We start from the raw sequence: 81,388 nt of genomic DNA, 5'->3' as shown, positions 1-81,388 counted from the left end.
ACCCCCACCCCTACGTCGACCGAACCAGTACCGACGGCGCCCCCCGCCTAGGGAATTTCCACCCCGGACCCGTACGGCGCCCCGCCGGCACCGAATCCCTTCCATGAACATCTCTCCTCTGACACGCAGCCAGCGACCCCTCTATCCGATCCCGCTGATCCTGAACGATGGCACCAGGACATATTTCGGCCAGTTCAAGGGAAAAGTGGTGTTGGTGGTCAACGTGGCCTCCAACTGCGGCTTCACGCGGCAGTACGCAGGCCTGGAGGCCCTCTACGGCAAGTTCCGCGACAGGGGGTTCGAGGTCCTGGGCGTTCCGTGCAACCAGTTCGCAGGGCAGGAGCCGGGGACGGACAGCGACATTGCTGACTTCTGCGAACGGAATTTCGGTGTCACGTTCACGTTGACGGCCAAGGCAGAGGTCCGCGGCAGGAACCAGCACCTGCTCTATTCGGAGCTCACCAAGTTCAAGACCGGGCTATTGCCGGGGCTGGTGAAGTGGAATTTCGAGAAGTTCCTGGTCAACCGGGAGGGGGACGCGGTGGCGAGGTTCGCCCCCACGGTCGAGCCCGACTCAGCAGAGATCATCGAGGCCATCGAGCATGCGCTCGAATAAAGGGCGGCCCGCCGAATTTGCCCTGCAAAAGCGCAGTTCTTGTAACTTTTTCCACATCAGCGGCGGAGATTTACCCCATGTTTGCCAAATGTCTGATTGGATAAATATTACTGAAGGGTACAAGGGAAGAACGGCTTCCCACCGACCATAGAGGTAGCAATGGAGCACATCGAGGCCGAACACCCCCGGCCACGCCACTTCCTACTCCACCTGAGCGATCCCCACCTGTTGGGAGGTCCAGAACCCCTCTACGGAACCGTCGACAGCGAAGCCAGGCTTATCCAGCTCTTCGATGAAGTCAAAGCGTCCGGGGCCAGGCCGGAGGCCGTGATCTTCACGGGCGACCTTGCCGACAAGGGCGATGCCGAGGCGTACGTGAAGCTTCGGGCCATCGTCGAGCCGGCCTGCAAGGAGATGGGCGCCCAGGTCATCTGGGCCATGGGAAACCATGACGACCGGGCCAACTTCCGCAGGGGACTTCTTGACCAGCCCGGCAGTGACGCGCCGGTTGACCACAGCTACTTCATCAACGGGCTGCGGGTCATCACCCTGGACACCACCGTCCCGGGATTCCACCACGGCGAACTGAGTCCATCGCAGCTGGAGTGGCTGGCCCGCCAGCTGGAAACCCCTGCCCCGGACGGCACCATCCTGGCCCTCCACCACCCGCCGGTCCCGTCAGTGCTGGACCTCTCGGTGCTGGTGGAACTGCGCGATCAGGCGTCCCTGGCCGCAGTAGTGCGTAATTCGGATGTCCGCACCATCCTGGCCGGACACCTGCACTACTCCACCACCGCGAGCTTCGCCGGCGTTCCCGTCTCGGTGGCGTCGGCTTCCTGCTACACCCAGGACCTTAATGTACCTGTGGGCGGAACCCGCGGGCAGGACGGCGGCCAGGCGTTCAACCTGGTGCACGTGTATGAACACACCATCGTGCACTCCGTGGTGCCGATGGGCAGTGCCCCCACCGTTGGCGAGTATGTGTCTCCCGAGGAGACGGCCCGGCGGCTGGAGGCCGCCGGAATTAGGATCCCGGAAACCACCAAGCAGCGCGGCAGCACTAAACTCGGGGTGCCTACCAGCCGGTAATACCGGCTCCACAGAGCACTGGGGCAGGCTCCCTGACGGAGCCTGCCCCAGTGCTTTGGAAGTGAAGGGTCAATGGGCGGCCAGCCTACTTCTCCCAGGGTGCCTTGATGGGGAAGTACCTTTCCAGGAAGTCCGTCACCACTTCGGCGCGCTCGTCCGCGCTGACCTCAGGGAAGCTGCCGTCGTTCAGGCAGAAGAAATCCATGTTCCGCTTGGCCAGCAGCTTGGGCAGGTACTTCAGACCCGAGCGCATGGTGGTGTCCACGTAGCGCACCTTCGCCGCAGTCTGCGTCACGGCGCGGCCGGTCAGCAGGGCGTAGTAGTGGTAGAAGGAATTGGTCACGGAGATGTTGTCCGCTGCACGGAACCGGCTGGCCGCCGTCTTGCGGAACTCCTCCGGGAACTCCTCCTCCATCTGGCCCACCACGCTCCGCCGCAGGGGCGCGGCAGTGTGCTCCAGGTGGCGGGTGGTGATCCGGCCGAACCGGTTCCACAGGAGCTTGCGGTTCACCCGGGCGGCGTTTTCGAACCCGCTGCGCTCGGCATCGTTCTCGCCCAGGCCAATCCTGGTTTCCGCCTCGATGAACTTGGTGATGCCGCCGGGCGTGAAGAACATGTCCGGGCCCACCGGCCGGCCAAAGAACATGTCGTCGTTGGAGTAAAGGAAGTGCTCGGACAGCCCATCGATGTGCTGCAGCTGGCACTCCACAGCCTGTGAATTGTGCGTGGGCAGCACCGAGGGATCGGAGAAGAACTCCTCGCTCCGGACGATGGTGACGGAAGGGTGCTCCGCCAGCCAGGAAGGAGCGGGGGAGTCCGTGGCGATGAAGATCCGGCGGATCCAGGGCGCAAACATGTACACGGACCGCAGTGCGTACTTGAGTTCGTTGATCTGCCGGAACCGGGCCTCATGGTCGTCGCCTTCGCCCAGGACATGTCCCTTTTGCTGGGCGCGGCGGGCCGCGATGTATTCGGGGGAGCTGCCGTCCACCCAGGAGAACACGATGTCGATGTCGAAGCTGATGTCGCTGGCGTGGTCCGCAAACATGTTCTCGATGGTGGGCCACGTGTGTCCGTAACGCTCCACGGTGCCCCGGACCGCATCCTGGCGCAGCAGCGTCCTGCGGGTCAGGGAGTTCTCGATCGGAAGGATGAGCTGTTCTCCCTCGAAGGACCACAGCTCAATCTGGACGCCGGCAGAGGCACCGAACTCGAAACCGCCCACCGGCTCCACCCGCGGCCGGTACAGCCGGAAGATGCGTCCCTGCCGGTTGGGGGACAGCTCGCCGTCCGCCACCAGGACGGACGTCTTCTTCTTCGCGTCCACGGTCATGGAGTAGAAGGGCTCGTCCCGGCATGCCTCCACCAGGGCAGCCCGGAGTTTCTTCCGATCCTTCCAGTCCAGGGCCAGCACGGGGCGGTCATTGTTGCCGCGGACCAGGAGGTACGACAGGCCGGCGTTCGCCAGGACGTTCCGCAGGAACAGCAGGTCTTCCACCATGGCCTGGTAGGGGGTCCTGGTGTCGTTAATCAGGGCATAGCGGCCCTTGTGCCGGACGACGTCGGCCCGGTGGCCCAGCCGCCGTTCTGCTGCTGCCGACGTGATTTCGGCGTGAAATTGTTCTTCCACTGACGCCTGGGCGCCGTAGTAGACCTCGTCCTGGACCGGTGCTTCTGTAATGGTTGTCTCCGTGCTGGTGGAAGTGGGCATTCTTACCTGCATGATAGTCCTGCCTTGGTAACGGAAGGTTTCGCGGCGCTTTTGCGGCCGGGCGGGGCATCCCCCGCCCGGCAGGGACTCAGGCGTCCAGCGCCTCCCGCCAGGCCCGCAGGAAGGCGCCGCCGGCGTCGTCGTGGATCACCGTGGACTCCAGCCCCAGGTCCGCTGCCGTCAGCACGGGGTAGGGCTTGCTGGGCACACCGTCCGCCGGCCGCACGTCCACGTGCTTCACGGGATGGTCGTTGTGGTGCAGCCAGTCCGCCATGGCGTAATCGGTGCGGGAATCGCCCACGGTCCGCCACGCCTGCGGGGTGATGCCCTGCGCCGCGAGGAGCTCCACCGCACGGCTGGCGCCCAGGTCCTTCCCCAGCCGCACGGACTCAATGTCCGTGGAAATAATGGTGGGATCCACGCGGTAGTCCACCTCGTCGTCGGAATTCGGCACGTGGTGGTCAAGCCGGACAACGCCCAGCCCGTGGCGTGCCATGAGTTCCATCGCCTCGGCGTCGAACAGCTTCTGCTCCGCCAGGTAGTCAGCGCTGGGCACGTCGATGTGCTGCTCTACTGAGACCATGGCGCGCTTGGTTTCGTCAAAGAACATGTGGGCGGCATAGTCCTCCGCCACCAGCCGGCGGATGTCATCCCCGTACGCTGCGGGGACGGCGAGTTCCCGGTCCACGTGGATGGGGCCGGGGCCGGCCGACGTATAGCTGAACCAGATCGCGCCCTTTTCGCAGATGGCGTGGATGACGGTTCCCGCCGGAATGCCGGCCGAGATCATCGGTTCCATGACCTGCTCGCGGATAAAGGCGTCGGAACGGCCGGTGTTGAAGATGACAGGAATCCCGGCTGCTGCGAGGGCCACCAGGTCCAGGATGATGGCGGGCTTGACGTCCCGTGTCACCGGGCTGGCTACCGGGCCGTCCACGTCCAGCAGGAGCGCCAGCGGCGGTGCGGACGGCAGGCGGATTCCGGGTGCGGACACGGCAGGGGACTCGGATACTGTCATGGGTCCATTCTGTCAGCAGGACCGCCGCCGTCCCGTGCGGGCGCCCGCGGAGCAGGCCGTGTGGCGGTATGGTCACTGTTTGGCTACAACCTGGCGCGGGCCAGCCCTGCTACTTTCGCTGGGGCACCGCGGTGCCTACTGTGGCATGGTGATATTCAAAGCTGTGGGCGAGGGCCGCCCTTACCCCGACCATGGTTACAGCACTCCCAAGCAGTGGGCATCGCTGCCGCCGCGGCCGGTGCGGCTGGACGAACTGGTGACCACCAAGCGCACCCTGGACCTGGAAGCGCTGCTGGCGGAAGACTCCACATTTTTCGGTGACCTGTTCCCGCACGTGGTGCAGTACCAAGGGACCCTCTACCTGGAGGACGGACTCCACCGCGCAGTGCGGACCGCCCTGCACCAGCGCACCGCGATCCACGCCCGGGTCCTGGTGCTCGATGGCTAGCAAGCGGCCAAAGGATCCCGGCATCCTGCATGGCCACCACGTCGTTTCCGGACCTGAGCTGCGCGCCGCCATGGAAGCGGCACGGGACGCCGACGAAACCGTCCGGGTCCGCCGCCGCGTGCTGCACGGCGTGGTGCTGGTCCTGCTCATCGGAGTGATCGCCGCAGGCATCATCGTTGCCCTGGCCATCATCAACGGCCGGCTGAAGCTGCCGTCGGCCGAGCCGGCCCCGACCCCCGTGTCATCCTGCCCGGCCCCAACGTTCGACTACACGCCCACCGACAAGATCAACCTCAACGTCTACAACTCCACCAGCCGGCCCGGCCTTGCCCGCTCCGTGGCGGATGAACTGCTGGCACGCAAGTTCGTGGTGGGCAACGTGTCGAACATCAACGCCGGCTACCGGGGCGTGGCTGCCGTGGTGTCAGGCGCCGCCGGCCAAGCGGCGGCGTTCACGGTGCAGCGCCATGTGCCCGGATCGGATTACTTCCAGGACGGCAGGACAGACGCCAGCGTGGACGTCATCCTGGCCCAGGATTACAAAGCGCTGGTCCCGCCGGAACTGGTGGACCAGACACCAGGAAAGCTCAGCTGCCCGAGGGAGAACCGGCGCACTGCGGACACGGACAAGCTGCCCGTCATGCCCGCCGCCGCTCCGACGCCCTGACCGCCGGACTCAGCCGGCCACTGCCGGGAGCTGGCCGACGCGCACGGGCCGGCCGCCGTCGTCGAACCTTGCACCGGCGCCCAACTGGATGAAGCGCACGGTCCGCGCCACGCGCGCCTCCAGTTCGGCCGGCTCGTCGCTGCCCCTCGCGGCACTTGAGGACAAGGTGCCCAGGATCAGCTGGGACTGCTGGCCCACGTCCGCCACCGGCAGGTAGCCCTGCTCCATGCCGTCACGCAGGATGCCCTGCAGCAGGACGCTGAGCTCGCCCACATGGTCGGAGAGCTTGGCAAAGGACGACGGCGACAGCACCGCCCCCATGGCAGGCCCCGGCGGGAGGTGGCGGCGGCTGAGGTCAACCACCTGGGCACGGACGTACAGTGCCAGCCGCTCCACCGGGTTCTCCAAACGGTTCAGCGATTCGCGCAGGTCGGAGAGGAACTTCTCGGTCTCGTCCAGAGCGTAGGAGATCAGCAGTTCTTCGATGTCCGCGTAGTAGTTGTACACGGCGGTGCGGCCCACACCTGCGTGCCGGGCCACATCCGTCATGGTCAGCCCCGGGAGGCCATGGGTGAAAAGGAGCTCGCCGAAAGCGGTGAGGATGCGGCGCTGGGTGTCCGCGCGTTGTTCGGCGTTGCTGGCCGCTGAAATCCTGGGCATGCAGACACTTTACCGCGATGTGTCAGTAAAAGATGCTAAACCGCGCAGCCGTCCGGGCCGCAGGCCTCAGCTTCGGAGGAATTGACCAGGACCAGCGGGTTGGCGTCCTGCCACGCCTGGTTAAGGGCAGCGGTGAACGTCTCCGTGGGCTGGGCGCCGGACAATCCGAACTTCCGGTCGATCACGAAGAACGGGACGCCGCTGATCCCGAGGCCCTGGGCCTCCTGGAAGTCGAACCGGACCTCGTCCGAGTACTTGTCGGTGGTGAAGAGTTCCTCCACCTCGCTGGCCGGCAGGCCCAGGTCCGCGCCCAAGGACGTGAGGTATTCCCGGCTGCCAATGTCCTTGCCGTGCTCAAAGTGGTCGCTGAGCAGGCGCTCCTTGGCCGCATCCTGCCTGGCGTGGGCCGCCGCGAGGTGGATCAGGCGGTGGGCGGTGAAACTGTTGGCCACCACAACCTTGTCGAACCGGTAGTCCAGGCCTTCACCCTTGGCCTGCTGCGCCACGTGCTCGAACATCTGCGAGACCTGCGGCGCCGGCATGCCCTTGCGGCTGCTCAGGTACTCCAGTTCGGTGCCGTCGTAGTGCTCCGGCAGTGTTGGGTCCAGCTGGTAGCTGCGCCACACCACGTCGACGGCTTCACGGTGGGGAAACGCTGCCAGGGCAGCCTCGAACCGGCGCTTGCCGATGAAACACCACGGGCATGCAACATCCGACCAGATCTCAATCTTCATGCCCTGCATAACCGGGCCGCCCTGGCGGCCATTCCGGCGCGTGCCGTGAGATGGGGCACATTCAGCCCTTGTGGCCGGGGCGATCCTGGGCAATAGTTCTGAGGTAGGTGAAGCAGACGCCATGGAAATGTCGAACACCGCGGGACAAGCATGTCCTGCGGATTTATGTGCCTGGCGGCTGGGGAGCTCGGGCCTCGTTTTCTGGAGGCCGGATATGCGTATCGGACTTATTGCAGGACCGTGGATTCCGATTCCACCGGTCACCTACGGCGGCATTGAAAGAGTCGTGGACACCCTGGCGCGCGGGTTCGCCGCGGCCGGACATGAAGTGCTGCTGGCAGCCCCTTCGGAAAGTACCTGCCCCGTGCCGCAGGTACCCGGGATGCGGCCGGCATCCCGCGATGAACTGGGCCTCACGATGTCTGAGCTCAGCCATGTCATCCGCGCCTACAAGGGCCTCCAGGACGTGGATATCATCCATGACCACACCCTGGCAGGCCCCCTCTACGCGCATAGGCCTCCAAAGGTGCCGGTGGTGACCACCATCCACGGGCCGCTCCACCAGGACGCAGAGGACCTGTACCGGGCCATGGGCCAGGACGTCGCCATCGTGGCGATATCGCGCGACCAGGCGTCCCATGCCCCGGAAGTCCCCGTCACGCAGGTGATCCATCACGGGATGGATGTTTCCGCTGTCCCTGTCGGAAGCGGACGCGGTGGTTACTTGTGCTTCGTGGGCCGGGCGTGCGAGGACAAGGGCCTGCTGGAGGCAATCACTATTGCGCGGCAGGCGGGCGTGCACCTGAAGATCGCCGTGAAAATGCGGGAGCCCGAGGAGATCCGCTATTTCCGCGAGGTCATCGAGCCGATACTTGGCCCCAACGAGGATTTTGTGGGGGAGGTGGATGACGCCACCAAGTACCGGCTGATGGGTGAGGCGCTGGCATTCCTGAACCCCATCCAGTGGTCCGAACCTTTCGGCCTGGTCATGATAGAGGCACTGGCCACCGGCACCCCCGTCATCGGCACGCGCATCGGCTCCGCCCCTGAGATCGTGGAACATGGCCGGACGGGTTTCCTCGGGAAGACCGAGGAACTGCGGGGCTTCGTTGAGGCGGCCGCCGGGCTCAGCAGGGAACGCTGCCGGGCATCAGTAGAGGAGCGGTTCAGCGCCCAGCGGATGGTGGCGCAGCACCTCAGGCTCTTTGATGACCTGCTGGCCGGGAGATTGCCGGGAGGGGTTCCGGTTGCCCCGCCGGTGCACCAGAATCGTTAAGGGGGGACCGGCGGGCGTTGGGCTCCCCGGCAGCATCCAGCCTGAGAAGGGAGTCCTTCCATGACCGCCTGGAACGAAGACAATGAGGCCTCCGGCTCCGATGTTGGTGCCGTCACCGTACTGGAAGGCTCTTCGTTTTGCATCTCGGCCGGAACCGGCGACATCAGCGCCGACGGCAGCACGAATGGTGCGTTCTACCAGGACACCCGGATCGTCTCGGGCTGGGTTCTGCGGATCAACGGTTCGCGGCGCGAACCGCTGTCCGCCCAGAAGGCCCAGCCTTTCGAAGCAACCTTCGTTGGCCGCGCAACATGGCCGGGAGGCCGGTTCGACAGTCCGCTGGTGGTCCGGCAGGTCCGGCACATCGGACCGGGCCTGCAGGACGACATCATCCTGGAGAATTACGCAGCGGAACCCGTTGAATGCGCCATAGAGCTGCTTGTGGACGCGGACCAGGCCGACCTCTTCGAAGTGAAGGGCGGCCGGACTACTGGCCCCGATGACACCACCCGCACAGTGGTGGATGGAAAGCTCATCATCGAAGCATCACGGCACGGCCAGCAGCGGGGCTCCGCCATCGGGGCCAAGGATGCGGAGGTGGGCACGGATGGGCTCCGGTTCCGCGTCACCGTCCCCGCCCGCGGCAAGTGGAGCACCAGCGTGATTGTGGTGCCCCTGGTCAACGGGGAGGCCCCGGAAAAGCCCTTCATGGAGGGCCAGCTGCCGCACCACCGTGAGGGCGTGCGGCGCCACCTGGCCTGGGAAGAGAACGTGCCGCGGATCAGCATCGAGGACAGCAGCTTCCAGAACGTGCTCAACCGCAGCCAGAGCGACCTCGGTGCCTTGCGAATCTTCGATGCCCACCATCCCAACCGCGCGGCGGTCGCGGCCGGGGCGCCCTGGTTCATGGCGCTGTTTGGGCGGGACTCGCTGCTGACGTCCTACATGAGCATGATGGTCAACCCCAATCTCGCCTTGGGCACGCTGCAGACCCTGGCCGGGATCCAGGGGAAGAAAGTGGATGTGGATTCCGAAGAGGAACCCGGACGCATCCCGCACGAGGTCCGGCTGGGCGTGACCGCTGGCCTGTCGCTTGGCGGCACCGCGTATTACGGCACGGCGGATGCCACTCCGCTTTTCGTGGCAACCTTGGGCGAGCTGAGCCGCTGGGGACTGTCCCGGGATGCGATCCAGCCGCTGCTGTCCCACGCCGACCGGGCCCTGGAATGGATCGAAAAATACGGCGACCGCGACGGCGACGGCTTCGTGGAGTACCTCCGGCCCAACGAGCATGGACTGGTGAACCAGGGCTGGAAGGACTCCTGGGATGGCATCAACTTCGCGGACGGGACCATCGCGGAAGCCCCCATCGCACTCTGCGAGGTCCAGGCCTACGTATATGCGGCCTACCTGGGCAGGTCGCTGCTGGCCCACTGGACGGGGGATCCTGACCTCGAAAAGCACTGGGCCGACAAGGCGGCAGCCTTCAAGGAGGAGTTCAACAGGAAGTTCTGGCTGCCGGACAAGGGGTACTTTGCGGTGGCGCTGGACAAGGACAAACGGCATGTCGATGCGCTGACGTCTAATATCGGCCACTGCCTGTGGACGGGCATCGTGGACGAGGACAAAGCCGTGTCCGTCATGGAAAACCTGATGTCCCCGCAGATGTTCACCGGCTGGGGCATCCGTACGCTGGCCTCCGACATGGGCGCCTACAACCCCGTCAGCTACCACAACGGCTCGGTCTGGCCCCACGATACCGCGCTGGTGGCCACCGGGCTGATGCGCTACGGGTTCGTGGACGAGGCCAGACGGGTGGCACTGGGCATCCTCGACGCAGCCCGGCACTTTGATGGCCGGCTGCCGGAACTGTTCTGCGGGTTCGACCGCGGCGAGTTCCCGGGCCCTGTTCCGTATCCCACTGCATGCTCCCCGCAGGCGTGGGCGGCGGCGGCGCCCGTGCAGCTCGCCCGGATCCTGCTCCGGTTCGATCCCGTCTTCACCCGGGGGGTGGTGCACCTGGCCCCGATCCTGCCTGAAGTCGTGGGGACATTCCGCGCAGAGAACGTTTTGTTGGATACCAGCCGGGTCACCATCACCGCCACGGGAACCCAGGGCGGCATCGACGGACTCCCGCCGGGGCTGAAGCTCCTGACGGAGCCCCGCCCACCGCTGGCCTATCCGCCGAACGGAGCCCCGGCCAACTCGCGCGTCCCGGGCCTACAGCAGTCCAGCAGCTGAACAGTTCAGGGTAGGGCGCGCTCCAGGACGAAGTCGTGCTCCACGGTGCTGCCCAGCCGGAATGATTTGGTGCCCACCTTGTGGAAACCGGACTTTTCGTAGAAACGGATGGCCCGGGCGTTCTGGCTGTTCACACCCAGCCAGGCCCCGGCGCTGCCGGATGCTGCTGCCGCCTGGAGGCTCGCGTGCATGAGTTCTGCTGCCGCGCCCAGCCCGTGATAGTCCGGGTGGACATAGCATTTGCTGATTTCCACGGACGGCAGCAGCGTCAGCACGGAATCCACGTCCGGGTCCGCTGCGGGCCTGTCCACCAGGAGGCTGTAGCCGCAGAGCTGCCCGTCGGCGTCGATGACCAGGATGGTGATGTCCGGGTCGGCGAGGTAGCCCTTGAAGTGCTCCTCGCTGAGCGTGTTGGCCAGGTGGGCGGCAATGTCGGCAGGTGACGACGACGGCGGGCAGGCCAGCGGGAAGGTGACGGCCGCCAGCCCGGCGAGGGGGCCGGCGTCGTCCGATGTTGCGGTGCGGATGGTGTGCGTCATTCGGTTGCTCCGGTAGGGAAGGTCAGGCCGTGAGGGTTCGGATGGGGGAGCCGGCAAGCCAGGCGGTGATGTTCTCCAGGGCACCGCCGTAGAACTGCCGGTAGCTTTCCTGCGTGACGTAGCCCAGGTGGGGGGAGAGCAGGGTGTTCGGCGCTGCCAGGAGCGGGTGGCCGGCCTGCAGGGGCTCCTGGTCGAAGACGTCCAGGGCGGCGCCGCGGATCCACCCTTCGTTCAATGCCCTGACCAGGGCCTCCTGGTCAACGAGCGGCCCCCGGGCGGTGTTGACCAGGATGCCCTCGGGCCCCAGCAGCCGCAGCTCGGCCTCGCCCACAGTGTTCTCGGACCGCGGGGAGAGCCTCAGATGGAGGGTGGCGACGTCGGCGACCGTGAAGAGCTCCTCCTTGGACACCAGCCGCGCGCCGGCCTCCTTGGCTGCCTCCGCGGTTAGGTTCTGGCTCCACGCCACGACGTCCATCCCGAAAGCCTGCCCGTAGGCGGCCACCCGCCGGCCGATCTTGCCCAGCCCCACGATGCCCAGCGTCTTGCCGGCCAGCTCAAAGCCCACCGTTGACTGCCAGGTACCGGCCCGGAGCGAGCTTTCCTCGGCGGGAAGGTGCCGGGCGATGGCCAGCAGGAGGGCCCAGGTCAGTTCGGGCGCGGCCGTGGGTGAGCCGGGCGTACCGCACACCGTCACCCCGTGCTCGGCCGCCGCCGCCACATCGATGGCGGCGTTCGCCATTCCGGTGGTGACCAGCAGCTCAAGCGACGGCAGCTTCTCGAACACCTCACGGGGGAACGCCGTCCGTTCCCGCATGGCGATCACCATGGTGGTGTCCGCCAAGGCCGAAACCAGCGCGTCGCGGGATGTGAAAGGTTCACGGTAGGACGTCACCGTGACCCCTTCGGCCTCCAAAGCCGTGAAGTCAGCGAAGCCGTGGGCCACGTCCTGGTAGTCATCGAGGATGGCAAGGCGGTGGGTCATCGGTGTCCTTCGCAGTGTCCTACGTCCTGGGTCACGTTCATCGTATGGCAGGGCCGTCCGGGAGGGTGCCTGAAACTCCAGCAACGCGGAGCATGATAGCAATGGGAGTGATGAATCCACGCCCATTCCCGATTTTGACCCTGTGAGCAGCCGCGTCCTGTCCCGCGTCCCGAAAAGCTGGGTCCTGCTGGCCTGCATCGGCCTGCTGGCGCTGAACCTCCGTGGCCCCTTTGTTGCCGTCGCGCCCCTGGTGGACCTCATGCAGGCGGAACTGCACTTTTCGCCGGTCATGCTGGGGCTGCTGACCAGCATCCCCGTGCTCTGCTTCTCGCTCGCGGCTCCGCTGGCGTCCCTGGCTGCGCGGAGGTTTGGTGCCGAGTTCGCCGTGACGCTGACCATCCTGGGGGTCCTGGCCGGCGTGCTGCTCCGGTCTGCGGGAGGACCGGTCCTGGTGGTGGCCGGCACGGTGGTCATCGGGGTGGCCATCACCATAGGCAACATCGCGGTGCCACTGATCATCCGCCGCGATTTCGCTCCCCGACGGCAGGGGACTGCGATGGGGATCTACACCGCAGCCCTGAACATCGGGTCCTTCCTGACCTCGGTCATCATGGCCCCGCTCGCCGCAGTGACGGGGTGGCGGCTGGCCCTGGCCGCTGTCGCCGTCCTGGCCGTCGCCGCGGTGGTGGTGTGGGTGCTGGCAGTGGGGCCCCGGACGGCTTTCCTGGCCGAGGCCGAAGACGGCGGGGATACGCCCCGTGCCCCGGCAACCCGTTCCGGCTGGATTACTGCCGGACTCACGGCCGGCTTCGGCGGCCAGGCGTTCTCCTATTACGGCGTCACGGCGTGGCTGCCGAGCTACCTGCACGACGAACTGGGAATGAACGCAGCCCAGGCCGGCGCCGCGTCCTCGATCTTCCAGATCCTGGCCATCGTGGGCGGACTCGGCGTGCCTTTCGCGGCCAAATACCTGAGCACGACGGCGGTGGCGGTCACCCTGGGTACGTTGTGGCTTGCCGTTCCGGTGGGGCTGCTCTTCCTGCCGCAGCTGTGGTGGCTGTGGTCCACCTCCGGCGGGATCGCGCAGGGCGGTGGCATCACCCTGATCTTCATCGCCATCATCAAGCTGGCCCGCGACCAGGCTTCGGCCGGCCGGATGTCCGCCACGGTCCAGGGCCTGGGATATTGCCTCGCCGCCGTCGCACCGCCGCTGGTGGGCTTCGTCCACGACAGCTCCGCATCCTGGACGCCGGCCCTGCTGGTCATCCTGGTGTCGGTGCTGACCTTCTTCGTCAGCACCACCCTGTCCGTGCGGCAGGTGCCGAAGGGCCGCTGAGGCGAGGCCCGCCGTCGTACGTTCCCCTGGACGCCCGCTCACTTAGCGCAACAAACACGACGACGCCCGATCACTTATAGCAACGAATACGACAACGCCCGATCACTTTCCTGGGGAAAGTGATCGGGCGTTGTGGGTGGTGCTCCGTTGCCGGACCGGCGCCCCGGATTTCGGGGGGGGCCTGTTGCGAAGGGCGTGCCGGCCCGGCAGACGGAAGTACTGGCGGGTCAGGCCGCGGTGAGCTCCTCGACGGTGGCCTTTTCACGGGCCTCAGTCAGGTAGCGGGCGTAGGCCGGCAGGGTGAGGAAGGACGGGAACTCGCGGCTGAGCGTGACTTCCTCGAAGATGTCGCGGGCGTCCTCGAACCGGTCGCCGTCGAAGCGTTCCAGCCGGGCGAATTCCTCGTCCAGCAGTTCTTCCACCCACTCGTGGCTGATGATCTCGCCGTGGTCCGTGATGGCCCGGGCGTAGATCCACTGCCAGAGCTGGGACCGGGAGATCTCGGCAGTGGCGGCGTCCTCCATGAGGTTGTGGATGGCCACTGCGCCGTTGCCGCGGAGCCAGGATTCGATGTAGCGGATGCCTACCTCGATGTTGTTCCGGATGCCCTGTTCGGTGATGGTGCCGGTGGTGGCGGCAACGTCGATCAGGGCGCGGTCGTCCGGGGTGACGTCCTCGCGGAGCCGGTCCAGCTGGTTCGGCTTGCTGCCCAGGACGCCGTCGAACACTTCGCGGCACACGGGCACCAGGTCGGGGTGGGCCACCCAGGAGCCGTCGAAGCCGTCGTTGGCCTCGCGGGTCTTGTCTGCGCGGACCTTCTCCAAAGCGTTGGCGTTGGCTTCGGGGTCCTTGCGGTTGGGGACGGCTGCTGCCATGCCGCCGATGGCCATGGCGCCGCGCTTGTGGCAGGCGCGGACCAACTGTTCGGTGTAGGCGCGCATGAAGGGCTGGGTCATGGTGACCTGGCCGCGGTCCGGCAGGACGAAGCGGGGGCCGCGGGTGCGGAAGTTCTTGATCAGGGAGAAGATGTAGTCCCAGCGGCCGGCGTTCAGGCCCGCGGCGTGGTCGCGCAGTTCGTAGAGGATCTCCTCCATTTCGAACGCTGCGGTGATGGTCTCGATCAGCACTGTGGCGCGGATGGTGCCCTGCGGGATCCCGAGCAGGTCCTGGGCCAGGATGAAGATGTCGTTCCACAGCCGGGCTTCGAGGTGGTTCTCGATCTTGGGCAGGTAGAAGTACGGGCCCTTGCCCTGGGCGAGCAGGCGGCGTGCGTTGTGGAAGAAGAACAGTCCGAAGTCCACGATGCCGCCGGCGATGGGCTGGCCGTCGATGAGCATGTGCTTTTCCGGCAGGTGCCAGCCGCGGGGCCGGACCACGATGGTGGGCAGCTCGCCGGCCGGGCGGAGTTTGTATTCCTTGCCTTCTTCGGACGTGAAGTCGATCCGGCGCTCCAGGGCGTCGGTGAGGTTCAGCTGGCCCTTGATGACGTTCCGCCACGTGGGGGTGGAGGAGTCCTCCATGTCAGCCAGCCACACCTTGGCACCCGAATTCAGGGCGTTGATGGTCATCTTCTTGTCCACCGGGCCCGTGATTTCGACCCGGCGGTCCTCCAGCCCGGGTGCCGGGGGAGCGACCCGCCAGGACGCATCATTGCGGATGTGCTCGGTTTCCCGCAGGAACCGCGGGTCCGCCCCGGCGGCGATGTCAGCCCGCCGTGTGCGCCGGGCCTGGAGCAGCTCCTGCCGCCGCTCGGCAGTTGCCCGGTGCAGCTTCGCGATGAACGTCAGTGCGTCCGGGGTGAGTACTTCGTCCTGCCGGCAAATAGGCTGTGCGGTCAGGGTGATGCCATTGATCGTGAAGCTGTCGGTGAAGCTGTTCATTTCAGTCTCCTTAAAGACGAAAGGGAAGTTCGACGGCGGGACTTGCCTGGGTGGGGCCGGGAAGGGAAATCCTCCGCGTGCTGTCCCCACCCCCGGCGTAAGACCTCGCAAAGCTCGGTCGACGCCGGGGACAGGGCCCCTTTACGCACGCTTCCGGATTCCCCCTCCCGGCCCGCGACGGTCACGCTTGGGCGAGTGCCGCCGTCGTGCCTCTTCGGTGAGCGAAGCGAACGGCTCACCTTGGGCGGCTGGGGATTAGTGGAACTGTCCCTCTTCGGTCGATCCGACCAGGGCGAGGGTCGACGCGTTCGGGTTGAGCGCCGTGGAGATGGTGTCGAAGTAGCCGGTGCCGACTTCGCGCTGGTGCTTGGTTGCGGTGTAGCCGCGGGACTCGGAGGCGAATTCCTTTTCCTGGAGCTCGACGTAGGCGCTCATGCCTTCACGGGCGTAGCCGTGGGCGAGGTCGAACATCGAGTAGTTCAGGGCGTGGAAGCCGGCCAGGGTGATGAACTGGAAGGTGAAGCCCATGGCGCCGAGTTCACGCTGGAACTTGGCGATGGTGGCGTCGTCCAGGTGCTTGCGCCAGTTGAAGGACGGGGAGCAGTTGTAGGAGAGCATCTGGTCCGGGAACTCGGCCTTGACGGACTCGGCGAACTTGCGGGCAAGCTCCAGGTCCGGGGTGCCGGTTTCCATCCAGATGAGGTCGGAGTAGGGCGCGTAGGCCTTGGCGCGGGCGATGCAGGGTTCGATGCCGTTGCGGACCTTGTAGAAGCCCTCGGCCGTGCGCTCGCCGGTGATGAATTCCTGGTCGCGCTCGTCGACGTCGGAGGTGATCAGGGTGGCGGCCTCGGCGTCGGTGCGGGCGATGACGACGGTGGGGGTCCCGGCGACGTCAGCTGCGAGGCGGGCGGCGTTCAGCGTGCGGACGTGCTGCTGGGTGGGGATCAGCACCTTGCCGCCGAGGTGGCCGCACTTCTTCTCCGAGGCGAGCTGGTCCTCCCAGTGAACACCGGACGCACCGGCCTGGATCATGGACTTCATCAGTTCGTAGGCGTTCAGCGGGCCGCCGAAGCCGGCCTCTGCGTCGGCGACGATCGGAACCATCCAGTCCTCAACGGTCTGGATGCCTTCGGAGAACTCGATCTGGTCTGCCCGGAGCAGGGCGTTGTTGATGCGGCGGACCACGGTGGGGACCGAGTTGGCCGGGTAGAGGGACTGGTCCGGGTAGGTGTGGCCGGAGTTGTTGGCGTCGGCCGCAACCTGCCAGCCGGAAAGGTAAATGGCGCGCAGGCCGGCCTTGACCTGCTGCACGGCCTGGTTGCCGGTAAGGGCGCCCAGGGCGTTGGTGTAGCCGCCGGTCTTGTGCTCTTCGGTGAGCTGCTTCCACAGCTTCTCCGACCCGCGGCGGGCCAGGGTGTGCTCTTCGGAGACGCGGCCGCGGAGGCGGACGACGTCGGAGGCTGAGTAGTCCCGGGTCACACCTTCCCAGCGGGGGTTGGCGGCCCACTCGAGCTCCAGGGCGGCGGCCTGCTCTTCGGGCGTCTGCTGGGTGGGCTCAAATGCTGCAGTCATCGTTGATCTCCTTGATTGAGCTCCGGATGGAGTAGGTGGGAACCGCGTCGTTGAGGTTCCCACCGGCTTATCCGGTGCGGTGTTTCTTTCCGTGACAACTACTTTTCAGCACTTTCAACCACCTTTCTAGAGAAAAACTATGGAAAGAAATCCACTTCTTCACGTATTCTTCAGAAATGTCGCCTTCAAGCTGGAACCGGGACGTTTCCCAGCCACCGTCAGCCGCCGCAGCGGAACTGGACGTCATCGCGCTGGGCCGCCGCGTCCGCCATCTCCGTAAACAAGCCGGGCTTACGCTCGATGACCTGAGCGCCGCCGTCGGTACCGCTCCCAGCCAGCTCAGCCTGATTGAAAACGGCAAACGCGAGCCCAAACTGACGCTGCTGCAGCACCTCGCCGGCGCCCTGAACGTCAGCATCGACCAGTTGCTCGGGGCCGAGCCACCCAGCCGCCGCGCCGCCCTCGAAATCGAGCTGGAACGCTACCAGCGCGGGCCGCTGTACGAATCGCTGAACCTGCCCAAAATCCGCATCAGCTCGCGGCTTCCACTGGATGTGCTGGAGGCCCAGGTGGGGCTGCTGCACGAGCTGGAACGGAAGATGAACGAGCAGGTGGCCACCCCGGAGGAAGCCCGGCGCGCCAACGGCGAACTGCGGGCCATGATGCGGGAGCGCGGCAACTATTTCCCGGAGTACGAGGCCGAGGCGCAGAAGGTCCTCAAGGAGGTGGGTTACACCACCGGCCCGCTGAGCCAGCACGTCATCGCGGACATCGCCGAGCACCTCGGATTCACCCTGCACCACGTGGGGGATCTGCCGCATTCCACCCGTTCCGTGACGGATTTGAAGAACCGCAAAATTTACCTGACGCAGAGCCAGCGGCAGGACCACGACCCCCGCTCGGTGCTGCTGCAGGCCCTGGGCCACTACGTCCTGGGCCATGAAACGCCCAAGAACTACGGTGACTTCCTGGCCCAGCGCGTAGCCACCAACTATTTCGCCGCCGCCCTGCTCCTGCCCGAGCAGGCAACCGTCGAATTTCTGCAAAAAGCCAAAGCGGCCAAGGAAATCGCGGTCGAGGACATCCGGGACGCCTTCGCAGTGTCCTACGAGACGGCAGCCCACCGGTTCACCAACCTGGCCACGAAGCATCTGGGCATCACCACACATTTCCAGAAGACCCACCAGAGCGGCATCATCTACAAGGCGTACGAGAATGACGGCGTGAACTTCCCGCAGGACCACACCGGAGCCATTGAGGGCCAGCCGTCGTGCAAGGCCTGGACCTCCCGTGCCGTGTTCGATGTGCCGGACAAGTTCAGTGCCTACAGCCAGTACACCGATACGCCGTCGGGCACGTACTGGTGCACCGCCCGCACCGAGCGGTCCGCCAGCGGCGAATTCTCGCTCAGCATTGGCGTGCCGTACCAGCACGTGAAGTGGTTCCGCGGGCGGGAAACCAGCGCACGGGCCAGGTCCAATTGCCCGGATCCCAACTGCTGCAAGCGGCCGCCTGCCGAACTGACCAACCAGTGGGCCGGGAACGCCTGGCCGTCCGCCCGGGCCCACTCGCACCTCCTGGCCGCGATGCCTCCCGGAGCTTTCCCCGGCGTGGATGAGACCGAGGTGTACAGCTTCCTGCAGGCCCACTCCGGCTCTTAGGAACGCCCCATCACATCCTGCCGGTTTCCTCCCGACGCCCCATCACCTCCCGCCGGTTTCCTCCCGACGCCCCATCACCTCCCGCCGGTTTCCTCCCGACGCCCCATCACTTTCCTGACGAAAGTGATCGGGCGTTTGGGAATAAGCCGCCAAAGGTGATGGGGCGTTTGGGTGTACGCCGCCAAAAGTGATGGCGCGTTGCTGGATTAAGTGCCGAAAGTGATGGGGCGTTGGGTCAGCCGTGCAGGGTCCGGTAAGCTGCCGCGGCGGCGGGGTGCAGCGGAATCCCGGCGGTGTTGATGAGGCTCTCCGCGCTGAGGAACTGCACGCCCAAGGTGGACTGGGGGATGAGTTCGCCGGCGTTGTGCACCAGCAGCTGGACGGTGCGCTCCACGGTGGCGGCGTCCAGGTCCCTGCGGCAGAGCAGCAGATTGGGAGCACCCACCGTCCACACCGCCGGTATGCCGGGATAGCTGCCTTCCGGTATCAGGACCCGGTCGTACATTCCGCCGTACCTCCGCCGCAGTTCCGGCAGCAGCGCGGACAAATCCAGCAGTCCGAGCGCCACGTCCTGCTGCGCGCTGGCGATGGCCGCAGTGGGCACGCCGCCGGACCAGAACAGGGCATCCACGGTCCCCGCCTTCAGCGCCGCGATGCCGTCATTCAGGCCAAGATGTTCGACGGCGGCAGTTCCGGCGGAGGGCGGCGCGGCATCCGCGGAGGTGCCCAGGCCCGCTGCTTCCAGCAGCCGGGGAGTGGTAAGAGAGGTGCCCGACCCCGGCTGGCCCACGGCGACCCGCCGCCCCGCCAGCCCGGAAATGTCCCGGATCCCGCTGTCCTTCCGCACCACGCAGTGGACGTAGTTTTCGTAAACCTTCCCGATGGCGGCGATCTCCGCTCCGTCTCCGCCCGCCTGGCTGGCGGCATCGGCCAGTGCCACAGCAAAGTCCGCCCGGCCCGCCCGCAGTTCCGCGATGTTGTCCAGGCTTCCGCCGGTGGCCACGGCCCGGGCATGGCCCGCTACGCCGTGGCGTTCAAGCGCCGCGGCCAGCAACGTCGAGAACTCGAGGTAGAAGCCGCCGGGTTCGCCGCCGGCCACCACCAGGTTCTCCGGCCGGTCGCCTCCGGTGCACGCACTGAGGGCAGGCGGCAGGCAGGCTGCGAGTCCGACGGCGAAGGCCCACCTGAGCGCGGACCGTCGCGTCGGCAGGGAGACATGGCGGCCCGGGGCAAGCGCTTCACGCATTGGCATCACCACTCCTGCTGCCCGGAAGCAGCTGATCAGACGCCGGAGCGGGAAACTCGATCCGGGCCGCGAGCCCATGCGGGGCCGCTTCGGCCAGCACCAGGCGGCCACCGTTGGCCGCGGCAAGCTGGCCCACGATCGTCATGCCCAGCCCGGTCCCGGGAACCGACGAATGCTGCGGGGACCGCCAGAATCTGGTGGCAGCCGCGGCGCGCTCCGGGGCAGGAAGCCCTGGACCGTCGTCGGAAATCTCCACCACCACCGCGCCGCCCTCCATCCGGACCGTGGCCGTCACGGTGGCACCGGGGGCGTACTTGAGGGCGTTGTTGAGGAGCTCGGCCGCCATCTGGGCCAGCTCCGCCGGGTGGCAGGAAACCAGTGCCGGGGGCTGCGGCGCCGGAGCAAGGACCAGCCTGCAGCCTGCCTGTTCTGCCAGCGGTGCCGCCCGCTCAATCTCCCCCTGGAGGACCGGGAAAGGGTCCACGGGATCCGGTGCAGGGAAGCCTTCCAGGCGGCCGGCAGCCCGGAGGTACCCCTCGGAGGCCCGGTGCTCCGCGGCGGCGAGTTTGAGGACGCCGTCCAGGATCTCCTCCACCCGGTCCAGCTCCGCCATGGCGCGCTCGGCGGCGTCGTGTTCACGGGCCGTCTTCAGTTCCAGCTGCAGCAGGTCCAGCCGAAGCCGGAGGGCCCCCACGGGGTTGCGCAGCTGGTGTGACGTGTCCGCGATCAGCTGCCGCTGCGCTGCCATGCTGGCGCTCACGGTCCGGGCCATCACGGTGAAGGACCGGCTCAGTTCCCGCAGCTCCGGCGGCCCGTCCTCCGGAAGGCGTCCCGCCCGGCCGGTATTTTCCAGTTCGTGCACCGCCGAGTTGAGCCGCTGGACGGGCCGGAGGACCCATACGGTGACCCGGGCCGCACCCAGCAGGAGCACGGCGGCAAGGGCAAGCGCCGCCACCCCCACCGCGAGCCACCGTTCCCGGAGCTTCTGCTGCGCGGTGCCGGCGTCCACGTCCAGCACCACGGCGCCCAGGACCTGGCTGGCGCTGCCGAAGGGCCGGAAGATCACCCGGGAGCCGGAACCGAAAGGTTCCAGTGGTTCCAGGGCGGTGTTGCTGACGTTCAGCCGGGCCAGGGACAGCGCGTCCTGCACGTCGGACCGGCCGGTATCAAGGTCCCCGGAATGAAGGGTGGCCTGCTGCACACGCACCACGATCCCTTCCCCGTACAGCCCGGAGTACGTGTCCATCTCCCGCTGCAGCCGCGCCGTGTCCCCGTCGGCGGAGGCATCGAACGCCACCTGCGCCAGACGGTTCAGGGACGCCGCCCGGTTGATTTGCAGCTCCTGGGTCAGCTCGCGGGACGCGGACGTGAGGATGGTGCCCGAGATCAGGAAGACCACCACCAGGCAGAGCACGCTGAGGACGCCCAGCACCCGCAGCCTCATCCGGAAGCCGCCTCCACCCGGTACCCCACCCCACGGACGTTGATGATGAAGCCGGGTTTTTGCAGTTTTGCCCGCAGCCCGGTGAGGTGGACGTCCAGGGACCGGGAGGAAGCCAGGAAGGCGTCGCCCCACAGCGCGTCAAGGATTTGTTCCCGGGTGACCACCGAGCCGGCGTGGCGTGCCAGCAGCGCGAGGAGCTCGAACTCCGTGGCGGTCAGGGCGAGCGGCGAACCGGCTTTGGAAGCGGTGCGGCGGTTCAGGTCGATCGCCACGTCATCCAGCACGATGACGTGCTCCTGCGGGGTGCCGCCGCCACGGCCCGCCCGCCGCGTCACCGCTTCGATCCTGGCGAGCAGTTCCACCAGCTTGACCGGCTTGACCAGGTAGTCGTCCGCGCCGGAGCGCAGCCCGAGCACCACGCTGCGTTCGTCGTCCCGTGCGGTCAGGATCAGGATGGGGACATCGGTGACCTGGCGCAGTTTGCGCAGCACCTCCAGCCCGTCCATGTCCGGCAGGCCGAGGTCCAGGAGGATCACCTGGAAGTTCCGGTGGGACAGCAGCGCATCAGCGCCCCGCGCCAGCCGCTGCGGGTGGTGTCCGGCGCTTTCGACGGCGGCGGTGAGGGCGCCGGCCATGGCGTCGTCGTCCTCGACGATCAGCACGTCCATGGCCATCTTCCTTGCTGCGTTTCCTGTGGTGTCCGGTTCATCCCCGCCACGTGAGATTACCGCGTGGCGCCAGGATATGCCCGACGGAGGCCGGGCCGGCCGAGACGGGACACGCAGGCAAAACCTAAGGAAGTGTTAGGAAATGCCCCGCCACGTTGGCTGTGCGGTGGATCACCCATACCGTGGATGAGGCCCTCCGGCGTTGGAGGACGCACGTCACCACAAGGAGGAACTCACCGATGAGCACCCAACAAACCGCGCCCCTGACGGAGGCCGCCCAGACCCGGCGGGCCGTGGGCAACATCCTGAAGGGTTCCGCCGGCAACCTTGTGGAATGGTACGACCTCTACGTCTACACCGTCTTTGCCGCCTACTTCCAGGCCCACTTCTTCAACTCTAAAGATGAGCTGCAGGCGGGCCTCGAAGCGATGGCCGTCTTCTCGACGTCGTTCCTCATGCGGCCCATCGGTGCCTGGTTCTTCGGCCGGTACGCGGACCGCAAGGGCCGCAAGGCCGCCCTGACGCTCAGCGTCACCCTGATGTCGGCCGGCTCTTTCGCCATCGCCGTGCTGCCCACCCAGGACGTCATCGGGCTGTGGGCCATGATCCTGCTGGTGCTCATCCGCGTGATCCAGGGCTTCTCCGTGGGCGGCGAGTACGGCACCAGCGCCACCTACATGTCCGAGGCAGCCACCAGCAAGCGCCGCGGCTTCTTCTCCAGCTTCCAGTACGTCACCCTGATCGGCGGCCAGATGCTGGCCCTGCTGGTCCTGGTGATCCTGCAGAACGTCATGCCCAAGGGCGACCTGGGGGAGTGGGGCTGGCGCATCCCGTTCGCCATCGGCGGCGTGGCTGCCCTGGTGGTGCTGTGGCTCCGCCGCTCCATGGAGGAGACCGTTTCCGCCGAGCAGCTCGAGGCCGCCAAGACTCCCGCGGTTGCCGGACAGGCCCAGCCGGGCACCATGAAGCTGCTGTTCACGAGCTACTGGAAGCCGCTGCTGGTCTGCATCGGCATCACCCTTGGCGGCACCGTGGCGTTCTACACCTACACCAACTTCATCCTGAAGTTCATGAACGATACCTCGGGCATCGCCAAGACCGACACCTCCGTGATCAACTTCTGGGCCCTGTTCATCTTCATGCTGCTCCAGCCCGTCTACGGCATCATCTCGGACAAGGTGGGCCGCAAGCCGCTGCTGCTCTGGTTCGGCATCACCGGCGTGCTTTTCACCTGGCCGCTGCTCTCCACCCTTGCCGGCACCAAGGACCCGTTCACCGCGTTCCTGCTCATGATGGGTGGCCTGGTGATTGTCGGCGGCTACACCTCGATCAACGCCCTGGTAAAGGCTGAACTGTTCCCCGCCTCCATCCGCGCGCTCGGCGTTGGCCTGGGCTACGCAATCGCCAACTCGCTCTTCGGCGGAACCGTGCCGCTGATCGGCGCGGCCTTCCAGAAGGCGGAGCGGGAGGACCTGTTCTTCACCTACGTGACCATCGCCATCGCCATCTCGCTGGTGGTCTACATCATCGCCCTGAAGAACAAGAAGGCCACACACCTGGACGACGAACAGGGCCACGCCTGGGAGCAGGCGCCGCAGGGTGGCGGCAAGGACAAGGACTCGCTCGGCGTCTAGCATTCGGGCGTCCCAACGGACGCATCGCCCAAGGAGGCGTACGACGGCGGCTGCCGGGCCGCCGTCGTACGCCTCCTTTTGCATGTGCAGAGGGGAGGTATGGGACGCGGAGCCCCTTTTAGCGGCGGGTCGTCCGCCGGCGCACCAGGAATCCGTGCGCGGCGAACAGGCGGGGCAGCACCACGTACACCGCGGTGGGAACCACCACCATGGTCAGCCCCATGGCCCGGAAGACGGGGTGCCAGGTTTCCATGAGGGGTGCGGCCGCCATCATGCCGATGGCAACCAGCGGAAAAATTGCCAGCCAGGTGATGGCCGCGCGGACATGGATGGACGGCGGAGCCGCCGGAGCTCCCGGCGCCGATGGGGCTGCGGGCAGCACGGGCTGGGGAGCGGCAAGGTTTGCCGGCTGGGCAACGGAGGGGGCTGTGGGCTGTGGAACCGTGTCCATGGAAAACTCCAACTGATTAGTTGCTTATTGCTTGCAAAGACACTAAACGCGGACAGGTGCAATTGCAACTACCTGGTTGGAATTGCGTAGACTTATGTCATGGCATGGAACACAGCGCGGACCAGGGAACTGCTGCTGGCCGCTGCCACGGAGGAGTTCAGCGCCAAGGGGCTCGCGGGGGCGCGGGTGGACCGCATCGCAGCTGCCGCCGGCGTGAACAAGGAGCGCATCTACCAGTACTTCGGTAAGAAGGATGAGCTGTTCGACGCCGTCCTGGCCGCCGAAATGGTCCGGGTAATGACCGAGGTGCCCATCACCGGCAGCGGACCGGAGGCGTTCGGCGAATACGCCGGCCGCCTCTTCGACCGGCACACTACCGACGGCGTCCTGCCCAGGCTGCTGTTCTGGGAAGGCCTGGAGCGGGGCGGGGAAACCGTCAGCCGCGCCACCCGGTCCGACCACTGCGCCATCAAGGTAGGCCAGGTCCTGGACGTGCTGCCCGGAATCGACCGGACTGACGCCGCGGACCTGCTGATCACCGTCATCACCCTGTGCGACGGCTGGCCGGTCCTGCCCCAGATCGACACGCTCCTGGCGGGCAGCAGTGCTGACCGGACCACCCGTCGTCGGGCGTTCATCGTGCGGACCGCAACCCTGCTCGCTGAAGCCCTCGCCGCCGAGGTGCGGGCCGCCCCCGGAGCTGCCCTGGACCAGGCCGGCTAGAAGGCCTGCCGGGGAACCGGCCGGGTGGGCGGACTATATTGGGCCATGTCAGCACACCACCACCATCGCGGGAGTCTGCACCCATGGCCAAGGAACTTGCCACCCAGCTCATCGAACAACTCCAGGCTGCCGGCGTGCAGCGGATCTACGGGATTGTGGGCGACAGCCTCAACCCGATCGTGGACGCGGTCCGCCAGACCGGCGGCTCCGCGAAGGGCGGCATTGACTGGATCCACGTCCGCCATGAGGAAGCCGCCGCCTTTGCCGCCGCAGCAGAAGCGCAGCTCACCGGAAAGCTTGCCGTGTGCGCCGGATCCTGCGGCCCCGGAAACCTGCACCTGATCAACGGCCTGTATGACGCCAACCGCTCCGGCGCTCCGGTGCTGGCCATCGCCTCCCACATTCCCAGCAAGCAGATCGGCAGCAGCTTCTTCCAGGAGACCCACCCGGACCGCCTGTTCAACGAATGCTCGGTGTACTCGGAGCTGGTCAGCACCGCAGAGCAGGCTCCCCGGGTAATGCACAGTGCCATCCAGCACGCGCTGGGGCTTGGGGGAGTGGCCGTCGTGACCCTTCCGGGTGACATCGCCGGGCTGGAGGCCGCCGGCCCCACCCCGCTGCCTGCCACCTTCCGGCCTGCCAGCCTGGTCCCGGACCCGGCCAGCGTCCAGGCCCTCGCGGACGCCATCGACGACGCCGGCAAGGTGGCCATCTTCGCCGGCGCCGGCGTGGAAGGGGCACACAGCGAGCTGATGGCGCTCGCCGACCTGGCCAAGGCGCCGGTGGGGCACTCGCTGCGCGGCAAGGACTTCGTCCAGTACGATAACCCGTTCGATATCGGCATGACCGGGCTGCTGGGCTACGGGGCCGCGGCGGAGGGCATCGAGGACGCCGACCTGCTGATCCTCCTAGGCACCGACTTCCCGTACGACCAGTTCCTGCCGGACACCCGCACCGCGCAGGTGGACCGGGTGGCCCACCGGCTGGGCCGCCGGACTGACGTCGACATTGCCGTCCACGGCGACGTGCTGCCCACCCTGCGCGCACTGCTCCCGCTGGTGAAGGCGAAGAAGAGCCGCAGGTTCCTGGACCAGATGCTGAAGAAGCACGACCGGCTGATGAACAAGGCCGTGGGCGCCTACACCCGGAAGGTGGAGAAGAAGCAGCCCATCCACCCGGAGTACGCGGCGTCCCTGCTGGACCAGGTGGCCGCCGAGGACGCCATCTTCACCGCGGACACGGGCATGTGCAACGTCTGGACCGCGCGGTACATCAACCCGCTGGGCACCCGCCGGCTCATCGGGTCCTTCCTGCACGGCTCCATGGCCAACGCCCTGCCGCACGCCATCGGCGCACAGTTGGCCTACCCCGGCCGGCAAGTCATCTCCGTCTCCGGCGACGGTGGGCTGTCCATGCTGCTGGGTGAGCTCATCAGCGCCGCCGCCTACAAGCTGCCGGTGAACGTAGTGGTGTTCAACAACTCAACCCTCGGCATGGTCAAGCTCGAGATGCTGGTGGACGGACTGCCCGATTTCGGTGTGGACGTCCCCGATGCCAACTACGCGGCCGTGGCACAGGCGCTGGGCTTCCATGCGGTGAGGGTCACGGATCCGGCGCAGATCGAATCGGCGTACCGGGAAGCGTTCGCCCACCCCGGCCCGTCGCTGGTGGAACTCATCACCGACCCCAAGGCGCTGTCCATCCCGCCGAAGATCTCCGGTTCCCAGGTGATCGGGTTCGCCACGGCCATGTCCAAGGTGGTGCTGAACCGCGGGGCGGGTGAGGCCGTGAGTATGGCGCGCAGCAACCTGCGCAACATCCCGCGGCGCTGACCGGGGTCCAAACCCGCCATCACATCCTGCCCATAAATCGGGAACGCGTCTGCACTCTATGCAAACGCGTTCCGGAATTAAGGGCCAAAAGTGATGGGGCGTTTGGGTTTTAAGGCCCAAAAGTGATGGGGCGTTTGGTCAGCGGGCGCCGCCCTGCCACAGGGCGTCGAACGGGGCGCCGGAGGCAACGCGGTTGCGGATGCCGGCGGTAACGAAGTCCTTGGCGGTCCGGGCGGCCTCCAGCGGGCTGGCGCCCTTGGCCAGTTCCGCCGTTACGGCGGCGGCGAGCGAGCAGCCGGCGCCGGAGACGGCCACCTCGCCCACCTTCGGGGCGCTGAGGACTTCGAGGGTCTGGCCGTCGTAGAAAACGTCGACGGCGTCCGGGCCTTCCAGCCGGACCCCGCCCTTGGCCAGGACTGCTGCGCCGCTGAGTTCGTGGATGCGCACGGCAGCGGCCTTCAGGGATTCGACGTCCGTGATCTCCAGGCCGGACAGTGATTCCGCCTCGAAATGGTTGGGCGTGACGAAGGTGGCCAGCGGCAGGATCTGCGACTTCAGGGCCTGGTCCGTGTCCAGTGCGTGCCCCGGCTCCTGGCCCTTACAGATCAGCACCGGGTCCAGGACAACGTTGGCGAAGCTGTTCTCCTGCAGGGCGCCGGCCACCGTGCTGATGGTGGCCGGGCTGCCCAGCATGCCGATCTTCACCGTGTCCAGGGCGGAAGGCGCGCCCGACGCCGGACCGTACGCCGCCGTCGTTGCCTCCAGCTGGTCGGCAATCACCTGCTGGTCCACCGGCACGAAGCGGTGGTTCCAGCTGTCCTTGGGGTCGAAGGACACGATGCAGGTCAGGTTGGCGATGCCGAAGACGCCCAGTTCCTGGAAGGTTTTCAGGTCGGCCTGCGCGCCGGCGCCACCGGTGGCTTCGGACCCGGCGATGGTGAGGACGACGGCGGGACGTGCGGCGGGCAGCGTTGCGTCAGGGGTAGCGGAAGTCATGCACCCATCCTGCCACCCGCCGTCGGACGCCCGCCAAACCGGTGCCCCGAGTCCCGGGATCGCCGGAAAGGTGCCGGATCGACGGAAAGAACCGGCGATCCGGCACCTTTCCGGCGATTTGGGCGCTCCACCGGCGTCGCTAGGGTCGGAGCGCGGCAAGCACGCGGGCTTTGAACTCGTGTTCGCGGAAGAGGTCGGCCCACTTCACGCGCACAAACGTCCAGCCGTTCTCGGTGAGGGCATTCTCCCGCTGTCGTTCCTGGAACAGCACCTCATCCGTCGGTTTGTAGTCGAAGTACTTCGTCTTCCCGTCGAATTCGAGGGCAACCTTCTTTTCCTTCCAGGCGAAATCCAGCCGGTACCGGCCGGCACGCGTATCCACCGAGACTTGGGGCTCCGGCAGGGGAAGTTTCAGCCGCATAAGGAGTTCGCGCGTGAGTGTCTCTCCGGCGGACTCCGAGCGCGGATCTGCGTGGGCGAGCGCCAGCCGGAGGGTCCGGATCCCGCGCCGTCCCTGCAGGCCGTCAGCCATGCTTTCCATCAGGGCCCTGTCCGCGCCGAGCCGGAGGGCGTGGTCCATCAGCACCAGCGACTGCCGATAGCCCAGCATCATGGCACAATCCACTGCCGTCCGCTCCAGCGAGGTCACCTTGAGGCCTCCGAGGGTCACCACCTCCAACGCAGTCCAGGGCCGGGTATGGCCGCGGACATCCTTGCCGAGCCGCTCACTGGAAGGGTTTCCCGGCATCAAAAGGTGGACCAGGTCATCCACGTCCCAGAGATACAACCCGTGCAGCCGGGCCGCGGAGGTGTGGCTGTACACGTAGCCACCGGCCGAAGTGCTCAGCGTGCCGAGTGCATGGGCGTGAATCAGCTGCATGCTGCGGACGGGACGTGATTGTTTTTCCCACAGCTCGGCGCGGATGTAGCAACCGTGGCGGAGGCGGACCAGCTTCCCGCGGAGGACCAAGGCCTTGATGGCCCGGGAATTGAGGCCGTTCCCGTGCAGTTGCCCGGTCCGCCACAGGTTGCCGGTGTTTGGCAGAGCCGGGAGAGGGGTTGGTTGCTGCGGTGTCATCCCGACAGGATCCCGCCGCTGCGGCACTCACTGAAAGCGCCGTCGTCGTCATGTGGACAACGTCCTGCGTCCCCAACTCGCCGGAACCCGTCCGGCTCGCCGCAACGTTCCGGCGATCCGGCAGCTTTCCGGCGGGTTCGACGGCGGCCGGCCGGGTCAGCCCTTCAGCGTCCCGTCCAGCAGGGCGCGCAGTTCCCGGAAGTGCCGCTCCGTGGCTTCCGGGTGGAACGCCGAGGTGTCCGCCATGCTGTAGCCGTGAGGTGCCCCTTCGTAGATCTCGTTGGATGCCTCGAGTCCGGCGTCCTTGAGCGCTTCGCCCAGGCGCGCGACGGCGTCGGGGGCCATGCTCCGGTCGTGGTCCGCGTGGCCAAAGACGAAGCGCGCCCGGGCCGTACCAAGCCCCAGGTGCGGGCTGTCCGGATCCTCCGTTGCCAGCCCGCCGCCGTGGAAGCCGCCACACGCTGCCACCAGGTCCGGGTGCGAGGTGGCGGTGCGGACCGCGAGCCGGGCACCCATGCAGTAGCCGGTGGTGCCAATGGGACCCGGCGCCACGCCGTCGAGCGCCGCCAGCGCGGAAACCCAGGCATCGATGTCCGGCAGGGCCTTGTCCGGAGTCAGCCGGCCCACCCGGGGGAAGGCAGCCTTGCCGGCAGCTTCCCGGCCCTCCTGGGTGGACATGTCACCGGCCGGGGCCAACTCGGCGACTGTTCCTTCCCGGTAGAACACGTTTGGCGCCAGCACCACGTAGCCCCAGTCGGCAATGCGCTGCGCCATCTCCTGGATGCGCGGGCGCAGGCCGAACGCGTCCATGTAGAAGATGACCCCCGGGAACGGGCCGGTACCGGTGGACGGGCGGGCGACAATGGCTTCGGCAGGGCCTGCTGCGGCCTGGATCTCGATGAGCATTTGGTCAGGATAGCGGAGCCACCCGGGAGCCACGCTCAGGAGTAGTACCGGCCCAGGGTTTCGGCCTTGAAATCGAAGAAGGTGCCGGACTCGATGGCCAGCCGGGCGTCGTCCACCATCTTCACCACGAACCGCTCGTTGTGGATGGAGATGAGGGTGGCGGACACCATTTCCTTGGCCTTGAACAGGTGGTGGATGTAGGCCCGCGAATAGTTGGCACAGGCGTAGCAGTCGCAGCCCTCCTGCAGCGGCCCGAAATCGCGCTTGTACTTGGCGCCGGAAAGATTGAACCGGCCGTACGGGGTATAGAACGCGGAGTTGCGGGCCACCCGGGTGGGGGAGACGCAGTCGAAGGTGTCGGCGCCGTTCTCGATGGCGGTGAAGATGTCATCCGGTTCGGAAATACCCAGCAGGTGGCGCGGCTTGTCCTCCGGCAGCTCCTCGTTGCACCAGCGCACGATGGTGCCCAGGTTCTCCTTCTCCAGCGCCCCGCCGATGCCGAAACCGTCGAACGGCATCGCGCCCAGATCGCGGCAGGCCTTCCGGCGCAGGTCTTCATACTGGGCGCCCTGGATCACGCCGAACAGCGCCTGGTAGGGCTTGGCCGCCCGTTCCTCCGTCAGGCGGAAGTGTTCCTCGATGCACCGCTCCGCCCACAGCCGGGTGCGTTCCAGTGATTCCTCCTGGTACCGCCGGGAGTTCTGCAGGGTGGTCAGCTCGTCGAACGCGAACATGATGTCCGCGCCGATCTGGTGCTGGACCTGCATGGAGATCTCGGGGGAGAACCGGTGCCGGTCCCCGTTTAGGTGGGACTTGAACCAGACGCCGTCGTCGTCAATATGCGCCAGGCGTTCCTTGCCGGGGGCCACGGCATCATCCGGTCCGGAGGCGTCCACGGACTTCATGTCGATGACCTTCTTGAACCCCGAGCCGAGGCTCATCACCTGGAATCCGCCGGAGTCGGTGAAGGTGGGGCCGGACCAGTTCATGAAGGCACCAAGGCCGCCGGCCGCGTCCAGGATGTCCGGGCCCGGCTGCAGGTACAGGTGGTAGGCGTTGGCCAGCAGCGCCTGGGCGCCAAGGTCCGCCATGGACTCCGGGAGCACGGCCTTGACGGTGGCCTTGGTGCCGACGGCGATGAAGGCCGGCGTCTGGATCTCACCGTGCGGGGTGGTGATGGTGCCGGTGCGGCCCAGGAATTCCCCGTCGTTTTCCGCTACCTGAGCCGCCGTCGGCGGGCAGGACTCCGCAAGGCGGGTGCCGACCGTGAAGGAGAACTGGGATCGGGTTTCAGGCAGGGCGAAGGCGGGGTTGGCTGGCACCGTACCAGTGTGCCAGCAAACCGCCCGGCCCCCGTAAACTCAGCTGGCCCGTTCCGAGGCGGGGTAGTTCTCGGACCGCCAGGAATCCCAGGATTGCCGGATGGCGTCGAAGGCGCCGGCGCCGAGGTCGTACGTGGAAGCGATGACCAGCGAGCCGTCACCCTCCGCGCGGACGTCCTTGATGGCCGGATGGTCCGCCACCACCAGCAGCCCCTCGCCGTGTTCGGCGTAGCTGTGCACCGTGAGCCCCACCTGGTGGCTGGTCCGGTACCAGACCTTGCCGCTGATGTCCTCGCCGGTGCCGAGTGTGAATTGGTATGGCTCGCCCGGCGCGGGGAGGTCGGAGAGCCCCAGCTTCGCAATGGCGGAGGCTTTGCCCTCGGTCAGGTGCAGGAACAGGGTGTGCCGCTTGCCGTGCGGGTGGCGTTCCAGGGCGAAGCGGAGCTGCTGCAGGAAGGTGAGCCAGCCCTGCGTGATGTCCTCGTCCCAGGCAGCCCACTCGGAGTCATGGTCCACGGCGGCGCGGGTGACACTGACCCGGGTTCCACCGGCCTCCGGGTGGAGCTCAAACGTGTCCCCGCCGTGCACGGTGAGGCTGGTGTGGTCCGGTGCTTCCTGCACGTCACTGGAGAAGTAGATCTCCTTGATCTCGGACTCCAGGTCCTCGGCCTGCCAGCCATGCCACTGGGCCACCTTGGACGGTTCACGCAGCATGGTCCAGACCTGCGGCGCGTCGGCGTTGATCACTACGCTGAGATTGTTGGTCATAGCCCCGAATGTACGCCCCGGACATAGCCTCGGGTAGGGGCAATTTCCCATTGCGGGAAGGCACCGGGAAGACGCCCGGAAGGCCCGCGGGAGGCGCCTGCCGGACGCCCCGCGGGTCAGGAGCGGACGGCCTCCAGCTCGTTGCTGATGCGCCGTTCCAGTTCGGACGTCCCGATGGTTTCCGAGCCGCCGTGCGCCCGCAGGAACAGCAGGGATTCCAGCCGCAGCAGCCGCCATTCGCGCTCGGCGTCATGGTTGGAGTTGTCGATGGAGCGGAAGATTTCCTTGTCGTACAGGTTGGGCTCGTTGAGCGAGCGCTGCCGCACCTTGGCTGCCATGCGCGCCTTGAACGGGTCCGTTTCCTGGTTTTCCGGGGTGCGGATCAGTTTCTCGTACACTTCGGCGCGTTCGTCCTGGCCGTCCTGCCGGCAAATGTAGCTGGCCAGCGCCAGGGAGGCCTCCACCGAGGTCCACCGGCCCGGGTTTCCGTCATAGGGCAGCACGGTGATCAGGTCTGCCACGGACAGTGCGCCGTCCGCGTCCTTGAGCGTGATGAACAGTTCGTGCGCCAGGTCGCTGAGGTCCTTCAGGCAGCTTCCGGATTTGAAGTTGACGCCCTTGGACAGCCTGTCGGCCAGGAGCAGCACGCCCTCCGCATCCGGGTGCGCCTCCGCGGCGGCCTCCACTACTGATTCGGGGGTGCCGGCCGGCGCCGGGATGAGTGCCAGTTCCTCCTCGCTGGGCCCGGTCGCTGCGGGCGGCGCCGGCGGGAGGGGAGGGACGACGACGGCGGGCGCCACATTGAGGGGACCGGTCCCGGCGCCGGGCTGCTCCTGCGCACCGTTCCGCGGGGTCAGGGTTTCCGCCGGTGGTGCGGCCTCCGGAAGGTCCGCGGGCAGCGGAAGCTGGGTGACGTCGTCGTGCGCTCCGTCCACCACTGTGACCATGGTGCCGATGGCAACCCGCAGGGTTCCGCCGCCGGAGAGGCTGGCCAGTACCAGTGCGGGGGAGCCAAAATCGTCGTGCTCGAGCTCCACCTGGTCGATTTCGGCAGTGCGCCGGCCGTCGGGGAGGAGGATGTGGCTGCCGGTGGTCAGAGATCCAGCCTGCTGTTCACGGTGGTGCCTGGCGGCTGGTGATTCGGTCATGGGAGTCCTTAAGTTCTCTTGCGGTCCGCCCTACAGTCTACAAAGGCGGGCACTCAAAACCGGGGACCCCCACGTCCCGGCGGGGTGGTCAGAAGCCCACGCCTGCAAACGCCAGGGCCTGCCGGATCAGGCCGCCGCGGCCGCCGGAAAACTCCATCTGGACGCCCGGGCTGAGGACTTCCTCCGGCGTCATCCAGGTCAGCTCCAGGGCGTCCTGGCGCGGCTCGCACTCGCCCGTCACCGGGATCACGTAGGCCAGGGACACGGCGTGTTGCCGCTCGTCCGTGAAGCCGGTCTGGGACGGTGCCGGGAAGTATTCGGCCACCGTGAACGGCACGGGGCTCAACGGCAGCTGCGGGAACGCCAGGGGGCCGAGGTCCTTTTCCATGTGCCGCAGGAGGGCGGCGCGGATGGTTTCGCGGTAGATGACGCGCCCGGACACCAGGGAACGCACCATGGTCCCGTCTGCGTCCGCCTGCAGCAGCGTGCCCACTTCGTTGACGTAGCCCAGCGGGTCCAGCCGGACCGGTACTGCCTCGACGTACACCATGGGCAGCCGCCCCCGTGCCTCAAAGAGGTCTTCTTCAGAGAGCCAGCCGGGATTCGGGTCAGGTGTGCGCACGTTCATGCTTAAGTTCTACCCCATGGGGCGCCGCTGGGAGATCCACACCGTGGCGGGCGCGTTGGGGCCGCCGGCATCCGGGTTGGCTACGTGGAGGGTGCTTCCAAACGCCTCCTCGGTCAGGCTGGCGGTGAGGCCCGCGGCGGTGAGGCGCTCCTGCAACGGTTCCAGCCCGCCGTCGTATTCGAAACCCAAGCCTGACCTGGGCTGTCCGGTGGCCGGCCGAACCAGCAGGACGCCGCCGTTTTTGGCAGTGAAGTCTGCCGTCTCGTCATTGTCCGGCACGGGCCGGGGGCGGGCGCCGATGTGCAGCAGCGTGCGGACGGCCCCCTCCGGGTCCGCGGTGTACCAGACCGCCGCAACGGCCAGGGCGGGATCGGCGTCGGCGCACTGGGCGAAATGGGCGGCCTTGTCCGCCAGGAAGCTGAACCCGTCAGGCGCGCTGATCCGGCAGGCGTCACCGTGGTCAGCAGTGACGAGTTCGGCCGGTCCGGCGCCTTCCGCCGTCCCTTCCTGTGGGGACTCCTCCTGTGCCGACAGGTTGGTGCGGCGGGCGAATTCGGCCACGTCTCCCACTTCCACCGCCAGCACCGTCCGGCCGTCCTGACCCGAATCCGCCTCCGCGGAGTGGAGCGCCACGCGGCCTGACGCCGAATCAAAGACCTGCCACCCGCCGTCGTCCTCTGTCTGCACCATCCCCAGGGTGGTGAGGAGCTGCTTCCAGGACTCGGTGCGCGAGGTGAAATGGACGGGGCGGACTCGGAGCATGGCGTTGTCCTCAGGTGGCGGATGGATCTGTAGGGCCATGATGCCACGCGAAACCGCTCTGCACACGGCTTGTGGCACGGGATTCCACGGGCAGAATTAGCCCATGGCCAATGAGCTTGAGGAACTGCTGCTGCCCGATGCCGCTGCCTGGCGCGCCTGGCTGGAAGCGAACCACGGCACCAGCCCGGGGGTGTGGCTGGTGCTGCACAAGAAGGGCGGGACGGTGACGGGCCTTGACTACGCGGCGGCCCTGGACGAGGCCCTGTGTTTTGGCTGGATCGACGGCCAGGGCCGGCGCCGGGACAGCGAAAGCGTGTTCCAGCGGATGACGCCGCGGCGCCCCCGGAGCGTCTGGTCGGCGCGGAACGTGGGGCACATCGCGCGGCTGGAGGAGACGGGCAGGATGACCGACGCCGGCAGGGCGGCGGTGGAGGCCGCCAAGGCCGACGGCCGCTGGGACGCGGCCTACGGCGGTCAGGCCGACGTCGAAGTTCCCGCAGACCTGGCAGCCGCCATCGCCGCCAACCCCGCCGCGCAGGCAATGTTCGATGTCCTGACGAAAACCAACCTGTTCTCCCTGGTGTACCGGACGAATTCGGCCAAGCAGGCAGCCACCCGCGAGCGCAGGATCGCGGGCTTTGTGGACATGCTGGCGCGCGGTGAGACGCCGTATCCGCAGAAGAAGCGCCCCGCCGGGCAGGGCTAGTGCCGGCTGTGTGACGCCCGGGATTCTGCTCCCGCGGGGCTGGTCGGTAAAATTGACGGTTCACTTGCGCTGGTGCCGTTCCCCGAACCCGGGGGACGGCACTTGTGCGTTCAGCGAGGGATTGACACCGCCATGCCCCCCAAAATTCCGGAAACCGTTCCCGCCGCCGTTCGGCGCCGCCCCGTCCTGTGGGCCCTGGCGGCCGTGACGGTGCTAGTGCTGGCAGCATTGCTGGTGCTGGGCGGCAATATCCAGAGGGACGGCGGGCAAGCCGGAACCCCGCAGGCCGGTACCGGGCAGAGCGAAACGGGGCAGCCCGCTGCTCCGCCGGAAGCTGCCCCCGCGGACGATGCCGGCTACCGGCCCGCGTACCACCTCACCCCTGACCAGCACTGGATGAACGATCCGCAGCGGCCTTTTTTCCTTGATGGCCTGTGGCATTACTACTACCTCTACAACGCCGACTACCCGGAAGGGAACGGCACCGAGTGGTTCCACGCCACCAGCACGGACCTGGTGCACTGGAAGAACGAGGGCGTGGCCATTCCCAAGTTCCGCAACGGGCTGGGCGACATCGAAACCGGGTCCGCGGTGGTGGACACCGAGGGGACAGCCGGATTCGGCAAGGGGGCGGTGATCGCCGTCCTTACCCAGCAGCACGACGGTGTCCAGCGCCAGTCCCTGTTCTACTCCACGGACATGGGCTACAGCTTCCAGGCCTACGGGCAGAACCCGGTGATGGAGAATCCCGGCGCGGAGCATTGGCGGGACCCTCGCATTGTCCGCGACGACGCCAACAACCAGTGGCTGATGCTCCTCGCCGAGGGCCACAAGATCGGGTTCTACACCTCCCCGGACCTCAAGCAGTGGACCTACGTGTCCGGATTCGGGCGGGACGGGCTGGGAATCCTGGAGTGCCCGGACTTATTCCAAATGGACATCGACGGGGACCCCGCCAAACGCACCTGGGTCCTGGCCGCGAGCGCCAACGGTTCCGGGGAGGGCCGCACCACCGGCCTGGCCTACTGGACCGGCGGGTTCGACGGCAAGGCCTTCAAAGCTGACGGCGGCCACCAGTGGCTCGACGGCGGCCCGGACTTCTACGCGGCCGTCACCTGGGATGACCCGCGGCTGGACGATGCGCAGCGGAAGGCGTCCCGGCACGCCATCGGCTGGATGAACAACTGGGCCTATGCCCGGAACCTTCCCACCGACGGCTGGTACGGGGCCGCCTCGGTGGTGCGGGACATCCGGCTGGCGTCCGACGGCGGACGGCCGGCCTTGGTGTCCGCGCCCACCGCCGCGCTCCAGTCGCTGGAAGGGGATCCGGTCCAGTTGCCCGGCGGCAGCATCGGTGGCGGGACGGCACTGCCGGTTCCGGACAGCGGCGCCTTCAAGGCCGACGTCGAGCTGGCCAAGCCCGCGGACGGGACCGGTGAGGCGCGGCTGCTGCTGCAAAGCGGAGGCGCAACCTATGCCACTGTGGGCTACGACTTTGCCGCCGGCCGGGCGTTCGTGGGGCGCGACGGCGACGCGGTGGCCGGGGGCCGTGGCCTCGCCGAGGGGTCGGACGCCCGCGGCGAATACCGGCAGGCGCGGTCGGTGGACGCGCGGCCCACCGGGGACGCCGTCCGACTCACCGTCTACGTGGACAGGTCATCCGTGGAGGTCTTCGTGGACGGACAGGCCCTGACGTCCCTGGTGTTTCCGCCGGCGGGCCCCAGGGAAGTGCGGCTGGCGGCCGACGGTGCCGTGTCACTCCGGGACGGCACCGTCACGCCGCTGGCCGGCATCCGCTAGGCGCCAGCCGCGCTGACGGCCGCCGCGGCCTCCAGCGTCATCCATGCCTGGAGCTGGGTGGAAAGTTCGACGGCGGCGCCCGGCGGATACGCAGCGGCCGCCGGTTGGGCGGCGTGCAGCGAAAAGATGCTCTTGCCTTCCCGCCCGGCCCCGGCTTCACCCGGCCCCACGGGGCGCCGGCCGGACCAGAACGCGTCAGCGGTGTCCGTCACCAGCCGCGCAGCCGTGGCGCGGGTGGCGTCCGGAAGCCGGCGGTCTGCTGCGGCGAGCGCCAGGTAACGGCAGAGGATCCCGGTGAAGAGGCCGCCGTCGCCCGTTCCCTCACAGCGCAGCACGGAGCCACCGGCGCCGGTGCCGGGGCCGGAACTGTCCGCCGGGACGGTCAGCAGCCGCTGCACCGCGTCCACCAGGACAGCGGCCCGCGCCAGGTTCGCCTCGCCCCCGAGCTCGAGGAGCGCACCCAGCACCGGGCCCTGGTTGTAGGTGTACACCGTACGTTCCAGCACCACCTCTCCGGCGGGATTCAAGCGTGCACCGTCAAGGTAGAGGGCCTGGTCCGCGTCAAAGAGCGTGGCGTCCAGCCAGTCCAGCAGCGCCTGGGCCTTGGCGTGCTGGCCGGTGCGGGCATAGAACAGGGCCACCGGCGCCGTGGCGGGGGTGTTCTTGAAGTCCCGTTTCTTGCTCCAGAACGTCCCGCCGCCCAGGTCGTCGGTGCACGCGGCGTCGAACTGCAGCGCCAGCGACGCACGGACCACCGCGTTACGGCGGCGGCCCGGACGCCGGGTCTCCTCAGCCAGGTTGTCCAGCCGAAGGGTTGCCAGGGCAAGCCACGCCATGTCGTCGTAGTAGCTGTTCACGAAGGTCAGGGCGTTGCGGAGCCTGATCCCGGTGACCAGCCGCGAGGCCAGGTGCCCTGCGCTGGGCCGGCCCGGGCCGTTGAACCGGGCCGCGGGGGTGGCTCCGCCGCCAAGTTCCCGCCGCCCGGTGTCCACCAGGCAGTCAACGTAATGCGCCTGCCACCAGTAATGCCAGGGGAGGGCCAGGGACGCGGCCGGCCGCATCCGGCGGAGCGCGGCACGCCACCGCGGCCCCGGCTGGGTGCCGGGCTCCTGCTCCGGCGTTGAGGGGGTGGGCTGACCGGCCGGATGCCGGCCCTGCCACAGCACGGCGCCCAGGTGGGTTCCGGGCAGGAACAGCAGTTTCCGGCCGAACAGGGCGGTCACGGAACGGGCCGCGTGGTTCGCCCGGTCCTGCCAGATGGTGGGGGAGGTGCTGCTGGACGTCATGCCGTCCACCCTAACCGGGCCGCCGGAGCCGGGAGGGCAGGGAACCGGGGGTGCGTGCGGCGGCGCCTGATTTCAGTTAACATGCATTAACTGTTGCCCAAGGCCGTGCCGCGGCGTGGGGACACGCATCAAGGAGGATGTATGGACATCAAAGGCAGCGTCGCACTGGTGACAGGCGGGGCGTCCGGGCTGGGCGCAGCCACCGCGCAGAGATTGTTCGACGCCGGCGCATCCGTCGTGCTCGTTGACCTGCCGTCCTCAGGCGGCCAGGCAGTGGCCGACGAACTCAACGGCCGCGCCGCAGCCGGCCAGTCCGCCGTCTTTGCCCCCGCAGACGTGACCAGCGAAACAGACGTCCGGGCCGCCGTCGGGACCGCGGCAGGGCTGGGACCGCTGCGGATCGTGGTGAGCTGCGCGGGGATCGCCACCCCGGGCAAGGTCCTGGGACGGGACGGAGTGCTGCCGCTGGAAACGTTCAGCAAGGTCATCCAGGTCAACCTGATCGGGACTTTCAACGTCCTGCGCCTGGCGGCCGAGGCCATGGTGGCCACCGAGCCCGCCGCCACCCCGCTGGGCGGCCCGGAACGCGGCGTCATCATCAACACCGCCTCAGTGGCTGCCTTCGACGGGCAGATTGGCCAGCCTGCATATTCCGCTTCCAAGGGCGCCGTGGCCGCCATGACGCTGCCGATTGCCCGCGAACTGGCGCGCTCGCTGGTCCGCGTGGTCACCATCGCCCCGGGCATTTTCGAGACTCCCATGATGGCCGGCCTGCCCCAGGAAGCGCAGGACTCGCTGGGGGCGCAGGTACCGCACCCGTCCCGGCTGGGCAAGCCCGCGGAATACGCCAACCTGGTGGCGCACATCGTGGACAACGCCATGTTGAACGGTGAAACCATCCGCCTGGACGGCGCCATCCGGATGGGACCGAAATGAGCGCGCCGGACGTATCGCAGCTGCCGGCGGCGGACTTCTTCGCCGTCGAAGCAACACTGGACCCGGCTGAACGGACCAAGCTCGCCGAACTGCGGGACTTCCTGGCAGCCGAGGTGGCACCCTACGCCGGGGACTGGTGGAACAAGGCCGAGTTTCCCGCGCACATCCTGCCCAAGCTGGCGGCCCTGGAACTCAGCACGCCCGTCCACCGCGGCTACAGCCACCTCTTCGCCGGGCTTGTCATTGCGGAGATAACCCGGGTGGACACCTCCCTGGCCACGTTCTTCCTGGTCCACCACGACCTCTTCGTCGAGTCCCTGCACACCTTCGGCACCGACGACCAGAAACAGCGGCTGCTGGCCGACGCCTCGGAACTGCGCACCACCGGCGCGTTCGCCCTCACCGAACCGCTGCACGGCTCGGACGTGGCGGGCGGCCTGGAGACCCGTGCCCGGCGGATCTCCTCCACCACGGGAGAAGCGGACGACGCCGGCGACACTTGGGTGCTGAACGGGGCCAAACGCTGGATCGGCAACGGGACGTTCTGCGACTACATGCTGGTGTGGGCGCGGGACGAGGCGGACGGCTCGGTGCGGGGCTTCATCGTGGACGCCACCCTGCCGGGGGTCAGCCGGAGCAGGATCGAGAACAAGATCGCCCTGCGCACCGTCCAGAACGCCGACATCGAGTTCCGCGACGTCAGGATTGCCGAGGCGGACCGGTTCGGCGGGATCAGCAGCTTCGAGGACACCAAGGAACTGCTCCGCAGCTCACGGATCATGGTGGCCTGGCAGGCGGTGGGCCAGCAGCTGGCGGCCTTCGACGTCGCCCGGCAGTACGCCGTGGAACGGCAGCAGTTCGGCCGCCCGCTGGCCCATTTCCAGCTGATCCAGCAGCAGCTGGTGACCATGCTGGGCAACACCGTGGCCAGCATGTCCATGATGGCCGGGATCGCCAGGCTGCAGGAGGAGGGCGCCGCCGGCATGCCGCAGGTGGCGCTCGCCAAGTCCTACCTCAGCGCCCGCATGCGTGAGACGGTGGCGCTGGGCCGGTCCATCCTGGGCGGCAACGGGATTGTCACCGATTACCGGATGGCCAAGATCTTCGCCGACGCCGAGGCCATTTACACCTATGAGGGCTCGTTCGAGGTGAACACCCTGATCGTGGGCCGGGCAATCACCGGGATTTCGGCCATTTCCTGAGCTTCCCGGGCGCTACGCGGGGTAGGGCTCTTTCTCGCCGGCCTCCACCCGGATGTCGAGGCTGTTGTTCTTCACCGGCATGGGGCAGGTGCCGTAGGGGGTGAAGGCGCTGGGGTAGTTGATGGCCCGGTTGAAGTCCAGCACCACGGAGCCGTCCGGCCGGGGCCTGGGGAGGGAGAGTTTCCGCCACTCGTCCGTGGTGTCGCCGTTGGTTTCGTCGTGGAACGTGACGGTCAGGGCGCCGAGTTTCTCTTCCTCCGCCTGGAGCCAGAACTCGTGGCTGCTGCCGGGGAGGCGGAACACCACCTCGCCAACGCTGCGGTGCACGCCGTCAACCAGCGGGTTCGCGGTCCCGATCGGCACATCCACCGGCGCAGGGTAGGGCTCAAACCTGCCGGTGACCTCCCAGTCGGGGTTGTACGGAAAGGTGGGCACGCCGTCGAACTCCGTGAAGACCGGTGATGCCGCGTCCCGGGTCCGGATCGCATACCGGCCGCCGCGCATGGCCAGCTCCACCACCACCTGGTCCCCGTCCGGGCCGCCGAACTGCACCCACATCAGCGACTCCTCGTCCGCCAGGACGGCGGACACGGTGCCGTCCACCCTTTCCCCTGTCTCCACCAGCGTGAGCCCGTCCGACGGAACCGCGGTGAGGAACGCCGTCGTACCTTTTGTTGCACCGGCGCCGTCCGTGGACCACAGGCCCGGGGCAAGGTCGACGGCGGCCGGTGCCTCTTCCAGCCACTGGAAGGACGTGAGGGTCAGCCAGCCGTGCGGCGTTGCCAGGGCCTTGTTGCGGTTGGCGCGGAAGCGCTGCCAGCGCTCCTCCCTGGCGGCTGGAGCGGTGGCTGCTGGCGTGGTGGTCATGGTTCCTTCCGGTTTCGTCTGCCCACGCTACAACCGCCGGCCAGGCATGTTCATTCCACCGCTGATTCCTTTATCCGGGGTTGAATGGAGACGTGGACATCCTTGCGGGAGTGAATCGGGAGTGGCTTACCGCGCTCACCTGGCTGGCGGCCGCCCTTGCCGCCGCGGGCGTCCTGGCGTGGCGCCGGCGGCGGCCGGACCTCGCAGCGGCCGCCGCGGTCGCCGTCTTCATGGCAGCCAACGTGGGCGCCGGCATCTACGTCCTGAACCACCTCGCGGACGGGCGCTGGGGCGGGGACGCGCAGGCGAAACTCGCCCCGCCCGAACTCTCCGGGACCCCCGTGGTGGGCCAGTTCCTGCAGCCGCTCGACGGAGCCATGGCAGGCATGGCCGGCGGCGTCAACGATTTCATCGACTTCCGGGCCGCGTTGCCGGTGGCACTGGACTTCTTCGCGGCCGCCGGCTGGGCGTTGGCCCTCCTGGTGCCGCTGCTGCTCACGGCTGTCGTGGTCCAGGCCGGGAGGGCCCGGCGCCGCACGGCGGAGGCGGCCGCCTGGCAGGACGAGGTGCAGAACCTACGGGCTGAGCTCGACGCCGTCAAACGGCATGTGGGGTACCGCGACATCTTGTGAGACGGATTCCACTGACCCACGGGTCCGGGGGTAGCATCTTTAGCTAGTAACGTGGCTCACAGTATCCAGCGCAGTGTACGAGCCAAGTCCAAATCCCTCGAAAGATTGTTTCAATGGCTCACACTGCAACACCTCCCGAAACCGATCTTGCCTCCGAACTGCGCGCGGACGTCCGGCGTGTCTCCACCCTGCTGGGTGAATCGCTGGTCCGCCAGCACGGACCGGAACTCCTGGACCTCGTGGAGCAGGTCCGGCTCCTGACCAAGGAATCCAAAGAAGCAGCGCGCGGCGGTGCCCACGCCACCGGGCCCTGGAGCGCGCACGACGTCGTTGCCCAGGTCCGCGAACTGCTCGGCTCCCTGCCCATTGAGCAGGCAACCGACCTGGTGCGCGCCTTCGCCTTCTACTTCCACCTGGCCAACGCCGCGGAACAGGTGCACCGGGTCCGGGGCCTGCGGACCCGGGCCGAAAAGGACGGCTGGCTGGCCAAGACCGTGGCGGACATCGCCGCGCAGGCCGGCCCGGACGTGCTGCAGGAAGTGGTCAACGGCCTGGACGTGCGTCCCATCTTCACCGCCCACCCCACCGAGGCGTCCCGCCGCTCCGTCCTGGACAAGATCCGCAAGCTCTCCGACGTCCTGTCCCAGTCGACGGCCGAAGGGTCCACGGCACGCCGCCGGCAGGACCGGCAGCTGGCAGAGATCATCGACCAGATGTGGCAGACCGACGAGCTGCGCCAGGTCCGGCCCACTCCCGTGGATGAGGCCCGGAACGCCATCTACTACCTGGGCGGCATCCTCACGGACGCGATGCCGGAAATGCTGTCCGAGCTCTCCGAACTGCTGGGCGAGCACGGCGTCACCCTTGCGTCCAAGGACGCCCCTATCCGGTTTGGCTCCTGGATCGGCGGTGACCGTGACGGCAACCCGAACGTCACCGCGGCCGTGACCCGCGAAATCCTGCAGATCCAGAACCAAAGCGCCATCCGGATCAGCATCGGTATGATCGACGAGCTGATTTCCATCCTGTCCAACTCCACGGCCCTGGCAGGCGCGGACCAGCCGCTCCTGGAGTCCATCGACGAGGACCTGAAGAAGCTGCCCGGCCTGGACAAGCGGGTCCTGGAGCTGAACGCCCAGGAGCCGTACCGGCTGAAGCTCACCTGCATTAAGGCCAAGCTCATCAACACGGGCAAGCGGGTGGCCGCCAACTCCAACCATGAGCATGGCCGCGACTACAGCGGAACCGAGGAGCTCCTGGCGGACCTGAACCTGCTGGAGCTCTCGCTCCGCAACCACTCCGCGGCCCTGGCGGCGGACGGCTCCCTGGCCCGCGTCCGCCGTGCCATCGCCTCCTTCGGCCTGCACCTGGCCACCCTGGACATCCGCGAACACGCAGACCACCACCACGACGCCGTCGGCCAGCTGATGGACCGTATCGGCGGCCCCGGCCTGCGCTACGCCGAGCTGAGCCGTGAGGAACGCTTCGAGGTGCTCGGCTCCGAGCTGGCGTCCCGCCGTCCGCTGTCCGGCCACCCGATTAAGCTCGACGGCGCCGCCGACGGCACCTACGACGTCTTCCGCGAGATCCGCCGCGCCCTGCGCATGTACGGCCCCGACGTCATCGAGACCTACATCATCTCCATGACCCGCGGCGCCGACGACGTCCTGGCCGCAGCCGTCCTGGCCCGCGAAGCCGGCCTGGTGAACCTCTTCGGCGACAAGCCGTACGCCAAGCTCGGTTTTGCGCCGCTGCTGGAAACGGTGGAGGAACTGCGGGCCTCGGCCGAGATCGTCGACCAGCTGCTCTCCGACCCGTCCTACCGTGAGCTGGTGCGCCTGCGCGGGGACGTCCAGGAAGTGATGCTGGGCTACTCGGACTCCAACAAGGAATCCGGCGTGATGACCAGCCAGTGGGAAATCCACAAGACCCAGCGCAAGCTGCGCGATGTTGCCGCCAAGCACGGCGTGCGCGTCCGCCTGTTCCACGGCCGCGGCGGTTCCGTGGGCCGCGGCGGCGGGCCTACTTACGACGCCATCCTGGCCCAGCCCAACGGTGTCCTGGAAGGCGAAATCAAGTTCACCGAGCAGGGTGAAGTCATCTCGGACAAGTACTCCCTGCCGGAGCTGGCCCGCGAAAACCTGGAGCTGTCGCTGGCCGCCGTGCTGCAGGGGTCTGCCCTGCACCGGAACCCGCGGACCTCCGAGGACCAGCGAGAGCGGTACGGCCACGTCATGGAAGCCATCTCCGACGCCGCCTTTGACCGGTACCGGAAGCTGATCGACCACCCGGACCTGCCCGCCTACTTCATGGCCTCCACCCCGGTCGAGCAGCTGGGCTCCCTCAATATCGGTTCCCGCCCGTCCAAGCGTCCGGACTCCGGCGCCGGCCTGGGCGGCCTGCGCGCCATCCCCTGGGTATTCGGCTGGACCCAGTCCCGGCAGATCGTGCCCGGCTGGTTCGGTGTGGGCTCCGGGCTCAAGGCCGCCCGCGAAGCCGGGCACTCGGCCCAGCTGGTGGAGATGATCGACCACTGGAACTTCTTCAAATCCGTGCTGTCCAACGTCGAGATGACGCTTGCAAAGACGGACATGGATATCGCCGGCTACTACGTGTCCACCCTGGTCCCGGAGGAACTTCACCACCTGTTCCGCACCATCCGGGAAGAGTACGAACTCACGGTAGCCGAGGTGCGCAAGCTCACCGGCGAGAACATCATCCTGGATGCCCAACCCACCCTGAAACGCTCCCTCGAAATCCGCGACCAGTACCTGGACCCCATCAGCTACCTCCAGGTGGAACTCCTGCGCCGCATCCGCACCGAGGGCGGGATCACCGGGGCCGAGATCGATGAACGCCTCCAGCGGGCCATGCTCATCACCGTCAACGGGGTGGCGGCCGGCCTCCGCAACACCGGCTGATTCTCCAGTTGCTCCATCACGTGTGGTCCCTAACAGGCGCTGTTGGGGGCCATACGTGATGGCGCATCCGGGGGTTGGATAGGGTTGGAGGCATGCCTTCCTTCCAGACCCGCCTTAAGATCACCGGGCTCCGGCCGGGGAATCCGCCCGAGTCCGTTATGGACGCGGCCGTGGAGGCGCTGGGCACCCGCCACCACGTGGAGGCGCACCAGCTGCAGATCGCCGGCGGCGTGCCGCAGCTGAACCTGCGCTTCCTCGTGGAGGCGAGCGAGTACAGCGGTGAGAACCGCCAGGCGGTGGAATCGGCAGCCATGATGCGCGACGCCGTCGAACGCGTTGCGCTGACGGGCCCGCTCAGCGTGCTGCGGCGCAGCCGCGGCAAGTGGCTGCCCGTCTAGCCTGCGTCCGGGAGGGGCTCCTCCTCCACCGGGGACCGGTCGCCGCGGCGGCGGGTGACGAGGATGCCCACGACGGCGCCGATCACCAGGCCGACGGCCACGCCAATCAGGGAGCTCGCCCAGAACGGCAGCTTGGTGGTTGACCCGGTGAAGTAGCCCAGGCCCACCAGCCAGCATGCCCACAGCACGGCGCCCAGGGCCGCGCACAGGCTGAAGCCGCGGACGGACACGTTGGCCACGCCGGATGCCGCCGAGGTGGCGAGCCGTCCGCCGGGAATGAACCTGGCGCCGATGATAGTGCCGTAGGTGGAGGAACGGCCGGCCTTGGCCAGCGCCGCGTGGATGCCGCTGTGGACCCGCCGGCCCCACTTCCATCGGTCCAGCACATGGCTCAGCCGCCGCCGGAAGAGATGGAAGACCACCATGTCGCCCAGCCAGGACGCCACGGCAGCGAGCACCAGCACCAGGAACACGTTGGCCCGGCCGTCCGCGGACAGGGCGCCCCCGGTGATCACCAGCATTTCGGAGGGGATGGGCGGAAAAATGGCATCGCCGATCACCACGGGGATAACCCAGAAGTAGAGGGCCGTCCCCCAGCTGTCAACGCTGCCGAAGTCCATTGCCACAAGGTACCGCACTTGGGAAACTGGCGGCATGCGGATCTCGGTTCTGCGGGGCGACATTACGCAACGGCGCGTGGATGTGGTGGTGAATGCTGCGAACTCCTCGTTGCTGGGCGGCGGGGGAGTGGACGGGGCGCTGCACCGGGCGGCCGGGCCGGAACTGCTCGCGGCATGCAGGGAGCTGCGTGCCACCGGACTTCCGCACGGCCTCCAGGCCGGAGCCGCCGTGGCAACACCTGCCTTCCGGCTGCCGGCCCGCTGGGTGATCCACACAGTGGGGCCCAACCGGCACGCAGGACAGACCAACCGCGTCCTCCTGGTCTCCTGCTTCAGCGAAAGCCTGCGGCTGGCCGAGACCCTGGGGGCGCAGGACGTGGCCTTTCCCGCGGTGGGCGGCGGAGCCTACGGGTGGAGTGCCGCGCACGTGGCGCAGGCAGCGCTTGAGGCGCTGACGGGGTTCCGGACCGCCCATCCGGCCAGCGGGCTGGAGCTGGTGGAGTTCGTGCTGCACACCGCGGAGATGGAGGCGGCGTTCAGGGACGTGCTCGGACCGCTTCGCTGAGCTCCAGGCTGCTGCGGTATTCCACGGGCTTTCCCGAGATCGGGTCAACAAACCGGATGCCCCGTGCCAGCAGCTGGAGCGGCCTGGCGTAGTCGTCCGGGGCCTTGTCCAACAGGTCGGGATAGAAGGCATCGTTCACGATCCCCAGCCCCAACGAGGCCATATGGACCCGCAGCTGGTGGGTCTTGCCGGTGTGGGGCTCAAGCCGGTACCTGGCCAGGCGCTGAGCTGTACCGATGGCGCCTGTACCGGTGACGCCGGTGCCGCCGGCACTTGCCGGTGCGCCGGCGTCGAACGTTTCCAGCCGCTCAATCCTGGTCTCCGCGTTCGGTTCGCCGTCCACGACCTCCGCCAGCAGGTAGCTGCGGGACTTGGTCATCCGGTTGCGGACCACCACGGGAAAGTCGACGGCGGGGTGCCCCGGCGTGGGCTCGGCGGCGGATACACACTCGTACTCCTTCTGCACCTGCCGCTTCTCGAAGAGCACCTGGTACTTGCCCCGGGTCTGCGGGTTGGTGGAGAAGAGCAGCACGCCGGCCGTCATGCGGTCCAGCCGGTGCATGGGGATCAGGTCCGGCAGGTCCAGCTGGTTCCGCAGGCGCACCAGGGCGGATTCCTGGATGTATGTGCCGCCCGGCGTGGTGGGCAGGAAGTGCGGCTTGTCGACCACCAGCAGGTGGTGGTCCTGGTGCAGGATGCTCAGTTCCACGGGAAGCCGCGTTTCCGGCGGCAGGGTGCGGTAGTACCAGATGAAGGTGTGCTCCTGCAGCGGCGTGGCCCGGTCCAGGGGGATGCCGCCCTCGCCAACGATCTCGCCGGCGTCGAACCTGTCCTCGATGCCCTGCGGGTCGATGTGGCCCCAGCGGTGCATCATGTAGTCCATCGCGGTCTCCCACGGGCCCTCCTCCGGAAGGCGCAGGCGCGTGGCATTGACGCCGTCGCGGACGGGGAGGGGGGATTGCATCACCGGTCCATTCTACCGGCGCTGGTTTAGCCGGTCTCGCCCGCGGCCGGCCGTCCGCGCCCTCCTCCGACCATAAAAAAGTTCTTGACAATAAAAGTTGTCGGTTGGCACACTGGAGGCATGCAGGACATTGCAGTCATCGAGGACCCGGCAGCCGCCGAAGCATCCCTGGATCCCATCCGTACCCGGATCCTGCGGGAGCTGGTCCAGCCGGCCTCAGCCACGCAGCTGGCAGTGCGGATCGGCCTGCCACGGCAGAAAGTGAACTACCACCTCAAGGCGCTGGAGCGGCACGGACTGGTGGAACTCGTGGAGGAGCGCCGCAAGGGCAACGTCACCGAACGGGTCCTGCAGGCAACCGCCGCTTCCTACCTCATCTCGCCGTCAGCGCTCGCCGCCGTGTCCCCGGACCCAGTCCGGTTCGCGGACCGCTTTTCGGCGTTCTGGCTGCTGGCGCTCGCCGGCCGGATGGTGAAGGAGGTGGGAAAGCTCATCGCCGGCGCCGCCGCGGCCCGGCAGAAGCTGGCCACGTTCGCGATCGACGGCGAGATCACCTTCCGCACGGCGGCTGACAGGGCCGCGTTCGCGGAGGAACTCGGCGTCGAGGTCACGCGGCTGGTGGACAAGTACCACGACGCCGGCGCATCACCCCGCGGGCGGCGGCACCGGCTCGTGGTGGCGCTGCACCCGGCCCTGAAAGAGACCAATGCCGTCACGGCAACCAACGAAACAGCAGGCAAGGAGCAGGACAAATGAGCGACAAACGGGACTTCGAGATCGTCCAGGACACCGAACTGCCCGGCACCCCCGAGCGGGTGTGGGAAGCCGTCACCCACGGAACGCCGGCCTGGATGTTCCCCACGGACCAATGGCCGGCAGTCAAAACCGTTGAGGAATACCCCCACCACCTGGTGTCGCGGATGGAGGGGCCGGACGGCTGGTTCAACCAGCTGGAGCACGTGCTGGAGCCCCTGGACGGCGGCCGCGCCCGGCTCCACTACGTCCACAGCGGCATCTTCGCGGACAACTGGGACCAGCAGTACGACGGCGCCAGCCGCCACACCGAGTTCTACCTGCACACGCTGGGCCAGTACCTGCAGTACTTCGACGGCCGCCCCGTGGTGTTCACCGACATCCAGGCCCCGGCGGCATCCCAAACACCGGACGGCTTCACCAGGCTCCGTGAGGCGCTGGGTGCAGGCTCGGCGGAGCAAGGCGCCACGGTTGATGTGGAGCTCGACGGCGTGGGGCGGCTTACGGGCGACGTGGACTTCTCGAATGAGCACTTCCTGGGCATCCGCACCCAGGATGCGCTGTACCGGTTCTTCGGCCGCAACGCATGGGGTGCCCCGGTGGGCATGACGATGCACGATTTCAGCGGCGCCGGCGACACGGAGGCCACCGCCAAGGCCTGGGGCGGCTTCCTGGAGCGCGTGTACGGGTAGCTCCCGCTTCCCGGCTGTTCCGGCGGTTCCGTCAGCGGCTGGTCAGGCGATGGCGACGGCGGGAGCCTGGGTCAGTGAGCGCCGCAGCTGGGGTGCGGCGTCCAGCCGGTCCTGGGCCGCCCGCAGCGCCAGGACTGCCGTTTCGAGCTTGTCCGGCGGGAGGGTGAACGGCAGCCGCAGGTTGCGTTCAAATGCGCCGCCGATTCCGAACCGGGGCCCGGCCGCCAGCCTGATGCCGTATTCCGGGGCCAGGACGGTCAGGGCCGTGCTGATGGGGCCGGGCAGCCGGCACCACACGGAGAGGCCGCCGGCGGGCGGCGCCACCTGCCACGTGGGAAGGTGCTCCGCGAGGAGGCCGAGCAGTGTGGACCTGTTGCGGCGCAGCATCTGTAACAGGGCGGGCAGGGGCTCCTCCAGAGCCCGCACCAGGTGTGCTGCCGCGAGCTGTTCCATGACGGGCCCGCCCAGGTCCAGGGTGGTCCGGGCCGCGGCAAATCGCTGGATCATGGACTCCGAGGCGCGGATCCAGCCGGTGCGCAGCCCGCCCCAGTGGGACTTGCTCAGTGATCCGATGGACACCACGGTGCTGCCGAAACCCGCCAGGGGAGTGGTGGCAACGCCGTCGAGGTTGAGGTCACGGAGGGTTTCGTCGGCCACCAGTACGGTTCCGGCCGCGGCGGCCGCGCGGGCCAGCCGGCGGCGCTGGGCATCGGGCATGATCATGCCGGTGGGGTTGTGGAAGTCCGGGACCAGGTAGGCGAGTTTTGGCTGCTGCTGGACCATGGCGGCTTCCATCGCGGGCAGGTCCCAGCCGGAATCGGCGAAGGCCACCGGCACGGGGCGGCACCGGGCGGAACGGATGGCATCCAGCGCGTGCGGGTAGCTGGGGTGCTCCACCAGGATCCGGTCCTGCCGGTCCGCCAGGGTGCGGATGATGATGGTCAGGGCGTGCTGGGCGCCGGAGGTCACCATGATCTGGCCCGGTTGTGTCGGCACGCCGGCCGCTGAGTAACGGTCCGCCACCGCCTGCCGCAGCGGCAGCAGTCCCAGGGCGTCATAGCCGAACCCGGGAAGCAATGCCGGTAGCTCCGTCAGCGCCGCGGCGAAGGCCCGGTGCACCACCTCCCCGCTGGCGGGCAGCGCCGAATAGGCCAGGTCCACCAAACCTCCGGGCGCGGTGAGCCCGGGTGCGGTGAGTCCGGGTGCTGCCAGCGGGCCGGTGGAAGGCGGCTGCGGACCGAAAAGTGCCGGGCCGAACGGGGTCAGTTCGGGGATGCGGGTCTTGCCGCGGCTGCCCTGGCCGCTGCTTAGGAAGCCTTGCTCCCGGAGGCTGGCGTAAGCCGCAGTGACGGTGGTCCGGCTGACCGCCAGGGTGGAGCACAGTGAACGCTCGCTGGGCAGGGCGGTATCCAGCGGGATGCGGCCATCCAGGATCAGCAGCCGCACGACATCAGCCAGTTCGCGGTACGCGGGCCCGGTGCCCGTGTTCCACGGGCCAAGGAGACGGGACAGGGCGAGGGCGGTAAGGGCGGCAGCCATGTAGCCAGTATTTCAGACTGGATATGTAATTCAATGCCAGTTGGCTGCGAGCATGGTTCCATGATGACCCGCAAACTTGTCCAGCTCTTCACCGGCCTCGCCATGTACGGCATCTCCCTGGCCATGTTCATCCGCGCCGGCCTGGGCCTGGACCCGTGGGACGTGTTCCACCAGGGCCTGGCCAACCGGAGCGGACTGAGCATCGGCGTGGTGGTGATCGCCGTGAGCTTCCTGGTGCTGCTGCTGTGGATCCCCCTGCGCCAGATGCCCGGCTTCGGAACCCTGTGCAACGCCATTCTGGTGGGCGTCTTCGCGGACATCGGGCTGGCCGTGATCCCGCCGGTAACCCCCCTGGCCGCCCAGATCGGCCTCCTCGCAGGGGCCGTACTGGTTAACGCCGTGGCCTCGGCCCTCTACATCGGCGCCGGCTTCGGGCCAGGCGCCCGCGACGGCCTGATGACCGGGCTGGCCCGGCGCACCGGATGGACCGTCAGGTTCTCCCGCACGTTGATCGAGGTCACCGTGCTGGCCGCCGGCTGGCTGCTGGGCGGCTCGGTGGGTGTGGGTACCGTGGTCTACGCCCTGGCGATCGGTCCGCTGGTCCATATCCTGCTGCCGCGCTTCATGGTGGCGGCCAGTCAGTCCAGCACCGTCAAGGAACCCAGCGCGTCGACCTGTTGACCCCACCCCTGCAGCACGTCAGGCGGGCGGGGGCTGGCACTTCGGGCAGAAATAGATGTCCCGCTCCTCTTCGCCGTTCGGCTTCCCCAGGAGTCCACGCTGGATGGGCGTGCCGCATTTCAGGCACGGCCGCCGTTCTCCGCCGTACACCCAGTAGCCGGGCCTGCCGGCCATCCTGCCCACCGGCAGCCCGCGGGTGTTGAGGATGGTGACGCGGCGCCCCGGACCCAGGTTGACCTCCAGGAGTTGCTTGGCGTCTGTGATCATGGTCCGCACGTCCGCGACGTCCGATACGGGAGTGGCCGGATGCACACCCGACAGGAAGCACGCTTCGCAGCGGTAGATGTTTCCGATCCCTGCGAGGTTCCGCTGGTCCAGCAGCGCGACGCCGATGGGGACCTCGGGGCGGGACCTGATGCGGCGTTCGGCTTCGTCCGGGTCCCAGTCCGGGCCCAGCAGGTCCGGGCCAAGGAAGCCAACGATCGAATCCTCGTTGGCGGTGGCCACCACTTCTACGATTCCGAGGGAGAAGCCGACGGCGTCAGCGACGGCCGTGCGCAGAACGCACCGGGCGGTGTAACCCGGCTTGCGCCACCTCCCGCCGGGCGGGTAGACCTGCCAGGCGCCTTCCATCTTCAGGTGCGAGTGGATGGTCAGCCTCTTGTCCTCCGGGCTGACCACCCGCATCAGCAGGTGCTTGCCCCTGGGGATCACCTCATCGACGGTCCAGCCGGACAGGTTCAGGGTGGCGAACCGGGGCACGCGGAAGTCCGAGGCAATCAGTGTCTGTCCCGCGAGGGCTTCATGCAGTTGGCGGGCGGCGCGCCAGACTGAATCCCCCTCAGGCACGGATCCTCAGTCCCTTCGGCGTGGAGTAAGCGCCGGCGGAGCTGAGGGCGACGGCGACCGGGGTGTCCAGGATTCCGTGCCCGTTCACCTTCTCCATGATCAGCTTGTCCACTGCTCCCCGCGTCACCACACCCACCAGCGCCGCACCTGCCGCCGCCAGGACGGCGTCGTCTTCGCTGAAGGCCAGCAGGGTCTTGCCGCCGCGCTCCACGTAGAGGACCAGCGCACCGTCTACCAGGACAACCAGGGCCCCTGCCTTCCGGCCGGGCCGGTGGCCGGTACCGGCGTCCGTCTGCAGGGCCGGCCAGGGGAGGGCCGCACCGTACGGGTTGGCGGGATCGGTGGCGGCGAGGGCCAGGGCCACGGGTTCGGCCTTGGCCAGCTGGGTGTCCTCCGAGTAGGAACGGAGCCGGTCAACGGTGGCCGGCACCGCGAACTGGGCGGCGCCGAGGTGCTCGATAAAGTAGCCGCGGCGGCAGCGGCCGGCTTCCTCCAGCCGTGCCAGCACCTTGTACATGAGTCCGAAGCCGCCGAGGATCTGCTCAGCGATGACGGAGCCCCTGGTGACCACGCCGTAACGGTCCAGCAGCAGTTCCGCGGTGGCACGGGCGTGGATGGTGGCATCGAGTTCAGGCTCGGGCAGGGCAGACCAGCGGCCCGCCACGGTGGGCGCCGTGGAGGCCCCCTGCGATCCGTACCGGCCCCCGGCCAGCCCGGGGGACCCCATCAGGCCGGTGCCATGGGAACGGCCCAGGCGGCTGAGCCGCGGTGCCCTGGCCCGGGGTGCGCGGGCCACCTGGCGGTGGGCTGTGTGGCCGCCGGCAATGAGTGCCCGGACAGGGGCGAACGTGTCCCCGGTGATCCGCCCGGCCCAGACCAGGTCCCAGAGCGCAGCCACCACTTCCTGGTCGCTGAGGACGGCGTCCATGCCTCCGGCCACCTCGGTCAGTTGCCGGAAGAAATAGCCGCCACCGTTGTTCCGCAGGTGGTCCAGGAGCCGTTGGCCGGCGTCCCCCGGTTCAAACTCGGGTGATGGGTTGAGCGTCAGCTCCACCGAGTCCGCAAGATGAAGGCTGATCCAGCCGTCATTCCCCGGAAGTGCGCCGGCCCCGGACCACAGGACCTCGCCGGCAGCCATTAGTTCATCCAGCATGGCCGGCTGGTAGTTGGACACCCGCGTGGCCAGCACCAGGGGTTCCCAGGCCGAGGCAGGAACGGGCACGCCCGAGAGCTGGTCGATGGCGGTGATGATGCCGTCCAGTCCCCGCAGCGAGGGCTGGCCGCGGCCACCGCCCGGGGTCCTGACATGCTGCCATGCCGGCAGGAAGCGTCCGTAGGCGGCGGCGTCCACCGGTTCCACTTCCGCGCGCAGGGCGGCCAGCGAACGACGGCGGAGCTTGCGCAGCACCCCGGCGTCGCACCATTCGCTGGCGATCGTGTGCGTGGTGCCGGCGGGGGAGCCAGCCGCAGGGGTGGGCAGTTCCTCTATTGCCTGGGTACCGGCCTCAAGGCCGGATTCCTGCGCGGACTCCCGGGCCGATTCCTGCGCGGCGCCGTTCTTTGGCCCGTCCTGTGGTGGGGAGTCCGGGTGTGCGGCGCCTGGTGTGGTGACGTGCGGCCGGAATTCGCCCTCCACCACGCGGCCGTCGGCCGCAAGGCGTTTCAGCGCGGTGCCCACTACTGCCACGCCCAGGCCCAGGCGGGCCGCTGCCTCCGCCGCGGTGAAGGGGCCGTGGGTGCGGGCATACCGGGAGACGAGGTCGCCCAGGGGATCGGCAACCGGCTCAATGAAGGCCAGCGGGACGCCCATGGGCAGCGGCACGCCGATGGCGTCGCGGAGGCGGGCTGCGTCTTCCACCGCCGCGAAACGTTCAACGCCACCGATGTTGACCTTGATGGCGCGGTTGGCACGCTGGAGGGCGGCCAGGTGGGCTGCCGCTTCCGCCACGGTGGCGGAGGGGGTTTCGGCGCGTGGAGCCTCCACGGGCTCAACCACCGGTTCGGCGGACTCATTGACCGCGGGTTCGGCGGCCTCAACCACCGGGCTTTCGGCAGGTTCCAGCCGCAAAGCGGCCTCCTCCGGATCCAGCGGGCCCAGCAGCCGCAGCAGGTCCGCCATGCCTTCCATGCCGCGGGCACGGCGGTCCGGGGCAAGGCGCTGCAGCTCGCGTTCGGTGGCGTCGATGACCTTGGCGTCCAGGAGTTCGCGCAGCTCCACCCGGCCCAGCAGCTCGTTGAGGAGCGTGGAGTCCAGCGCCAGGGCGGCGGCACGCCGCTCCGCGAGCGGGGAATCGCCCTCGTACAGGAACTGTGCCACGTAGCCAAAGAGGAGGGACTTGGCGAATGGCGAGGGCTGCTGCGTGGTGGTCTGCACGATCCGCAGTTCGCGCCGCTCCACGGACGCGGCGATGTCCTTCAATGCCGGCAGGTCGTAGACGTCCTGGAGGCATTCGCGCACGGTCTCCAGCACGATGGGGAAGGTGGGGTATTTCCTGGCCACGTCCAGCAGTTGCGCGGACCGCTGGCGCTGCTGCCACAGGGGCTGGCGTTTGCCGGGGGTCTGGCGGGGCAGCAGGAGCGCACGTGCGGCGCACTCGCGGAAGCGGGAGGCGAACAGGGCGCTGCCGCCTACCTCGGCCGTGACAATCTGTTCCAGTTCCTCGGGATCGAAGAGGAACAGCTCCGCGCCCGGCGGCTCGTCCTCCATCATGGGAACCCGCAGCACGATGCCGTCGTCGGCCGCCATGGCCGAGCCGTCCAGGCCGTAGCGCTGGTGGAGCCGCTGCCCCACGGCCAGGGCCCACGGCGCGTGCACCGGCATGCCGAACGGACTGTGCAGGATGACGCGCCAGTCGCCCAGTTCGTCGTGGAAGCGTTCCACCACCAGCGTGGTGTCGCTGGGAACCACCTCGGTGGCCTGTTTCTGCTCGGTGAGGTACTGGATGAGGTTGTTGGCGGCGAAGTCGTCCAGGCCGCTGGCCTTGCAGCGTTCGGTGGCAGGGCCGGCGTCGGACGCGGACAGTTCGCGGACAAACGCGCCCAGCGCGCGGCCCAGGTCCACCGGCCGGCCCAGGGAATCACCCTTCCAGAACGGCAGCTTGCCGGGCTGCCCGAACGCGGGGGAGACCAGGACGCGGTCGTGCGTGATGTCCTCGATCTTCCAGCTGGTGGCACCCAGGGCAAAGACGTCGCCCACCCGTGACTCGTAGACCATTTCCTCGTCCAGCTCGCCCACGCGGCGGCCGCCCTTGGGTGCGCGCGCCGGTTTGCCGTCCTCGGAGGGGGAAGCCGAGCCCTCCTGTTCAGTGCCGATGATGTAGACGCCGAACAGGCCGCGGTCCGGGATGGTGCCGCCGGACGTCACGGCCAGGCGCTGGGCTCCCGGCCGGCCCTCGATGGTACCGGCGTTGCGGTCCCAGATGATCCTTGGCCGGAGCTCGGCGAATTCGTCGGACGGGTACCGCCCCGCGAGCAGGTCAAGGGTGGCCTCGAAGGCCGACCGGGGGAGGGACGCGAAGGGCGCCGAGCGCCGGACGGTGCTGAACCACTCCTCCACGTCGATGCTGCCCAGCGCCGTGGCAGCCACGGTCTGCTGCGCCAGGATGTCCAGTGGGTTGGCAGGGATGCTGAGCCGCTCGATCTTGCCGTCCAGCATGCGCTCCACCGTGATGGCCGTGTGGACCAGGTCAGCGCGGTGCTTGGGGAAGAGGACGCCCTGGGAGATTTCGCCCACCTGGTGACCGGCGCGGCCCACCCGCTGCAGGCCGCTGGCCACCGAGGGTGGCGACTCCACCTGGACCACCAGGTCCACGGCGCCCATGTCGATGCCCAACTCCAGGGACGACGTTGCCACCACGCACCGCAGCCGTCCGGACTTGAGGTCGTCCTCGATGAGCGCGCGCTGGTCCTTCGACACGGAACCGTGGTGGGCGCGGGCCAGTACGGGGTCCGCGCCGGCGGAGCTTCCGGCCTGGGCCATCATGTGGGCCGGTGTGGCGGTTGACGCGGGAATGCCCGACGCCGGTCCATCCGCAGTGCCGGGCGCGGCCGCCTGCCCTTCCGGGCCGGGTCCGTCCCAGCCGCCGCCCACGGCAACCAGCTGGCGCTCTGCGTAGATCTCGTTGAGCCGGGCGGTGAGGCGTTCGGCGAGGCGCCGGGAGTTGGCGAAGACGATGGTGGACTGGTTGGCCAGGACCAGGTCCACGATCTTTTCCTCCACATGCGGCCAGATGGACGCCTGCGGCTGGAGCCCGGACGCGGGACCGGAATCGAAGGCACCGGCGGCGCCCTGCAGGTCCGACATGTCCTCCACCGGGACGGAGACCGTCAGGTCCCAGTTCTTCCGGGCCGGCGGCGCGACGATCTCCACGGGAGCCGAACCCGCAAGGAACTGCGCCACGAGTTCCCGGGGCTCCACCGTGGCGGAAAGCCCGATGCGCTGTGCAGGCTTGGGCAGGAGCGCGTCCAGCCGTTCCAGTGATACGGCAAGGTGTGCTCCACGCTTGGTGCCGGCCACGGCGTGGACCTCGTCGATGATGATGGTGTCCACCTCGGCCAGGGTCTCCCGGGCCTTTGACGTGAGCATGAGGAACAGCGATTCGGGGGTGGTGATGAGGATGTCCGGCGGGTTGCTCAGCAGCCCGCGGCGCTCCGCTGCGGGAGTATCCCCGGACCGGACCCCCACGGTGATCAGCGGGGCGGGAAGCCCAAGCCGCTTTGCGGTCTGCGTGATACCGATCAGCGGGGACCGGAGGTTCCGTTCCACGTCCACACCCAACGCCTTCAGCGGCGAAATATAGAGGACTCGGGTCTTACGCTTGGGCGCCCGGGCGCGCTTGCCTTTCGCGGGCACCTCCGCAGCGGCAGGCTCAGGGGCGTGGGACGCTGAGACCAGCAGCCGGTCCAGCGCCCAGAGGAAGGCCGCGAGGGTTTTTCCAGAGCCGGTGGGAGCCACCACCAGCGCATGCGAGCCGGAGGAGATGGCGTTCCAGGCCCCGGCCTGCGCCGGCGTGGGCTCCGAAAACGCGCCGAGGAACCAGTCCCGGGTGGGCCGGCTGAACTGGCCCATGGGCGCAGCCGTACCGGAGGCGCTACCGCCGGCAGGACGCTGTTCCTGGTTCATGCCTCCATCATGCCCCAAGGCACCGACACCCAACTCCGCGTTTGGCCCCGGCTCCGCCCCCAGCAGAAACCGGCCTGATCCAACCCAGGATGCCGCTTACTGATGTCCCGCGTAACGCAGCCCTGCTCACGCCGTCCCAGCCTGCGGCAGGTCCTTGGTGGCAGGGCCCTCAAGAAGCGTGCCCTCGTTCGTGAAGCGCGAGCCGTGGAGGGGGCAGTCCCACGCCTGTTCATTGTCGTTCCAGTGCAGGATGCCGCCCAAGTGGGTGCAGACCCCGGACAACCTGCAGGTGCTTCCACCAACGGTGGACACTGCCACCGGCCGATTGCCGTCGCGGTAGACCTTGCCCTGGCCTTCGGCCGGGGCAGTGGCCGGCTCCCCGGGAGCGGGCCAGGAAGCCCGGTCCTTGCCCCGCTTCAAGCCATCGAGCCTGCGGCCCTCGGCGGCCACCTTCCCCCAGTCAGAGGCCAGCCTGGCTGCCACACCGGCGTTCAGCGCGACGGCGGAGAACGCGCCGGCCGATGACGTGACGCGGTGGTGGATGGTGTCAGCCCACGGCACCTGGCCGCCAAGGATGTCAGCCGATATGCCCAGCGCTGCGGCGACGGCGTTGGTCATTCCCCACTTGTTGTAGCCGGTGCCGAAGTAGATCTGGCCCTTGCCCCGGGGGAGCTTGCCGAAAAACGGCATGAGGTTGGTGGGCATGTAGTCCTGCGCGGACCACGTGTGGGTGGTGGCAGCGCCGGGGTAATGCTTTCCCGCCCAGTCCAGCAGCCCGGCGAGGTGCGCCTTCTCGGAGTCCGTCCTGCCCACGTGATGGCCGTGCCCGCCCACGAGCAGCAGGTTCTTCCCGCCCACCTCGTAGTCGCGGAGCGAATGGGTGGGCTGTTCGACGGAAATGTACATGCCCGGCGGCGGCGCCTGGTCCTCCTGCAGTTCCAGCGCTGCCGCGTACGAACGGTCTGGCTTCAGCTTGGCGAAATAGAGGCCGCGGTCCAGGACCGGGATACCGGTGGCGAGCACTACCTTGTCCGCCCTGACACTGCCCCGGTCGGTCCGGACGGCGGAGGGCGCGTCCCCGGTGACGTCGCGAAGCCGCACGCCGCTGACAATGCGCCCGCCCCGGCTCCGGATGTCCGCCACCAGCGCGTCGAGGACATCCATCGGGTTGATCTGTGCCTGGTCACGCAGGCGGACGGCGCCGTGGACGGGAAACGGCAGGCCGGCGTCGCGCACGTAGTCCACGTCCAGTCCCGCGGTGCCGGCGGCGCTCATCTCTTCCCGCAGCTTCTCGGTGCCCTGGGCTGACGCAGCGTAGGTGTAGGCAGTGCGGCGCTGGAAGGGCACGTTTTGTTCCGTCAGGTAGCGCAGCAGCCACGCCTGGCCCTCCCTGTTCCCGTCCACGTACGCCTGCACCTGTTTCTGCGAATACTGGCGGGCGAGCTGGGACAGGAACGTGCCCTGCAGCAGGCTTACCTTGGCGGTGGTGTTGCCGGTGGTCACGGCGCCCGGGGAGCGGGCCTCCAGTACCAGCACGCTTTGCCCGGACCTGGCCAGCAGCAGGGCGGTGACCAGCCCGGTGAGCCCTGCACCCGCCACCACGGTGTCGTACCTCGAATCCGGTTCGAACGGATCAGAGGCAAAGGGAGCCCTGCGGTCCAGCCAAATCGACGTCATGCCAGTCCAACCTGCCTTCGGTCCACAACCCTCATAAGCTTCGTGATGGGTCCTTTATGCACCCCTGCTATCCGCGGCGTATTTGCTAAGTGTACTTATGATATTGGGGTTTAAGCACGACATCGTCCCCCTGCTCCTGGGCACTGCCGACGCCGGCCCAACCGGACGCAAAGGCGGCCCGGCTTGATAGCCGGGCCGCCTTTGTGTCACGGGGCCTTCCTGCGGGGCAAAGCGGTCAGGCGGGCTGGAATGCCCCGATGCTGAGCAGGGTGATTTCGGCGTTGCTGCAGGCCGTGGTGGGCTTCGGGATGAACAGTGAGTCGGTGTCCTCCGGCGGGTAGATCCGGTAACCGGCGGCGTCCACGACCATGCAGCCCTGGTAGTTTCGGGCCTGCGTGTAGCGGAGGACGGCGGTGCCGGTCTGGCCGGGAGCCAGGAGGACGTCCACGACGCCGGCCGAATCGTCCCGCGTGGCCGGTGCGCCGATGGGGGCCCCGGCGGCGTCCGCCACCAGGGAGACGCCGGCGTATCCCCGGAGGATGCAGGGGTCGGAACCCTTGTTGGTGAGGTTGAGCTTCATGTAGACACTGCCTGCCGCGCCGCCGCCGGATGCATCGGTGGCGGCGGTGAGCCCTGCCGCCTTGCACAGGCCGGGTTCCCCTGCCGCCGTGGTGCCGGGGGCGGGGGAGGCCGGGGTGGAGCTGGCGGGCGCCGACGATGCCGGAGGCGGCGTGGACGCCGTTCCCGTGGGGGACTGGCTGGCCTGCCCGGTGGCGGGCGACGTGGTCGTCTGGGACTGCGGCTGGCTTGGACCACATGCGGTGAGCAGCAGTGCTGACGCTGCTATCGCCGTCGTCATGGCAAACCCCTGGGAAATTTTCTGAGACCTCATGGCACCACCTTCGCGGTAGCCGTTGCCCACGTCAACGATGCCGCATGCACTGGCAGCAATTTGATGCCCGGATCGTGATGATCCGGGCATCAAATGCGTCGTGACTGGTTGCCGGTTGCCGCGTCACCGGCCGCCGCGGCAGTGGGGGTGATCGAGGGTGCGGGAGCCTTCAGGTCGTGCGGGTCCTGGCCGTCGGCGGCGACCTGGGATATCAGTCCGCTTGGCCGCTTTCGCAGGTCGGCGGCGTCGGGAAGTGCAGGGTTGCGTGGAACTGTCGGGAAGCTCTCCGGGCCTGTGACGGCGTTGAGGGCGGCGTTAGACTGCCAGCGTACGTGTTGGCGATCGAAGGAGAAGTTCATGGACTACACCGGAAGCCAGTCGGAGAAGGTCGTTCACGCCGGTGAACTGGGCCGCAGCCATATTGGGCAGACAATCAGCTTCCAGCCGAACGAGTTCACCGTCGTCTTCGGGAAGCTCGCAGGCATCGCACGGACGGAAGCCATGGTCTACCTGTCCCTGGCGGGAGTGGGAAACGGCACCCACCTGAAGGACGAATACGATCTGCCCGTGACCCATGAGGTTTACGTGCCGGTGGACGTCATTTCCAACGCGGAATCCACCATCAAGGACCTGTTCGGAAAGGTCCAGGAGAACCTCCGCGGGGCCGGCCACAAGGGCGGCGAGGACCGGACGGACCGGCTGTAGCCTGGGGAAAGCGACAAAGGGAAGGCCGGCACATTCGTGCCGGCCTTCCCTTTGTCTTCCAGCTGCATACCTTCCCGGCTACGCCGCGGGAACGAACCTCAGGGCAGAGTTCCACTGGAACTGCGGCAGCTGCTCATTGGCTGAGAGCAGGATGTTCAGGAAACCGGTCTGTTCCAGCTGCCGTGCGCGGCGGAGCGGTCCCACCATGATGGGGGTCAGGCCGGCGGCAGAAGCGAAGGCGGCCACGGCGGCGACAGCGTCGTCATCGTCGCCGGCAACCAGGACGTCCAGCGGCTGGCCGGCCACCTTGCCCGCACCCAATGCGGCGGCGAAGGTGGTGTTGAACGCCTTGACCACTTTGGCTCCGGTGGTCTTCTGCAGTTCTTCCGCGGCGGAGCTGCCGGCGGGAACGGAGAGGCCTTCAAAGGTGGAGAAGTCCACCGGGTTGGTGATGTCCACGTAGACCTTGCCGTCGAGGCTGTCGCCGTAGCGGGCCACGATGTCCTTGGCGGCGTCGAAGTACACAGCCGGGATGACGATGGAACCGGTGATGGCGTCGCCCAGCACGCCGGTGCTCACCTGGCCTGTGAATTCCGCGGCCAGGGCGTCGGCCTTGGCCTTGTCCCCGTGGGCCAGGATCTGGACGCTGTTGCCTCCGTCGACGGCGCGGGCTGCAAGTCCGCGGGCCATGTTGCCGGTGCCAATGATGGTGATGTCAGTCATGATGTTCTTCTTTCCAAAGAGGCGGGATAGGAAATTCACTGCAGTCCTTCGTTGAAATGCCCTTACTTGAAGCTTCAACTACAGCAGTTGCCGTTCTATTCCGCCGACCGGCAATTAAACCCAAACGGACGACGGCGGGAGGTCCCGCCGTCGTCCGCGTCACCGGATGAAGCCTGCCGCAGCAGCGGCACGTTGCCTCAGTACGCCTTGACGCGCTGCTCCACGATGAGGTGGATGAGGGCAAACACCCCGTCATCGTCGATGGCCGCCAGCGCGGCATCCAGGGCGGCCGGCACGCCGCGGTCCTCCGTGACGGTGATGCCGAAGCCGCCGAAAGCCCTGGCCATCAGCGCAAAATCCGGGTTCTTCAACTGCGTTCCGGACACACGCTGCGGGTAGTGCCGTTCCTGGTGCGTGCGGATGGTGCCGTACTCCTGGTTGTCCATGACCACCACCAGGGGCGTTGCACCGTACTGGGCGGCGGTGGCGAGTTCCTGCCCGTTCATGAGGAACTCGCCGTCCCCCGCGATGGTCACCACCCGCCGCCCGGGCTCAGCCAGGGAAGCGGCGATCGCGGACGGTACTGAGTACCCCATGGAGCCGTTGCGGGCGCTGATCATGGACGCGTACCGGCGGGTGGGGAAATACCGGTGGGCCCAGTTGGTGTGTTCCCCGGCCCCGAACGTCACCATCGCGTCCCCGGGAAGACGGGGCACCAGGTTGGCCATCAGGGTGTCCATCCTCGCCTTGCCCGGAGCCGGCACCGCAGAAGGGAGCGCCGCGAAGCTTTCCTGTTCTCCCCGCATCCTGGCGGTCCAGGCCTTCCACTCCTCCTTGACCGGCAGGTCAATGCCCGCCAGGTCGCGGACGAACGCGTCCGGTTTGGCCAGGATCTGCCGTGACACGGGTCCGGACCGCCCCCGCAGCGACGGGTCCGCCGTCACCAGGAAGTTCTTCTTGCTCCAGTCCTGGCGGCACACGAATCCGTCAGTGATCACATCTCCCGGCACCGTGCCCACGAACACCAGGAGGTCGGTCTCCTCCAGGAGGTCATACGTGGGGCGCGGCCGGCCGTACCCGATGGGCCCCACGTAGGATGGCGAATCGAAGGACACCGTGCCCTGCGTGCGCCATTCGGCGGCGGCCGGGATGTGGTGCCGCTCCAGCCAGGCGGTGAGCTGCCCGGCTGCCTCCTGCGTCCAGTCGTTGCCGCCGGTGACGAAGAGCGGCTTGTTGGACTCGGCCAGGGCCGCCTTCAGCGCCGCGGAGTCCGTACCGCTCAGGCCCCCTGCGGCTACGGGTATCGCAGGGTGGAGAACCGGGCTGACCTGCTGCCGGATCACGTCCTCCGGCAAGCCGACAACCACGGGTCCGGGCCGTCCGCTCATCGCCGCAAACATGGCCTCGGCCACGATTTCGGAGGCCCGCTCCGGATGGTCCAGGACCATGACGCGCTTGGCGCCGGTATCGAACCAGGACTTGATGTCGAATTCCTGGAACGCTTCCCGGTCCCGGTGGGCAAACGGGATCAGGCCCACGAAGAGCAGCATGGGGGTGGAGTCCTGCCAGGCGGTGTGCAGGCCCACATGCGCATTTGCGGCGCCCGGCCCCCGGGTGACCATCGCGACGCCCGGGCGCTGCTGCATCTTGCCGTCCGCCTCCGCCATGTACGCAGCGCCGCCCTCATGCCGGCAGACGATGGTTTCGATGCTGGACTGGTGCAGGCCGTCCAGCACGTCGAGGAAGCTCTCGCCGGGAACCACGTAGGTGCGTTCCACGCCGTGGGCCACCAGCGAATCGACGATGACGTGGCCGGCGGATTTGAGGGCGGGCGCCACACGGTCCTGGTGGTGGACGACGGCGGCGGGCTGGGGACGGGAGGTGGTCAGGGTGGGCTGCGGCTCTGGTGTCATGGTCTTTCTTCAGCTCGGAGGGTTGCAGGCGTTGTAGTCAGGAAATGGGCGTCCGGTTGGCGATCACGGGTGCTTTGCCGGTGAAGCCTTCGCGGGTTTCGGCGATTTGGCGGATGCGGTGGCGGCAGGCGTACCAGCCGAGGACCATGAGGATGGAGGCGATGGCGGTGACGAGCATGGTCAGGGGTGAGTCGATGAAGACCATGATGAGGACGCCGACGAGGAAGAGGAGGGAGAGGTAGCCGGTGTAGGGGGCACCGAACATGCGGAAGGAGGGGCGTTCGACCCAGCCTTTGTCGGCCCAGCGTTTGAGCTGGATTTGGCACAGCACGATGGTGGCCCAGGTCATGATGATGCCGACGGAGGCGATGTTCAGGACGATTTCGAAGGCTTCGGCCGGGACGAGGTAGTTCAGCGGGACCCCGAGGAGGGAGACGACGGCGGTGAGAACCCGTTCCCCGCACCACCGTCACCGGGGCCGCTGCCCGTCCCGGACCCGGGCCCCGCTCCGCTCCGTCCGGACCCCACCAGGGACTGACCGCAAACCTTGGAAGGGGGCTTCCGCCGGCTGCGTATGCGCAGGTGGAAGGCCCCTTTTCCGTGCCTGGGCAAGGGCCGGAAAACCACCAGAATCCGCTGCCGCAAACTCTTGCAGACTTACTCCTCCAGTGCTAAAAAATCTATATCAGCCACTACAGATCGGCTGATACGGAAACTGTGTTGGACCATCTCTTACGAGGAGGGAAGCCATGTTGATGCGAACCGATCCGTTCCGCGAGCTGGACAGGCTGGCCCAGCAGGTCCTCGGCACGGCTGCACGCCCGGCGGCGATGCCGATGGATGCATGGCGCGAGGACCAGGAATTCGTCGTGGCCTTCGATTTGCCCGGTGTTTCGGTGGACTCGGTGGACCTGGATGTTGAACGGAATGTCCTGACGGTGCGGGCCGAACGCCCGGACCCGGCGGGCAAGGACATCGAGCTGGTCGCCTCTGAACGGCCGCGCGGCGTCTTCAGCCGCCAGCTGATCCTTGGCGACACCCTGGACACCGAACATGTCAAGGCCAGCTACGACGCAGGTGTCCTGACGCTGCGCATCCCGGTCGCCGAAAAGGCCAAGCCGCGCAAGATCGAGATCGAAACGAAGGGGGCAAAGCAGGAAATCGCCGCTTAGTTCCACACAGGACCGGGAGGCGGGCACATCTGTTGACTGCCTTTTTGGGGCGAATCGCCATTCTGTGCACGCCACAGCGCCAGACAGCGCACCGGCAGCGTAGGCCTTAACCTCCCGCCACGGTGGCCCCCGGCTTCGGCCGGGGGCCATCCACGCGTCCGGGGACTTGCGTCAGACGCTGAGCTCCAGCATCAGGGCGGGCAGTTCATCGGCGAGTTCGCGGGCCAGGAATCCCAGCGGCCCCAGCCTGCTGGCCAGCCGGTCCGCTGCCGCCGCGTGCAGGTGGGTACCCCAGCAGGCCGCCTGGGCGCCGGTGGTTCCGCGGGCCCGGAGCCCGGCAATCGCCCCTGCCAGGACGTCGCCGCTGCCGGAGGTCCCCAGGCCGCCGTAGCCTGTGGTGATCTTCCAGAGTTCGGGTTCGTCCGGGTCCGGGCCGGGCGGCCGGGCGATCAGTCCCTGGCAGCTGACCACGGCGCCGTACCGGGCGGAGATCTCGGCGAGGTCCTTTTCGAGGTCCGCCACGTCCCGTCCCAGCAGGATGCTGGCTTCGGTGGGGTTCGGGGTGAGGATCAGCCGGCCGCGCCAGGGGTCCAGCTGATCCTCGAGCTGCACCAGGGCGCCCAGTGCGTAGGCATCGAGGACGACGGCGGGCCGTTCCGTGCCGTCCGGATCGGAGGCTCCGTCACGGCCTGCCTCGCGTTCCAGCAGCGCCTCGAGCAGTCCGCGGGCCAGGTCCGGATCATCCAGCCCCGGCCCCACCAGCACGGCGTCCGCCCGGTCCAGGTAGGAGGCTATCGGCGCCAGCTCCGGCTTGACGGATCCCCCCGGAGTTTCCGGCAGGCCAATGGCGCCGCACTCCGGCAAGGCAACCCCCAGCTGCACGGCCACCGATTCCGCCACCGCCAGTGTGAGCTTCCCGGCCCCCGCGCGCAGGGCCGAAACCCCGGCCAGCAGCGCAGCACCGGGAGTGGCCCGGGCGCCGCCCACCACCAGCACGGACCCGCGAGAGTACTTGTCCGCGCCCGGCGCCGGCAGCGGCCATTCGCGCAGGAGTGACGGCGCTACCAGTGTGGCGCCGGAGGAGTCACCGCGGCCGGACACTGGTGTCTCCCGCGTGCTCGGTGACAGTGACGCCCTGCTCCGCCAGGTGGTCGGCCACGTTGAAGCTTTCCAGCGTCCACGGGCCCACCCCTGAGGGCCGGACGAACCGGGTGATCGAGGCGTTAAGGATGGCTTCCGTGGCCGCGAGGTCCAGCAGTTCCTTTTCGCTGAGTCCTTCGAGGACATACCGGAACAGCATGATCACGGCGTCGTGGCACACCAGCATCACCCGGTGGCCGGTGCCCAGGTTGTTCAGTTCCGCCAGCACCGACCGCAGCCGCAGCGCTACGTCGGCCCAGGATTCCCCTCCCGGCGGCCGGTAGTACAGCTTGCCCAGCCATTCCCGGCGCTCGGATTCCTCGGGGTAGCGGTTCTCGACGCCCAGCCGGGTGAGCCGGTCCAGGATGCCGAGCTCGCGGTCGCGGAGCCGCTCGTCGATGCGCACCTCCAACGGCCAGCCGGCGGTTTCCACCGCAATCTCGGCCGTCTGCCGGGCACGCGCATAGGGGGAGGAAACCACTGCGTCCGGGCGGAACTCCCCGGCAATTCGTCCCAGCGCGGTGCCCAGCGCCTCGGCCTGGTCCCTTCCCGTTCCGGACAGGTCCACGTCCGCGTCCCGGGCGGGAACCTGGATGACCTCCACGCCGGCCTCACGCGCCTCGGTGGCCGCAACGTTGCCTTCGCTCTCGCCATGCCGGATCAGCAGCAGCTCCACCGCCCCGGCCTCCTGGACCGCCTCCGTCAGGCCGTCGTCGTTCGAAGATCCACCGTTCACAAAACCACCCCATCCTCGCCGTGCAAAACCGTGCCTCATGCCGTGCCGAATTCAGGAACACTACCAACGGCGTACCCGGGGGCGGCGGAAAATAACGGACGACGGCGGCAGGGCACCGTGGGTGCGCGCGCCGCCGTCGCCATCGCAACAGAACGGGATGGAACCGGCGTTACCGCTCGGGCGTCAGGACCTTGGAGAACACCGTGCCGCCGTTGGCGTTGCGGAGGCTCACGGTGAAGCTGTTGTCCTCACCGAGCTGGACGTGCCCGAAGAACTGGTTCTCGCCGTCGCGCGGGGACTCGCCGGCAAAGCGCCCGGTTTTGGAGAACACCACCTCGGGGCCAAACGTGGCGTCCATGGAGTTGGGGCCAAAGGAACCTGCCGCGATGGGACCGGCCACGAACTCCCAGAACGGGTCGAAGTCGGTGAAGGCGGCCCGCTCGGGCGAGTAGTGGTGGGCGGCGCAGTAGTGCACGTCCGCGGTAAGCCACACCGTGTTCTTCACGCCGTTGCGCTTGAAGGCACTCAGCACCCCGGCGATTTCCAGCTCACGGCCCAGCGGGGCTCCGGCGTCGCGGTTGGACAGGCTCTCCTGGTTCACCGGGCCGTCCGGGACCACCACTCCCAGCGGGAGGTCGTTGGCGATCACCTTCCAGATGGCCTTGGACTTGGAGACCTCGCTGACCAGCCAGTCCACCTGCTCCTGGCCCAGGATGGCGGTGGCGTAGGGTTCCTTGCCGTCGGTGTTGGGGGACTTGTAGGTGCGCATGTCCAGGCAGAAGATGTCCAGCTGGGGACCGCGGGAGATCTTCCGGTAGATGCGGGCCGGCTGGTAGGTGCCGGCGTCGTCGAATGTTCCCGGACGCCAAAGGGCCGAACTGTCGGCGATGGGCATGTTTTCCTGCCAGGCCTGCCGGCCGCGGGCGGCGAGGGTGTTGACGTCCCGCACGGTGTAGCGGGAGTCGTCCAGGATCTGGCCGGGGTACCAGTTGTTGTGCGTCTCGTGGTCATCCCACTGCGCAATCACCGGCACGTCCGCGAACAGGGCGCGCATGTTGGCGTCCATGGAGTTGTAGCGGTGCCGGCCGCGGAACTCGGTGAGCGTCTCGGCAACCTTGGACACCTCTTCCGTCACCAGGTTCCGCCACACCTGCCCATCCTTTTCCACCACGGTTTCGGCGATGGGGCCGTCGGCGTAGATGGTGTCGCCGGAGTGGATGAAGAAGTCCGGGCGGGTCTGGTGCATGGCACGGTAGCCGCGCATGCCGCCGATCTCCTCGTTGATGCCCCATCCCTGGCCGGCCGTGTCACCGGTCCACACAAAGCTTTGCGCGGACGACGCCGGGACCTCGCCCCCGTTGCTCGTCCCGCCGGTGCGGCCCTTGCCGTTGACCGTCCCGGCGTCCGGTGCCGTGCGGAAGCTGCCGCTGACCGCCTCGCCGGCCGCGCCGCCGTCGTCCTCGAAGCTGATTTCCAGCGCGAACCGGGTGTTGGACGGCAGGTTCCTGGCATGGATCTTGGCGGTGAAGTCGGACGCCTGGGTGGCGCGGGGCCCGCGGAGGACCCGCTCAAAGGCGCCGCGCCCGCGCAGGACCTGGCCGGCGTCGTCCACTGCCCGCAGGACCGCCGTCATCCGCCCGGCGCCCGAGGCACGGGACCAGAGGACGGCGGAATCGGAGGTGACGTCGCCGGTGGCGATGCCGCTGGGCAGGGTGAGCCGGTTGCGGACCAGCGCGACGCCGGCGGGAGTCTGGGTGGCGGCCGTTGCGTTGGCTGCGGGAACGGAGGCCAGCGCGGCGGCGAGGACGGAACTCTTGACGATGGTGCGGCGGGAAACCCCTGCCTGGGAAGACTCAGTCATGTCCTCAGGCTTTCCCGGGCCGGCACACAAATTCTGGCGGTCGGGTGAACCCGGGGTGAGGCGCGGCTGAACAGCAGGCGGCCGCAGCGCCCCACCCGGGCTAGGGCTTCGCGAAGTCGGCGATCCGGCCCTCCCGCAAGGCCGCGCCCACCGCGGCGATGCCTCCGTAGTCCGGGAACAGCACGGACTGCCCGGCCACGAAGCCGGAGCCCAACGTGGGAAGGGTCATGGTGCCGATGGCGTTCACATCGAGGTTCCGCAGGCTGTACGCCAGCATTGCGGCCTGAAGGGGATCGAAGCCCCTGTCCACCGTGAGGCAGCAGGAAGCGAAATCAACCAGCGACCGCACCGCGTTCACGTCATTGAGGGCGCCGCCCGCCGTGAGGCGGCCCAGGATCGCGCGGAGCATGATCTGCTGGTCACGGACACGCTGGAGGTCGCCGTCGGTGAAGGCATGGCGCTCGCGGGAGAACTCCAGCGCAGCCTGGCCATCGAGGTGGTTCACACCGGCGCTGAAGACATGCTCGGTGTCGATGGTGGACTGGAAGGGAATCGGGACATTGACGTCGATCCCGCCCAGGCCGTCCACCAGGATCTTGAACCCGCCGAAATCGAGCATGAGGGTGTGGTCGATGGTGATTCCCAGCAGCTGCTGGACCGTTGCCGTCTGCATGTCAATGCCGCCGTATTGCAGCGCGGCGTTGATCTTGGCGCTGCCGAACCCGGGGATGTCCACCCAGTTGTCGCGGTTGATGGAGATGAGGTAGAGGCTCCGCCGGTCGGCAGGGACGTGGACCACCATGAGCGTGTCCGCCCGCTGGTCCTGGGGCTCACCGGTGGCTGCCGTATGCGCTGCGGCCTCGCGTGCCGGGACATCGCGGGTGTCGCTGCCGATGACCAGGATGTTCATCGGGGCCGCGGGCAGGTCAGGGATGGGTGCAGGCGGCGGCGGTGGAGCAGGGGCCGGCGGGGGAGTTTCGGACGGCGTGGGAGTCGGCGTAGGTGTGGGAGTCGGGCTGGGCGACTGGGTCTGGGTGGCTGCAGGCTGCGCTTCCTGGCCGGCCCGGTTCAGGCTGAAGACCGCGATGCCGGCGGCCACCACCAGCACCAGCGCCAGCAGGGCTGCGATCCAGCGGCGCCGGCCCAGGGTAACGATCCAGGCAGGACGGTGGGAACCGGCTGGGCCCGGTTGCCGGGGCCCGGGGTTTCCGGCGCCGGGCCCGGATGGATCAGAACCGCCTGGGATGCTCATGCCGCCTCCACCTCATTGTGACTGGTGGGATCAGTGTCCGTCCCGCAGGCCCCAATTGGCTACAGGAGTATCCAAACTGTCACCTGGGAAATGGCCCTGCCCGGCCGCCGTGATGCTGCGTTGATGCTCTTCCGCCGCAGGGATTATTGCCCGCCGGCCGGGAAGTTGAGGCGCGCGTGCCGCAGGATGGAGACGATCGCGGGGGCCAGCTGGTCTTCCATCTCCCGGTAGACCTCCGGTGCACGGCGGTACGGGTCCACGATGTCGTTATCCGATGCGTCCGCCGGGAGCGAGAGGTGACGTACCCCGGCGGCCCGCGCAGCCAGCCCCCGCCACAGGGCCGCGTTGGCAGCGAGCCCACCCTCGGCGTCGGACCCGTGCGTGCCGGACCCGGCGTCCCCGGAAGACGGGTCCCGGGAGGATACGACGGCGGCGGGCTGGCTGTCCGCACCGGCCGCCCGCTGGGTGTCCGCACCGGCCGCCCGCTGGTCGAGGACGTCGAGCATCCGGGCGAACTCGCGGATGGTGAACGTCCGCTTGAGCAGGGAGGCATCCAGCTGGAGGACTTCTCCGCGGTGCCCTGAGGTCATGGTGAGCACCAGGTCCACGCCGCGCAGGATCTTCGGTGTGAGCTGCCGCGCTGCGAACCCTTCAGGGTCGCCGCCAAAGGTCCGCACAATGTCCGCCGAAATGGGCTGCATGGGCTCGCCCACCAGAGCCCGGGTCCCGGCACTGGCCACCTGGAAACCACCCGGCACCACCTGGTCCAGCCCCGCCTGCAGCAGCCTCTCGGCCACGGGTGACCGGCAGATGTTCCCGGTACAGACAGTCAGGATTCGTACTGGCGCGGAAGTGTCCAAGGAGATGTTCTCTTTTCCCAGCTGGTGCCGGACCCGCTCAGGCCCGTGCCTTTCAACTTAACACGCAACGGCGCGGCGGCAGCCTCCCGAAGCCGGGGACCGCCGTCGCGCCGTGTATATCCGCTAGAACGCGGACGTGCGGCTACAGCGTGGCCAGCAGCTGCTTCATCTGCGTGATCTCCGCCTGCTGGGCATCCACGATGTCGTGGCCCAGCTTCACCGCTTCGGGAGACTTGCCGGCGCCGATCTCCTGCTGTGCCATGTCGATGGCGCCCTCGTGGTGGCCGATCATCTGCTCCAGGAACAGCTTCGCGGCCTCGGTCCCGGTGGCGGACTTGAGCTTGTCGATGCCGGCGTCGTCCACCATCCCGGACATGCCGTGGCCGGAATGGTCACTCATGGCGGTGGGCGCGCCCCAGCCCGACAGCCAGCCGGTCATCTGCTCGATCTCCGGTGCCTGCGCCCCCTTGATCTTGGTGGCAAGCGCGGTCACCTCCGCCGGCACATCCGACTTGGCCAGGATGATGTCGCTCATGTCCACCGCCTGCGAGTGGTGGGGGATCATCATCTGGGCAAACATGATGTCCGCCTGGTTATGGTCGGCGCCGGCGCTGGGCATGCTGCTGGCGCCGGGCATGCTGCTGGACATCGCGCCATGGCTGCCGTGGTCCATGGGCGTGCTGCTGCCGGAACCGGCGTTGGCGGCGCACCCGGCCAGGCCGAGAGAAGCGGCCAGGGCAGCAGCAATGGAAAGGGTCTTGAAAGTGGTCTTCATGGTTGTCCTTCAGGGATGTAGTGGAACTGGGCCGTGATGGGAGGCGCAGTCCGGTTTACGTCCGGCTGATGGACAGGTCGCAGGGCGTGGGGCTGGGCGGCAGGTAGTCGTAAGCAGCACCGGGCCGGCTGGCTGCCGGAAGCAGCGGCAGGACGGCAAGGGTTGCCTGCGGCGGGGAAAGGGTGACAGGGCCGCTGGGCGCCGACGGGATGCAGGGCGCCCCCGATTCCTGCGCACCCGGGCAGGAATCACCGCAGGCCGCCGAGGCAAGCTGAGGTTCGTCTGTGCCGGCTGCCGGCAGCGCGTGGCCGGCATGGCTTCCAGGATCAGAATGCGCGACGGCGCTGTGCCCGGCAGAATGCCCGGACATGCTGCCGTGGGAAGCGGCCCCGTGCGAGGCGTGCCCGGACGTCAGCACGTGCATGCCCAGCAGCCCTGCGATGACGGCCAGGACGGCGGCGAACAGCCAGGCACGGCGGAAGAGGGACGCCACGGCGCGGGTGGTCATGGCGGTCCCTCCTTCCAATCGGTCTGCAGGGCTCAACGTACCTCGGACGGGTTCAGTTTCATGCGCCGGAGCAGCTGGGCGTTCAGCGCCACCACCACGGTGGACGCGGACATCAGCACCGCGCCCGCCGCGGGGGAGAGGACCACCCCGGCGAAGGCCAGCACGCCGGCGGCCAGTGGCACGGACAGGACGTTGTAGCCGGTGGCCCACACCAGGTTCTGCCACATCTTCCGGTAGCTGGCGCGGGACAGGTCCACCATGGACAGCACGGCACGGGGATCGTTTCCGGCCAGCACCACGCCGGCGGATTCCACCGCGACGTCGGTTCCGGCGCCGATGGCGATGCCCACCTCGGCCCGGGCCAGGGCCGGGGAGTCGTTGACGCCGTCGCCCACCATGGCCACCTTCAGCCCGCGGGACTGCAGCTCGGCCACCTTCTTGTCCTTGTCGGCGGGCAGGACCTCGGCGAACACCTCGTCGATGTCCAGGTCCGCGGCCACGGCCTGCGCCACCTGGTGGGCGTCCCCGGTGACCATGGCTACCTTGATGCCGCGGCGCTGCAGGGCCGAGACGGCCTGCCGCGACTCCGGCCGCACCGCATCCTCCATGCTCACCGCACCCAGGATGCTGCCGTCGTCCACCACGTGCAGCACGGCGGCGCCGCGGTCCATCCACGTGCGCGTACTGGCGGCCAAAGAGTCAGGTTCGACGACGCCGAGCTCGCGCAGGAGCGCCGGCCCGCCCACGTGCACCGTTCGGCCGTCCACGCTGGCCCGCACACCGCGGCCGGTCAGCGAGGTGAAGCCGGTGGCTTCGGGCAGTGCCAGGTTGCGTGCCTTCGCGGCCCGCACGATGGCCCGGGCGACAGGGTGCTCGCTGTCGGACTCCACCGCGGCAGCAAGTGCGAGCACGGCGTCGGCATCCGCTCCGCCAGCTACGGCAACATCCTTCAGTTCCGGCTCGCCGGTGGTCAGCGTGCCGGTCTTGTCGAACAGGACCACGTCGATGGTGCGCATGCGCTCCAGGGCCATCCGGTTCTTGATCAGCACCCCGGCGCGGGCGGCCTGTTCCGTGGAAATGGCGATCACCAGCGGGATCGCCAGCCCAAGGGCGTGCGGGCAGGCGATCACCAGCACAGTGACGGTGCGGGTGACGGCCTCCGGAACGCTGCCCAGCAGCGTCCACGCGATGAAGGTCAGGACACCGGCGCCGGCGGCAAAGTAGAAGAGGAACGCCGCGGCGCGGTCCGCCAGGGCCTGGGCGCGTGAGGAGGAGGCCTGTGCTTCCTCCACCAGGCGCTGGATCCCGGCCAGGGCGGTCTGGTCCCCAACGGCCGTGACCCGGACCCGGACGCTGCTGTCCGTGGCCACCGTTCCCGCCACCACCGTGTCCCCTGCGCCGCGGGCCACGGTTTTGGATTCGCCGGTGATCATGGACTCGTCGAATTCGGCCTGCCCCTCCACCACGCTGCCGTCGGCCGGCATGCGGGCGCCGGGCCGGACCAGGACCAGGTCACCGGGGCTGAGTTCAGACACGGGAACGGTTTCGGTGCCGTTGTCCGTGATGCGTTCGGCCTCGTCGGGCAGCAGCGCGGCCAGGGCATCGAGTGCGCCCTGCGCGGACCCGAGCGCGCGCATCTCGATCCAGTGGCCCAGCAGCATGATGGCAACCAGCAGTGCCAGCTCCCACCAGAAGTCCAGGTCGAAGCCGCCGATCCCCAGGCTGGTGACCCAGGATGCGGCGAACGCCACGGTGATGGCCATGGCGATCAGCAGCATCATTCCCGGCGTGCGGTCTTTCAGCTCCTGCAGGCCGCCCTTGAGGAACGGCTGGCCGCCGTAGAGGAAGATGACGGTGCCCAGGACCGGCGGGATCCAGGCCGAGCCGGGGAACTCCGGCGGCATGTAGCCCAGGAGGTGGCCCATCATGGGGCTGAAGTAGACCACGGGAACAGCGAGGGCCAGGGTCAGCCAGAACCTGTTCTTGAACATGGCGGTGCTGTGTCCGGCGTGCTGGCCGTGGGTATGGACGGTGTGGTCGTCGTCGTTGTGGGCGCCGTGCTGGGCGTGACCGGCACCGTGCGCCGGCGGCTGCGTTAGCGTTCCGCTGGGCGGCGAGTGGTGCTCATGGCCGCCGGTGGAATGCTGCGTGTGCTGCTGGTCCTGCATTGGTCCTCCTTGGAGGCAAGCGCTGGCCGGACCTGGTCCGGGGGCTGGGGAATGTGGGGGCGTTCCGGGACGCTGGCTGTCTCAGGCGAGGGCGTAGCCGGCGGACTCTATGGCGGCGCGCACGTCGGCGTCGGGCGCCGATCCGATGACGGCCAGCGGGGAGCTGCCGCCAGGCACCAGGTCCACCGAGGCCGAGGTGACGCCCGGGACGGCGGAAACTGCGGTTTCGACGGAGCGGACGCAGTGCCCGCAGGTCATGCCCGCCACCGCGTAAGTCCGTGGCGTGGAGGATTCGGCGTGGGCATTGACGACGCCGACAGGGGAGACCTGCGTGGCAGGCGCAGTCAGGGTGCCGGACGGCTGCGCAGCGCTGGCGGGGGCGCAGCAGCTGCAGCCGGAGGAGGCGAGGGGGAGCTGGGGACGGTTCCCGGTGTTCATGTCAGTTCCAATCCGTTGAGGGAATCAAGGGGTGCTGGGGTTGAACGGCTGTGAAAGTCCGGTGCAGGCACCGGCCGGGACATACCACTTCACTGACAACACCCACAATATACCCCCTGGGGGTATATTGGGTCAAGCACCATAGGGCATTTCCCCCGGGACTTCCATAGGACCTACCGCACTACCTTCTGTTGCCGCGGGCGACCATACTGGAAGGAGCGAGGACAGAGCCGGCCCGCTGGGGGTTTGGCGTATCCGCGGGAGGTGGACCTGTGACGGAGCTCAGCGACCTGTACACGTATTCGAGTGCCCTCGGGGACAGCGAAAGTGACGCCGGCACCTTCAGGGTGGACATCGAACCGGCGGGGCCGACCTTCCACTGGTCGGACGGGATGTACCGGCTGCACGGTTACCACCGCGGCGAGGTGGTGCCCACCATGGAACTGCTCTTCGCGCATAAACACCCGGATGACCGTGAGCGGTGCGAGGAAATCGTGGCGCAGGTTTCCACCACCGGCGGGTTCTTCTGCATGTACCACCGGCTCGTCGATGCCCAGGGCAGGACCCGGCGCGTGCTGACCTCCGGAGAGGCAGTCCTCGGCCCGGACGGGTCGGTGGTGGCGCTCGAAGGCGTGATGGTGGACCTCAGCCGGACGCTGCAGCGCGAAACTGAACAAACAGCACGGGAGGCAGTAGCGGGTGCCACGGCCACCCGTACGGTGATCGACCAGGCCCGGGGAATCCTCATGGGCCAGCTGAAGCTTGGCTCCGATGACGCGTTCCAGATGCTGGTGAGCACCAGCAGCCACCGCAACGTCAAGCTCGTGGTGGTGGCGGCGGAGCTGGTACAACTTGCCAATTCCCCTGAGGCGCGCACCTACCTGGACCGGGCCGTGCGGGCCATCCAGCTGCACGGCCGGCCGGTCCACACCGGGGGGCGCCGCGCGGGTTAGTGCCGTTCCCCGTAGGATGGATGGAGGTGCGCCGGGAAGTCTGGTCGGCATGGATTTGTCGAACCCGGATTTAAGGACGCCCGCATGAACTCCACCCCGCCCACCCCACGCCGGAACACGTTCTTTGGCTCCACCGTCTTTTCGCGCGGCAGCTACGCCGAAGCGCTGCGGATCGGTGAGATCCTCCGCAAGGAGACGGTGGGCGGCGCCCTCCTGGTGGCTGCTGCGGTCATCGCGCTCATCTGGGCCAACTCCCCGGCGTCGGACAGCTACTTCTCCCTCCGGGACTTCAAGGTGGGCTACGCACCGTGGCACCTTGAATTGAGCCTGGGGGCGTGGGCAGCGGACGGGCTGCTGGCCATCTTCTTCTTCCTGGTGGGGCTGGAGCTCAAGCGCGAATTCGTGGCCGGCGACCTGCGGCAGCTGAGCAAATCGATTGTGCCGGTGGCGGCCGCCGTGGGAGGCGTGGCGGTCCCGGCGGTGATTTACGCCGTCGTCAATCTTTCAAGTCCGGAAACGCTCCGCGGCTGGGCCATTCCCACGGCAACGGACATTGCGTTTGCCGTCGCGGTCCTGGCCATCATCGGCTCGCACCTGCCCAGCGCCCTGCGGATCTTCCTGCTGACCCTGGCCGTGGTGGATGACCTCATTGCCATCACCATCATCGCGTTCTTCTACTCCAGCGATATCCAGGCCGTGCCGCTGCTCCTGGCGCTCATCCCGCTGGCCATCTACGCTTTCCTGGCCCAGAAATACCGCCGGTTCTTCGGCCGCCACGCAGCCGCTGCCTGGCTGATCCTGCTGCCGCTGGGTGCCGTGACCTGGGCCCTGGTGCACGCGTCGGGCATCCACGCCACCGTGGCCGGCGTACTCCTGGGCTTCGCCGTTCCCGTGATCCGGTCGCAGGCCTCCGGCGGCCCCGAAGCCGGCCCCGGGCTTGCAGAGATTTTCGAGCACCGGTTCCGGCCCATCTCCGCCGGCGTGGCCGTCCCCATCTTCGCCTTCTTTTCCGCAGGCGTGGCCGTTGGCGGCTGGGAGGGCCTGGGGTCGGCCCTGTCCGATCCCGTGGCGCTGGGCATCATCCTGGGCCTGGTCCTGGGCAAGCCGATCGGGATCATGGGCACCACCTGGGTCCTGACCAAAGCCACCAGGGCAAGCCTGGACAGCTCCTTCAAGTGGATCGACGTGTTCGGCGTTGCGTTGCTGGCAGGGATCGGATTCACCGTCTCCCTGCTGGTGGCAGAGCTCAGCTTCGGCCACGGCAGCCTCCACGACGACCATGCAAAGGTGGGAATCCTGGCCGCGTCGCTGGTTGCTGCGCTGCTGGCAACGGTTGTCCTGCGCACCCGCAACCGCCAGTACCGGCTCGCTGAAGAGCTGGAGCAGGTGGATTCCGACCACGACGGCGTCCCGGACGTCTACCAGGAGCGCACCTGACGCTCCCGCGCTAGGCGGTGGCGAGGGGCTTGGCCGGCGGCTGCGGTTTGGCGGAAACCTCCAGCTTGACCGGAGGGTCCACCTGGCGGATCTCCAGGGCCTCCGGGTCCAGCAGTTTGCGCGCGCCGGTCCGGGCGTCCAGGATCCAGAAGAGTTCCAGGGCCGGGACGACGTCGGTCACCCGGCCCTTGTGGAAAAGCCTGCCCCGGTGCCATGCCTCGATCTGGTCGCCGATGCGGAGCTGGGCGGTGCGTATTCCTGGTGCCTCCATGGCTGCCTCCTGCTGTTGAATCCCCGTAAGCACAGCTTGCCGTGGACAGGTTGCAGGAGTGTTTCCGCCCGGTGTTTTTTCTGTGACGCCTGAGGCTGAGGAGGACTACTCGTCCGTGGGGAACGCAACGGCTTCGCCCACGACCCGCAGGCACAGCTCCATGCCCGGACGGGCGATCGAGGCGTTCCAGTGCCTGATGGTGATCACTTCGCCGCCGCCCGGGTAGCGGTGGTCGGCGTGCTCCGCCACTTCCTTGGGCACGTTCAGCTTCAGCCGCACGGTGGTCTCAGGGCCGAAGTAGTCGGTGTCCACCACCACTCCGCGGATGGGGCCGTCCTCGGCAATGCGGATCTGTTCGGGCCGCAGCATCAGCTGCACGCGTCCCTGTGCCGGGGGCCGGCGCACGGGAATCGCGCCCAGCGAGCAGGTGGCCAGCGTCCCTTCCAGCCATGCGTCCAGGATGACGGCGTCGCCCAGGAACTCCGCGGTGGCCCGGTCCGCGGGGCGGGTGTAGACCACAAAGGGGTTGCCGATCTGGGCCAGTTTGCCGCCGCGCATCACGGCCACCTGGTCCGCAAAGGAGAGGGCCTCGGCCTGGTCGTGGGTTACCAGGATGGTGGTGACGCCGGCCTCGGCCAGGACCTTGGCCACGGCGCGGCGGGTCGCGACGCGCAGGCCCGCGTCCAGGGCGGAGAACGGCTCGTCCAGGAGCATCAGCTCCGGTTCGCGGGCCAGGGCCCGGGCCAGGGCAACCCGCTGCTGCTGGCCGCCGGAGAGTTGGTGCGGCCGGCGCTTGGCCATGGAAGCATCCAGCGACACCATCTCCAGCAGCTCCGCCACGCGGGCGTTGACCGCGCGGCGGCCGCCCTCGCGCTTGGCCGCGTTGAGGCCGAAGGCCACGTTCTGGCCCACGGTCAGGTGCGGGAACAGGGCGCCGTCCTGGGCCACGTACCCGATCTGCCGCTTGTGCGCCGGAAGCCACGCGCCGTCACCGGCCACGGTGGTGCCGTTGAGCGAGATGGTCCCGGTGTCCGGGTGCTCGAACCCGGCGATCAGCCGCAGGAGGGTGGTCTTGCCCGAACCGGAGGGGCCAACGATGGCGGTGGTTCCGCCCTTGGCCACTGACAGGTTGACGCCCCTCAGGACCGCCTGTGATCCGAAGTTCTTGGTGACGTCCGTGATCTGCAGGTGGCTGTTGGTGGTTGCGGCCACCGAGGGTGCCACCCGAGGCTCGGGCAGCCTGCGGGTTGAGGGTGCTGTCACTGTCCGGCTACTTTCTTGGACTGTTGGAAGAGGAGGTAGGTCATGGGGGCGGAAAGCAGGATCATCAGCAGCGCGTAGGGCGCAGCGCCGGCGTAGTCGATCTCGCTGCTCTTACTCCAGAACTCGGTGGCCAGTGTCCTGGTGCCGTTGGGGGACAGGAGCAAGGTGGCGGTGAGCTCGTTGGCGATGGCCAGGAACACCAGGGCTGCTCCGCCGGCCGCTGCAGGGGCGGTGAGTCGCAGGGTGACACGGATGAAGGCCAGTAGCGGCGGCTTCCCGAGCGCCTGGGCGGCCTCGTCCAGTTCCTTGGGGGCCTGTGCCAGTCCGGCCCGCAGGTTCACCAGGGCCCGGGGGAGGAACAGGAGGACGTACGCCGCGACCAGCAGCCCCGCCGTCTGGTACATCCCGGGCACCATGCGGATGCTGACGGTAACAAACGCCAGCGCCACCACGATGCCGGGCATGGAGCTGGTGACATAGTTGGACAGTTCCAGGGACTTGCTGAACCACCCGGGGTGGCGCACGGCGAGGTACGCCATGGGGAAGGCCACCACGGTGGTGGCAGCGGCGCCGGCGAGCCCGTAGGTGAACGTGGTGACCAGCGCCGGGAGGAATTCGGATGCTGTCCAGACGTCCGCTCCGCCGGCAAGGATCCAGCGCAGCACGAAGTACAGCGGGAGTCCGAAGGCCAGGGCGGTCAGCGCCAACAGGAAGAGCTGGGCCGGGACCTGGTACGCGTGCAGGGGAAGGCGCAGCGCCTTGGCCTGCACGCCGGACCCGATACGGGCGTAGCGCGCGGAGCCGCGGCTGCGGACCTCCGCAAGCAGCAGGAGCAGGCAGAAGAACACCAGCACGCTGGCCAGCATGTTTCCGGCCGCGCCGTTGAACGTGGACTGGTACTGGGTCATGATCGCGGTGGTGAAGGTATCGAACCGGATCATGGCGAACGCGCCGTATTCGGCGAGCAGGTGCAGCCCCACCAGCAGTGCGCCGCCCGTGAGGGCGATCCTGAGCTGGGGGAGCACCACACGGAAGAAGGTCCGCCAGGCACCGAGCCCCAGGGCCGCGGCGGACTGCTCAATGGCGGGGTCCAGCCGGCTCAAGGTGGCTGCGGCCGGGATGTACACCAGCGGGAAGTAGGACAGCGTGGAGATCAGGATTCCCGAACCCAGGCCGCCCAGCGACGGGATGGCCGAGACCCAGGCGTAGCTGTTGACGAACGCCGGGACGGCCAGCGGGGCGGCCAGCAGCACGGCCCACACCCGGTGGCCGCGCAGCCTGGTCCGTTCCACCAGCCAGGCACCCGCCACGCCAAGCAGCAGGCACAGCGGGATGGTGGCGGCCATCAGGAGCAGGGTATTCAGCAGCAGTTCGCCCACGCGGGGCCGCAGGATGAGGCCGACGGCGGTATCCCACCCGGTTGCCACCGTCATGTAGGCCACGTACCCCAGCGGGACGAGGGAGAAGAGGGCGATCAGCACCGCCAGGACGGACACCGAGGAAACGCCGAAAGGCGGGCGGGGGCTGGTGCCCCGGCCCGCCGTCGTCGTGCCCGCCCTGGGGGGAGCCGATAGATCGGAGGTCACGGAATTACAGTAGTCCTGCCTGGGTCATCAGATCGGTGACCTTTTCGGAGTTGAGCTTGGCGGCGTCAACCTTGGGAGCCTGCAGGTCCTTGATCGGAACCAGCTTGTCGTTGGCGGGAACGTCGGAGCCGATGGCGTACTCGAAGGACGTACCGTTCTTGAGGACTTCCTGGCCCTTCTTGCCGGTGATGAACTTCAGGAACTCCTGCGCAGCGGCAGCGTTCTTGGAGGACTTGAGCACGCCGCCGCCGGATACGGACAGGAACGCGCCCGGGTCCTGGTTCTTGAAGTAGTACGGGGTGACGTTGTTGGAGTTCTCGCCGGTCTTGGCCTGGTCGCCGTAGTAGTAGTAGTGGTAGATCAGGGCGGCGTCCACTTCACCGGCGTTGACCGCCTTCATGGCCGTGCTGTTGCCCTTGTAGGCCTTGGAGTTTTCCTTCATGCCCTTCAGCCACTCCTCGGTGGCGGACTCGCCCTTCAGCTCCAGCAGCGCTGAAACGATGGCCTGGAAGTCTGCGCCCGTGGGGGATGCGGCCCACTTGCCCTTCCATTCAGGCTTGGCCAGGTCAAGCATGGACTTGGGGAGCTGGTCCTCGGTGAGCTTGGTCTTGTTGTACACCAGGACGGTGGAGCGGGCGGCGATGCCCGTCCATTTGCCGGTGGACGGTGCGAACTCGGCGGGAACCTGGGCCAGGGTGTCCTTGTTGACGTCCGCGAACAGGCCGGCCTTCTCAACCTGCGTCATCGCGGGGGAGTTTTCCGTGAGGAATACATCCGCGGGGGAGGCCTGGCCTTCCTGGATGATCTGGTTGGAGAGCTCAGTGTCCGATCCCTGGCGCATGGTCACCTTGATGCCGGTTTCCGCCGTGAAGGCATCCACCCACTCCTTGGTGAGGCTTTCGTGCTGGGCGTTGTACACGGTGATCTCGCCGGAGGCGGCGCCGTTGGACGCGGACGACGAGGTGCCGCCGGCAGGAGTGCCGCCGCCGCAGGCGGTCAGGCCGAGAGCTGCGGTGGCGGCGAGTGCGATGCCGGCCAGCGCGCTGTTGCGGATCTTCATTGAGGCTGCTTTCGGTGGGGAAAAAGTCTGCTGAACCTAAGTCCTATTAGGCAACACGAATGTTGCCTATGTCAGGAAACTGTAGGGTAGGCAAACCTAAGCACCAAGCTGGAAAGCGCTTTAAGTGACAAGGTTCACATCAATTACGAAACCACGACGTGACGTAATTATCGAGCTTCTGCCGGCTGCGGCAGAGGCCCCGCTATTTGTTCGGGTTGGGATCGTGGACGTCGCGTTCCCCGATATCGGCCGCCCCCAGGATGCTCTCCGCCGGTGCGTTCTCTGAGGGATGGAGCCGGATGCTCAGCTCGGGATGGTGCAGGTCCAGGGCGGGGCGCTCGGACCGGATGCGGGGGAGCGAGGTGAAGTTGTGGCGCGGCGGCGGGCAGGACGTGGCCCACTCAAGGGACGCGCCAAAGCCCCAGGGATCGTCCACAGTGACCTTCTTCCCGGCCCGCCAGGTGATGAAGACGTTCCAGAAGAACGGGATGAGGGAGGCGCCCAGCAGGTAGGACCCAATGGTGGAGAACTGGTTCATGAAGGTGAAGTTGTCCTCCGGCATGTAATCCGCGTACCGGCGGGGCATGCCCAGGACGCCCAGCCAGTGCTGGATCAGGAACGTGGCGTGGAAGCCCAGGAACAGCATCCAGAAGTGGATCTTGCCCAGGCGCTCGTTGAGCATTGTGCCGGTGAACTTGGGCCACCAGAAATAAAACCCGGCGAACATGGCGAACACCACGGTGCCGAACACCACGTAGTGGAAGTGCGCCACCACGAAGTAGGAGTCCGAGACGTGGAAGTCCATGGGCGGTGAGGCCAGGATGATGCCTGTGAGGCCGCCGAAGAGGAACGTGGCCAGGAATCCCATGCTCCACAGCATGGGCGTCTCGAAGGTCAGGGAGCCGCCCCACATCGTGCCGATCCAGTTGAAGAACTTCACGCCGGTGGGCACTGCAATGAGCATGGTCATGAACGCGAAGAACGGCAGGAACACCGCGCCCGTGACGTACATGTGGTGGGCCCAGACCGTCACCGAGAGGGCCGCGATGGCGATGGTGGCGTACACGATGCCCTTGTAGCCGAACAGGGGCTTGCGGCTGAACACCGGGAAGATCTCCGAGACGATCCCGAAGAACGGCAGCGCGATGATGTACACCTCGGGGTGTCCGAAGAACCAGAACAGGTGCTGCCAAAGGATGGCGCCGCCGTTGGAGGGATCAAAGATGTGGGCACCGAACTTCCGGTCCGCGCCCAGGGCGAACAGGGCGGCGGCCAGCGGCGGGAAGGCCATCAGGACCAGGATCGCGGTCACCAGGGTGTTCCAGGTGAAGATCGGCATCCGCCACATGGTAAGGCCGGGGGCACGCATGCAGATGATGGTGGTGATGAAGTTGACCGAGCCCAGGATGGTGCCGAAGCCGGACAGTGC

72 protein-coding genes and 1 pseudogene (1 of these 73 running past the window's edge) are annotated in these 81,388 nt (G+C 67.9%); 26 read left to right on the top strand and 47 right to left on the bottom strand.

Features of this window, described 5'->3' with window-relative positions:
* Positions 1-103: 103 nt before the first annotated feature.
* A complete protein-coding gene (locus BACI349Y_RS17005) occupies positions 104-616 on the top strand; it encodes a glutathione peroxidase (RefSeq protein WP_159633473.1) in 513 nt (170 codons plus the stop codon).
* Positions 617-775: 159 nt separating this feature from the next.
* Positions 776-1,705 carry a phosphodiesterase gene (locus BACI349Y_RS17000; protein ID WP_159633470.1) on the top strand — a complete coding sequence of 310 codons (930 nt, stop codon included), beginning with the start codon at positions 776-778 and terminating at the stop codon, positions 1,703-1,705.
* 85 nt (positions 1,706-1,790) lie between these two features.
* On the opposite strand, the gene BACI349Y_RS16995 is transcribed toward BACI349Y_RS17000, so the two are convergent.
* On the bottom strand, positions 1,791-3,428 hold the full coding sequence (locus tag BACI349Y_RS16995; protein ID WP_159633467.1) for a stealth family protein: 1,638 nt from the start codon (positions 3,426-3,428) through the stop codon (positions 1,791-1,793).
* A gap of 76 nt (positions 3,429-3,504) precedes the next feature.
* Positions 3,505-4,434: a hypothetical protein gene (locus BACI349Y_RS16990; RefSeq protein ID WP_159633464.1), complete on the bottom strand. Its 930-nt coding sequence runs from the start codon at positions 4,432-4,434 to the stop codon at positions 3,505-3,507.
* A 148-nt stretch (positions 4,435-4,582) separates the two neighbouring features.
* Between BACI349Y_RS16990 and BACI349Y_RS16985 the strand changes: the two genes are divergently transcribed.
* Together BACI349Y_RS16985 and BACI349Y_RS16980 are read left to right on the top strand one after the other, a co-directional pair.
* On the top strand, positions 4,583-4,882 hold the full coding sequence (locus BACI349Y_RS16985) for a type II toxin-antitoxin system VapB family antitoxin (protein WP_026264985.1): 300 nt from the start codon (positions 4,583-4,585) through the stop codon (positions 4,880-4,882).
* Entirely contained in the window at positions 4,875-5,549 is a 675-nt protein-coding gene (locus BACI349Y_RS16980) for a LytR C-terminal domain-containing protein (RefSeq protein ID WP_159633461.1), read from the top strand. The genes BACI349Y_RS16985 and BACI349Y_RS16980 overlap by 8 nt, the downstream gene beginning before the upstream one ends.
* 9 nt (positions 5,550-5,558) lie before the next feature.
* On the opposite strand, the gene BACI349Y_RS16975 is transcribed toward BACI349Y_RS16980, so the two are convergent.
* Together BACI349Y_RS16975 and BACI349Y_RS16970 are read right to left on the bottom strand one after the other, a co-directional pair.
* Positions 5,559-6,209: a TetR/AcrR family transcriptional regulator gene (locus BACI349Y_RS16975; protein WP_159633458.1), complete on the bottom strand. Its 651-nt coding sequence runs from the start codon at positions 6,207-6,209 to the stop codon at positions 5,559-5,561.
* A 35-nt stretch (positions 6,210-6,244) separates the two neighbouring features.
* Positions 6,245-6,943 (bottom strand): DsbA family oxidoreductase, encoded by a 699-nt coding sequence (locus BACI349Y_RS16970; protein WP_159633455.1) that lies wholly within the window; start codon positions 6,941-6,943, stop codon positions 6,245-6,247.
* A gap of 214 nt (positions 6,944-7,157) precedes the next feature.
* On the opposite strand from BACI349Y_RS16970, the gene BACI349Y_RS16965 reads away from it, so the two are divergent.
* Entirely contained in the window at positions 7,158-8,219 is a 1,062-nt protein-coding gene (locus BACI349Y_RS16965; RefSeq protein ID WP_159633452.1) for a glycosyltransferase family 4 protein, read from the top strand.
* A gap of 60 nt (positions 8,220-8,279) precedes the next feature.
* Complete coding sequence (locus BACI349Y_RS16960) at positions 8,280-10,460, top strand: amylo-alpha-1,6-glucosidase (RefSeq protein WP_159633449.1); 2,181 nt, start codon at positions 8,280-8,282, stop codon at positions 10,458-10,460.
* A 5-nt stretch (positions 10,461-10,465) separates the two neighbouring features.
* On the opposite strand, the gene BACI349Y_RS16955 is transcribed toward BACI349Y_RS16960, so the two are convergent.
* Both BACI349Y_RS16955 and BACI349Y_RS16950 read right to left on the bottom strand, forming a co-directional pair.
* On the bottom strand, positions 10,466-10,999 hold the full coding sequence (locus tag BACI349Y_RS16955) for a GNAT family N-acetyltransferase (protein ID WP_159633446.1): 534 nt from the start codon (positions 10,997-10,999) through the stop codon (positions 10,466-10,468).
* A gap of 22 nt (positions 11,000-11,021) precedes the next feature.
* Positions 11,022-11,981: a D-2-hydroxyacid dehydrogenase family protein gene (locus tag BACI349Y_RS16950; protein WP_159633443.1), complete on the bottom strand. Its 960-nt coding sequence runs from the start codon at positions 11,979-11,981 to the stop codon at positions 11,022-11,024.
* A 142-nt stretch (positions 11,982-12,123) separates the two neighbouring features.
* On the opposite strand from BACI349Y_RS16950, the gene BACI349Y_RS16945 reads away from it, so the two are divergent.
* A complete protein-coding gene (locus tag BACI349Y_RS16945; RefSeq protein ID WP_159633440.1) occupies positions 12,124-13,317 on the top strand; it encodes an MFS transporter in 1,194 nt (397 codons plus the stop codon).
* Between the two features lie 227 nt (positions 13,318-13,544).
* On the opposite strand, the gene aceB is transcribed toward BACI349Y_RS16945, so the two are convergent.
* Together aceB and aceA are read right to left on the bottom strand one after the other, a co-directional pair.
* Positions 13,545-15,197, bottom strand: coding sequence for a malate synthase A (aceB, locus tag BACI349Y_RS16940; protein WP_159633437.1), 1,653 nt, complete (start codon positions 15,195-15,197; stop codon positions 13,545-13,547).
* A gap of 255 nt (positions 15,198-15,452) precedes the next feature.
* The gene (aceA, locus tag BACI349Y_RS16935; RefSeq protein WP_159633434.1) at positions 15,453-16,769 is read right to left on the bottom strand and encodes an isocitrate lyase; all 1,317 of its coding nucleotides are present in this window, start codon (positions 16,767-16,769) and stop codon (positions 15,453-15,455) included.
* A 149-nt stretch (positions 16,770-16,918) separates the two neighbouring features.
* Here aceA and BACI349Y_RS16930 point away from each other — a divergent pair, with 149 nt between their 5' ends.
* The gene (locus BACI349Y_RS16930; RefSeq protein ID WP_159635840.1) at positions 16,919-18,430 is read left to right on the top strand and encodes a helix-turn-helix transcriptional regulator; all 1,512 of its coding nucleotides are present in this window, start codon (positions 16,919-16,921) and stop codon (positions 18,428-18,430) included.
* A 235-nt stretch (positions 18,431-18,665) separates the two neighbouring features.
* Here BACI349Y_RS16930 and BACI349Y_RS16925 read toward each other — a convergent pair whose 3' ends face one another.
* The 3 genes from BACI349Y_RS16925 to BACI349Y_RS16915 are packed head-to-tail and all read right to left on the bottom strand — an operon-like array spanning position 18,666 to position 21,788.
* On the bottom strand, positions 18,666-19,682 hold the full coding sequence (locus BACI349Y_RS16925; RefSeq protein ID WP_236560887.1) for a TAXI family TRAP transporter solute-binding subunit: 1,017 nt from the start codon (positions 19,680-19,682) through the stop codon (positions 18,666-18,668).
* Positions 19,669-21,120, bottom strand: a complete 1,452-nt coding sequence (locus tag BACI349Y_RS16920; RefSeq protein WP_159633431.1) for a sensor histidine kinase — start codon at positions 21,118-21,120, stop codon at positions 19,669-19,671. Before BACI349Y_RS16920 ends, BACI349Y_RS16925 begins: the two co-directional genes overlap by 14 nt.
* Positions 21,117-21,788, bottom strand: a complete 672-nt coding sequence (locus BACI349Y_RS16915; protein WP_159633428.1) for a response regulator transcription factor — start codon at positions 21,786-21,788, stop codon at positions 21,117-21,119. The genes BACI349Y_RS16920 and BACI349Y_RS16915 overlap by 4 nt, the downstream gene beginning before the upstream one ends.
* Before the next feature lie 239 nt (positions 21,789-22,027).
* Here BACI349Y_RS16915 and BACI349Y_RS16910 point away from each other — a divergent pair, with 239 nt between their 5' ends.
* A complete protein-coding gene (locus BACI349Y_RS16910; protein WP_159633425.1) occupies positions 22,028-23,422 on the top strand; it encodes an MFS transporter in 1,395 nt (464 codons plus the stop codon).
* Between the two features lie 118 nt (positions 23,423-23,540).
* On the opposite strand, the gene BACI349Y_RS16905 is transcribed toward BACI349Y_RS16910, so the two are convergent.
* Positions 23,541-23,873 (bottom strand): hypothetical protein, encoded by a 333-nt coding sequence (locus tag BACI349Y_RS16905; protein ID WP_159633422.1) that lies wholly within the window; start codon positions 23,871-23,873, stop codon positions 23,541-23,543.
* Positions 23,874-23,972: 99 nt separating this feature from the next.
* Between BACI349Y_RS16905 and BACI349Y_RS16900 the strand changes: the two genes are divergently transcribed.
* Together BACI349Y_RS16900 and BACI349Y_RS16895 are read left to right on the top strand one after the other, a co-directional pair.
* Positions 23,973-24,596, top strand: a complete 624-nt coding sequence (locus BACI349Y_RS16900) for a TetR/AcrR family transcriptional regulator (protein WP_159633419.1) — start codon at positions 23,973-23,975, stop codon at positions 24,594-24,596.
* An 83-nt stretch (positions 24,597-24,679) separates the two neighbouring features.
* Entirely contained in the window at positions 24,680-26,428 is a 1,749-nt protein-coding gene (locus BACI349Y_RS16895) for a pyruvate dehydrogenase (RefSeq protein WP_159633416.1), read from the top strand.
* A 138-nt stretch (positions 26,429-26,566) separates the two neighbouring features.
* Here BACI349Y_RS16895 and BACI349Y_RS16890 read toward each other — a convergent pair whose 3' ends face one another.
* The 8 genes from BACI349Y_RS16890 to BACI349Y_RS16855 all read right to left on the bottom strand — a co-directional run bounded on the left by BACI349Y_RS16890 (position 26,567) and on the right by BACI349Y_RS16855 (position 34,036).
* Entirely contained in the window at positions 26,567-27,424 is an 858-nt protein-coding gene (locus tag BACI349Y_RS16890; RefSeq protein WP_159633413.1) for a hydroxymethylpyrimidine/phosphomethylpyrimidine kinase, read from the bottom strand.
* Positions 27,425-27,563: 139 nt separating this feature from the next.
* Positions 27,564-28,502, bottom strand: coding sequence for a type IV toxin-antitoxin system AbiEi family antitoxin domain-containing protein (locus BACI349Y_RS16885; RefSeq protein ID WP_159633410.1), 939 nt, complete (start codon positions 28,500-28,502; stop codon positions 27,564-27,566).
* 156 nt (positions 28,503-28,658) lie between these two features.
* On the bottom strand, positions 28,659-29,408 hold the full coding sequence (locus tag BACI349Y_RS16880) for a dienelactone hydrolase family protein (protein ID WP_159633407.1): 750 nt from the start codon (positions 29,406-29,408) through the stop codon (positions 28,659-28,661).
* A gap of 35 nt (positions 29,409-29,443) precedes the next feature.
* On the bottom strand, positions 29,444-30,730 hold the full coding sequence (gene tgt / locus BACI349Y_RS16875) for a tRNA guanosine(34) transglycosylase Tgt (protein WP_159633402.1): 1,287 nt from the start codon (positions 30,728-30,730) through the stop codon (positions 29,444-29,446).
* A 39-nt stretch (positions 30,731-30,769) separates the two neighbouring features.
* Positions 30,770-31,498, bottom strand: coding sequence for an SRPBCC family protein (locus BACI349Y_RS16870; RefSeq protein ID WP_159633399.1), 729 nt, complete (start codon positions 31,496-31,498; stop codon positions 30,770-30,772).
* A 116-nt stretch (positions 31,499-31,614) separates the two neighbouring features.
* Positions 31,615-32,646 (bottom strand): DUF6707 family protein, encoded by a 1,032-nt coding sequence (locus BACI349Y_RS16865; RefSeq protein WP_159633396.1) that lies wholly within the window; start codon positions 32,644-32,646, stop codon positions 31,615-31,617.
* Positions 32,647-32,734: 88 nt separating this feature from the next.
* Positions 32,735-33,274: an NUDIX hydrolase family protein gene (locus BACI349Y_RS16860; protein ID WP_141158190.1), complete on the bottom strand. Its 540-nt coding sequence runs from the start codon at positions 33,272-33,274 to the stop codon at positions 32,735-32,737.
* Positions 33,275-33,283: 9 nt separating this feature from the next.
* Positions 33,284-34,036 carry a VOC family protein gene (locus BACI349Y_RS16855; protein ID WP_159633393.1) on the bottom strand — a complete coding sequence of 251 codons (753 nt, stop codon included), beginning with the start codon at positions 34,034-34,036 and terminating at the stop codon, positions 33,284-33,286.
* A gap of 103 nt (positions 34,037-34,139) precedes the next feature.
* On the opposite strand from BACI349Y_RS16855, the gene BACI349Y_RS16850 reads away from it, so the two are divergent.
* Together BACI349Y_RS16850 and BACI349Y_RS16845 are read left to right on the top strand one after the other, a co-directional pair.
* Positions 34,140-34,742: a YdeI/OmpD-associated family protein gene (locus tag BACI349Y_RS16850; protein ID WP_159633390.1), complete on the top strand. Its 603-nt coding sequence runs from the start codon at positions 34,140-34,142 to the stop codon at positions 34,740-34,742.
* Between the two features lie 132 nt (positions 34,743-34,874).
* Positions 34,875-36,542, top strand: a complete 1,668-nt coding sequence (locus tag BACI349Y_RS16845; RefSeq protein ID WP_159633387.1) for a glycoside hydrolase family 32 protein — start codon at positions 34,875-34,877, stop codon at positions 36,540-36,542.
* On the opposite strand, the gene BACI349Y_RS16840 is transcribed toward BACI349Y_RS16845, so the two are convergent.
* Positions 36,539-37,828, bottom strand: a complete 1,290-nt coding sequence (locus BACI349Y_RS16840) for a glycoside hydrolase family 76 protein (RefSeq protein ID WP_159633384.1) — start codon at positions 37,826-37,828, stop codon at positions 36,539-36,541. The genes BACI349Y_RS16845 and BACI349Y_RS16840 overlap by 4 nt on opposite strands.
* Before the next feature lie 141 nt (positions 37,829-37,969).
* On the opposite strand from BACI349Y_RS16840, the gene BACI349Y_RS16835 reads away from it, so the two are divergent.
* Entirely contained in the window at positions 37,970-38,764 is a 795-nt protein-coding gene (locus BACI349Y_RS16835) for a 3-hydroxyacyl-CoA dehydrogenase (RefSeq protein ID WP_159633381.1), read from the top strand.
* Positions 38,761-39,966 (top strand): acyl-CoA dehydrogenase family protein, encoded by a 1,206-nt coding sequence (locus tag BACI349Y_RS16830; protein ID WP_159633378.1) that lies wholly within the window; start codon positions 38,761-38,763, stop codon positions 39,964-39,966. Before BACI349Y_RS16835 ends, BACI349Y_RS16830 begins: the two co-directional genes overlap by 4 nt.
* A gap of 12 nt (positions 39,967-39,978) precedes the next feature.
* Here BACI349Y_RS16830 and BACI349Y_RS16825 read toward each other — a convergent pair whose 3' ends face one another.
* Positions 39,979-40,833: a DUF1684 domain-containing protein gene (locus BACI349Y_RS16825; protein WP_159633375.1), complete on the bottom strand. Its 855-nt coding sequence runs from the start codon at positions 40,831-40,833 to the stop codon at positions 39,979-39,981.
* Between the two features lie 92 nt (positions 40,834-40,925).
* On the opposite strand from BACI349Y_RS16825, the gene BACI349Y_RS16820 reads away from it, so the two are divergent.
* The 3 genes from BACI349Y_RS16820 to BACI349Y_RS16810 all read left to right on the top strand — a co-directional run bounded on the left by BACI349Y_RS16820 (position 40,926) and on the right by BACI349Y_RS16810 (position 44,784).
* Complete coding sequence (locus BACI349Y_RS16820) at positions 40,926-41,465, top strand: hypothetical protein (protein WP_159633372.1); 540 nt, start codon at positions 40,926-40,928, stop codon at positions 41,463-41,465.
* A gap of 113 nt (positions 41,466-41,578) precedes the next feature.
* The gene (ppc, locus tag BACI349Y_RS16815; protein WP_159633369.1) at positions 41,579-44,386 is read left to right on the top strand and encodes a phosphoenolpyruvate carboxylase; all 2,808 of its coding nucleotides are present in this window, start codon (positions 41,579-41,581) and stop codon (positions 44,384-44,386) included.
* Positions 44,387-44,478: 92 nt separating this feature from the next.
* Positions 44,479-44,784 (top strand): hypothetical protein, encoded by a 306-nt coding sequence (locus tag BACI349Y_RS16810; protein WP_043449019.1) that lies wholly within the window; start codon positions 44,479-44,481, stop codon positions 44,782-44,784.
* Here the strand turns inward: BACI349Y_RS16810 and BACI349Y_RS16805 are convergent.
* Complete coding sequence (locus tag BACI349Y_RS16805; RefSeq protein WP_159633366.1) at positions 44,781-45,404, bottom strand: DedA family protein; 624 nt, start codon at positions 45,402-45,404, stop codon at positions 44,781-44,783. The genes BACI349Y_RS16810 and BACI349Y_RS16805 overlap by 4 nt on opposite strands.
* A 34-nt stretch (positions 45,405-45,438) precedes the next feature.
* Between BACI349Y_RS16805 and BACI349Y_RS16800 the strand changes: the two genes are divergently transcribed.
* The gene (locus BACI349Y_RS16800; protein ID WP_159633363.1) at positions 45,439-45,969 is read left to right on the top strand and encodes an O-acetyl-ADP-ribose deacetylase; all 531 of its coding nucleotides are present in this window, start codon (positions 45,439-45,441) and stop codon (positions 45,967-45,969) included.
* Here the strand turns inward: BACI349Y_RS16800 and BACI349Y_RS16795 are convergent.
* On the bottom strand, positions 45,941-46,933 hold the full coding sequence (locus BACI349Y_RS16795; protein WP_159635834.1) for an RluA family pseudouridine synthase: 993 nt from the start codon (positions 46,931-46,933) through the stop codon (positions 45,941-45,943). The two genes, BACI349Y_RS16800 and BACI349Y_RS16795, sit on opposite strands and share 29 nt — an antisense overlap.
* Positions 46,934-47,053: 120 nt before the next feature.
* On the opposite strand from BACI349Y_RS16795, the gene BACI349Y_RS16790 reads away from it, so the two are divergent.
* Together BACI349Y_RS16790 and BACI349Y_RS16785 are read left to right on the top strand one after the other, a co-directional pair.
* On the top strand, positions 47,054-47,689 hold the full coding sequence (locus BACI349Y_RS16790; protein WP_159633360.1) for a winged helix-turn-helix domain-containing protein: 636 nt from the start codon (positions 47,054-47,056) through the stop codon (positions 47,687-47,689).
* Positions 47,686-48,378, top strand: coding sequence for an SRPBCC family protein (locus tag BACI349Y_RS16785; RefSeq protein ID WP_159633357.1), 693 nt, complete (start codon positions 47,686-47,688; stop codon positions 48,376-48,378). The genes BACI349Y_RS16790 and BACI349Y_RS16785 overlap by 4 nt, the downstream gene beginning before the upstream one ends.
* A gap of 42 nt (positions 48,379-48,420) precedes the next feature.
* On the opposite strand, the gene yczR is transcribed toward BACI349Y_RS16785, so the two are convergent.
* Positions 48,421-49,917, bottom strand: a complete 1,497-nt coding sequence (gene yczR, locus BACI349Y_RS16780; RefSeq protein WP_159633354.1) for a MocR-like transcription factor YczR — start codon at positions 49,915-49,917, stop codon at positions 48,421-48,423.
* A 60-nt stretch (positions 49,918-49,977) separates the two neighbouring features.
* Between yczR and yczE the strand changes: the two genes are divergently transcribed.
* Positions 49,978-50,598 carry a membrane protein YczE gene (gene yczE / locus BACI349Y_RS16775; protein WP_159633351.1) on the top strand — a complete coding sequence of 207 codons (621 nt, stop codon included), beginning with the start codon at positions 49,978-49,980 and terminating at the stop codon, positions 50,596-50,598.
* 18 nt (positions 50,599-50,616) lie between these two features.
* Here yczE and BACI349Y_RS16770 read toward each other — a convergent pair whose 3' ends face one another.
* From BACI349Y_RS16770 to BACI349Y_RS20360, 5 genes are all read right to left on the bottom strand, one after another.
* Positions 50,617-51,447, bottom strand: coding sequence for an Fpg/Nei family DNA glycosylase (locus BACI349Y_RS16770; protein WP_159633347.1), 831 nt, complete (start codon positions 51,445-51,447; stop codon positions 50,617-50,619).
* On the bottom strand, positions 51,440-56,569 hold the full coding sequence (locus tag BACI349Y_RS16765) for a DNA glycosylase AlkZ-like family protein (protein ID WP_159633344.1): 5,130 nt from the start codon (positions 56,567-56,569) through the stop codon (positions 51,440-51,442). Before BACI349Y_RS16765 ends, BACI349Y_RS16770 begins: the two co-directional genes overlap by 8 nt.
* A 126-nt stretch (positions 56,570-56,695) precedes the next feature.
* On the bottom strand, positions 56,696-58,246 hold the full coding sequence (locus BACI349Y_RS16760; RefSeq protein ID WP_159633341.1) for an FAD-dependent oxidoreductase: 1,551 nt from the start codon (positions 58,244-58,246) through the stop codon (positions 56,696-56,698).
* A gap of 235 nt (positions 58,247-58,481) precedes the next feature.
* A complete protein-coding gene (locus BACI349Y_RS16755; RefSeq protein ID WP_201302466.1) occupies positions 58,482-59,138 on the bottom strand; it encodes a DUF4232 domain-containing protein in 657 nt (218 codons plus the stop codon).
* A gap of 89 nt (positions 59,139-59,227) precedes the next feature.
* Positions 59,228-59,497, bottom strand: coding sequence for a hypothetical protein (locus BACI349Y_RS20360; protein WP_236560884.1), 270 nt, complete (start codon positions 59,495-59,497; stop codon positions 59,228-59,230).
* On the opposite strand from BACI349Y_RS20360, the gene BACI349Y_RS16745 reads away from it, so the two are divergent.
* The gene (locus BACI349Y_RS16745; protein WP_159633338.1) at positions 59,496-59,843 is read left to right on the top strand and encodes a hypothetical protein; all 348 of its coding nucleotides are present in this window, start codon (positions 59,496-59,498) and stop codon (positions 59,841-59,843) included. The two genes, BACI349Y_RS20360 and BACI349Y_RS16745, sit on opposite strands and share 2 nt — an antisense overlap.
* A 78-nt stretch (positions 59,844-59,921) precedes the next feature.
* Here the strand turns inward: BACI349Y_RS16745 and BACI349Y_RS16740 are convergent, their stop codons facing one another.
* The 3 genes and pseudogenes from BACI349Y_RS16740 to BACI349Y_RS16730 all read right to left on the bottom strand — a co-directional run.
* On the bottom strand, positions 59,922-60,566 hold the full coding sequence (locus BACI349Y_RS16740; RefSeq protein WP_159633334.1) for an NADPH-dependent F420 reductase: 645 nt from the start codon (positions 60,564-60,566) through the stop codon (positions 59,922-59,924).
* 197 nt (positions 60,567-60,763) lie between these two features.
* Positions 60,764-62,479, bottom strand: a complete 1,716-nt coding sequence (locus BACI349Y_RS16735; protein WP_159633331.1) for a thiamine pyrophosphate-dependent enzyme — start codon at positions 62,477-62,479, stop codon at positions 60,764-60,766.
* 37 nt (positions 62,480-62,516) lie between these two features.
* Positions 62,517-62,924, bottom strand: a pseudogene (locus BACI349Y_RS16730) (amino acid permease); the annotation flags it as partial.
* A 304-nt stretch (positions 62,925-63,228) separates the two neighbouring features.
* Between BACI349Y_RS16730 and BACI349Y_RS16725 the strand changes: the two are divergent.
* Positions 63,229-63,651, top strand: a complete 423-nt coding sequence (locus BACI349Y_RS16725; RefSeq protein ID WP_159633328.1) for an Hsp20/alpha crystallin family protein — start codon at positions 63,229-63,231, stop codon at positions 63,649-63,651.
* A gap of 171 nt (positions 63,652-63,822) precedes the next feature.
* Here BACI349Y_RS16725 and BACI349Y_RS16720 read toward each other — a convergent pair whose 3' ends face one another.
* The 9 genes from BACI349Y_RS16720 to BACI349Y_RS16680 form a co-directional block, all read right to left on the bottom strand.
* Positions 63,823-64,752: an NAD(P)H-hydrate dehydratase gene (locus tag BACI349Y_RS16720; RefSeq protein WP_159633325.1), complete on the bottom strand. Its 930-nt coding sequence runs from the start codon at positions 64,750-64,752 to the stop codon at positions 63,823-63,825.
* Positions 64,736-65,527: a histidine phosphatase family protein gene (locus BACI349Y_RS16715; RefSeq protein ID WP_364396592.1), complete on the bottom strand. Its 792-nt coding sequence runs from the start codon at positions 65,525-65,527 to the stop codon at positions 64,736-64,738. The genes BACI349Y_RS16720 and BACI349Y_RS16715 overlap by 17 nt, the downstream gene beginning before the upstream one ends.
* A gap of 169 nt (positions 65,528-65,696) precedes the next feature.
* Positions 65,697-67,388, bottom strand: coding sequence for an alkaline phosphatase D family protein (locus tag BACI349Y_RS16710; protein ID WP_159633319.1), 1,692 nt, complete (start codon positions 67,386-67,388; stop codon positions 65,697-65,699).
* 100 nt (positions 67,389-67,488) lie between these two features.
* Positions 67,489-68,640 (bottom strand): LCP family protein, encoded by a 1,152-nt coding sequence (locus tag BACI349Y_RS16705; protein ID WP_159633317.1) that lies wholly within the window; start codon positions 68,638-68,640, stop codon positions 67,489-67,491.
* Between the two features lie 143 nt (positions 68,641-68,783).
* On the bottom strand, positions 68,784-69,500 hold the full coding sequence (locus tag BACI349Y_RS16700; RefSeq protein WP_159633315.1) for an arsenate reductase/protein-tyrosine-phosphatase family protein: 717 nt from the start codon (positions 69,498-69,500) through the stop codon (positions 68,784-68,786).
* A gap of 142 nt (positions 69,501-69,642) precedes the next feature.
* On the bottom strand, positions 69,643-70,275 hold the full coding sequence (locus tag BACI349Y_RS16695) for a DUF305 domain-containing protein (protein WP_159633313.1): 633 nt from the start codon (positions 70,273-70,275) through the stop codon (positions 69,643-69,645).
* Between the two features lie 55 nt (positions 70,276-70,330).
* Complete coding sequence (locus BACI349Y_RS16690) at positions 70,331-70,783, bottom strand: hypothetical protein (RefSeq protein ID WP_159633311.1); 453 nt, start codon at positions 70,781-70,783, stop codon at positions 70,331-70,333.
* A 32-nt stretch (positions 70,784-70,815) separates the two neighbouring features.
* Positions 70,816-72,951 (bottom strand): heavy metal translocating P-type ATPase, encoded by a 2,136-nt coding sequence (locus tag BACI349Y_RS16685; protein ID WP_159633309.1) that lies wholly within the window; start codon positions 72,949-72,951, stop codon positions 70,816-70,818.
* An 81-nt stretch (positions 72,952-73,032) separates the two neighbouring features.
* Entirely contained in the window at positions 73,033-73,389 is a 357-nt protein-coding gene (locus tag BACI349Y_RS16680; RefSeq protein WP_159633307.1) for a heavy-metal-associated domain-containing protein, read from the bottom strand.
* A gap of 272 nt (positions 73,390-73,661) precedes the next feature.
* Between BACI349Y_RS16680 and BACI349Y_RS16675 the strand changes: the two genes are divergently transcribed.
* Both BACI349Y_RS16675 and nhaA read left to right on the top strand, forming a co-directional pair.
* Positions 73,662-74,342 carry a PAS and ANTAR domain-containing protein gene (locus BACI349Y_RS16675; protein ID WP_159633305.1) on the top strand — a complete coding sequence of 227 codons (681 nt, stop codon included), beginning with the start codon at positions 73,662-73,664 and terminating at the stop codon, positions 74,340-74,342.
* 84 nt (positions 74,343-74,426) lie between these two features.
* Positions 74,427-75,779, top strand: a complete 1,353-nt coding sequence (gene nhaA, locus BACI349Y_RS16670) for a Na+/H+ antiporter NhaA (RefSeq protein ID WP_159633303.1) — start codon at positions 74,427-74,429, stop codon at positions 75,777-75,779.
* Between the two features lie 10 nt (positions 75,780-75,789).
* Here nhaA and BACI349Y_RS16665 read toward each other — a convergent pair whose 3' ends face one another.
* The 5 genes from BACI349Y_RS16665 to ctaD form a co-directional block, all read right to left on the bottom strand.
* A complete protein-coding gene (locus BACI349Y_RS16665; RefSeq protein WP_159633300.1) occupies positions 75,790-76,050 on the bottom strand; it encodes a hypothetical protein in 261 nt (86 codons plus the stop codon).
* A gap of 105 nt (positions 76,051-76,155) precedes the next feature.
* Positions 76,156-77,313: an ABC transporter ATP-binding protein gene (locus BACI349Y_RS16660; RefSeq protein ID WP_201302465.1), complete on the bottom strand. Its 1,158-nt coding sequence runs from the start codon at positions 77,311-77,313 to the stop codon at positions 76,156-76,158.
* Positions 77,310-78,899 carry an ABC transporter permease gene (locus BACI349Y_RS16655; RefSeq protein ID WP_201302464.1) on the bottom strand — a complete coding sequence of 530 codons (1,590 nt, stop codon included), beginning with the start codon at positions 78,897-78,899 and terminating at the stop codon, positions 77,310-77,312. The genes BACI349Y_RS16660 and BACI349Y_RS16655 overlap by 4 nt, the downstream gene beginning before the upstream one ends.
* 4 nt (positions 78,900-78,903) lie before the next feature.
* Positions 78,904-79,959, bottom strand: a complete 1,056-nt coding sequence (locus BACI349Y_RS16650) for an iron ABC transporter substrate-binding protein (RefSeq protein ID WP_159633296.1) — start codon at positions 79,957-79,959, stop codon at positions 78,904-78,906.
* Between the two features lie 202 nt (positions 79,960-80,161).
* Positions 80,162-81,388: the 3' portion of an aa3-type cytochrome oxidase subunit I gene (gene ctaD / locus BACI349Y_RS16645; protein WP_414703652.1), read on the bottom strand. 528 nt of this gene lie beyond the right edge of the window; the window shows 1,227 of its 1,755 coding nt (coding positions 529-1,755); its start codon lies off the right edge, out of view; it ends in the stop codon at positions 80,162-80,164.

The sequence above is a fragment of the Arthrobacter sp. 8AJ genome (genome assembly GCF_902506025.1).
Lineage (GTDB): Bacteria > Actinomycetota > Actinomycetes > Actinomycetales > Micrococcaceae > Arthrobacter.
The sequence above is the reverse complement of the archived record's forward strand: the minus strand, read 5'-3'. Positions and strand labels throughout refer to the sequence as shown.

Excerpts from the sequence above, each read along its gene's own strand:
- BACI349Y_RS16805 (WP_159633366.1), bottom strand. The coding sequence starts at position 45,404 with ATGGACTTCGGCAGCGTTGACAGCTGGGGGACGGCCCTCTACTTCTGG.
- BACI349Y_RS16850 (WP_159633390.1), top strand. The coding sequence starts at position 34,140 with ATGGCCAATGAGCTTGAGGAACTGCTGCTGCCCGATGCCGCTGCCTGG.
- BACI349Y_RS16800 (WP_159633363.1), top strand. The coding sequence starts at position 45,439 with ATGCGGATCTCGGTTCTGCGGGGCGACATTACGCAACGGCGCGTGGAT.
- BACI349Y_RS16880 (WP_159633407.1), bottom strand. The coding sequence starts at position 29,408 with ATGCTCATCGAGATCCAGGCCGCAGCAGGCCCTGCCGAAGCCATTGTC.
- BACI349Y_RS16695 (WP_159633313.1), bottom strand. The coding sequence starts at position 70,275 with ATGAAGACCACTTTCAAGACCCTTTCCATTGCTGCTGCCCTGGCCGCT.
- BACI349Y_RS16810 (WP_043449019.1), top strand. The coding sequence starts at position 44,479 with ATGCCTTCCTTCCAGACCCGCCTTAAGATCACCGGGCTCCGGCCGGGG.
- BACI349Y_RS16905 (WP_159633422.1), bottom strand. The coding sequence starts at position 23,873 with ATGGACACGGTTCCACAGCCCACAGCCCCCTCCGTTGCCCAGCCGGCA.
- BACI349Y_RS16975 (WP_159633458.1), bottom strand. The coding sequence starts at position 6,209 with ATGCCCAGGATTTCAGCGGCCAGCAACGCCGAACAACGCGCGGACACC.
- BACI349Y_RS16710 (WP_159633319.1), bottom strand. The coding sequence starts at position 67,388 with ATGACTGAGTCTTCCCAGGCAGGGGTTTCCCGCCGCACCATCGTCAAG.
- BACI349Y_RS16765 (WP_159633344.1), bottom strand. The coding sequence starts at position 56,569 with ATGAACCAGGAACAGCGTCCTGCCGGCGGTAGCGCCTCCGGTACGGCT.
- BACI349Y_RS16925 (WP_236560887.1), bottom strand. The coding sequence starts at position 19,682 with ATGCCAATGCGTGAAGCGCTTGCCCCGGGCCGCCATGTCTCCCTGCCG.
- BACI349Y_RS16960 (WP_159633449.1), top strand. The coding sequence starts at position 8,280 with ATGACCGCCTGGAACGAAGACAATGAGGCCTCCGGCTCCGATGTTGGT.
- BACI349Y_RS16910 (WP_159633425.1), top strand. The coding sequence starts at position 22,028 with ATGAGCACCCAACAAACCGCGCCCCTGACGGAGGCCGCCCAGACCCGG.
- BACI349Y_RS16885 (WP_159633410.1), bottom strand. The coding sequence starts at position 28,502 with ATGACACCGCAGCAACCAACCCCTCTCCCGGCTCTGCCAAACACCGGC.
- BACI349Y_RS16690 (WP_159633311.1), bottom strand. The coding sequence starts at position 70,783 with ATGACCACCCGCGCCGTGGCGTCCCTCTTCCGCCGTGCCTGGCTGTTC.
- nhaA (WP_159633303.1), top strand. The coding sequence starts at position 74,427 with ATGAACTCCACCCCGCCCACCCCACGCCGGAACACGTTCTTTGGCTCC.
- BACI349Y_RS16970 (WP_159633455.1), bottom strand. The coding sequence starts at position 6,943 with ATGAAGATTGAGATCTGGTCGGATGTTGCATGCCCGTGGTGTTTCATC.
- BACI349Y_RS16995 (WP_159633467.1), bottom strand. The coding sequence starts at position 3,428 with ATGCAGGTAAGAATGCCCACTTCCACCAGCACGGAGACAACCATTACA.
- BACI349Y_RS16920 (WP_159633431.1), bottom strand. The coding sequence starts at position 21,120 with ATGAGGCTGCGGGTGCTGGGCGTCCTCAGCGTGCTCTGCCTGGTGGTG.
- BACI349Y_RS16840 (WP_159633384.1), bottom strand. The coding sequence starts at position 37,828 with ATGACGTCCAGCAGCACCTCCCCCACCATCTGGCAGGACCGGGCGAAC.
- BACI349Y_RS16825 (WP_159633375.1), bottom strand. The coding sequence starts at position 40,833 with ATGACCACCACGCCAGCAGCCACCGCTCCAGCCGCCAGGGAGGAGCGC.
- BACI349Y_RS16865 (WP_159633396.1), bottom strand. The coding sequence starts at position 32,646 with ATGACCGAATCACCAGCCGCCAGGCACCACCGTGAACAGCAGGCTGGA.
- BACI349Y_RS16650 (WP_159633296.1), bottom strand. The coding sequence starts at position 79,959 with ATGAAGATCCGCAACAGCGCGCTGGCCGGCATCGCACTCGCCGCCACC.
- aceA (WP_159633434.1), bottom strand. The coding sequence starts at position 16,769 with ATGACTGCAGCATTTGAGCCCACCCAGCAGACGCCCGAAGAGCAGGCC.
- BACI349Y_RS16725 (WP_159633328.1), top strand. The coding sequence starts at position 63,229 with ATGTTGATGCGAACCGATCCGTTCCGCGAGCTGGACAGGCTGGCCCAG.
- BACI349Y_RS20360 (WP_236560884.1), bottom strand. The coding sequence starts at position 59,497 with ATGAACTTCTCCTTCGATCGCCAACACGTACGCTGGCAGTCTAACGCC.
- BACI349Y_RS16870 (WP_159633399.1), bottom strand. The coding sequence starts at position 31,498 with ATGACCAACAATCTCAGCGTAGTGATCAACGCCGACGCGCCGCAGGTC.
- aceB (WP_159633437.1), bottom strand. The coding sequence starts at position 15,197 with ATGAACAGCTTCACCGACAGCTTCACGATCAATGGCATCACCCTGACC.
- BACI349Y_RS16900 (WP_159633419.1), top strand. The coding sequence starts at position 23,973 with ATGGCATGGAACACAGCGCGGACCAGGGAACTGCTGCTGGCCGCTGCC.
- BACI349Y_RS17005 (WP_159633473.1), top strand. The coding sequence starts at position 104 with ATGAACATCTCTCCTCTGACACGCAGCCAGCGACCCCTCTATCCGATC.
- BACI349Y_RS16835 (WP_159633381.1), top strand. The coding sequence starts at position 37,970 with ATGGACATCAAAGGCAGCGTCGCACTGGTGACAGGCGGGGCGTCCGGG.
- BACI349Y_RS16795 (WP_159635834.1), bottom strand. The coding sequence starts at position 46,933 with ATGCAATCCCCCCTCCCCGTCCGCGACGGCGTCAATGCCACGCGCCTG.
- BACI349Y_RS16845 (WP_159633387.1), top strand. The coding sequence starts at position 34,875 with ATGCCCCCCAAAATTCCGGAAACCGTTCCCGCCGCCGTTCGGCGCCGC.
- BACI349Y_RS16755 (WP_201302466.1), bottom strand. The coding sequence starts at position 59,138 with ATGAGGTCTCAGAAAATTTCCCAGGGGTTTGCCATGACGACGGCGATA.
- yczR (WP_159633354.1), bottom strand. The coding sequence starts at position 49,917 with ATGGCTGCCGCCCTTACCGCCCTCGCCCTGTCCCGTCTCCTTGGCCCG.
- BACI349Y_RS16855 (WP_159633393.1), bottom strand. The coding sequence starts at position 34,036 with ATGCTCCGAGTCCGCCCCGTCCATTTCACCTCGCGCACCGAGTCCTGG.
- yczE (WP_159633351.1), top strand. The coding sequence starts at position 49,978 with ATGATGACCCGCAAACTTGTCCAGCTCTTCACCGGCCTCGCCATGTAC.
- BACI349Y_RS16665 (WP_159633300.1), bottom strand. The coding sequence starts at position 76,050 with ATGGAGGCACCAGGAATACGCACCGCCCAGCTCCGCATCGGCGACCAG.
- BACI349Y_RS16740 (WP_159633334.1), bottom strand. The coding sequence starts at position 60,566 with ATGACTGACATCACCATCATTGGCACCGGCAACATGGCCCGCGGACTT.
- BACI349Y_RS16685 (WP_159633309.1), bottom strand. The coding sequence starts at position 72,951 with ATGCAGGACCAGCAGCACACGCAGCATTCCACCGGCGGCCATGAGCAC.
- BACI349Y_RS16790 (WP_159633360.1), top strand. The coding sequence starts at position 47,054 with ATGCAGGACATTGCAGTCATCGAGGACCCGGCAGCCGCCGAAGCATCC.
- BACI349Y_RS16760 (WP_159633341.1), bottom strand. The coding sequence starts at position 58,246 with ATGACGTCGATTTGGCTGGACCGCAGGGCTCCCTTTGCCTCTGATCCG.
- BACI349Y_RS16915 (WP_159633428.1), bottom strand. The coding sequence starts at position 21,788 with ATGGACGTGCTGATCGTCGAGGACGACGACGCCATGGCCGGCGCCCTC.
- BACI349Y_RS16860 (WP_141158190.1), bottom strand. The coding sequence starts at position 33,274 with ATGAACGTGCGCACACCTGACCCGAATCCCGGCTGGCTCTCTGAAGAA.
- BACI349Y_RS16705 (WP_159633317.1), bottom strand. The coding sequence starts at position 68,640 with ATGAGCATCCCAGGCGGTTCTGATCCATCCGGGCCCGGCGCCGGAAAC.
- BACI349Y_RS16890 (WP_159633413.1), bottom strand. The coding sequence starts at position 27,424 with ATGACTTCCGCTACCCCTGACGCAACGCTGCCCGCCGCACGTCCCGCC.
- BACI349Y_RS16965 (WP_159633452.1), top strand. The coding sequence starts at position 7,158 with ATGCGTATCGGACTTATTGCAGGACCGTGGATTCCGATTCCACCGGTC.
- BACI349Y_RS16955 (WP_159633446.1), bottom strand. The coding sequence starts at position 10,999 with ATGACGCACACCATCCGCACCGCAACATCGGACGACGCCGGCCCCCTC.
- BACI349Y_RS16680 (WP_159633307.1), bottom strand. The coding sequence starts at position 73,389 with ATGAACACCGGGAACCGTCCCCAGCTCCCCCTCGCCTCCTCCGGCTGC.
- ppc (WP_159633369.1), top strand. The coding sequence starts at position 41,579 with ATGGCTCACACTGCAACACCTCCCGAAACCGATCTTGCCTCCGAACTG.
- BACI349Y_RS16990 (WP_159633464.1), bottom strand. The coding sequence starts at position 4,434 with ATGACAGTATCCGAGTCCCCTGCCGTGTCCGCACCCGGAATCCGCCTG.
- BACI349Y_RS17000 (WP_159633470.1), top strand. The coding sequence starts at position 776 with ATGGAGCACATCGAGGCCGAACACCCCCGGCCACGCCACTTCCTACTC.
- BACI349Y_RS16830 (WP_159633378.1), top strand. The coding sequence starts at position 38,761 with ATGAGCGCGCCGGACGTATCGCAGCTGCCGGCGGCGGACTTCTTCGCC.
- BACI349Y_RS16980 (WP_159633461.1), top strand. The coding sequence starts at position 4,875 with ATGGCTAGCAAGCGGCCAAAGGATCCCGGCATCCTGCATGGCCACCAC.
- BACI349Y_RS16745 (WP_159633338.1), top strand. The coding sequence starts at position 59,496 with ATGGACTACACCGGAAGCCAGTCGGAGAAGGTCGTTCACGCCGGTGAA.
- BACI349Y_RS16735 (WP_159633331.1), bottom strand. The coding sequence starts at position 62,479 with ATGACACCAGAGCCGCAGCCCACCCTGACCACCTCCCGTCCCCAGCCC.
- BACI349Y_RS16895 (WP_159633416.1), top strand. The coding sequence starts at position 24,680 with ATGGCCAAGGAACTTGCCACCCAGCTCATCGAACAACTCCAGGCTGCC.
- BACI349Y_RS16950 (WP_159633443.1), bottom strand. The coding sequence starts at position 11,981 with ATGACCCACCGCCTTGCCATCCTCGATGACTACCAGGACGTGGCCCAC.
- BACI349Y_RS16785 (WP_159633357.1), top strand. The coding sequence starts at position 47,686 with ATGAGCGACAAACGGGACTTCGAGATCGTCCAGGACACCGAACTGCCC.